This is a genomic window from Streptomyces sp. NPDC008317 (genome assembly GCF_042955955.1).
In the GTDB taxonomy this organism is placed as follows: domain Bacteria; phylum Actinomycetota; class Actinomycetes; order Streptomycetales; family Streptomycetaceae; genus Actinacidiphila.
In genome coordinates this window covers 138849-252246 of sequence record NZ_JBIBFQ010000009.1, presented here as the reverse complement: position 1 = coordinate 252246, position 113398 = coordinate 138849, and the positions used below count along the sequence as shown (strand labels likewise).

Below are 113398 nucleotides of genomic sequence, written 5' to 3'. Positions count from 1 at the left end.
GACGTAGAACGCGCCCTCGGGCGTCGGGCAGACGACGCCGTCGATCTCGTTGAGCATCCGCACGATGGTGCGGCGGCGGCGGTCGAAGGCGGTCCGCATCTCGGCGACCGCGTCCAGGTTCCCCGAGACGGCGGCCAGCGCGGCGACCTGCGCGACGTTGGAGACGTTCGAGGTGGCGTGCGACTGGAGGTTCGTCGCGGCCTTGACCACGTCCTTCGGGCCGATGATCCACCCGACCCGCCAGCCGGTCATGGCGTACGTCTTCGCCACGCCGTTGACCACGATGCACTTGTCGCGCAGCTCGGGCACGGCCGTCGGCAGCGAGGTGAACGTCGCGTCGCCGTACACCAGGTGCTCGTAGATCTCGTCGGTCAGCACCCACAGGCCGTGCTCGACGGCCCAGCGGCCGATCGCCTCGGTGTCGGCGGCGCTGTACACGGCGCCGGTGGGGTTGGACGGCGAGACGAACAGCACGACCTTGGTGCGCTCGGTGCGGGCCGCTTCGAGCTGCTCGACCGAGACCCGGTAACCGGTGGTCTCGTCCGCGACGACCTCGACCGGCACGCCGCCCGCGAGCCGGATCGACTCGGGGTAGGTGGTCCAGTACGGGGCGGGCACGATGACCTCGTCACCCGGGTCGAGGATCGCGGCGAACGCCTCGTAGATGGCCTGCTTGCCACCGTTGGTGACCAGCACCTGCGACGGCTCGACCTCGTAGCCGGAGTCGCGGAGCGTCTTGGCGGCGATGGCCGTCTTCAGCTCGGGCAGACCGCCGGCCGGGGTGTAGCGGTGGTACTTCGGGTTGCGGCACGCCTCCACCGCGGCTTCGACGATGTAGCCGGGCGTCGGGAAATCGGGCTCTCCCGCGCCGAATCCGATGACCGGGCGCCCGGCGGCCTTGAGGGCCTTGGCCTTGGCGTCGACGGCCAGCGTCGCGGACTCGGAGATCGACCCGACGCGGGCCGACACCCGACGGTCGGTGGGAGACTGTACGGGGGGAGTAGCTGCGCTCATGACTGCATGGTCCCAGACGCGGGGGAGGCCCGGCACCCAGGTTTGCGGACCTGTCCGGACTGTGAACACACCCGGTGCGCGCCGGGGGTCCGCGGCCCCGTCGGCACCCGACCGGCACCTGACCAGCGCCTCGCCGGAATCTCGCCGGCACCCCGCCGGAACCTCCTCGGCACCCCACCGGCACCCCGTCGACACCGCGTCAAAACGTCAACGGAACGCGGCCGGAACCTGATCGGACGCAAGGCGTTCGACGGAGGGCCGCGAAACACGTACACTCATCCGTCGATGGCCTTCCCACCGGCACCGCGGTTCCGCAATGCTGCGGTACGTTGGGGGAGTCGCAAAGGGTCGTAGCTCAATTGGTAGAGCACTGGTCTCCAAAACCAGCGGTTGTGGGTTCGAGTCCCTCCGACCCTGCTCCACACGTCACCCGACGGACGTGGGCAGGTAAAGCACTCGCCGTACCGCGCGACGGGCGCGACACGGCCACGACCCGGAGTCAGGTGAGGACGTAGTGACTGAGATCACGGACTCCATCGAGGCCCCTGAGCCTGACACGTCCGAGGACGACGAGAGTCGGAAGCCCCGCCGCGGCGGCAAGCGCGGCAAGAAGGGCCCCCTCGGTCGGCTGGCGCTCTTCTACCGCCAGATCGTCGCGGAACTCCGCAAGGTCGTCTGGCCGAGCCGCAACGACCTGATCACCTACACCACAGTGGTGATTGTCTTCGTTGTCGTCGTCATCGGTCTCGTCAGCGTGGTTGACTGGGGATTCTCGAAGCTCGTTTCGTACGTCTTCGGCTGATCCCGCGGTGGGCGCCGGTCCACGGGCGCCTGTCCGCATGTTCCACCCCTTGAAGTCAGGAAGAAGCAGTCACCGTGTCTGACCCGAACGTGTACGACGCCGACGAAACCGTTGAGGGCGACGACACCGCGCTCGACATCGTCGAGGCCGCCGACGGCGAGATCGACCAGGCCGAGGCTGCCGACCTGAACGCCGGCGAAGCCGCCGAGCAGGCCGCCGTCCACGAGGACGAGGACGAGGAAGCCGCCGAGGCCGCCACGGACGAGGCGGACGACGACGAGGCGGACGACGAGTCCGACGAGGACGTGGCGGCCGCCGCTGAGGACGAAGCGGCTGAGGACGAAGCGGACGAGGACGACGGCGAGGCCGCCGTGTCCGAGCCGGTCGTGGACGCGGTCGCCGCCTTCCGCGAGGAGCTTCGCACCCTGCCCGGCGAGTGGTACGTGATCCACACCTACGCCGGTTACGAGAACCGCGTGAAGTCCAACCTGGAGCAGCGCGCCGTCTCGCTCAACGTCGAGGACTACATCTACCAGGCCGAAGTGCCCCAGGAAGAAGTCGTCCAGATCAAGAACGGCGACCGCAAGACCATTCGGCAGAACAAGCTCCCCGGCTACGTGCTGGTGCGCATGGACCTGACGAACGAGTCGTGGGGCGTCGTCCGCAACACCCCCGGTGTCACCGGCTTCGTCGGCAACGCGTACGACCCGTACCCGCTGACCCTCGACGAGATCGTGAAGATGCTCGCCCCGGAGGTGGAGGCCGCGGCCGAGGCCGCCGCCATCGCCGAGGGCACCGCCCAGCCGCGCAAGGTCGAGGTCCAGGTGCTGGACTTCGAGGTCGGCGACTCGGTCACCGTCACCGACGGCCCCTTCGCGACGCTCCAGGCGACGATCAACGAGATCAACGCCGACTCGAAGAAGGTCAAGGGCCTGGTCGAGATCTTCGGCCGCGAGACCCCGGTCGAGCTGAGCTTCGACCAGATCCAGAAGAACTGAGACTTTTCCAGCGGCCCCCGTTCGACGGATTTCCGTCGGCCGGGGGCCGCTGTGTCCCCCGGCCACCGGCCGGTTTCAGGATGCGGGCCAATACCCGCTAAAGTGGTGCGGTATGCCTGTACGCAGGCACGAACACTCTCAACAGGACCCGGAGAGAGCAATGCCTCCCAAGAAGAAGAAGATCACGGGGCTGATCAAGCTCCAGATCAACGCCGGCGCGGCCAACCCGGCGCCGCCGGTCGGCCCCGCGCTGGGCCAGCACGGCGTGAACATCATGGAGTTCTGCAAGGCCTACAACGCGGCGACCGAGTCGCAGCGCGGCATGGTGATCCCGGTGGAGATCACGGTCTACGACGACCGTTCCTTCACCTTCATCACCAAGACGCCGCCGGCGGCCAAGCTGATCCTCAAGGCCGCGGGTGTCGAGAAGGGCTCCGGCGAGCCGCACGTCAAGAAGGTCGCCAAGCTCACCCGCGACCAGGTTCGGGACATCGCCACGACGAAGCTCCCCGACCTGAACGCGAACGACCTGGACGCCGCCGAGAAGATCATCGCCGGCACCGCCCGCTCCATGGGCATCACGGTCGAGGGCTGACGCCCGAGCGACAGAGGCGAGGGCTGACGCCCCGCCGGTTCATCTGTGGCAGGGCCTGCTCGGCCCGTACCACGACTCCCCTTCACCAACAGGAGCAGTAAGTGAGCAAGCGCAGCAAGTCCCTTCGCGCTGCCGACGGCAAGATCGACGCGGAGCGCCTGTACGCCCCGCTCGAGGCCGTCCGGATCGCCAAGGACACCGCGACCACCAAGTTCGACTCGACCGTCGAGGTCGCCTTCCGCCTGGGTGTCGACCCGCGCAAGGCCGACCAGATGGTCCGTGGCACCGTGAACCTTCCGCACGGCACCGGCAAGACCGCCCGGGTCCTGGTCTTCGCGACCGGTGACCGTGCTGCGGCCGCGGAAGCCGCGGGAGCCGACATCGTCGGCTCCGACGAACTGATCGACGAGGTGTCGAAGGGCCGTCTGGACTTCGACGCCGTCGTCGCCACCCCGGACCTCATGGGCAAGGTCGGCCGTCTGGGCCGCGTGCTCGGTCCCCGTGGCCTGATGCCGAACCCGAAGACCGGTACGGTCACCCCGGACGTGGCGAAGGCTGTCACGGACATCAAGGGCGGCAAGATCGAGTTCCGCGTCGACAAGCACTCGAACCTGCACTTCATCATCGGCAAGGTCTCCTTCGACGAGACCAAGCTGGTGGAGAACTACGCGGCGGCCCTGGACGAGATCCTGCGTCTCAAGCCGTCCGCCGCCAAGGGTCGTTACATCAAGAAGGCCGCCGTGAGCACCACCATGGGCCCCGGCATCCAGGTCGACCCCAACCGCACCCGCAACCTCCTCGTCGAGGAGGACCCGGCGTCCGTCTGATGACGACGCGGGGCCACGCGTAAGGCGTGCGGCACCATCCGAAGTCCGGCCTCCGTGCACACCGCACGGGGGCCGGATTTGGTGTTGTCAGGACCCGTCCCGTACGCTTCCCGAGAAGCCAAAGACCGCTGGTCGTTGCCGTGCCCCGAAAAGGGCGTGGCGGCCGAAGGATCCGCTAGCTGCGGATGGCCCGCGCAGGTGATCGTGGATGAACTCCGGAAGAGATTTCCGCCGAGCGGAAGTCGATTCCGTCGAGTCACGCCCCGTGCGCCTGCGCCGGGGCGTTCGTTTTTGCCAAGTCCCCTCCTTCAATTCCGTGCGGTCCGCAATCACCCGGAAGGAGGCCGAGACTCATGGCGAGGCCCGATAAGGCTGCCGCGGTTGCCGAGTTGACGGATCAGTTCCGCTCCTCGAACGCCGCTGTGCTGACCGAGTACCGCGGTCTCACCGTGGCGCAGCTCAAGACGCTGCGCCGTTCGCTCGGTGAGAACGTCACGTACGCCGTGGTGAAGAACACGCTGACCAAGATCGCGGCCAACGAGGCCGGGATCAGCACGCTCGACGACCTGTTCGCGGGTCCGTCGGCCGTCGCCTTCGTCGCCGGTGACCCGGTCGAGGCGGCGAAGGGTCTGCGCGACTTCGCCAAGGACAACCCCGCTCTCGTCATCAAGGGCGGTGTCCTTGACGGCAAGGCGCTGTCCGCCGACGAGATCAAGAAGCTCGCGGACCTCGAGTCCCGCGAGGTTCTGCTCGCCAAGCTGGCGGGCGCCATGAAGGCCAAGCAGTCGCAGACTGCCGCGCTCTTCCAGGCGCTGCCCTCGAAGTTCGTCCGCACCGCGGAGGCGCTTCGTGCCAAGCAGGCCGAGCAGGCAGAGCAGGGCGGTGCCGGTACGCCGGCTCCCGCCGAGGCTGCGGAGTAACCACTCCCGCAGTCCAGCGGGCTCCGAGTACGCCCGCCGACATCGACAACCGGCACCAGCCGAATTAGTGGAAGGACCGCCATCATGGCGAAGCTCAGCCAGGCCGAGCTGCTCGAGCAGTTCGAGACCCTCACCCTCATCGAGCTCTCCGAGTTCGTGAAGGCCTTCGAGGAGAAGTTCGACGTCACCGCCGCCGCCCCCGTCGCCGCCGCCGGTGTCGCCGGTCCGGCCGCCGTCGCGGACGCCGCCCCGGAGCAGGACGAGTTCGACGTCGTCCTCACCGCCGCCGGTGACAAGAAGATCCAGGTCATCAAGGTCGTGCGTGAGCTGACCTCGCTCGGCCTGAAGGAGGCCAAGGACCTCGTGGACGGCGCCCCGAAGCCCGTCCTGGAGAAGGTCGACAAGGCTGCCGCCGACAAGGCCGCCGAGTCCCTCAAGGCCGCCGGCGCCTCGGTCGAGGTCAAGTAACACCGAGCGGCACCCAGCAGTCCCCGTACGGCCCGCACAGGGCCGGACAGCCGTAGGGCGGTCACCCATCCGGGTGGCCGCCCTACGGCGTTCCCGCGTCCTTGTGGCGGGGCGGTGCCACCGTCCGGATAAGGTGATCGTTCCCGCACGGGACCTGCTCCGGGAGCCATCCGGCAGGGGGGCCGGGCGCGGGGCTGTGAGCATCTCTGCCAGGCCAGGGCCTTGACGAACCGCACGCGGCGCGCAATTCTCAGGACGCGTCGACACTTCGATCCGGGTTGGATGCATGGATCGGGGGAGATGCGGGAATGCATGGCGCAGGCGCGGATCCGGTTCCGAGGCGGGATCCGCAGGACGGACGAGGGGGCGATGATTCGGTACTCCGAATCTCTGCTCTGGACATCAGTGTGCCGAGTGGCTACACTGACCCTTTGCGCTGCCTGTTAGCTGCTGCCTGGCCCGTCACCAGGAGCATGCCCACGTCTGAGCACTGCTGAAGAAGTCCGCCATCAGGGCTTTCTTCTTACGCTCAGGGGCGGACCGGTATGCGCGTAGTGAGTCCGAGCCCTCGGAAGGACCCCCTCTTGGCCGCCTCGCGCAACGCCTCGACCACCAATTCGAACAACGGCGCAAGCACCGCCCCGCTGCGCATCTCTTTCGCGAAGATCCGTGAACCGCTCGAAGTTCCGAACCTCCTCGCGCTCCAGACCGAGAGCTTTGACTGGCTGCTCGGCAACGCCGCGTGGAAGGCCCGTGTCGAGGCGGCCCTGGACAGTGGGCAGGACGTCCCCAGGAAGTCGGGTCTGGAGGAGATCTTCGAGGAGATCTCGCCGATCGAGGACTTCTCCGGGTCGATGTCGCTCACTTTCCGTGACCACCGATTCGAGCCTCCGAAGAACTCGCTGGACGAGTGCAAGGAGCGCGACTTCACGTACGGCGCCCCGCTCTTCGTCACCGCCGAGTTCACCAACAACGAGACCGGCGAGATCAAGTCCCAGACGGTCTTCATGGGTGACTTCCCGCTGATGACCAACAAGGGCACCTTCTGCATCAACGGCACCGAGCGTGTCGTCGTCTCGCAGCTCGTGCGCTCGCCGGGTGTCTACTTCGACAGCCAGATCGACAAGACGTCCGACAAGGACATCTTCTCCGCCAAGATCATCCCGTCCCGGGGTGCCTGGCTGGAGATGGAGATCGACAAGCGCGACATGGTCGGTGTCCGCATCGACCGCAAGCGCAAGCAGTCGGTCACCGTTCTGCTCAAGGCGCTCGGCTGGAGCACCGAGCAGATCCTGGACGAGTTCGGCGACTACGAGTCGATGCGCGCCACCCTGGAGAAGGACCACACCCAGGGCCAGGACGACGCGCTGCTCGACATCTACCGCAAGCTGCGTCCGGGCGAGCCGCCGACCAAGGAGGCCGCGCAGACCCTGCTGGAGAACCTCTACTTCAACCCCAAGCGCTACGACCTCGCGAAGGTCGGCCGCTACAAGGTGAACAAGAAGCTCGGCAGCGACGCGCCCCTGGACGCCGGTGTGCTCACCACCGACGACATCATCGCCACCATCAAGTACCTGGTGAAGCTGCACGCCGGTGAGACCGAGACCACCGGGGAGAACGGCTCCTCGATGGTCGTCGAGGTCGACGACATCGACCACTTCGGCAACCGCCGCCTGCGCAACGTGGGCGAGCTGATCCAGAACCAGGTCCGTACCGGCCTGGCCCGTATGGAGCGCGTGGTCCGCGAGCGGATGACGACCCAGGACGTCGAGGCGATCACGCCGCAGACCCTGATCAACATCCGGCCGGTCGTCGCCTCCATCAAGGAGTTCTTCGGCACCAGCCAGCTCTCCCAGTTCATGGACCAGACGAACCCGCTGTCCGGCCTGACCCACAAGCGCCGCCTGTCGGCGCTGGGCCCCGGCGGTCTGTCCCGTGAGCGGGCCGGCTTCGAGGTCCGCGACGTGCACCCGTCGCACTACGGCCGCATGTGCCCGATCGAGACCCCCGAAGGCCCGAACATCGGCCTGATCGGCTCGCTCGCCTCCTACGGCCGGGTCAACGCGTTCGGCTTCGTCGAGACCCCGTACCGCAAGGTCGTCGAGGGCGTCGTCACCGACGACGTCGACTACCTGACCGCGGACGAGGAAGACCGCTTCGTCATCGCGCAGGCTAACGCGCCGCTCACCGAGGACCTGCGGTTCGCCGAGTCCCGCGTGCTGGTCCGCCGCCGCGGCGGCGAGATCGACTACATCCCCGGCGACGACGTCGACTACATGGACGTCTCGCCGCGCCAGATGGTGTCGGTCGCGACCGCGATGATCCCGTTCCTGGAGCACGACGACGCCAACCGCGCGCTCATGGGATCGAACATGATGCGCCAGGCCGTGCCGCTGATCAAGGCGGAGGCGCCGCTGGTCGGCACCGGCATGGAGTACCGCTGCGCGGTCGACGCCGGTGACGTCATCAAGGCGGACAAGGACGGTGTGGTCCAGGAGGTCTCCGCCGACTACGTCACCATCACCAACGACGACGGCACGTACACCACGTACCGCGTCGCGAAGTTCTCCCGCTCCAACCAGGGCACGTCCTTCAACCAGAAGGTCGTCGTCAACGAGGGCGACCGGGTCGTCGTCGGCCAGGTGCTCGCCGACGGTCCCTCGACCGACGAGGGCGAGATGGCCCTCGGCAAGAACCTCCTGGTGGCGTTCATGCCCTGGGAGGGCCACAACTACGAAGACGCGATCATCCTCAGCCAGCGGCTGGTCCAGGACGACGTCCTCTCCTCGATCCACATCGAGGAGCACGAGGTCGACGCCCGTGACACCAAGCTCGGCCCGGAGGAGATCACCCGGGACATCCCCAACGTCTCCGAGGAGGTCCTCGCGGACCTCGACGAGCGCGGGATCATCCGGATCGGCGCCGACGTCGTCGCCGGCGACATCCTGGTCGGCAAGGTCACGCCCAAGGGCGAGACCGAGCTGACCCCGGAGGAGCGCCTGCTGCGCGCGATCTTCGGCGAGAAGGCCCGTGAGGTCCGTGACACCTCGCTGAAGGTGCCGCACGGCGAGACCGGCAAGGTCATCGGCGTCCGGGTCTTCGACCGCGAGGAGGGCGACGAACTGCCGCCCGGTGTCAACCAGCTCGTGCGCGTGTACGTGGCGCAGAAGCGGAAGATCACCGACGGCGACAAGCTCGCCGGCCGTCACGGCAACAAGGGCGTCATCTCGAAGATCCTGCCGGTCGAGGACATGCCGTTCACCGAGGACGGCACCCCGGTCGACATCATCCTCAACCCGCTCGGCGTCCCGTCCCGCATGAACCCGGGACAGGTGCTGGAGATCCACCTCGGCTGGCTCGCCAAGCAGGGCTGGGACGTCTCCGGTATCGGCGAGGAGTGGGCGCGTCGCCTCCAGGCGATCGACGCGGACGTCGTCGCCGCCGGCACCAACGTCGCGACCCCGGTCTTCGACGGCGCCCGCGAGGACGAGATCCGCGGTCTGTTCGAGTCCACCATCCCGAACCGCGACGGCGACCGCATGGTCCTGCCGTCCGGCAAGGCGCGGATGTTCGACGGCCGCTCCGGCGAGCCGTTCCCTGAGCCGATCTCGATCGGCTACATGTACATCCTCAAGCTGCACCACCTGGTGGACGACAAGCTGCACGCCCGCTCCACCGGTCCGTACTCGATGATCACCCAGCAGCCGCTGGGTGGTAAGGCGCAGTTCGGTGGCCAGCGATTCGGTGAGATGGAGGTGTGGGCGCTGGAGGCGTACGGCGCCGCTTACGCCCTCCAGGAGCTGCTGACCATCAAGTCCGACGACGTGCTCGGCCGCGTGAAGGTCTACGAGGCCATCGTCAAGGGCGAGAACATCCCCGAGCCGGGCATCCCCGAGTCCTTCAAGGTGCTCATCAAGGAAATGCAGTCGCTCTGCCTCAACGTGGAGGTGCTGTCCTCGGACGGCATGTCCATCGAGATGCGTGACACCGACGAGGACGTCTTCCGCGCCGCGGAAGAACTCGGTATCGACCTGTCCCGGCGGGAGCCGAGCAGCGTCGAAGAGGTCTGACGGGCCGGTCGCCCGGTCCCTCCAGGACCGGGCGGCCTCTCCCAGGACCGTTCAGACCATGTTTGACAATCGACCCCGACCGCGTTTTTTGGTCGGGTGGAACCCGAAGGCGGGATTGACGACAAGTGCTCGACGTCAACTTCTTCGACGAGCTGCGGATCGGCCTTGCCACCGCGGACGACATTCGTACCTGGTCGCACGGCGAAGTGAAGAAGCCGGAGACCATCAACTACCGCACGCTCAAGCCGGAAAAGGACGGGCTCTTCTGCGAGAAGATCTTCGGCCCGACCCGGGACTGGGAGTGCTACTGCGGGAAGTACAAGCGGGTCCGCTTCAAGGGCATCATCTGTGAGCGCTGCGGCGTCGAGGTCACTCGCGCCAAGGTGCGTCGTGAGCGGATGGGCCACATCGAGCTGGCCGCGCCCGTCACGCACATCTGGTACTTCAAGGGCGTTCCGTCACGCCTCGGCTACCTGCTCGACCTCGCCCCGAAGGACCTGGAGAAGGTCATCTACTTCGCGGCGTACATGATCACGTGGGTGGACGACGAGCGCCGCACGCGCGACCTGCCGTCGCTGGAGGCCCAGGTCTCCGTCGAGCGCCAGCAGGTCGAGCAGCGCCGTGACTCCGACGTCGAGGGCCGGCAGAAGAAGCTGGAAGCCGACCTGGCCGAGCTGGAGAACGAAGGCGCCAAGGCCGACGTCCGCCGCAAGGTCCGCGAAGGCGCCGAGCGCGAGATGAAGCAGCTCCGCGACCGTGCGCAGCGCGAGATCGACCGGCTCGACGAGGTGTGGGCCCGCTTCAAGAACCTCAAGGTCCAGGACCTGGAGGGCGACGAGCTGCTCTACCGCGAGCTGCGCGACCGCTTCGGTACGTACTTCCAGGGTTCGATGGGTGCCGCGGCGCTGCAAAAGCGCCTGGAGTCCTTCGACCTGGAGGAGGAGGCCGAGCGCCTCCGCGAGATCATCCGTACCGGCAAGGGCCAGAAGAAGACCCGGGCGCTCAAGCGCCTCAAGGTCGTCTCCGCCTTCCTCCAGACCACCAACAAGCCCAACGGCATGGTGCTGGACTGCGTCCCGGTGATCCCGCCGGACCTGCGTCCGATGGTGCAGCTCGACGGTGGCCGCTTCGCGACCTCCGACCTCAACGACCTGTACCGCCGTGTCATCAACCGCAACAACCGCCTGAAGCGGCTTCTCGACCTCGGTGCCCCCGAGATCATCGTGAACAACGAGAAGCGCATGCTCCAGGAGGCCGTCGACGCGCTCTTCGACAACGGCCGTCGCGGCCGCCCGGTCACGGGCCCCGGCAACCGTCCGCTGAAGTCGCTGTCCGACATGCTCAAGGGCAAGCAGGGCCGCTTCCGGCAGAACCTGCTCGGCAAGCGCGTCGACTACTCCGCCCGTTCGGTGATCGTCGTCGGCCCGCAGCTCAAGCTGCACCAGTGCGGCCTGCCCAAGGCCATGGCGCTGGAGCTCTTCAAGCCGTTCGTGATGAAGCGCCTGGTGGACCTGAACCACGCGCAGAACATCAAGTCGGCCAAGCGCATGGTCGAGCGCGGCCGTACGGTCGTGTACGACGTGCTCGAAGAGGTCATCGCCGAGCACCCGGTGCTGCTCAACCGCGCACCGACCCTGCACCGCCTGGGCATCCAGGCCTTCGAGCCGCAGCTCGTTGAGGGCAAGGCCATCCAGATCCACCCGCTGGTCTGCACCGCGTTCAACGCGGACTTCGACGGCGACCAGATGGCCGTGCACCTCCCGCTGTCCGCGGAGGCGCAGGCCGAGGCCCGCATCCTGATGCTGTCCTCGAACAACATCCTCAAGCCGGCCGACGGCCGTCCGGTCACCATGCCGACCCAGGACATGGTGCTCGGTCTGTTCTTCCTGACCACGGACTCCGAGGAGCGCGAGGTCATCGGGGAGAACCGGGCGTTCGGTTCGACCGCCGAGGCGATCATGGCGTTCGACGGCCGTGAGCTGTCGATGCAGGCGCCGGTCGACATCCGCTTCCCGGTGGGCACCGTCCCGCCGCGCGGCTGGGTGCCGCCGGAGCCCACCGAGGGCGAGGAGCCGTACCAGCTCGGCGACACGTTCCGGCTGCGGACGACCCTGGGCCGCGCGCTCTTCAACGAGCTGCTGCCCGAGGACTACCCGTTCGTGGACTACGCGGTCGGCAAGAAGCAGCTCTCCGAGATCGTCAACGACCTCGCCGAGCGCTACCCCAAGGTCATCGTGGCGGCGACGCTCGACAACCTGAAGGCGGCGGGCTTCCACTGGGCGACCCGTTCCGGTGTCACCGTGTCCGTCACGGACATCGTGGTGCCCGAGGCCAAGAAGGCGATCATCGCCTCCTACGAGGCCCAGGACGAGAAGGTCCAGAAGCAGTACGAGCGCGGTCTGATCACCAAGGACGAGCGCACTCAGGAGCTCATCGCGATCTGGACCAAGGCGACCAACGAGGTCGCCGTGGCGATGAACGCGAACTTCCCGAAGACCAACCCCATCTTCATGATGGTGGACTCCGGGGCCCGCGGAAACATGATGCAGATGCGTCAGATCGCGGGTATGCGTGGCCTGGTGTCGAACGCCAAGAACGAGACGATCGCCCGTCCGATCAAGGCGTCCTTCCGTGAGGGCCTGTCCGTGCTGGAGTACTTCATCTCCACCCACGGTGCCCGTAAGGGTCTGGCCGACACCGCGCTGCGTACCGCCGACTCGGGTTACCTGACCCGTCGTCTGGTGGACGTCTCGCAGGACGTGATCATCCGCGAGGAGGACTGCGGCACCGAGCGCGGTCTGAAGCTGCGGATCGCCGAGCGCGGCGCGGACGGTTCGCTGCGCAAGACGGACGACGTCGAGACCAGCGTGTACGCCCGCATGCTCGCCGAGGACGTCGTGGTGGACGGCAAGGTCATCGCGCCCGCCAACGTCGACCTCGGTGACGTGCTGATCGACCAGCTCGTGCGGCACGGTGTCGAGGAGGTCAAGACCCGCTCGATCCTCACCTGCGAGTCGACCGTCGGCACCTGCGCGTACTGCTACGGCCGTTCGCTGGCCACCGGCAAGCTCGTCGACATCGGCGAGGCCGTCGGTATCATCGCGGCCCAGTCGATCGGTGAGCCCGGCACCCAGCTCACGATGCGTACCTTCCACACCGGTGGTGTGGCCGGTGACGACATCACGCAGGGTCTGCCGCGTGTCGTCGAGCTGTTCGAGGCCCGTGTCCCGAAGGGTGTCGCCCCGATCTCCGAGGCGTCCGGCCGGGTGCGGATCGAGGAGACCGAGAAGACGAAGAAGCTCGTCGTCACCCCGGACGACGGTGCCGAGGAGATCGCCTACCCGATCTCCAAGCGCGCCAAGCTCCTGGTGGGCGAGGGCGACCACGTCGAGGTCGGCCAGAAGCTGACCTTCGGTGCCACCAACCCGCACGACGTGCTGCGCATTCTGGGCCAGCGCCAGGTGCAGATCCACCTGGTGCAGGAAGTCCAGAAGGTCTACAACTCGCAGGGCGTGTCGATCCACGACAAGCACATCGAGATCATCATCCGGCAGATGCTGCGCCGGGTGACGATCATCGAGTCCGGCGACGCGGAGCTGCTGCCCGGCGAGCTGGTCGAGCGCGGCCGGTTCGAGACCGAGAACCGGCGTGTGGTCTCCGAGGGCGGTCACCCGGCCTCGGGTCGTCCGCAGCTCATGGGTATCACCAAGGCCTCGCTGGCCACGGAGTCCTGGCTGTCGGCCGCCTCCTTCCAGGAGACGACCCGGGTGCTGACCGACGCGGCGATCCACGCGAAGTCGGACTCGCTGCTGGGCCTGAAGGAGAACGTCATCATCGGCAAGCTGATCCCGGCCGGTACGGGCCTCGCCCGCTACCGCAACATCCGGGTGGAGCCGACCGAGGAGGCCAAGGCCGCGATGTACTCGGCCGTCGGCTACGACGACATCGACTACAGCCCGTTCGGCACCGGCTCCGGCCAGGCCGTTCCGCTGGAGGACTACGACTACGGCCCGTACAACGGCTGAGTTTCGTCCCGTTGCTGTCACACAGGGCGGCCATCCCTCTCGGGGATGGCCGCTCTGCGGCATTATGGATACATGCTTGCCGGGGATGCGGACAGAGAGCGCGCGGTGAACGTGCTGAACGAGGCGTTCACCGAGGGGCGGTTGAAGCAGGAAGAGTACGAGGACCGGTTGGGGCGTGCCTACGCGGCGCGTACGTACGGGGACTTGGACCGGTTGACAGCGGACATTCCGCGGCCGTCCTCGCCGTATCCGGTGCCTCCGACGTTCGGGGCGCCGCAGCCGTTCCGGTACGCGCCGCCGGTGGCGCCCGTGCCGAAGACGAACGGGGCGGCGATCGGGGCACTGGTGTGCTCATTGGTCGGTTCGCCGATCTTCGGGATGGCGTCGATCGGCGCGGTCGTGCTCGGGCACACCGCGAAGCGGCAGATCCGCGAGCGCGGTGAGCAGGGTGACGGGATGGCGACCGCCGGGTTGGTGATCGGTTATCTCGGGCTGGCTTTCTGGGCGCTGATCTGGGTGGTGGCAATCTTCGAGTAGTCACCGGCCTGCGCGTTTGCATTTGTTTTGACCGCAGCCGATGCGGTAGGTACGCTCTGACCTTGTGCCTGGGGTGTGCCCGGGTCCTCGCGCGTGCCATGCGACCGCGAGAGGGCACCGAGGCCGCGTCACCCGACATACGCACTTCTCCGTTGGTTCGGATTCGTGTGGGGTCCGCGACACACCCGACCGCGTGGGTCGGTCCCCAGGTTAGATTTATCGAGATCGGCACACAGAAACCGGAGAAACGGTGCCTACGATCCAGCAGTTGGTCCGAAAGGGCCGGCAGGACAAGGTCGAGAAGAACAAGACGCCCGCGCTGAAGGGTTCCCCGCAGCGTCGTGGCGTTTGCACGCGTGTGTACACGACCACCCCGAAGAAGCCGAACTCGGCGCTGCGCAAGGTCGCGCGCGTACGGCTGACCAGCGGTATCGAGGTCACGGCTTACATCCCGGGTGAGGGCCACAACCTCCAGGAGCACTCGATCGTGCTCGTGCGCGGCGGTCGTGTGAAGGACCTTCCGGGTGTTCGTTACAAGATCATCCGCGGTTCCCTCGACACGCAGGGCGTCAAGAACCGTAAGCAGGCTCGTAGCCGCTACGGCGCCAAGAAGGAGAAGTAAGCATGCCTCGTAAGGGCCCCGCCCCGAAGCGCCCGGTCATCATCGACCCGGTTTACGGCTCCCCGCTGGTGACGTCGCTCGTCAACAAGATCCTCCTGCACGGCAAGCGCTCCACCGCTGAGCGCATCGTGTACGGCGCCCTTGAGGGCCTTCGTGAGAAGTCGGGCAACGACCCGGTCATCACGCTGAAGCGCGCGCTGGAGAACATCAAGCCGACCCTTGAGGTCAAGTCCCGCCGCGTCGGCGGTGCGACCTACCAGGTGCCGGTCGAGGTCCGTCCGGGCCGTCAGAACACGCTGGCGCTCCGCTGGCTCGTCGGTTACTCCCGCGCCCGTCGCGAGAAGACGATGACCGAGCGTCTGATGAACGAGATCCTCGACGCCAGCAATGGCCTGGGTGCTTCCGTGAAGCGCCGCGAGGACACGCACAAGATGGCCGAGTCCAACAAGGCCTTCGCGCACTACCGCTGGTAGTCACCACCCACATCGAAACCGAGAGAAGACTGAGCCACATGGCCACCACTTCGCTTGACCTGGCCAGGGTCCGCAACATCGGGATCATGGCCCACATCGACGCGGGCAAGACGACGACCACCGAGCGGATCCTGTTCTACACCGGTGTTTCCTACAAGATCGGTGAAGTCCACGACGGCGCAGCCACCATGGACTGGATGGAGCAGGAGCAGGAGCGCGGCATCACGATCACGTCGGCCGCGACGACCTGTCACTGGCCGCTCGATGATGTCGACCACACCATCAACATCATCGACACCCCCGGTCACGTCGACTTCACCGTCGAGGTGGAGCGTTCGCTCCGCGTCCTCGACGGCGCCGTCACGGTGTTCGACGGTGTCGCCGGTGTGGAGCCGCAGTCCGAGACGGTGTGGCGTCAGGCCGACCGTTACGGCGTGCCCCGCATCTGCTTCGTCAACAAGCTCGACCGCACCGGCGCGGAGTTCCACCGCTGCGTCGACATGATCGTGGACCGCCTCGGCGCGGTGCCGCTGGTCATGCAGCTCCCGATCGGCGCGGAAGCCGACTTCAAGGGCGTGGTCGACCTCGTCCAGATGAAGGCGCTGGTCTGGTCCGCGGAAGCGACCAAGGGCGAGATGTACGACACCGTCGACATCCCGGACACCCACGTCGAAGCGGCCGACGAGTGGCGCGGCAAGTTGCTCGAGGCCGTCGCCGAGCACGACGACGCCATGATGGAGCTGTACCTGGAGGGCCAGGAGCCCGACCAGGACCAGTTGATCGCGGCCATCCGCCGGATCACCCTGGCCTCCAAGGGGACCAAGGACTCCGTCACCGTCACCCCCGTGTTCTGCGGCACCGCGTTCAAGAACAAGGGCGTTCAGCCCCTGCTCGACGCGGTCGTGCGCTACCTCCCGTCGCCGCTGGACGTCGAGGCCATCGAGGGCCACGCCGTCGGCAACGCCGACGAGATCATCAAGCGCCGGCCGTCGGACGAGGAGCCGTTCTCCGGCCTCGCGTTCAAGATCATGAGCGACCCGCACCTGGGCAAGCTCACCTTCGTCCGGGTCTACTCGGGCCGCCTGAACGCGGGTTCGGCTGTGCTGAACTCCGTCAAGGGCAAGAAGGAGCGCATCGGCAAGATCTACCGCATGCACGCGAACAAGCGTGAGGAGATCGAGTCGGTGGGCGCGGGCGACATCATCGCCGTCATGGGCCTGAAGCAGACCACCACCGGTGAGACGCTGTGCGACGACAAGAGCCCGGTGATCCTGGAGTCCATGGACTTCCCGGCGCCGGTGATCCAGGTCGCGATCGAGCCCAAGTCCAAGGGTGACCAGGAGAAGCTGGGTGTCGCCATCCAGCGGCTCTCGGAGGAGGACCCCTCCTTCCAGGTCCACTCGGACGAGGAGACCGGCCAGACCATCATCGGCGGTATGGGCGAACTGCACCTCGAGGTGCTGGTCGACCGTATGCGGCGCGAGTTCAAGGTCGAGGCCAACGTCGGCAAGCCGCAGGTCGCGTACCGCGAGACCATCCGCAAGACGGTCGAGCGCATTGACTACACCCACAAGAAGCAGACCGGTGGTACCGGTCAGTTCGCGAAGGTGCAGATCATGCTGGAGCCGCTGGAAGGCGGCGACGCGACCTACGAGTTCGTCAACAAGGTCACCGGTGGCCGCATCCCCCGCGAGTACATCCCGTCGGTGGACGCCGGTGCGCAGGAGGCCATGAAGTTCGGCATCCTGGCCGGCTACGAGATGGTGGGCGTCCGCGTCACCCTGATCGACGGCGGCTACCACGAGGTCGACTCCTCCGAACTGGCATTCAAGATCGCCGGTTCGCAGGCGTTCAAGGAGGGTGCCCGCAAGGCGAGCCCCGTGCTCCTCGAACCGATGATGGCCGTCGAGGTCACCACGCCCGAGGACTACATGGGCGATGTCATCGGCGACCTCAACTCCCGCCGTGGCCAGATCCAGGCCATGGAGGAGCGCAGCGGCGCCCGTGTCGTCAAGGGCCTGGTTCCGCTGTCGGAGATGTTCGGCTACGTCGGTGACCTGCGGTCCAAGACCTCGGGCCGGGCCAGCTACTCCATGCAGTTCGACTCCTACGCCGAGGTTCCGCGGAACGTCGCCGAGGAGATCATCGCGAAGGCCAAGGGCGAGTAACGCCTGAAATCCTCAGCGCGTTTCACCCTTTAGGCTTGACAGCAGGCTTCGGGGCAATCCGCCGCAAACCGGAAGGTGTGTACCGGACGGTGCGCGGCGGGTGCCCCGGCAGTCCGCATTCCAGCAAAGATCACCTGGCGCCGATGAAGCAAGGCGTACAGATCCACTCCCCAGGAGGACCCCAGTGGCGAAGGCGAAGTTCGAGCGGACTAAGCCGCACGTCAACATCGGCACCATCGGTCACATCGACCACGGTAAGACGACCCTTACCGCGGCGATCACCAAGGTGCTGCACGACGCGTACCCGAACCTGAACGAGGCCTCGGCCTTCGACCAGATCGACAAGGCTCCTGAGGAGCGCCAGCGCGGTATCACCATCTCGATCGCGCACGTCGAGTACCAGACCGAGTCGCGTCACTACGCGCACGTCGACTGCCCCGGTCACGCGGACTACATCAAGAACATGATCACCGGTGCGGCGCAGATGGACGGCGCCATCCTGGTGGTCGCCGCGACCGACGGCCCGATGCCGCAGACCAAGGAGCACGTGCTCCTGGCCCGCCAGGTCGGCGTGCCGTACATCGTCGTCGCCCTGAACAAGGCCGACATGGTGGACGACGAGGAGATCCTGGAGCTCGTCGAGCTCGAGGTCCGTGAGCTGCTCTCCGAGTACGAGTTCCCGGGCGACGACCTGCCGGTCGTGCGCGTCTCCGCACTCAAGGCGCTTGAGGGCGACAAGGAGTGGGGCGAGAAGCTCCTCGGCCTCATGGAGGCCGTGGACACCGCGATCCCGACCCCCGAGCGTGACGTCGACAAGCCGTTCCTGATGCCGATCGAGGACGTCTTCACGATCACCGGTCGTGGCACCGTCGTCACCGGCCGCATCGAGCGTGGTGTGCTGAAGGTCAACGAGACCGTTGACATCATCGGCATCAAGCAGGACAAGACCACCACCACGGTCACCGGCATCGAGATGTTCCGCAAGCTGCTCGACGAGGGCCAGGCCGGTGAGAACGTCGGTCTGCTCCTCCGTGGCATCAAGCGCGAGGATGTCGAGCGCGGCCAGGTCATCATCAAGCCCGGTTCGGTCACCCCGCACACCGAGTTCGAGGCCCAGGCCTACATCCTGTCGAAGGACGAGGGTGGCCGTCACACCCCCTTCTTCAACAACTACCGTCCGCAGTTCTACTTCCGCACCACGGACGTGACCGGCGTCGTGACCCTCCCCGAGGGCACCGAGATGGTCATGCCGGGCGACAACACGGCCATGAGCGTCCAGCTCATCCAGCCGATCGCCATGGAAGAGGGCCTGAAGTTCGCCATCCGTGAGGGTGGGCGCACGGTGGGTGCCGGTCAGGTCACGAAGATCAACAAGTAGTGGCTTGCGGCTCGCTCTGAGCCGACGAGGGTGCCCCGGATCGCTTCCCGCGATCCGGGGCACCTTTGCGTTGCGCCCCGTCAGGCGCGGCCCTAGAGGGCGAGGGACTGGTGGAAGACGCGGGGGGTGGCGGGGAGGGTGTAGCGGAGTGACAGGGGGCCGGAGGGGGTGAGGGCGGCGGAGGGGAGGCCGCCGGGGGCGGGGAGGGCCGGGAGGGGGGCGTAGGCGACGGCGCCGCCCGGCTTGGACTGGGCCCAGTGGTGGACGGTGGTGTGGCCGGAGGCGAAGACGTGGATACGGCCACGGCGGTCGGTGACGACGGCCAGCCCGTCCTGGACCTCGGCGCCGCCGAGATCGCGCCAGGGGCTCCAGACGCCGGCGGTCAGCACCCGGGTGCTGACCCCCTTGGCCGCGTTGCGCGCGAAGAGGTGCACGGTGCCGTCAGGGGCCGCGACGGCGACCGGCGCACCGGTCCTGCGCGTACGGTCCGGGTGCGTCTCGGGACTGCCGAGCGAGGACCAGCCCCCGTCGCGCCACATCACGATGTCGCGGGTGTTCGGCCCGCCGTGCCCCTCCAGGACGGCGAAGCGCAGCGCGAACAGCAGGGTGCCGCCGTCGCGGGTCCGTACACAGGACAGCGCCGGGGCCAGCGTCCCGCCGCCGAGATCCTGGGGCGGCCCCCAGACCCCGCTGCCCGGCCGGGTCTCCTCGCGCCGCACCGCCCGCGTACCGAGCACTTCGTACGCGGCCCCGCCGACCACGATCCGGCGCGCCCCCGGATAGCGGCGGTGCGTCGAGCGGATCCACCCCTTGGGGTTGGCCAGCGGCTCGTTCTCGCCCTGGCCGTAGTCACCGCAGCCGCCCGGATTCCCGCAGCGCCACGCCTGGTTGCCGCCGTACTGGAAGAGGAAGCGCGCCTTGAGCGCCACGGTCGCGGGCGGCAGGTTGTACGGCCAGTGGTGGTTGTAGTAGCCGCGGTACGCGGTGGTGCTGAAGGCGGGCACCGCCCGGCCGGGGCCGTTCGCCGACTCCGACACCCACTGCGCCATCGCCTTCCAGGTGAACAGCGCCGTCGCGGTGTGGTCCCGGTGGTCGGAGAAGCCGGGCTGCTCACTGGCGGCCGGATGCCGCTTGTCGTGCACCTGGATGTCGGGGTCCGGGTCGAGCGTCCTGATCTCCGTCGGGCGGAAACGTTCCATCAGCCCGGCCAGGACGTCCACCAGCTTCTGGTGGGTGTACGTGCCGCGGCCGTTGGCGGGCGCGGGCGCGTTCTGCGCCACCACGTACGACAGTACGGTGCCCGGCACCTCCCACATCATCGGCAGGCTCGCGCTGGAACTCAGCTCGTGCATCGACACCTGGAGGAACACCAGGCGCGCGTGCATCGCGCCGTGCCGCAGCTCGTCCACCTCCGCGTGCAGACCGCCGCCGACGTCGATCACGTCGGTGGTCCACCGGGTGAAGTGCGGCAGCCCCAGCATCGTCGCGTACGCCTGCCGCAGGCCCTGGTGGCGGGAGGAGGAGTACGCGGCCTGGTCCCTGCGGTGGCGCCTGCGCGGGCCGAACGGTTCGTGGTTGACGCCTGTCGACTCGCCCGCCGTCACGTACACCGACACCACGGGCGTGCCCGCCTGGAGCGAGTGCAGCGTGTCCGGGTTCATGAAGAACAGGTCGTCGTCCGGGTGCGCCATCACCTGGAGCACCAGCGGGTCGCCCTGCGGGCGGTACGGCTGCGTCGCCAGCGGGTCCGCCGGGGCCGGGAGCCGGCGCGGGGCGGTGTCCTGGGCCTGGGAGGTGCAGCCGCTCAGGGCCGCTGCCGCGGCCGTCGCTCCCGCCGTCGCCACCGCTGCCGTCAGCAGGGAGCGGCGGGAGGGGTGGTCTGGGCTGTGGTGGTCCTTCACGCCCGCTAAGAGCCGCTTCGCGGCGATCAGGTTGCCTCCCTCCTCCGCCGACACCTCGCGCAGGACGGCGCCCCGTCAGGGGCGCGGGCAACCCCCACCGGCCGGTGGTCCGGCCACCACCGAATTGCCCCGCTGGGGCGGGTGGTGAGGTGCGGGAGCGTGGTGGCTGGTGGCGCAGTTCCCCGCGCCCCTTAAATGATCGGCTCGCCGTCCGGGCGAAAGGGGGTGGGCCCCGTCAGGGGCGCGGGGAACTGCGCGGGCAACCCCCACCGGCCGGTGGTCCGGGGACAACCGGTCTGCCCCGCTGGGGCGGGTGGTGAGGTGCGGGGGCGTCGTGGCTGAGCGCGCAGTTCCCCGCGCCCCTGAAGACCTGGCCCTGCGCGAGGGCGCCGGCTTTGGGGGGACCCCCGGAGGGGTCAGTGGCGGATGAGGCGGTCGGCGGCGCGGGTGGTGAGGAGGAGAAGGAGGGCGGTGAGGAGGGCGGTGGGGAGGAGGAGCTGGGCGGCGGAGCCGGGGTGGAGGCCGTGGACGAGGGGCGGGTCGAGGAGGAGGGCGAGGGCGGTGACGGAGACGAGGGGCCCGGCGGCGTACCAGGCGAGGAAGATCAGCGGGCCGGGCCCGCCGACGGGGGAGCCGCCGCCGAGGAAGAGGAGCTGGGTGCGGGCGGGGCCGCGGCACGCGGAGAAGAGTGCGGCGGCGGTGAAGGGCGGGGCGCACAGGGGCATGAGCAGCAGCGCCGAGGGGGTGCCGGTCACGGCGAAGGGGACCGCGGCGAGCAGGCCGAGGAGCGCGCCGAGGACGGCGGGCACGACGGCGTGGTGCAGCATCAGCGTACGGAAGCGGAACGGCGCCCAGGCGGCCCGCCGCACATCGTCGGTCTCCAGCCGCGCGGCCTCGGCGAGCGCGCCGACCGCCATGTAGCCGAAGAGCAGGCCAAGGACGAGGCCGACGACCCGCCGCTCCCCGCCGAGGTCCACGCCGAGCCCCGCGGTGGCGGCGCCGCACGCGGTCCAGACGGCGGCCTTGCCGAGCCGCCCGGGAGCCCGCAGCAGCGCCAGCAGGTCGCGCCACTCGACGACGAAGTGCCGGCCGAGCCGCCCGCGCGGCGGACGCAGCCGCAGCCCGCGGGCGGTGGACGCGCCGCCCGCCTCCATGATCGCCAGCTTGGCGGCGCGCAGCTCCATCGACCACATCACGGAGGACACGGTGGTGGCCGTCGCCGCCCGCTCCCTGAGCTGAGTGGTCGGCACGCGGGCCGCGTCCCCGTACGCGCGGACGGTGGCGACGGCGGTGAGCGCCACCAGCAGCACGACCGCGGCGGGCCAGCCGGGCACCGAGCCGCCGGTGGCCCGTACGACCGGCTGCGCGGCCCAGCCCCACGGCCCCGACCACAGCTCGATCCACTCCAGGACCGACGAGCGGTGGCCGGTCGCGGCCAGGACGGTCTGGGCGGTCAGCGCGCCCAGCAGCAGGACGGCGGGCGCGGTCCACCGCTGGACGGCCCGGATCAGCCGGGGCCGCCGCTCGACGGCCATGCCGAGCGCGACCGCGAGCAGCGGCAGGCACAGCGCGGCCGGGAGCACCCCGAGCAGGGCGGGACCGATCGCCGCGCGCCCGGTGACGCGCAGTACGACGCCGCCCGCGACCCCCACCAGCAGGCCGGGGATCAGCGCGATCCCGGCGGAGAGCCGGAACCACGGGCGCAGCACCGCCGCCCGCCGTACCGGCTGGGCCAGCAGCCAGCCCACGGTCGGGCCCGGCACGACGACCGGGCCGCGCCACAGCGCGTCGCGCGCCGCGAAGAGCGCGAGGGCGACGGTCAGGGTCGTGAACAGCGCGGGCAGCCCGCGCTGGAGGTCCCGGCCGACCCCGCTGTAGTCCGCGCCGTTCTCCAGCTCCCGCAGGAAGTGCACGGCCACCCCGCTGCCGTACCCGATGCCGCCGAGCAGCACGGAGTACAGCAGGACGGCCAGGTCCCGGCTCTGTTCCCTGCGGTGTGCCCGGCGCTTGCGCTTCAGCCAGGCCAGCGTCTCGGCCGTCCGGTCGTCGTCCTCCTCGCTCCAGACCTCGTCGGGGTCCGGGTCCCCGAGGTCGGACGCGATGTCGGACGCGACGCCGGAGTCGTCGCCGTCGTCCACCGGGTCCCGGCCGTCCGCCTGCGGCGGGATCGACGCGGCCGTCACGGGCGCAGCCCCAGCTCGCGCAGGACCGTGGCGGGCGCGCCGGAGGCGATCACACGGCCGTCCTCCAGGGCGATCATGCGGTCGGCGACGGCCTCGGCGAGGTCGGGCTGGTGGGTGGCGAGCAGTACGGCGACGCCGTCGGCCTTCTCCGCGACGAGCAGTTCGGCCAGGCGGCGCCGGGCGTCGGGGTCGAGGCGCTGTTCGGGCTCGTCGAGCACGAGCAGGTCGCGGGGGCGGACGAGGGCGGCGGCCAGCAGCAGGGACTGCATCTGGCCGGAGGAGAGCGAGCCCGGCAGGGCGTTGGCGTGGTCGGACAGCCGCCGGTCGGCCAGCACCTGGTCGATCCAGGCGGCGGCGTCGTCCACGGCGTGCGCGACGGTGACCAGCTCCAGGTGCTCGCGGACGGTCAGGTCCGGGTAGCAGGCGACGGTGTCGCCGACGACCGCGACCCTGGCGCGTACCTCGGGGTCGTCCTCGCTCATGGTGCGGCCCGCGAACAGCGCCTCTCCCGAGGTGGGCGCGTCCCGGCCGCTGGCGATCCGCAGCAGGGTGGACTTGCCGGAGCCGTTGTGGCCGAACAGGGCCGTGCAGCGGCCCGGCGCCAGGCTCAGGTCGAGCGGCAGCAGCGCCTTGCGTTCCCCGTAGGTCCTGCTCACCTTCCGCAGTCGCAGGAGCGCGCCCGCACCCTTGGTCGCCTTCATGCGGGGCCTCCGTGCCGAGGTGGGTGGATACGTCGTGACCTTAGTACGACGGGTACGGCCGCCCGGCCGCCGGTCGGCACAGCGCCGCCGCATTGGTATAGACCTATAGCGGGTCGCCCGGATAGCATGCGAGCGCAATCGCACCACCTCCGCACGGTCCCTGACTGTCTGTCAGGGAATCACCCTGTTCAAGGAGTTGGAACGTGAGACAACGCATCGGACTGCTCGCCGCCGCCGCGGTGGCGATCCTGGCCCCGCTCGGCGCCGCGACCTCCGCCAGCGCCGCGGGCGAATTCCACGTCTCGGGCGTCTACTACACGCAGGAACAGTGCCAGGCGGCGGGCGCCGCGGGCGTCGCGCTCTGGGGTCCCAACTACTTCTGCTCCCAGGCCAACGGCTTCGTGTACCTCTACACGCACTGACCCCGTGACCCCGCGGACCCGCTGATCCCACCGGGCTCACCGGCGGCACGGGACCGGGGGCGCGGCGCGGGCCCGCCCCCGGTCGTCACCGGTACGACACCCGAACGTCTTCCTGCGGTGGTTCGTTCAGGACAGAATCACCCCTCGTGACGATGACGGATGCCACGGAGACCGCTCATGCCAGCGGGAACGGCCCTGCGGCGCTGCTGCGCGGGCTGCTGGTCGGCGGGGCGTTCGGCGCCGGGGTGGCGGCGATCGTGGTCGGCGGCACCATCGGCAAGGTCGCGGTGTGGGGCAGCGGCATCGCGGCCCTGGCGCTGCTGGTTCTGACCACGGCCGCGTTCAGCGCGCGGCACCGGGTGCGGCGGCCGGTCGTGGAGCGGGTCAAGGCCGTCGCCATGATCGAGAGCAGGCGCGCCACCAGCGGGGAGTACGCGGACGTGCCGGTGGCCTTCGACCTGACCGTGGCGCCGGACGACCGGCCCGCGTTCCGGGCCCACGTCCACCGGTCGGTGAATCTGGTCGACCTCCCCGACTTCCCGGTGCGCGGCATCGTGGTGGTCGAGTACCCGCCCGACAGGCCGTGGGACGTCACGATCGTCAGCGAGCCGGACGCGGAGTGGGCGAGCCGGGCGGCGCGGGCGTCGCTGGACTCGGCGCCGGAGTCCACGCGGGTCCGCGATCCGGAGAAGGCCGGCCCCTGGTGCGCGATCGCCGTCCTCGGCATGCTGGCCGGCGCCGCGGTCGTCGTCCTGGTCTTCCGCGGCGACCTCTTCACGGACGACCCGGCGAAGCCCTCCTCGTCCGCGACGAGCCCCGGCGCCTTCGGCGGTTCCGGCCGTTCCGGCGGTTCCGGCTCCACGAGCACGACCGTCTCGCGGAGCGTGACCACGGCCGACGTCAGCACCTCGATCCTCATCGGAGGGCAGTTGCGCGCCACCTCCGACGCGCTGCTCAAGGCCGGGGTGTCCACCGCCGTCAGCGTCAGCGTCACCGACCGCCGTATGACGGCCCGCGGCACGAAGCCGGACGAGTGGGCCCCGGGTCAACTGCCCGTGGTGCTGACCGACCTGCCGTACGAGCGGATGCCGGAACTCGTCAGGGAGGCCAGGACCAATCTCGGGGTCACGGGCGCGGGCGCCGGCTCCTGGAGGATCGACATCGCCCGCGACGCGAAGACCAGGGCCGTGGTGATCCGGGTGACCGTCACCGGCGGCAACGGCACGGCCGACGTGCAAGCGGACGGAACAGGACGTATCACCGCGACCCACTCGCTGTGAGGGCCGCCGCCGCACGCCTCAACGAGCCCAGGTTTGGCGGCTGAACGCGGAGGGGTAAGCTTTCCGGCCCGATTGGCCACGGCCATGCCCCATATGGCACACTGTCCAAGTTGCTCGGTCGAGCGCCGATGCTGCGCGCCTCCCGTCGGGAGGACCGGAAGCGAGTCCCACAGTACTCGTCGCCTTAACTGCCCCTCGGGGCAGCGCTGGGGCGGACGTACGGGAATCTTCCGGGAAGCGTGAGCGCGGTTCCGACCAGGCATCCGGTGGGTGTTATCTCCCACGCAACCCCCTGAAGAGGGATTTCCGCATGCGGAAATTCACGGAAGGGGCGCGACACGCCCGACCGCGTGGGTCGGCGAAGCGGATGTCAGAGCGTAAACAGAGACAAGGACTACGGAGTAGCCATGGCGGGACAGAAGATCCGCATCCGGCTCAAGGCCTACGACCACGAGGTCATCGACTCCTCGGCGAAGAAGATCGTCGAGACGGTGACGCGTACTGGTGCGCAGGTCGCGGGCCCGGTGCCGCTGCCCACTGAGAAGAACGTGTACTGCGTCATCAAGTCGCCGCACAAGTACAAGGACTCGCGCGAGCACTTCGAGATGCGCACGCACAAGCGCCTGATCGACATCCTCGACCCGACGCCCAAGACCGTTGACTCGTTGATGCGCCTGGACCTTCCGGCCGGCGTCGACATCGAGATCAAGCTCTGAGAGGCGCGGAGAAGATGACCAAGCAGATCAAGGGCATCCTGGGCGAGAAGCTCGGCATGACCCAGGTCTGGGACGAGAACAACCGTGTCGTCCCAGTGACTGTCGTCAAGGCCGGTCCGAACGTTGTGACCCAGGTCCGTACGAACGACGCCGACGGTTACGAGTCGGTTCAGCTCGCCTTCGGCGAGATCGACCCGCGCAAGGTGAACAAGCCCCTCAAGGGCCACTTCGCGAAGGCCGACGTCACCCCCCGCCGCCACCTGGTGGAGCTGCGCACCGCGGACGCCGCGGAGTACACGCTCGGCCAGGAGATCACCGCCGAGGTGTTCGAGGCAGGCGTCAAGGTCGACGTGACCGGCAAGAGCAAGGGCAAGGGCTTCGCCGGTGTCATGAAGCGTCACAACTTCAAGGGCCTCGGCGCCGGGCACGGCGTGCAGCGCAAGCACCGCTCGCCGGGCTCCATCGGTGGCTGCGCCACCCCCGGCCGTGTCTTCAAGGGCATGCGCATGGCGGGCCGCATGGGCAACGAGCGGGTCACCACCCAGAACCTGACCGTCCACGCCGTTGACGCGGAGAAGGGACTGCTGCTCATCAAGGGCGCTATCCCCGGTCCGAACGGCGGCCTCGTCCTGGTCCGCACCGCGGCCAAGGGGGCCTGAAGGCTATGAGCACCATCAACGTCCTGTCGCCGTCGGGCGACACCGCCGGGACCGTAGAACTCCCGGCCGAGATCTTCGACGCCAAGGTCAGCATCCCGCTGATCCACCAGGTCGTCGTCGCGCAGCTCGCCGCCGCCCGCCAGGGCACGCACAAGGTGAAGACGCGTGGCGAGGTCCGCGGTGGTGGCCGCAAGCCGTACCGCCAGAAGGGCACCGGCCGCGCCCGTCAGGGCTCGACCCGCGCCCCGCAGTTCGCCGGCGGTGGCGTCGTCCACGGTCCCGTACCGCGTGACTACTCGCAGCGCACCCCCAAGAAGATGGTCAAGGCCGCCCTCCGCGGCGCCCTGACCGACCGTGCGCGGCACAACCGCATCCACGTCGTCTCCGGCGTCGTCGAGGGCTCCGCCCCGTCGACGAAGGCCGCCAAGAGCCTGCTCGGCAAGATCAGCGAGCGCAAGAACGTGCTCCTGGTCATCGAGCGCGCCGACGAGGCCGCGTGGCTTTCCGCCCGCAACCTGCCCCAGGTGCACATCCTGGACGCAGGCCAGCTCAACACGTACGACGTGCTCGTCTCCGACGACGTGGTCTTCACCAAGGACGCCTTCGAGCGTTTCGTGGCGGGATCCGGTCCTGAGTCGGCCTCCGGCAAGGCCGTCGCCTCCGAGGATGAGCTCGAAGGGAGCGAAGCCTGATGAGCGACGACACGACCACCACCGGACCCGTGATCACCAGCAAGACGTACACGGACCCCCGTGACCTCTTGATCAAGCCGGTGGTCTCGGAGAAGAGCTACGCGCTGCTGGACGAGAACAAGTACACGTTCGTCGTCGACCCGCGCGCGAACAAGACCCAGATCAAGCAGGCCGTCGAGGCGGTCTTCTCGGTCAAGGTCACCGGGGTCAACACGATCAACCGGCAGGGCAAGCGCAAGCGCACCCGCACCGGTTTCGGCAAGCGCGCCAACACCAAGCGCGCCATCGTGACCCTTGCCGAGGGCGACCGAATCGACATCTTCGGCGGCCCGGTCTCCTAACGGAGGCCGGATCGTGTCGAAGTCCTGAATTCATCCGAGGACTGAGAAATGGGTATCCGCAAGTACAAGCCGACGACTCCGGGCCGTCGTGGCTCCAGCGTCGCCGACTTTGTCGAGATCACGCGGTCCACGCCGGAGAAGTCGCTGGTCCGCCCGCTGCACAGCAAGGGCGGCCGTAACAACGCCGGTCGTGTGACCGTCCGCCACCAAGGCGGTGGCCACAAGCGCGCCTACCGTGTCATCGACTTCCGTCGCCATGACAAGGACGGCGTGCCCGCCAAGGTCGCGCACATCGAGTACGACCCCAACCGCACCGCGCGCATCGCGCTGCTGCACTACGCGGACGGCGAGAAGCGCTACATCCTCGCCCCCGCGAAGCTCCAGCAGGGTGACCGGATCGAGAACGGCCCCAACGCCGACATCAAGCCGGGCAACAACCTGCCGCTGCGCAACATCCCGGTGGGTACGACGATCCACGCGATCGAGCTGCGGCCCGGTGGCGGCGCGAAGATCTCCCGCTCCGCGGGCGCTTCCGTCCAGCTACTGGCGAAGGAAGGCACCATGGCCACCCTTCGCATGCCGTCCGGTGAAGTCCGCATGGTCGACGTCCGCTGCCGCGCCACGATCGGCGAGGTCGGCAACGCCGAGCAGTCGAACATCAACTGGGGCAAGGCCGGCCGCATGCGCTGGAAGGGCGTCCGCCCGACCGTCCGCGGTGTCGCCATGAACCCGGTGGACCACCCGCACGGTGGTGGTGAGGGCAAGACCTCCGGTGGTCGCCACCCGGTCTCCCCGTGGGGTCAGAAGGAAGGTCGTACTCGCTCGCCGAAGAAGGCATCGAGCAAGTACATCGTCCGCCGCCGCAAGACGAACAAGAAGCGCTAGGAGCGGGTTTAGATGCCGCGCAGTCTCAAGAAGGGGCCCTTCGTCGACGACCACCTGATCAAGAAGGTGGACGTACAGAACGAAGCAGGCACCAAGAACGTCATCAAGACCTGGTCCCGCCGCTCGATGATCATCCCGGCGATGCTGGGTCACACGATCGCGGTGCACGACGGCCGTAAGCACGTCCCGGTGTTCGTCACTGAGTCGATGGTCGGCCACAAGCTCGGCGAGTTCGCACCGACCCGCACCTTCCGCGGGCACGAGAAGGACGACCGCAAGTCGCGGCGTCGCTGAGCGGGCTGAACCGTGACGACGAAGACAGACACTGAAGGGACAACCATGGAAGCCAGGGCCCAGGCGCGGTACATCCGCGTCACGCCCATGAAGGCCCGCCGCGTGGTGGACCTCATCCGTGGCATGGACGCCACGGAGGCTCAGGCGGTCCTGCGTTTCACCCCGCAGGCCGCGAGCGTGCCGGTCGGCAAGGTGCTGGACAGCGCCATTGCCAACGCCGCGCACAACTACGACCACACCGACGCCGAGTCGCTGTTCATCAGCGAGGCGTATGTGGACGAGGGTCCGACCCTCAAGCGGTTCCGGCCGCGCGCCCAGGGCCGCGCCTACCGCATCCGCAAGCGGACCAGCCACATCACCGTGGTCGTCGCCAGCAAGGGAGAGACCCGGTAATGGGCCAGAAGGTAAACCCGTACGGGTTCCGCCTCGGCATCACCACGGACTTCAAGTCCCGCTGGTACGCCGACAAGCTGTACAAGGACTACGTCAAGGAAGACGTGGCCATCCGCAAGATGATGACGCAGGGCATGGAGCGCGCCGGTATCTCCAAGGTGGAGATCGAGCGCACCCGTGACCGCGTCCGCGTCGACATCCACACCGCCCGGCCGGGCATCGTCATCGGCCGTCGCGGCGCGGAGGCCGACCGCATCCGCGGTGACCTGGAGAAGCTGACCGGCAAGCAGGTCCAGCTCAACATCCTCGAGGTCAAGAACCCGGAGATGGACGCTCAGTTGGTGGCCCAGGCCGTCGCCGAGCAGCTCTCCTCGCGCGTCTCCTTCCGCCGTGCCATGCGCAAGAGCATGCAGGGCACCATGAAGGCCGGCGCCAAGGGCATCAAGATCCAGTGCGGTGGCCGCCTCGGCGGCGCCGAGATGTCCCGCTCCGAGTTCTACCGCGAGGGCCGTGTCCCGCTGCACACCCTGCGCGCCAACGTGGACTACGGCTTCTTCGAGGCCAAGACCACCTTCGGCCGTATCGGTGTCAAGGTGTGGATCTACAAGGGCGACGTCAAGAACATCGCCGAGGTCCGCGCCGACAACGCCGCGGCCCGTGCGGGCAACCGCCCGGCGCGTGGTGGCGGCAACGAGCGTCCGCAGCGCCGCGGTGGCGAGCGCGGTGGCCGCGGTGGCGGTGGCGGCCGTCGTCCTCAGACCGACGGCGCGTCCGGCTCCCCGGCCTCCAAGACGGATGTTCCTGCCGTCGAGGCCCCGGCAGCAGCCGCGGAGACCCCCGGAACGGAAGGCTAAGTACCATGCTGATCCCCCGTAGGGTCAAGCACCGCAAGCAGCACCACCCCGGGCGCGACGGAATGGCCAAGGGCGGCACGGAGCTGGCGTTCGGCGAGTACGGCCTTCAGGCCGTCACGCCCGCCTACGTGACCAACCGGCAGATCGAGTCCGCTCGTATCTCCATCACCCGTCACATCAAGCGCGGCGGCAAGGTCTGGATCAACATCTACCCGGACCGCCCGCTGACCAAGAAGCCCGCCGAGACCCGCATGGGTTCCGGTAAGGGTTCTCCCGAGTGGTGGATCGCGAACGTCAAGCCCGGTCGGGTGATGTTCGAGCTGTCATTCCCGAACGAGAAGGTTGCTCGTGAGGCGCTGACCCGCGCCGCGCACAAGCTTCCGATGAAGTGCCGCATCGTGCGGCGCGAGGCAGGTGAGTCGTGATGGCGGCCGGTACCAAGGCTTCCGAGCTGCGCCAGCTTGGTGACGAGGAGCTCGTCAACAAGCTGCGCGAGGCGAAGGAGGAGCTGTTCAACCTCCGCTTCCAAGGGGCCACCGGGCAGCTCGAGAACAACAGCCGGCTCAAGGTGGTCCGCAAGGACATCGCCCGGATCTACACGTTGATGCACGAGCGTGAGCTGGGCATCGAGACTGTGGAGACGGTGGAGAGCGCCTGATGAGCGAGAAGAATGTGACTGAGACGACCGACGAGCAGCGCGGCTTCCGCAAGACCCGCGAGGGCCTTGTGGTCAGCGACAAGATGGACAAGACCGTAGTGGTCGCCGTCGAGGACCGTGTGAAGCACGCCCTGTACGGCAAGGTCATCCGCCGCACCAACAAGCTCAAGGCGCACGACGAGCAGAACGCCGCGGGCATCGGCGACCGGGTCCTCCTCATGGAGACCCGGCCGACCTCCGCGACCAAGCGGTGGCGCGTCGTCGAGATCCTCGAGAAGGCCAAGTAATCCCTGAGGGCACTCCCTCAGGACCGTTCCGTCAGGCTCGGCGGTGGCCCGCTCCCCGTGAGTGGGCCCCGCCGGGAACCGACGCGACAAACAGGAGATAGACGTGATCCAGCAGGAGTCGCGACTTCGTGTCGCCGACAACACTGGTGCCAAGGAGATCCTTTGCATCCGTGTTCTCGGTGGCTCGGGTCGCCGCTACGCGGGAATCGGTGACGTCATCGTCGCCACCGTCAAGGACGCGATCCCCGGTGGCAACGTGAAGAAGGGCGAGGTCGTCAAGGCGGTCATCGTCCGGACCGTCAAGGAGCGCCGTCGCGCCGACGGCTCGTACATCCGGTTCGACGAGAACGCCGCCGTCATCCTCAAGAACGACGGCGACCCCCGCGGCACCCGTATCTTCGGCCCGGTGGGCCGTGAGCTGCGCGAGAAGAAGTTCATGAAGATCGTCTCGCTCGCGCCGGAGGTGCTGTAACCGATGAAGATCAAGAAGGGCGACCTGGTCCAGGTCATCACCGGTAAGGACAAGGGCAAGCAGGGCAAGGTCATCGTTGCCTACCCCGCGCTCGACCGTGTCCTCGTCGAGGGTGTCAACCGGGTCAAGAAGCACACCAAGGCCGGCCAGACCGACCGCGGTTCGAAGACCGGCGGCATCATCACCACCGAGGCGCCCATCCACGTCAGCAACGTGCAGCTCGTTGTTGAGAAGGACGGCAACAAGGTCGTGACCCGCGTCGGCTACCGGTTCGACGACGAGGGCAACAAGATCCGCGTTGCCAAGCGGACCGGTGAGGACATCTGATGACTGACACCGCTACGACGCACGCACAGCCGCGTCTCAAGACGCGCTACCGCGAGGAGATCGCGGGCAAGCTGCGCGACGAGTTCTCGTACGAGAACGTCATGCAGATTCCCGGTCTCACCAAGATCGTGGTCAACATGGGTGTGGGCGACGCCGCCCGCGACTCCAAGCTGATCGAGGGCGCCATCCGCGACCTCGCCACGATCACCGGCCAGAAGCCGCAGGTCACCAAGGCCCGGAAGTCCATCGCGCAGTTCAAGCTGCGTGAGGGTCAGCCGATCGGCGCCCACGTCACCCTCCGCGGTGACCGCATGTGGGAGTTCCTGGACCGCCTGCTGTCGCTCGCGCTCCCGCGTATCCGCGACTTCCGCGGTCTGTCGCCGAAGCAGTTCGACGGCCGGGGCAACTACACCTTCGGTCTCACGGAGCAGGTCATGTTCCACGAGATCGACCAGGACAAGATCGACCGCGTCCGGGGTATGGACATCACCGTGGTCACCACGGCGACCAACGACGATGAGGGCCGCGCCCTCCTTCGTCACCTCGGCTTCCCGTTCAAGGAGGCGTGAGCCGTGGCGAAGAAGGCTCTCATTGCCAAGGCCGCTCGTAAGCCGAAGTTCGCTGTGCGCGCGTACAACCGCTGCCAGCGCTGCGGCCGGCCGCACTCCGTCTACCGCAAGTTCGGCCTGTGCCGCGTGTGCCTTCGTGAGATGGCCCACCGTGGCGAGCTGCCGGGCGTGACCAAGAGCTCCTGGTAGTCCGGGCAATCCGGATCACCAGGAACTCTCGGTAAGCATCTGGACGGTCGGGGGCCCAACCTTTTTCCCGTAAGGTAGAAGGGTTGGGCGTCCGCCGCCCGATTCGACTTACTACGCCGTAGGTCCCCGTACCGCACCCGTCCCGACGTGTCCGCCACCGCGCGGCGCACCTCTCGGGGAGAGGGATGGCACAGATAGGAAACCCCGGCGAGAGAGGCCCAGGGCCAACTCATGACCATGACCGACCCCATCGCGGACATGCTGACCCGTCTGCGTAACGCCAACTCGGCGTACCACGACGACGTCGAGATGCCGTTCAGCAAGATCAAGTCGCACATCGCGGAGATCCTCCAGCAGGAGGGTTACATCACCGGCTGGAAGGTCGAGGACGCCGAGGTCGGCAAGAACCTCATCCTCGAGCTGAAGTTCGGTCCGGAGCGGCAGCGCTCCATCGCCGGGATCAAGCGGATCAGCAAGCCTGGTCTGCGGGTCTACGCGAAGTCCACCAACCTGCCGAAGGTGCTCGGCGGCCTGGGCGTGGCGATCATCTCCACGTCCCACGGGCTGCTCACCGGCCAGCAGGCGCAGAAGAAGGGCGTGGGTGGGGAAGTCCTCGCCTACGTCTGGTAACCGGGAAAGCGAGGTATAGCAATGTCGCGCATCGGCAAGCTGCCCATCTCGGTTCCCGCCGGAGTGGACGTCACCATCGACGGCCGCACGGTCGCTGTGAAGGGCCCCAAGGGTTCCCTTTCGCACACCGTTGCCGCGCCGATCGAGATCGCCAAGGGCGAGGACGGCACTCTGCTGGTCACCCGCCCCAACGACGAGCGTGTCTCGAAGGCCCTGCACGGCCTGTCCCGCACGCTGGTGGCGAACATGATCACCGGCGTGACCGCGGGCTACAGCAAGCAGCTCGAAATCAGCGGTGTCGGCTACCGCGTCCAGGCGAAGGGCTCCAACCTGGAGTTCGCCCTGGGCTACAGCCACCCGATTCTCGTCGAGGCCCCCGAGGGGATCTCCTTCAAGGTCGAGAACCCGACGAAGTTCTCCGTCGAGGGCATCGACAAGCAGAAGGTCGGCGAGGTGGCCGCCAACATCCGCAAGCTGCGGAAGCCCGACCCGTACAAGGCCAAGGGCGTCAAGTACGCCGGCGAGGTCATCCGCCGCAAGGTCGGAAAGGCTGGTAAGTAGCCATGGCATACGGTGTGAAGATCGCCAAGGGCAAGGCGTACAAGGGTGCGGCACTCAAGCGTCGCCACATCCGCGTCCGCAAGCGGGTCTCGGGCACGGAGGCGCGTCCGCGTCTGGTCGTGACCCGTTCCAACCGTGGCATCGTGGCGCAGGTCATCGACGATCTCGCGGGCCACACGCTCGCGTCCGCGTCGACCCTCGACGCGTCCATCCGCGGCGGCGAAGGCGACAAGAGCGCCAAGGCCAAGCAGGTCGGCCAGCTCGTGGCCGAGCGTGCGAAGGCCAAGGGCGTCGAGGCTGTCGTGTTCGACCGTGGCGGCAACCAGTACGCGGGGCGCATCGCCGCCCTGGCGGACGCCGCCCGCGAAGCCGGACTGAAGTTCTGATCCGGTTCCGTAGCTAGCGGAAAACGAAGAGAGGTAATTCCAATGGCTGGACCCCAGCGCCGCGGAAGCGGTGCCGGTGGCGGCGAGCGACGGGACCGTAAGGACCGGCGGGACGGCGGCCAGCAGGCCGAGAAGACCGCCTATGTCGAGCGTGTCGTCGCGATCAATCGCGTCGCCAAGGTTGTGAAGGGTGGTCGTCGCTTCAGCTTCACCGCGCTGGTCGTGGTGGGCGACGGTGACGGCACCGTGGGTGTCGGTTACGGCAAGGCCAAGGAGGTGCCGGCCGCCATCGCCAAGGGTGTGGAGGAGGCCAAGAAGCACTTCTTCAAGGTCCCCCGTATCCAGGGCACCATCCCGCACCCGATCCAGGGCGAGAAGGCCGCGGGCGTCGTCCTGCTCAAGCCCGCTTCCCCCGGTACCGGTGTGATCGCCGGTGGCCCGGTGCGCGCCGTCCTGGAGTGCGCCGGTATCCACGACGTGCTGTCCAAGAGCCTCGGCTCGGACAACGCGATCAACATCGTGCACGCCACGGTGGCCGCGCTCCAGGGGCTTCAGCGCCCCGAGGAGATCGCCGCCCGCCGCGGTCTGCCGATCGAGGACGTCGCGCCCGCCGCCCTGCTGCGTGCGCGTGCCGGGGTGGGTGCGTAATGGCTCGCCTCAAGGTCACCCAGACCAAGTCCTACATCGGCAGCAAGCAGAACCACCGTGACACCCTGCGGTCGCTCGGCCTGAAGCGGCTGAACGACGTGGTGGTCAAGGAGGACCGGCCGGAGATCCGCGGCATGGTCCAGACCGTCCGCCACCTCGTCACGGTCGAGGAGGTCGACTGATCATGGGTAACGAAAGCCCGATCAAGATCCACAACCTCCGTCCGGCCCCCGGCGCCAAGACCGCCAAGACCCGTGTGGGTCGTGGCGAGGCGTCCAAGGGCAAGACGGCCGGTCGTGGCACCAAGGGCACCAAGGCCCGCTACCAGGTTCCGGAGCGCTTCGAGGGCGGGCAGATGCCCCTCCACATGCGTCTCCCGAAGCTCAAGGGCTTCAAGAACCCGTTCCGCACCGAGTACCAGGTCGTCAACCTGGACAAGCTCGCGACCCTCTACCCCGAGGGCGGCGAGGTCACGGTGGCCGATCTGGTCGCCAAGGGCGCGGTACGCAAGAACCAGCTCGTCAAGGTGCTCGGCACCGGCGAGGTGACCGTGGCGCTCCAGGTGACCGTGGACGCGGTTTCCGGGTCCGCCCAGCAGAAGATCACCGCCGCCGGCGGTACCGTGACCGAACTCATCTGAGTCAGATGTCACACGACGACCGGGGATGCCCAGCACCTAGGGGCATCCCCGGTCGTTGTTTCCTTGTATTTCCTTGGCCGATTGGTCATTCCTAGGGAGCCCGCCTCGCGGGTAGGGTGACGTCGGTTGTTACTGTTCGCAGAGCCTGTGTGCTTTCGCGGGTGGTACAGCCGTATGGCCAGCGCCGTATCTGCCCGTATCAGTCAGTACCTCATCAGACCGTCCTTCCGCCGTGCGCGGGGGGTGCAGGAGGCACCGTGCTCACCGCGTTCGCACGGGCGTTCAGGACGCCCGACCTGCGGAAGAAGCTGCTGTTTACGTTGGGCATCGTGGTGATCTATCGCCTCGGTGCGCATGTTCCGGTGCCGGGGATCGACTACTCGGTGGTCAACCAGTGCATTAAGGACACGAAGAGCAGCAACAGCCTCTTCGGCCTGGTGAACATGTTCAGCGGCGGCGCTCTTCTCCAGCTCACGATCTTCGCGCTCGGGATCATGCCGTACATCACGGCGAGCATCATCCTGCAGCTCCTCACGGTGGTGATCCCACGCCTGGAGGCCCTCAAGAAGGAGGGCCAGGCGGGCACCACCAAGATCACGCAGTACACCCGGTACCTGACCGTCGCGCTCGCGGTCCTCCAGGGCACCGGCCTCGTCGCCACCGCCCGCTCCGGCAGCCTGTTCTCCAGTTGCCAGAACAAGTTCGACATCGTGCCGAACCAGTCGATCTTCACCACCGTGACCATGGTGACCACCATGACCGCGGGCACCGTGATGATCATGTGGCTCGGCGAGCTGATCACCGACAAGGGCATCGGCAACGGCATGTCGATCCTGATGTTCGTCGCCATCGCCGCCGGATTCCCCGGCTCGCTGTGGGCGATCAAGGTCTCCGGCAAGATCGCCGGCGGCTGGGTGGAGTTCCTCGCGGTGATCGCCGTCGGTCTCGCGATGGTCGGCCTGGTGGTCTTCGTCGAACAGGCCCAGCGCCGAATTCCGGTGCAGTACGCGAAGCGCATGATCGGCCGCCGCTCGTACGGCGGCACCTCCACGTACATCCCCCTGAAGGTCAATCAGGCGGGTGTGATCCCGGTCATCTTCGCGTCGTCGCTGCTCTACATCCCGGCGCTGATCGTGCAGTTCTCCGGGTCGACCGCGGGCTGGGCGCAGTGGATCAGCCGCAACATGACCAAGGGCGACCACCCGATCTACATGGCCGCCTACTTCCTGCTGATCGTGTTCTTCGCCTTCTTCTACGTCGCTATCTCGTTTAACCCCGAGGAAGTGGCGGATAATATGAAGAAGTACGGTGGCTTCATCCCCGGCATCCGGGCCGGCCGCCCCACCGCGGAGTACCTGAGTTACGTGCTGAATCGCATCACGTGGCCGGGATCGCTGTATCTGGGTCTCATCGCTCTCGTGCCAACGGTCGCCATCGCGGTCTTCAACGGGAGCAACGGCAGCTTCCCGCTGGGCGGCACCAGCATCCTGATCATCGTGGGTGTCGGTCTGGAGACGGTGAAGCAGATCGAGAGCCAGCTCCAGCAGCGTAACTACGAAGGGTTCCTCCGCTGATGCGAATCGTCCTGGTCGGTCCCCCCGGCGCGGGCAAGGGGACGCAGGCCGCGTTCCTCGCCAAGAACCTGTCGATCCCGCACATCTCCACGGGAGACCTGTTCCGCGCCAACATCAGTCAAGGGACCGACCTGGGCAAGCAGGCGAAGGCGTTCATGGACGCCGGTGACCTGGTACCTGACGAGATCACCATCGGCATGGCGGAGGACCGCCTGGAGCAGGCGGACGCGGCGGAGGGCTTCCTGCTCGACGGCTTTCCGCGCAACGAGTTCCAGGCCCGCGCGCTGGACGCGTACATGGCCGGGCACGGGATCGCGCTCGACGGTGTGCTCGACCTGGAGGTCCCCGAGGACGAGGTCGTCAAGCGGATCGCCGGCCGCCGGGTGTGCCGCAACAACAGCGCGCACGTCTTCCATGTCGAGTACAGCAAGCCCGCCACCGAGGGCGTCTGCGACGTCTGCGGCGGCGAGCTGTACCAGCGCAGCGACGACGCGGAGGACAAGGTCCGCAACCGGATCGAGGTCTACCACCGCGAGACCGAGCCGATCATCGACTACTACAAGCAGCAGGACCTTGTGGTGACGATCTCGGCGCTCGGCCCGGTGGCCGAGGTCACGCAGCGCGCGATGGACGCGCTGCGCGCGGGCGAGCGGCGGTAGCCGCCGCAGAGCACGGCATCGGCCGTGGTGCCCTGACGGGTGCCACGGCCGTATCGTTGAGTGGGCACATGCCGTCCCCGAGGGGACGGGCGGTGCCCGAGCACTGACGTACACAAGGAAGGCGCCAGCCGTCATGGTGGAGATCAAGACCCCCGAGCAGATCGCCAAGATGCGCGAGGCCGGGTTGGTCGTGGCGGCGATCCACCGGGCGACGCGCGCCGCGGCGGTGCCCGGCGCCACCACCAAGGACCTGGACGAGGTCGCCGCGAAGGTGATCGCCGACCACGGCGCCAAGCCGAACTTCCTGGGGTACGGCGGCTTCCCCGGCAACATCTGCACGTCGGTCAACGACGTGGTGGTGCACGGCATCCCGGACCGCGAGACGGTGCTCAAGGACGGCGACATGATCGCCATCGACGCCGGCGCCATCGTGGACGGCTGGCACGGCGACGCGGCCTTCACGTGCTTCGTGGGCAGCGGGCACGCGCCGGAGCTGATCGAGCTGAGCCGGGTCACCGAGGAGTCCATGTGGGCGGGCATCGCCGCCTTCCGCAAGGGCAACCGGTTGGAGGACATCTCCAAGGCGATCGAGGGCTACATCCGCCGCCAGCCGCGGCCCGCCTCCGGCAAGTACGGCATCGTCGAGGACTACGGGGGCCACGGCATCGGCACCCAGATGCACATGGACCCGCACCTGCTGAACTACGTCACCAAGAAGCGCGGGCGCGGCATCAAGCTGATCCCCGGTGTCTGCCTCGCCATCGAGCCGATGGTCACCCTCGGCACCCCCCGCACCCACGTCCTCGCCGACGAGTGGACGGTCAAGTCCGACGACGGCTCCTGGTCCTCGCACTGGGAGCACTCCATCGCCCTCACCGAGGACGGCCCCCTCGTCCTGACCGCCGAGGACTGCGGCAGGGCCAAACTGGCCGAGTACGGCATCACGACCGCCCCAGACCCGCTTGCTTAAGGATCTTCGGGGCAGGGCATACATCCCTGATTCGTCTTTCCGGGTGGCGTGACGTAGACTGACACGTCGGCTCTCGCGTGTCTTTTGGCATGTCTGGGGCCGACCAAGGTAGCCGATCCCGAAAGCAGGACATGGCCAAAAAGCAAGGCGCCATCGAAATCGAGGGCACCGTGATCGAGTCTCTGCCGAACGCGATGTTCAAGGTGGAGCTGCAGAACGGTCACAAGGTCCTCGCGCACATCAGCGGCAAGATGCGGATGCACTACATCCGCATCCTCCCGGATGACCGGGTCGTTGTGGAGCTCTCTCCGTACGACCTGACGCGCGGACGGATCGTCTACCGATACAAGTAGCAACGAGTAGATCTCAAGACCCGGAGAACCTCACCTCATGAAGGTCAAGCCGAGCGTCAAGAAGATCTGCGACAAGTGCAAGGTGATCCGCCGTCACGGCCGGGTCATGGTCATCTGCGACAACCTGCGCCACAAGCAGCGCCAGGGCTGACGCACGCCGACCTACCTGCATCCGCAGAACTTCGCGCGACGCACACACGTACATACGCAGTGCCCATCTCCTGCCACAAGGGGATGACACCTCCGGCGGAGGCCGGGGACCTGGTCGTACCACCGCTCAGCACACGAGCGGTCGGCGGTCAGGAGCCGGCACTGCGGAAGACCTCCGAAACCATCAGGAGCCAAGAAAATGGCACGCCTTTCAGGCGTTGACCTCCCGCGTGAGAAGCGCGTGGAGATCGCCCTCACCTACGTCTTCGGCATCGGGCGCTCCCGCTCCCAGCAGGTGCTGAAGGAGACCGGTGTGAACCCCGACATCCGCGTCCGCGACCTGGCCGAGGAAGACCTCGTCAAGCTGCGCGAGTACGTCGATGCCAACTTCAAGACCGAGGGTGACCTCCGTCGCGAGGTGCAGGCCGACATCCGCCGCAAGGTGGAAATCGGCTGCTACCAGGGTCTGCGCCACCGTCGTGGCCTGCCGGTCCACGGTCAGCGCACTCACACCAACGCCCGTACCCGCAAGGGTCCGCGTCGCGCCATCGCCGGTAAGAAGAAGCCGGGCAAGAAGTAGTCCTCAGCGGACGCTCATCAGCGGTCTTCGCTGTAGGACCGACCACCTCCACCGGGAGAAGTTGACACATGCCTCCTAAGGGCCGTCAGGGCGCAGCCAAGAAGGTGCGCCGCAAGGAAAAGAAGAACGTCGCTCATGGGCACGCCCACATCAAGAGCACGTTCAACAACACGATCGTCTCGATCACCGACCCCGCGGGCAACGTGATCTCCTGGGCCTCCGCCGGCCACGTCGGCTTCAAGGGCTCGCGCAAGTCCACCCCCTTCGCCGCGCAGATGGCCGCCGAGTCGGCCGCCCGCCGGGCGCAGGAGCACGGCATGCGCAAGGTCGACGTCTTCGTGAAGGGTCCCGGCTCCGGCCGCGAGACCGCGATCCGCTCCCTCCAGGCCACGGGCCTCGAGGTCGGTTCGATCCAGGACGTCACCCCGACCCCGCACAACGGCTGCCGCCCGCCCAAGCGCCGCCGCGTCTGACAAGCTGATACAGGAGACACGAGACAATGGCGCGTTACACCGGGGCCGACTGCAAGCGTTGCCGTCGGGAGAAGCAGAAGCTCTTCCTCAAGGGGAGCAAGTGCGAGAGCGCGAAGTGCCCGATCGAGATCCGTCCTTACCCCCCGGGTGAGCACGGACGCGGGCGCACCAAGGACAGCGAGTACCTTCTCCAGCTTCGTGAGAAGCAGAAGTGCGCGCGCATCTACGGTGTCCTCGAGAAGCAGTTCGTGAACTACTACAAGGAAGCGAACCAGAAGTCCGGCAAGACCGGTGAGAACCTTCTGCGCATCCTTGAGACCCGCCTCGACAACGTGGTGTACCGGGCCGGCTTCGCCAAGTCCCGCGACCACGCGCGGCAGCTCGTCCGTCACGGACACATCACCGTCAACGGCCGCAAGACCGACATCCCGTCGGCCCGTGTGTCCGTGAGCGACATCGTCGAGGTCCGCGAGTCGTCCCGCAACCTGACCCCGTTCGCGGTGGCCCAGGGCGAGGCCGGCGACAAGACCGTGCCCGCGTGGCTCGAAGCCAACGCCGGCAAGCTGCGGATCCTCGTGCACAGCCTGCCCGAGCGCCAGGTGATCGACACCCAGGTGCAGGAGCAGCTCATCGTCGAGCTGTACTCGAAGTAAGCAATTACTTCGGCGTACGGACCGAGGCGATGCCGGGCGGTACGACGGGCGACCGTCGTACCGCCCGTATCCTCGTAGTACAGGGGGCGTCAAATAGCGGGCGCCCACGAATGAAGGACCGACACTCATGCTGATCGCTCAGCGTCCCTCGTTGACCGAAGAGGTCGTCGACGAATTCCGCTCCCGGTTCGTGATCGAGCCGCTGGAGCCGGGCTTCGGCTACACCCTCGGCAACTCGCTCCGCCGTACGCTCCTCTCCTCGATCCCCGGTGCCGCTGTCACCAGCATCCGGGTCGACGGTGTCCTGCACGAGTTCACCACCGTGCCGGGCGTCAAGGAGGACGTGACCGACGTCATCCTCAACATCAAGCAGCTCGTCGTCTCCTCGGAGCACGACGAGCCGGTCGTGATGTACCTGCGCAAGCAGGGCCCGGGTGTCGTCACCGCCGCCGACATCGCGCCCCCGGCCGGTGTCGAGGTGCACAACCCCGACCTGGTCCTGGCGACGCTGAACGCCAAGGGCAAGCTGGAGATGGAGCTGACCGTCGAGCGCGGTCGCGGCTACGTCTCCGCGGTGCAGAACAAGCAGCAGGGCCAGGAGATCGGCCGCATCCCGGTCGACTCCATCTACAGCCCGGTGCTCAAGGTCACCTACAAGGTCGAGGCGACCCGTGTCGAGCAGCGCACCGACTTCGACAAGCTGATCGTCGACGTCGAGACCAAGCAGGCCATGCGCCCCCGTGACGCCATGGCGTCCGCGGGCAAGACCCTGGTCGAGCTGTTCGGCCTGGCCCGCGAGCTGAACGTCGACGCCGAGGGCATCGACATGGGCCCGTCCCCCACGGACGCCGCCCTGGCCGCTGACCTGGCGCTGCCGATCGAGGAGCTGGAACTCACCGTCCGCTCCTACAACTGCCTCAAGCGCGAGGGCATCCACTCCGTGGGTGAGCTCGTGGCACGCTCCGAGGCCGACCTGCTCGACATCCGCAACTTCGGCGCGAAGTCGATCGACGAGGTCAAGGCGAAGCTGGCCGGCATGGGCCTGGCCCTCAAGGACAGCCCGCCCGGATTCGACCCCACCGCCGCCGCCGACGCCTTCGGCGCCGACGACGACGTGGACGCCGGTTTCGTGGAGACCGAGCAGTACTGATCGCCTCCGGCGCGGCCGGGACCCCTGGTCCCGGCCGTCGCCGGGCGCCTTCCCGGTTCGCACCGAACGGGGAGGGCACCGGGGCCCGGCCCCGGACCCCCATCGAGCTGGCAGCCGCCAGTTCGCACTGACATCGGTACCTCGTACGGCCGGTGCAGCGGAGAAGGAGAAAGACCATGCCTCAGCCCGCGAAGGGTGCCCGCCTCGGCGGCGGCGCCGCGCACGAGAAGCTGCTGCTCGCGAACCTCGCGAAGTCGCTGTTCGAGCACGGCAGGATCAAGACCACCGAGGCCAAGGCGCGCCGTCTGCGTCCGGTCGCGGAGCGGCTGATCACGAAGGCGAAGAAGGGCGACATGCACAACCGTCGCCAGGTGCTGCAGACGATCACGGACAAGAGCGTCGTCCACACGCTCTTCACCGAGATCGCGCCGCGGTACGAGAACCGCCCGGGTGGCTACACCCGGATCACCAAGGTCGGTAACCGCCGCGGCGACAACGCGCCGATGGCCGTCATCGAGCTGGTCGAGGCGCTGACCGTGGCGCAGGCCGCCACGGGCGAGGCCGAGGCCGCCACCAAGCGTTCCGCCAAGGACCGCGCCGGTGACGAGGCTCTGGCCGACCTCAAGAAGGACTCCGAGCCGGCGGACGCCACGCCCGAGACCGCGGACGACGCGGTCGAGGACGCCGCTCCGGCCGACGAGGAGCCCAAGGAGTCCAAGGACGCCTGAGCGTTCTGAGACCCCGGGAGCGACCCCGCGGGCCCGTACCCCTCTGCCGGAGGGGTACGGGCCCGTTCCGCTGGTCCCCGCGATCCCCGGCCCCCGAAGTCCCCGAAGTCCCCGAAGTCCCCTGATCCCGCTGAGAGGAATGCGCGCGTGAGCGACGAGGTGGCGCCCGGCGCCGTACGGGTGCGGCTGGATCTGGCCTACGACGGTACGGACTTCTCCGGGTGGGCCAAGCAGCGCACCCGGCGGACCGTGCAGGGGGAGTTGGAGGCGGCGATCCCGACGGTGCTGCGGATGGCGGAGCCGGTGGAGCTGACCGTCGCGGGGCGCACCGACGCCGGGGTGCACGCGCGCGGGCAGGTGGCGCACGTGGACCTGCCCGCGGACGTGTGGGCGGCCGAGGGCGGCAATCTGCGCCGGCGGCTGGCCGGACGGCTGCCGTGGGACGTACGCGTCTGGGACGTCTCGGCGGCACCCGCCGGGTTCAACGCGCGGTTCTCGGCGGTCTGGCGGCGGTACGCCTACCGCGTCGGCGACCACCCCGGCGGTGTGGACCCGCTGCTGCGCGGCCACGTGCTGTGGCACGACCGTCCGGTGGACGTCGACCGGATGAACGCGGCGGCCGAACTCCTGCTCGGCGAGCACGACTTCGCCGCGTACTGCAAGAAGCGCGAGGGCGCCACGACCATCCGCACCCTGCTCGACCTGCGCTGGGAGCGTACGGCCGACGGTCTCGCGGTCGCCACGGTCCGCGCCGACGCCTTCTGCCACAACATGGTGCGCGCGCTGATCGGCGCGATGATCCTGGTCGGTGACGGCCACCGCCCGGTCGGCTTCCCCGGCGAGGTCCTGGCCGGGCGCGAGCGCCATTCCGCCGTCAAGGTCCTGCGCCCGCACGGCCTCACCCTGGAAGAGGTCGGCTACCCGGCGGACGACCAGCTGGCCGCCCGCTCGGTGGAGGCCCGCAACAGACGGACCCTGCCGTGCGCCCCCGCTGCCGCCGTTACGGGGTAGCGGCGCTCGCGGCGTCGCGGCCGCGCTGGATGACGCGCTGGAAGGCGAAGTCGGAGGCGTCGTTGGCGGCCTGCCTGGCGGTGGTGTCGGCCTTGGTGAGGGTCTTGCCGGTCTTGAAGCCGGAGATGGTGAAGTAGGCGTAGCGGCCGACGGCGTTGGACGTCATCTGGCAGGCGACGGCGTGGCAGAAGTCCTTGATGCCGCCGCCGTTGAGCGGGCCGAGGTAGTGGGCGGTCTTCTGCACCTTCGCCGCGTGGGCGGTGTCGTCGAAGACGGCGACGCCGACGGTGACGGCCACGCCGCCGCGTACGTAGGTGGCGCGGATCAGCTTGCGGCAGCCGTTGGCGGTGAGGGCGGCGGCCAGCTCGCTGCGGGCGCCGTCGGCGCACTTGGCGGTGGTGGCGGCGGCGGTCTGGGAGTAGACGTTGCCGCCGATCCGGAACTGCTTGCCGGGGAAGAGGCCGCCCACGGTGATCGGGGCGGTGTCCTTGGCGGCGGTGGAGATGAAGTCCAGCGGGTTGGGCGGCGGCGGGGGAGCGACCGAGGAGAACGAGGGCGCGGGCGGCAGCGGCGACTGCGACGTGGCGCCGCTGGTGGCCGAGGACGGCCCGGCCACCGGCTCGTCGTCCGAGCCGCCCGACATGACGACGGCGGTGGCGACGCCGCCCGCTATCACCGCGACGGCGACGATCCCGCCGCCGAGCATCATCAGCTTGCGCCGCTTGGCGCCGCTGGCGGCCTGCTGCTCGGCGAGCGCGCCCCAGTCGGGTGTCCCGGCCGAGGGCGGGCCGCCCGGCCCTGAGGCGGGCGTGTGCGCCCCTTGCCGACGCTGTCCCGCGCCGCGCTGCTGGCGCGGGAAGGGCTGACGGTGGGTGCCCATGCCGGGCGCGCCCTGCGGGGCGCCCTGGGGGCTCTGCGACGGGCTTCGGGGTGCGCCCTGGGCGGGGGCCTGGGGCGTGCTCCGGGGCGCGGCCTGGGCGGCCGGCCGCGGGCCTGTCGGGCCGGTGGGCCGCGCGGGGGCGGGGCCGGGCGGCGGCGCGGGAGCCGCCGGGGTCTCGGCGGCACCCGGCGCCGCGGCGGCGGGCGGCAGCGAGGCGTGCGGCCGGGCCGCGCCCTGGCCGGGGACGCCGGGCCGTACCTGGTACGCGCCCGGCTGCTCGGCCTGCGGCGACCACGCGGGACCGGACGACGGCGCCTGCGGCTGCGACTGTCCCGGCTCGTGGCGGAACCCGCGCCGCGGGTCGTCCGCGTAGCCCCCCGGCGGCCCGGCCGGCTGGTCGGCGGCCGGGCCCGACGGCGGCTGCGGGCCCTGCGGCGCCTGCGCGTCGTACGGCGACGGCTGCTGCGGGGGTGCCTGGGCGGCGGCGTGGCGCGGCTGGGGCCGAGAGGGGATGACGCGTCCCTCAAGGACCTCGCGCTCGCCCTCGGGGGCGCTCGTGGGGGGTTCCTGCGGAGGCTGCGGCTGCTGTCCGGGCCCATCAGTCATGCCGCGCATCATATTGCCGGTCAGGCCGCGCACATATTCCGGTGAACACACCGGAGAACGCGCCGGTGAACGCGCCGGTGGAGACCTCACGAAAACGAGTTGGGGCGGATCGCGCCCCACAGGGAGAATCCAGGACATGGGACATGTGGAAGCAGCGCACTTGGAGTACTACCTGCCGGATGGGCGGGCGCTGCTCGGCGACGTCTCGTTCCGTGTGGGCGACGGCGCCGTGGTCGCGCTGGTCGGCGCCAACGGCGCGGGCAAGACCACGCTGCTGCGGCTGATCTCCGGCGAGATCAAGCCGCACGGCGGCACGGTCACGGTCAGCGGCGGCCTCGGCGTGATGCGGCAGTTCGTCGGCAGCGTCCGCGACGACCGCACCGTACGTGACCTGCTGGTCTCCGTCGCGCACCCGCGGATCCGGACCGCCGCCAAGGCGGTCGACGCGGCCGAGCTGGCGATCATGGCGCAGGACGACGAACCGGCGCAGATGGCGTACGCGCACGCCCTGGCCGAATGGGCCGAGGCGCGCGGCTACGAGGCCGAGACCCTGTGGGACATGTGCACGATGGCCGCGCTCGGCGTGCCGTACGAGCGGGCGCAGTGGCGCGAGGTGAAGACGCTCTCGGGCGGTGAGCAGAAACGGCTGGTTCTGGAGGCCCTGCTGCGCGGCCCCGACGAGACGCTGCTGCTCGACGAGCCGGACAACTACCTGGACGTGCCGGGCAAGCGCTGGCTGGAGGAGCAGCTCGCCCTCACCAAGAAGACGGTGCTGTTCGTCAGCCACGACCGGGAGCTGCTGGCCCGCAGCGCGCAGAAGATCGTCGCCGTCGAGACCGGCCCGGCCGGGTCCACGGTGTGGGTGCACGGCGGCGGTTTCGACACCTTCCACGAGGCCCGCAAGGAGCGCTTCGCGCGCTTCGAGGAGCTGCGGCGGCGCTGGGAGGAGGAGCACGCCAAGCTCAAGGCGATGGTGCTGCGGCTGCGCCAGCAGGCGGCGAACAGCCCCGACATGGCGTCCCGCTACCACGCGGCGCAGACCCGGCTGAAGCGGTTCGAGGACGCGGGCGCCCCGCAGGAGCCGCCGCGCGAGCAGGACATCCGGATGCGGCTGCGCGGCGGACGTACCGGCGTACGGGCGGTGACCTGCGAGAAGCTGGAGCTGACCGGTCTGATGAAGCCGTTCGACCTGGAGGTCTACTACGGCGAGCGGGTCGCGGTGCTCGGCTCCAACGGCTCGGGGAAGTCGCACTTCCTGCGGCTGCTCGCCGGGGACGGGAGCGTCGCGCACACCGGGACGTTCAAGCTCGGCGCGCGGGTGGTGCCCGGCCACTTCGCGCAGACCCACGCGCACCCGGAACTGCTCGGCCGCACCCTGGTCGACATCCTGTGGGGCGACCACGCGCACGACCGGGGCCGCGCCATGGGCGTCCTGCGGCGGTACGAGCTGGAGCGGCAGGGCGACCAGCCCTTCGACAAGCTCTCCGGCGGGCAGCAGGCCCGCTTCCAGATCCTGCTCATGGAGCTGGCCGGGACCACCGCGCTGCTGCTGGACGAGCCCACGGACAACCTCGACCTGGAGAGCGCCGAGGCCCTCCAGGAGGGCCTGGAGTCGTACGACGGCACGGTGCTCGCGGTGACGCACGACCGGTGGTTCGCGCGCAGTTTCGACCGCTATCTGGTCTTCGGGTCCGACGGTCTGGTCAGGGAGTCCATCGAGCCGGTCTGGGACGAGCGGCGGGTGGAGCGCAAGCGGTAGGGCCCGGCGGACGCCCGGTCCCCACGGGTCCCGAACGGCCCCTCCCGGCCCGGGAATCCGACGCGTTTTGACCCGTACGGGGGCGCGCGGGTATTCTTCGATGTCGTTATGCGTATTGGCTTGCTCTATCTCACGTGAGGGGCCCTTACGCCGGTCCACCGGGCCGATGACCAGCGGCAGGCAGACGGGTTGCGTCCCCGAATGCCGCCAGGGCTGGCCTGATCGTCCGGGTGGCCTTGTACAAGGACCCGTTTCCCCGGCCCCTCACGGGCTCGTGGAGACACCATCACTGAAGAAGCGAAGGCGACCGTGCGTACGTTCAGCCCCAAGCCCGGCGATGTCACCCGCCAGTGGCACGTAATCGACGCGCAGGACGTTGTCCTGGGCCGTCTGGCCACCCAGGCCGCGACCCTCCTGCGGGGCAAGCACAAGCCCATCTACGCCCCGCACGTCGACACCGGTGACTTCGTCATCATCATCAACGCCGACAAGGTGCACCTGTCGGGCAACAAGAAGACCCAGAAGATGGCGTACCGCCACTCCGGGTACCCGGGCGGCCTGCGCTCCGTGCGCTACGACGAGCTGCTCGACAAGAACCCGGAGAAGGCCGTGGAGAAGGCCATCAAGGGCATGCTCCCGAAGAACACCCTGGGCCGTCAGATGCTCTCGAAGCTGAAGGTCTACTCGGGCGACCAGCACCCGCACGCTGCCCAGCAGCCGGTGCCGTTCGAGATCACCCAGGTCGCGCAGTAGTACCGGCCACCAGCTACCAGAAAGAATCTGAGGAGAATCGTGGCTGAGACCACTGCCGAGACCGTCGTCGAGGGTGAAGAGACCTTCGAGGAGATCACGACCTTCGAGTCCGAGACCCCCGAGTCGGAGTACACCTCCGAGTCGCTCGCCTCGCGCTTCGGCGACCCGCAGCCGGCCGCCGGCACCGGCCGCCGCAAGCAGTCCATCGCCCGTGTCCGGATCGTTCCGGGCAGCGGCAAGTGGAAGATCAACGGCCGCACCCTTGAGGGCTACTTCCCCAACAAGGTGCACCAGCAGGAAGTCAACGAGCCCTTCAAGGTGCTCGAGCTGGACAACCGGTACGACGTCGTGGCCCGCATCAGCGGCGGCGGCATCTCCGGCCAGGCCGGTGCCCTGCGCCTGGGCGTCGCCCGCGCGCTCAACGAGGCGGACGTGGACAACAACCGCGGCCCGCTGAAGAAGGCCGGCTTCCTGACCCGTGACGACCGCGCGGTCGAGCGGAAGAAGGCCGGTCTGAAGAAGGCCCGCAAGGCCCCGCAGTTCAGCAAGCGCTAAGTCGCCTCCGGCGCGGGAACCAAACCCGCGCCGGGCGCATCGAACGCCTCGGAGACACTTTGTGCCTCCGAGGCGTTCGCATTCCTGGGAATCGGCACATTTGTCTGTTGATATGGCTCTGAGCCCTGGATGGTGGAGCCATGTCCCCGCACCGGGGGCGCGGACCGCGGGGCACGGGAGGCCCGGCGGCGCAGGGATCGTCGCGTCCCGGGACGGCCGCACGACCGCACGGATCATCGGAGGAAACACTGTGGGACGACTCTTCGGCACCGACGGCGTGCGGGGCATGGCCAACGCCGACCTCACCGCCGAGCTTGCTCTCGGCCTGTCGGTCGCGGCGGCACACGTGCTCGGCGAAGCGGGCAGCTTCGCGGGCCACCGGCCGGTGGCGGTCGTGGGGCGCGACCCGCGCGCCTCGGGCGAATTCCTGGAGGCGGCCGTCGTGGCGGGCCTCGCGAGCGCGGGCGTGGACGTCCTGCGGGTCGGTGTGCTGCCCACCCCGGCGGTGGCGTATCTCACCGGCGCGCTGGGCGCCGACCTCGGCGTGATGCTCTCCGCGAGCCACAACGCGATGCCGGACAACGGCGTGAAGTTCCTGGCGCGCGGCGGCCACAAGCTCGACGACGAGCTGGAGGAGCGGATCGAGGCGATCTACGAGGAGCACCGCACCGGCGCCCCCTGGAACCGCCCGACCGGCGGCGGCGTCGGCCGGGTCCGCGACTACGACGAGGGCTTCGACCAGTACGTGGCCCACCTCATCGCGGTGCTGCCCAACCGCCTCGACGGCCTGAAGGTCGTCCTGGACGAGGCGCACGGCGCGGCCTCCCGCGTCTCGCCCGAGGCGTTCTCGCGCGCCGGTGCCGAGATCATCACCATCGGCGCCCAGCCCGACGGGCTCAACATCAACGACGGCTGCGGCTCCACCCACCTGGAGCTGCTGAAGGCCGCCGTGGTCGAGCACGGCGCCGACTTCGGCATCGCGCACGACGGCGACGCCGACCGCTGCCTGGCCGTCGACGCCACCGGTGAGGAGGTCGACGGCGACCAGATCCTCGCGATCCTCGCCCTGTCGCTGCGCGAGCGCGGCGCCCTGCGCGAGAACACCGTCGTCGGCACCGTGATGTCCAACCTCGGCTTCAAGCTGGCGATGGAACGCGAAGGCATCGAGATGGTGCAGACCGCCGTCGGCGACCGCTACGTCCTGGAAGCGATGAAGGAGCACGGGTACGCGCTCGGCGGCGAGCAGTCCGGGCACGTCATCGTGCTCGACCACGCCACCACCGGCGACGGCACCCTGACCGGTCTGCTGCTGGCCGCCCGCGTCGCCGCCACCAAGCGCACCCTGGCCGACCTGGCCGGGGTCATGGTGCGGCTGCCGCAGGTGCTGGTCAATGTGCCGGACGTCGACAAGAGCCGCGTCGACTCCACGCCCGAGCTGCTGACCGCCGTCGCCGAGGCCGAGACCGAGCTGGGCACCACCGGCCGGGTCCTGCTGCGGCCCTCCGGCACCGAGCCGCTGGTGCGCGTGATGGTCGAGGCCGCCGACATCGACCACGCCCAGTCCGTCGCCGGGCGGCTGGCCGACGTCGTCAAGTCCACCCTGGGCTGAGCCGCCCCGCGCGGGGGCCGACCGTACGCCGTCAGGCGGCGGGTACGTGCCGCTTCGCCCAGAGCCACTTCTGGGCGAGCAGCGTCAACGTGCCCGCCACCGCGATGCCCGCCAGGTTGATCACGAGCTGCAAGGTGGAGCCCCACGCCTCGCTCCAGGCCGCGTAGCTGATCCCCAGGGCGGCGTTCGCGGCGGCCGGCACCGTCGTCACCGAGATCGCCACGCCCACCAGCGCGCCCGACTTGGACGAGGTCAGGGAGAGGATTCCGGCGATCCCGGCGAGGAACGCGACGACGAACGAATCCCACGTCGGCTGCCAGATGAACTCCGTCGCCGGGTGCGGCGCGTCGAACCGCGCCTGCGTGAACAGCCCGAACAGGCTCATCAGATCGCTGAACCCGCCGGTGATCAGCATCGCCACCGGGAAGCCGATCAGCAGCGCCGCCACCGACCGCCCCACCAGGCGGCGCTGACGCCGCACCACCCCCGTACAGATCCCGGCCAGCGGCCCGAACTCCGGCCCGACCACCATCGCGCCGACGATCAGGATCGAGCTGTCCAGCATCACGCCGTACGCGGCCAGCATCGTCGCCACCGTCAGGAACGCGATGTACGTGACGGTCAGCGTCGACTCCTCGTGGGTCTCCTCGACCAGCGACTCCCACAGCACCGCGTCCGCGCCCTCGCCCGGCGCGTCCTCCTCGGCCTTCTCCGCGCTCGTCGACAGCGTCAGGTCGATGTTCTCGACCGCGATCGAACCGGTCTCCGCCACGCCCAGCTCACGCAGCCCGGCCAGCAGGCCGTCGGCCGCCTCCCGCGCCACGTCGCAGGTCAGCACGTCGCCGAGCGGGTCGTACGCGGCGCCGCGCATCACCGTCAGATGGGTGGCGCCGAGGGTCGCGCCGACCAGTCGCGCGACCTCCTCGGTGCGGTCGGCGGGCACGATCATCCGCAGGTGCAGCACGGCGGGGCTCCCGTTTCCTCGACATCTGGCGGCCGCGTCGGGCGAGCCGCGTCATGTGACCGGCGCCGGGTGACCGGCGTCAGAGCTTGCGCAGCGACAGGCGCTGCACCTTGTGCCCCGGTCCCTTGCGGAGCACCAGCGTCGCCCGGCTGCGGGTGGGCAGCACATTCTGCTGCAAGTTGGGCTGATTGACGGTGCGCCACATCAGCCGGGCGTACTCCAGCGCCTCGTCCTCCGAGACCTGGGTGTACTTGCGGAAGTACGAGTGCGGGTCCTGGAAGGCCGTCTCGCGCAGTTTCCTGAACCGCCCCAGGTACCACTGCTCGATGTCCTCGGTGCGCGCGTCCACGTACACGCTGAAGTCGAAGTGGTCGGCCAGGCCGATCCTCGTCCTGCCGTCCTTGCCGGGCAGCGCCGGCTGGAGGACGTTCAGGCCCTCCACGATGAGGATGTCCGGGCGGCGGACCGTCAGGGTCTCGCCGGGCACGATGTCGTAGATCAGGTGCGAGTAGACCGGCGCGGTGACCTCGTCGCGGCCGGCCTTCACGTCCGCCACGAAGCGGGTCAGCGCGCGGCGGTCGTACGACTCGGGGAAGCCCTTGCGGGACATCAGGCCGCGCCGGTGCAGCTCCGCGTTGGGCAGCAGGAAGCCGTCGGTGGTGACCAGTTCGACCCGCGGGTGCTCGGGCCAGCGGGCCAGCAGCGCCTGGAGCAGCCGGGCCGTGGTCGACTTGCCCACCGCCACACTGCCCGCCACCCCGATCACGAACGGCGTCCCCGGCTGCGCGTGGTGCCCTCCCCCTGCCTTCGGCGGAGGCGCCCCCACCGCGTCCCCCAGGAAGGTGTTCAGCGCGCCGCGCAGCCGGTTGTGCGCGGCCACGTACAGATTCAGCAGCCGGGACAGCGGCAGATAGACGTCCACCACCTCGTCCAGGTCGATCACGTCGCCCAGGCCGCGCAGCCGCTCCACCTCCTCGGCGGTCAGCGGCAGCGGCGTGCGCTCGCGCAGCGCACTCCACTCCTCGCGGGTCAGGTCGACATAGGGGCTGGTCGCGGCTGGGGTCGTCGGCACGGGCCCCATTGTCCAGACGTACGTGTACGGAGCGCGGGCGGGGGGTGCGGCGCGCGGCCGGGGTGCGGCGTGCGGCCGGGGGTGCGCGTGCGGGCGGGGTGCGGTGTGTGGCCGGGGGCGCGCGTGCGGCCGAGGGCACGGCGGGTGGGGCACGGCCTAAGCTGGCCGGCATGAACGGCACGTCGGGCGAAGGGGATGGCCAGTGATCGTCGGGGTCGGGATCGACGTCGCCGAGATCGACCGCTTCGCCGCCGCCCTGGAGCGCACGCCCGGCATGGCCGACCGGCTCTTCCTCCCCGGCGAACTGCTGCTGCCGACCGGCGAGCGGCGCGGTGTCGCCTCGCTGGCCGCCCGGTTCGCGGCCAAGGAAGCGCTCGCCAAGGCCCTGGGCGCACCCGCCGGGCTGCACTGGCTCGACGCCGAGATCACCACGGAGCCCTCCGGCCGGCCCCGGCTGACCGTCACCGGGACCGTGGCCGCGCGGGCCGCGGAGCTGGGGGTACGCGGCTGGCACGTCTCCCTCAGCCATGACGCCGGGGTCGCGTCCGCGGTGGTCATCGCGGAGGGCTGACCCGCGGGCGGGTGGCGGGGGCGGGTCGGGCGGATGCGTCTGGCGCGTCCGGTCCGCCTGGTCGGGGGGCTGGGTGTGCCGGTCCGCCTGGTCGGGGGGCTGGGTGCGCGCCGGGCGCGTAGTGTCCGTTGAGGCTGTTTCCGTCGAGCCCTGCCGGAGGACTTTCCATGAGGTACGCGCACGCGGTGGAGACCGTACGGGCCGCCGAGGGCGAGTTGATGGCCCGGCTGCCCGAGGGCGCGCTCATGCAGCGCGCGGCGGCCGGGCTCGCGGCGGCGTGCCGGGACCTGCTCGGGCGTACGTACGGCGCGCGCGTCGTCGTCCTCGCCGGGAGCGGCGACAACGGCGGTGACGCGCTGTACGCCGGTGCCCGGCTGGCCCGCCGCGGCGCCGCCGTGCACGCCGTGCTGCTGGCCCCCGAACGCGCCCACCGCGGCGGCCTCGCCGCCCTGCTGGCCGCCGGGGGCCGCGCCGCCGCCGCGGAGGACGCCGAGGCGCTGATCGGGCGGGCCGACCTCGTGCTCGACGGGATCGTCGGCATCGGCGGCAAGGGCGGCCTGCGGCCCGGCGCCGTACCGCTCGCCGAGGCCGCCGGGGCCTCCCGCGCCGTCGTCGTCGCCGTCGACCTGCCCAGCGGCGTCGACGCCGACACCGGGGAAGTCCTCGGGGACGCCGTGCACGCCGACGCGACCGTCACCTTCGGTACGTACAAGCCGGGGCTGCTCATCGACCCGGCCGCCACCTTCGCCGGGGCGCCCCGGCTCGTCGACATCGGCCTCGGGCCGTACCTCGGCGAACCCGAACTGGAGGCGCTCCAGCACGCGGACGTCGCCGCCGCGCTGCCGCGGCCGGGGGAGTCCAGCGACAAGTACCGGCGCGGTGTCGTCGGCGTCGTCGCCGGGTCCGGGCGGTATCCGGGGGCCGCCGTCCTCGCCGTCTCCGGCGCGCTGCGGGGCGGCGCCGGGGCGGTGCGCTACGTCGGGCCCGGCGGCGACGCCGTGCTCGCCCGGCACCCCGAGGTGCTGGTGTCCACCGGGTCCCCGCACAGCGCCGGGCGCGTTCAGTCCTGGGTGGTCGGGCCCGGCATCGGCGACTCCCCGGAGGCGCGGCAGGCCGTCACCGACGTGCTCGCCACCTCGGTGCCGGTCCTCGTCGACGCCGACGCCCTGCGCTTCCTCTCGCCCGCCGCCGTACGGGAGCGGAGCGCCCCCACCGTCCTCACCCCGCACGCCGGGGAGGCCGCCGCGCTGCTCGGCTGGGCGCGGGAGGAGGTCGAGGCGCGGCGCCTCGACGCCGTGCGGGGGCTGGCCGGGCGGTTCGGTGCCACCGTTCTGCTCAAGGGGGCCACCACGTTGGTGGCTTCGCCGTCGCCCCGGGCGGCCGTTCGCGTCAATCCGACGGGGGTCGCGTGGCTGGCGACGGCGGGGAGTGGGGACGTGCTGTCCGGGCTTGCGGGGTCGTTGCTCGCGGCGGGGCTTGCGCCGATGGACGCGGCTGCTTGTGGGGCGTACCTGCATGGGCTCGCTGCGCGGCTGGGGTCGGGGGGAGCGCCGCTTGCGGCGTTGGATGTGGCCGCCGCCGTTCCCACTGCGTGGCGCAGCCTTTAGCTTGTCTTTCCCGCCCGCCCACCCCTGCGGGTGTTTGTTCGTCTGCGGGTGCCGCTTGTGCCTGGGTCGGTGCCGGTCCGGGGCACCTCCTCGGGCGACGAACGTGCACCCACTTCGAAAACGTCCAGCCCCTTTCCGTTCGTCCCCCTGCGGGGGCACCCCGGCCCGTCCCCTCCCGGTACGTCGGCGTCCGCCCGCCGGTGGGGGTTGCCGGGGAGGGGGGTGGGTGGGCTCGGGTACGTCGGCGTCCGCCTGTCCGGTGGGGGTGGGTGGGCTCGGGTGCGTCGGCGTCCGCCTGTCCGGTGGGGGTTGCCGGGCGGGGCAGGGGTCGCAGGGGCTGTTCGTGATTCGCCGGACAGGCGCTAGGTGGGGAGGCGGAGGCCGTTGTAGAGGAGTGAGGCGATGCGTACGGCGTCGTCCTGCCAGCCTTCGGAGCGCAGGCCGCAGATGCCGCCGAGGGCGCGGAGGAGGAGGAGGCCGCTGACGTCCTCGCGGATGAGGCCGGCGGCGGCGCCGGCGGTGAGGAGGTGGTCCAGGGCACGGGCCATCTCGGCGCGGGTGTCGTCGAAGACGGGCGAGTCGGTCGCCATGATGCTCTCCAGCACTTCGCCCATGCCACGGCCGACCGCCGCGTGCTCCACGAGCAGCAGGAGGAAGGCCCGCAGGGCTTCGTCGGGCGCGTGCTGGGCGAGCAGCCGGGAGGGGGCCGCGCAGAGGTCGGCGACCTCTTGGCGGTACACGTCGGCGACAAGGGCTTCGCGGGTGTCGAAGTGGCGGTACAGCGTGCCGACGGCCACACCGGCACGGCGGGCGATCTCCTCGACGTGGGCGTCGTCGTCGGAGAGGAGCGCTTCGCGCGCGGCGGCGAGGAGCGCGTCGCGGTTGCGGCGGGCGTCGGCGCGCAACGGGCGTGGTGACGGCAACAGTCCTCCATAAGGTGAATCGGACTCCGCTTGTGTACAGTTTCCGGAGTCGGGTTCACTTTACTGGGGAGAACGTCCGTGACGATCGAGAACGAGGGGCTTGACGGCCTGCGTGTGCTGGTGACCGGCGGCAGCCGAGGGCTCGGGGAGGCGACGGCCCGCCGCTTCGCCGCCGCGGGCGCCACGGTGCTGACGGCCTCGCGCACCGCGCCGCCGGACGACCTGGACGCCGCCTTCATCCCGGCCGACCTGCGGTCCGAGGAGGGGGTGCGGGAGCTGGGGCAGCGCGTGCTGGACAGCGTCGGAGGCGTTGACGTCCTGGTGAACAACGCGGGAGCCGCGACCGGGCCGATGCCGACTCTGGAGCGGTCCGACGCGTCGTGGCTCGCCGACCTGGAGATGAATCTGCTCAGCGCGGTCCGGCTCGACCGGGCGTTGGTTCCGGGGATGGTCGAGCGCGGCTCGGGCGTCGTGGTGCACGTCTCGTCCATCGCCAGCCACCTCCCGCAGCCCGCCGAGGCGTCGTACGCCGCGTCGAAGGCGGCGCTCAACGCCTACAGCCGCGAACTGGCGACGGCGGTGGGCGGCCACGGCGTACGCGTGGTGTGCGTGCTGCCGGGCTTCGTCGTCACCGAGGGAGCCGCCGACCACCTCCGGCGGATGGCCGACAGTGAGGGCATCGGCGTCGACGACGTCACGCAGCGGATCGTGGAGCACCTGAAGCTGCCGATGGGACGGCCCGGCGAACCCGAGGACGTCGCCGAGATGATCGCGTTCCTCGCGTCCGACCGCGCCAAATGGCTCACCGGCGCCCAGTTCAGGGTCGACGGCGGCATCATCCCCACCATCTGAGCCCCAGCGATTCCGAGGAGAGACACCGTGACCTTCAGCCTGACGTCACTGATCGTGGACGCCGCGGACCCGGAGAGCGAAGGCGCGTTCTGGCACCGCCTGCTCGGCGGCTCGGTCACCCGGACGGCCACGCACCACTTCCTGCGCAGCGACGGATTCCCCGTGCTCGTGGTCCAGCGGGTTCCGAGGCATGTCATGCCGCGGTGGCCCGACGGGACCTCCCAGCAGATGCACTTCGACCTCGCGACGGACGACATGGAGAGCGCCGACACGCGGGTGCTCGCGGCCGGCGGCCGACGGCTGCGGCCGACCGGCGACGTCGGCCCCGCAGACCGCGAGGGCGCCCGGGTCTACGCCAGTCCGGCCGGGCACCCCTTCTGCGTTCGCCCGGCCTGACCCCCGCGACGGCTACGGGACGACCTCCCGGTCGGCGGCGGCGAGGAGCGTGCGGAGGGGGGCCGTGTCGGGGCTGTCGGCGATGGCCGCGTCGATGGCGTCGTCCATGCCGTTCTCCCAGGCCGGCGGGAGAACAAGTCCGGGGCGGCCCGTCCAGGCGATGTCGGGGGCGGCGAGGCCGGACTCGATGAGACGGAGCTGGATGAGACCGGCCAGCCCGTCGAAGACCACGGGCCGGATGAAGTTGCGCGCCGACGCGCCGGTCAGGCGGCCCGCCTGCGGCGGCTTGGGGATACGGTTGGCGACCGCCATCCACAGCAGGCCGTGGTCGAAGGCGTCGAGCACGTCCTCCAGGGTGGGCAGATCGGTGTCCGTCACCGTCTCGGAGGAGGCGCGGCGGGACGTACGGGCCGCGCCGTCCTGGTCCGGCGACTCCGCGCGCAGCGCCCTGGCGACCGCGAGCAGCAGCGGTCGGGACCAGCCCTCGGCATCCGCCGAGGCGCGGGCCATGACCAGGTCGTCCCAGGCCAGACGCGGGCGCTCGGCCGCCTCCGGGGGCAGCGTGCGCGCCTCCAGAGCGGCGAACACCTGGCTCTGGTCCCGCAGCAGGGACAGCGCGTTCGCCTCCCCCTCAGCCGCGTCCGTCCTGCCGTCGGCGGGCAGCCGCTCGATCCGGGCTATCCGATCCTGGAGCGGCGGGTGGGAGTCGTACGGGTGCGGCTTCGGCGGACGCCGACCGTCCGCGAGCGCGGCGAGCCTCTCCCCCGGCCGGGCGGCGAGCAGTCGCGAGAATCCGCCGAGGACCTCGCCGACCGGAGGCAGCGCCCCCACGGGGCCGCCCATCCCGGCGTACGTGTCCACGTAGTGGTCGTACGCGGCGTCGATGACCGGCATGGCGCGCAGTGCGCCGACCGTCGCGTCACGGCCCGCGTACCGGGCGGCCGACTCATCGGCGGCGAACTCCTGCTGGCGGGCGACGGACTGCGAGGTCCGCAGGAACATCCGGGCGTAGCCGACGTAGACGGCGCCGACCACGTAATGCATCCGCGTGGTGCCCTCGCTGAACACCTCCACCGTGTGCAGTACGGCCGCCCGGCCGCGCAGGGTGAGGCCGCCGAGCCGGGTGTCGCGATTGCCGTAGTGGCCGAACTCATGCGCCAGAACGGCCCGCAGCCGGGGCACGGTCAGCCCCGCGAGCAGCGGCAGGCCCAGCAGCAGACGGCGCCGCCCCGGCAACAGGCCCAGCAGACGGCTCTGTTCCGCCACCCCCGCGTTGACCTCGGAAACCAGGTACAGCTCGTCCGGCGCCCGCTCCCCCGCCACCTCCGCCGCCGCCCGCACCTGCTCCCACAACTCGGGCTGCTCCTGCGCCGTGACCGCCACCCCGTCCGGCACCGACCCCAGCCGCCCGGCCCGCAGAAACGCCAGCATCCCCCGCACGATCGCCACCGCCACCAACGCCGTGACCATCAAAATCGTGCCCTCGAACCACGCCGCCCCCGCCGCGAACCACCGCGTCACCAGCAGCCAGTCCAGCGCCGCCATCGCCGCCAACAGCACAAACCCCAACAACACGAACCCGACCAGCAACACCAACGCGCGCACAGCACGCAGCCGGAACGTCATCGACAATCCCCCCACAGGACCAGCCCACCCCCACCGGCACACCCCGACAAGGCCCGCAGATCCTACCCCCCACCCCAAGCCCCCCCGATCCCCCGCCTCACCTGCCCCCGCCCCCGGACGAGCACCCCGCCCACCCCCACCGGACCGTCGGACACCGACGCACCCGAGCCCACCCACCCCCCTCCGCCCACCCCCACCGGACAGGCGGACGCCGACGCACCCGAGCCCACCCACCCCCCTCCCCGGCCACCCCCATCGGCGGGCGGACGCCGACGTACCGGGAGGGGACGGGCCGGGGTGCCCCCGCAGGGGGACGAACGGACAAGGGGCTGGACGTTTTCGAAGTGGGTGCACGTTCGTCGCCCGAGGAGGTGCCCCGGACCGGCACCGACCCAGGCACAAGCGGCACCCGCAGACGAAGAAAACACCCGCACGGGCGGGCGGGCGGGAAAGACACGCCCAGCACCCGACCTGAGACACTGACCGCAATGGACGAGAAGCGGATGCGCGGCTGGGCACAAGTGGACCTGACCGCGCTGCGAGCAAACGTGAGAGCGCTGCGCGCAAAGGCACCCACGGCCGCGTTCATGGCCGTCGTGAAGGCCGACGCCTACGGCCACGGAATGGTCCCGTGCGCCAAGGCGGCCGTCGAGGCCGGAGCGACCTGGCTCGGCGTGGCCACCCCCGAGGAAGCCCTCACCCTGCGGGCAGCGGGCCTGAAGGCCCGCACCCTGTGCTGGCTGTGGACCCCCGGAGGGCCCTGGCGGGAGTGCGTCGAAGCCGACATCGACGTGACGGTGAGCGCGATGTGGGCGCTCCGCGAAGCCACGGCGGCGGCCGAGGCGGCCGGCCGCCCGGCCAGAGTGCAGCTCAAGATCGACGCGGGCCTCGGCCGCAACGGCGCCCAGCCCGCCCAGTGGCCCGAACTGGTCGCACGGGCCCGCGCGGCCGAGCGCGACGGCCTCATCCGGGTGACAGGAGTGTGGGCGCACTTCAGCTGCGCCGACGAACCGGGCCACCCCTCCATCGAGCGGGAGCTGAACGTCTTCAAGGAGGCCCTGGCGCAGGCCGAGGCGGCGGGCCTCACCCCCGAGGTGCGGCACCTCGCGAATTCGCCGGGCACCTTGACGCTGCCGGAGGCGCACTTCGACCTGGTGCGGCCGGGCGTGGCGATGTACGGCATCTCGCCGGTGCCCGAGATCGGCGGTTCCGCGGACTTCGGGCTGCGGCCGGTGATGACGGTCGTCGGCCGCCTGGCGTCGGTGAAGCGGGTGCCGGGCGGGCACGGGGTGAGCTACGGGCACAAGTACGTGACGCCGGGCGAGACGACGTTGGCGCTGGTGCCGCTGGGCTACGCGGACGGCGTGCCGCGGCACGCCTCGGGCACGGGCCCGGTGCTGGTCGCGGGCAAGTGGCGGACGGTCGCGGGCCGGGTCGCGATGGACCAGTTCGTGGTGGACCTCGGCGGCGACGCGGCCGAGCCCGGCGACGAGGCGGTGCTGTTCGGCCCCGGCGACCAGGGCGAGCCGACCGCCGAGGACTGGGCACGGGCGTGCGGCACGATCGCGTACGAGATCGTCACCCGCATCGGCGCGCGGGTCCCGCGGGTATACGTGGGGGAAGGCGCCGGTCCCGGCGCAGGCGACAGCGATGGAGCACCGTGCCAGAAGGCGTGAAGTGGGAGAAGGCAGGGCTGGTCGGCGCGGCGATCGGGGTGGTCGCGGCGGGCGCCGCCGCGGGCGTGGCGATCGAGCGGGTGACCGTCGGCCGCGGGATGCGCCGCCGCGCCCGGCTGGCGCTGGACTCGGCGGGCCCGTACGGAACGCTGCGCGGACAGCCCGGCACGGTCGCGGCGGAGGACGGCACGGAGCTGTACTACGAGACCGAGGACGTCGCGCCGCCCGAGCCCGAGCCGCAGACACCGCCCTCGCGCCGCAGCCGCGGCTGGCTGCGCCGCCGCGCCGAGGCGCCGCAGCCGGTGACGGTGGTGTTCTCGCACGGGTACTGCCTGAACCAGGACTCCTGGCACTTCCAGCGGGCGGCGCTGCGCGGCACCGTACGGGCGGTGTACTGGGACCAGCGCAGTCACGGCCGCAGCGAGCGCGGCCGGGACCAGGTGGCGGGCGGGCCCGCCACCATCGACCAGCTGGGCCGCGACCTGAAGGCGGTGCTGGACGCGGCGGTGCCCGAGGGCCCGGTGGTGCTGGTCGGGCACTCGATGGGCGGGATGACGGTGATGGCGTTCGCCGACCAGTTCCCCGAGTACGTCGAGGAGCGGGTCGTCGGCGTCGCGTTCGTCTCGACGTCGGCGGGGAAGCTGGCCGCGGTGACGCTGGGGCTGCCCGCCGCGGGCGCGCGGGCGTTCCGGGCGCTGGCGCCCGCGGTGCTGCGGGCGCTGGGCAGCCAGGCGGATCTGGTCGAGCGGGGGCGGCAGGCCACCGCCGACCTGTTCGCGGGGATCATCAAGCGGTACTCGTTCGGCTCCGACGTGGACCCGGCGGTCGGCCGGTTCGCCGAGCGGCTGATCGAGTCGACGCCGATCGACGTGGTCGCCGAGTTCTATCCGGCGTTCACCGACCACGACAAGGGCGACGCGCTGTCGGTGCTCGACGGGCTGCCCGGTCTCGTACTGGCGGGGGACAAGGACCTGTTGACGCCGAGCGCGCACAGTACGGAGATCGCCGAGAAGCTGCCGGACGCCGAACTGGTGATCGTGGAGGGCGCGGGGCACCTGGTCATCATGGAGCGCCCCGAGGTGGTGAACGCGGCGCTCGCGCTGCTGATCGCGCAGGCCGCGGACTCGGTGCGCGCACCGGTCCCGCAGGTGCTGCGCGACCTGGCGGCGGCGCGGGCGTCGACCCGTACGACGGCCGCCGACGCGTAACATTCGCGTTCATGGCCACACCGCACGATGCCACGCCGCCGCACGAGACCGCCGCGCAGAACGCCGCCGAGCACGAGGCGGTGCGGCGCGGCGCGACACCGCACGAACCGGGCTCCGTGGGGATCACCGTCCCCACCCCCGACCTGATGCGCGACCTGGGCCGCCGCCTGGCCGCGCTGCTCGCCCCCGGCGACCTGGTGCTGCTCAGCGGCGAGCTGGGCGCGGGCAAGACCACGCTGGCCCGCGGCCTCGGCGAGGGTCTGGGCGTACGCGGCGCCGTCACCTCCCCGACCTTCGTGATCGCCCGCGTCCACCCCTCCCTGACCGCGGGTCCCGCGCTGGTGCACGTGGACGCGTACCGCCTGGGCGGCGGCCTGGACGAGATGGAGGACCTGGACCTCGACGTGTCGCTCCCCGAGTCCGTGGTCGTCGTGGAGTGGGGCGACGGCAAGGTCGAGGAGCTGTCGGAGGCGCGGCTCCAGGTCGTCATCGCCCGTACGGTCGGCGGCCCGGCGGACGGGGACGGCGAGGGCGACGACGTACGCGAGGTGACCGTCACCGGCGTCGGCCCGCGCTGGACCGGCCAGGACCTCACCGCGCTGCGCGCCTGACCCTCGCTCCGATCCCCCGTTCGGCCCCCGCTCCGCCCTCCGTTCCGACAGGCTGTCGGCAAGATGTTGCGCGAGGGCGGCCGGGCGTGGTCTGCTGGTTGCGGGTACCTGGTTAGGGCGCCCTAACTACGTCTCTTCGGGGAGGCGCACATGCCGGCCCAGATCCGGACCCAGGACACGCGGGACCCGCGGCGGGACACCCCGCCGCCCAACGTCGGCGCCCTGCTGGCCGCCGGAGCCGCGGCCCGCACACTGTCGACCCCGCCGGACGACGGCGAGGAGCCCGCGCCGGCGGACCCGCCGGTCACCACGGCGACGGGCAGGACGACGGACGCGCCGGAGGCAGAAACCGGCGCGTGAGACGCGCGGCTACTTCACCGCACGCCTACTTCACGACGAAAACACTGCTGCCGATCGTCGCGATCTGCCACAGCGCCGTGCCGTCGAGCCGCGTCTCGCGGATCGCCGCCGTCTGCTTCGAAGGATCAGGCTTCGCCAGCGACCCGTCCGCGGCCGCGCTGAAGCCGACGTTTATCCCGTCGGTCGTCGCGAAGAGCACCACGTGCTCGACCTGGGCGCCGTCGCCTCCTATGCCGGAGGCGCGCCGCGAGAAGACGCGGTGTATCCCCACGCTCGGCGCCACATTGCCCGCGACCACCGCGTAGGTGCGGTCGACCTTCTCCGCGTCACCGACCAGCCACACCCGCTTGGCGGAGATGCTGTAGACCACGCGCCTGCCGGTGCCGGAGGCGGCGGGCAGCGGATACGTCTTCGGCGTCGGCTTCGTGCTGGGCGACTTCACGGCCGAGGTGGAGGGCCTGGCCTGCGGCGGCTGGTCGGGCGCGGAGCCCGCCGCCTGCGCGGCGAGCACGGCGATGACGACCAGGGCAGCCGCAGTGAGCCCCGAGACCAGGGTGCTCGACTTGATCCGCGCCACGGTTGTCCTCCGGATGGGGTTCGCACATGCTCCCGGTTGACGGTAGCAGCCGCGCCGCCCGCGGCCACGACCGTACGGGCGCGCGCCGTACCCTTGGGGACGTGCTGCTGCTTGCCTTCGATACCGCCACACCCGCCGTCACCGCCGCCCTGCACGACGGGGAGCGGGTCCTCGCCGAGTCGACCGTCGTCGACGCGCGCCGGCACGGCGAGTTGCTGATGCCCGCGATCGACCGGGTCCTGGTCGCCGCCGACCGTACGCTCGCCCACGTCACCGGCGTCGTGGTCGGCGTCGGCCCGGGACCGTACACCGGGCTGCGCGTCGGCCTGGTGACGGCCGCGTCCTTCGGGGACGCGCTGGGCGTCCCCGTGCACGGCGTGTGCACCCTGGACGGGCTGGCCTGGGCCGCGGGCGCGGCCGGGCTCGACGGGCCGTTCACCGTGGCCACCGACGCCCGCCGCAAAGAGGTGTACTGGGCGCGCTACGACGACCCGCGGCACCGCGCCACCGAGCCCGCCGTGGACCGCCCGGCCGACATCGCGGACGCGGTACGCGGCCTGCCGTCGGTCGGCGCGGGCGCCGCGCTGTACCCGGAGGTCTTCACCGACCGCCGTCAGGGCACCGAGGACCAGTCGGCGGGCGTGCTCGCGGCGCTGGCCGCGTACCGGCTGGCCGCCGACGAGCCCTTCGACCCGCCGCTGCCGCTGTACCTGCGGCGGCCGGACGCGCAGGTGCCCGCCGGGTACAAGGCGGTACTGCCGAAGTGACCGGGGCCGCTCACGGGAGCGCCACCGCCGTGACGCTGCGCGAGATGCGCTGGTGGGACCTGGACGCCGTACTGGCCCTGGAACACGACCTGTTCCCCGAGGACGCCTGGTCGCGCGCGATGTTCTGGTCGGAGCTGGCCGACGCCCGGCACCCGGCCGCGACCCGCTTCTACGTGGTCGCGCAGGACGCCGGGGGACGGCTCGTCGGCTACGCGGGGCTCGCCGCCATCGCCGGAACGGGTGATGTGCAGACCATCGCCGCCGCCCGCGACCACTGGGGCACCGGGCTCGGCGCCCGGCTTCTCACCACGCTGCTGCGCGCCGCCACCGACGCCGAGTGCCACGAGGTGCTGCTGGAGGTACGGGTCGACAACACCCGCGCCCAGCGGCTCTACCAGCGCTTCGGCTTCGAGCCGATCGGCTTCCGCAAGGGCTACTACCAGCCGGGCAACGTGGACGCCCTCGTCATGCGGCTCGCCGACCCGGCCGCCACCCCCGTCGCCCCCGCCGCCTTCGCGCAGACCGACGAAACCGACCCGGCCGCCCCGCCTCCCACCCGTACAGGAAACTGAGATCCATGGCTGACGAACCCCTTGTCCTCGGCATCGAGACCTCGTGCGACGAGACCGGCGTCGGCATCGTGCGCGGCCACACGCTGCTGGCCGACGCGGTCGCCTCCAGCGTCGACGAGCACGCCCGGTACGGCGGTGTGGTCCCCGAAGTGGCCAGCCGCGCGCACCTGGAGGCGATGGTCCCCACCATCCAGCGCGCGCTGAAGGACGCCGGGGTCGCCGCGAGCGACCTGGACGGCATCGCGGTCACGGCGGGCCCCGGGCTCGCGGGCGCGCTGCTGGTCGGGGTGTCGGCGGCGAAGGCGTACGCGTACGCGCTCGGCAAGCCTCTGTACGGCGTCAACCACCTGGCCTCGCACATCTGCGTGGACCAGCTCGAACACGGCGCGCTGCCCGAGCCGACGATGGCGCTGCTGGTGTCCGGCGGGCACTCGTCGCTGCTGCTCGCGCCCGACATCACCAGCGACGTACGGCCGTTGGGCGCGACCATCGACGACGCGGCGGGCGAGGCGTTCGACAAGGTCGCCAGGGTGCTGGGGCTCGGCTTCCCCGGCGGCCCGGCGATCGACCGGCACGCCCGCGAGGGCGACCCCGGGGCCATCGCCTTCCCGCGCGGCCTGACCGGCGGCCGCGACCCGGTCTACGACTTCTCCTTCTCCGGCCTGAAGACCGCCGTGGCCCGCTGGGTCGAGGCCCGGCGCAGGGACGGCCAGGACGTGCCGATCGCCGATGTGGCCGCGTCCTTCCAGGAGGCCGTGGTGGACGTGCTGACCCGCAAGGCGATCCGCGCCTGCCGGGACAACGGCGTCGACCACCTGATGATCGGCGGCGGTGTCGCCGCCAACTCCCGCCTGCGGTCACTGGCGTTGGAGCGCTGCGAGGACGCGGGCATCCGGCTGCGGGTGCCGCGCCCCGGCCTGTGCACCGACAACGGCGCGATGGTCGCGGCCCTCGGCGCCGAGATGGTCGCGCGCGGCCGGGCCTCCTCCACCCTCGACCTGCCCGCCGACTCCTCGCTGCCGGTCACGGAGGTGTCGGTGCCCGGCCACACCCACCCCGGCCCGCACGGCCACGGGCCGGGCCACGCGCAGCCGCACGCACACGACCACGGGCCGGGCCATGCGCACGACCACGACCATGTGCACGAGCTGAGCAAGGACAACCTGTACGGATGACCGTCACGCTGATGTGGGAGGCCGCCGCCGCAGAAGGCCGCGGCCCCGACCTCCTCGACTGGGCCAGGAAGCAGGCCCGTACGCTCCCCGGCACGCCGACCCGCCGCGAATTCCTCACCGCGCCCGACGACCGGGTGCTCATCCTCACGTGGTGGGACGCGCCCTACGACGCCGTACTGCCGGAACTGCCCGACCCGGACGGGACGTTGGTGCGCCGCCAGGTGCACCGCTGGCGCTTCACCTCGGTGTCGGTGGAACCCGGCGCCTGAAAGTCGCATCAGCCAGGGTGTGCACCACGATCCCCTGACCCCCGTCCCCACCCGCGCCCGTCGCCGCCCCGGCGGTCGCCCGGGCCGTACCGGCAGCAGGGCCGCTCTCCCGCTGCTGGCGGCGGCCTGCCTGCTGCTCGTCGCGGGCTGCTCGGGCAGCACCTCGACGTCCGCCTCGACGCCCGGCCCGTCCGCGCCGACGGGCACGGCCACGAGCGCGGGCGGCACCGGGAAGCCCACCACGCCAGGCGGCTCCGCGCAGGCCGAGCGCGCCGCCGCCTTCCGCAAGTGGGGCATACCCGTGCTCGCGGACCCGCCCCCGCCGCCCGCGGTGAAGCCGGTCAAGACCGGCAAGGGGCTGCTGCCGGTGGTCAGCGACGTCCCGACGACGCGGAAGATCGTCTTCGTCACCTTCGACGACGGCGCGGAGAAGGACCCGAAGTTCGTGCGGATGATGCAGGACCTGAAGATCCCCTTCACCATGTTCCTGACGAACGCGATCATCCAGAACGACTACGGCTTCTTCAAACCGCTCCAGGCGCTGGGCAACTCGATCGAGAACCACACCCTGACCCACCCCAACCTGAACACCGAGTCGCTCGCCGCGCAGAAGCACGAGATCTGCGGCCAGCAGACGAAACTCACCCACGAGTACGGCACCGCGCCCGGCCTCTTCCGCCCGCCCTACGGCAACCACAACGCCGCCACCAAGGAGGCGGTGCGGTCCTGCGGTGGCCTGCGCGCGATCATCCTGTGGCGCGAGTCGATGCAGATCAAGAAGGTGCAGTTCCAGCGGCCCGACCACACGTTCCACCCCGGCGACATCATCCTGGCGCACTTCCGCGGGCCCAGTGAGCTCAAGGGCGAGTCCATGACGAAGATGACCGCGAACATGCTCCGGCAGATCGCCCAACAGGGCTTCACCGTGGCCCGGTTGGAGGACTACGTCTGAGAGGTCCCGGTCACCGGCCGCCCGAGCAGCATCGAGGGCGCGCCCGCCACCCGGGTCAGGAACACGGTCGCCGCGTGCGGCCCCCGCGGCTTGACCCGGCGCCGCACCTCCTCGGGCTCCACCGCCGACCCGCGCTTCTTCACCGTCAGCACGCCGACCTCGCGCTCCCGCAGCAGCGCCTTGAGCCGCTTCAGCCCGAACGGCAGCACATCGCCGATCTCGTACGCCGTCGCGTACGGCGTCGGCCGCAGCTCGTCCGCCGTCACGTACGCGATGGTCTCGTCGATCAGGCCGCCGTCCAGCGGGGCCGCCGCCTCCGCCACCAGATGCGCGCGGATCACCGCGCCGTCCGGCTCGTACAGATACCGGCCGACCGGGCGGACCTCCGGGTCGGGCAGCGGTGCCGCCGTGCGCAGACTGGCCCCGCCGGGCAGCAGCGTGGCGCGTACGGCGCCGGGCTCGGTGCCGAACCACAGCGCCGCCTCCTTCACGTCACCGCGGTCCGAGACCCACTCCGCCTCGGCCTCCGGCGGCACCGCCTCGTGCGGAATGCCGGGCGCGACCTTCACCGCGGCGAACGGCACCGCACGGGCCGCGGCCAACGCCCAGGACAGCGGCGGCGCGTACGCCTCGGGGTCGAAGGTCCGCCCGCCCGTCGCCCGGCCGCCACCCCTCATCGACGTGCCGCGCGCGGCCCCGCCCGGTCCGCCGGTCCGGCGCGCCGGGTCCACGAACACCGCGTCGAACCCGGCGGTGTCCACCTCCGTCACGTCCGCGCAGCGCACCTCGATCAGGTCGGCCAGGCCCAGCGCCGCCGCGTTCGCCCGCGCCGCCGCGCACGCCAGCGGGTCCCGGTCCACGGCCAGCACCTCGATCCCGGCCCGCGCCAGCGCGAGGGCGTCCCCGCCGATGCCCCCGCACAGGTCCGCCAGCCGCCGCACGCCGAGCGCCCTGAAGCGCTCCGCGCGGTGCGTCGCGACACTCTTCCGGGTGGACTGCTCCACGCCGTTCGGCGTGAAGTACATCCGGTACGCGTCCTCCTCGCCGAATTTCGCCACGGCCCGCTGCCGCAGCCGCGCCTGCCCCAGCGCCGCCGACACCAGCCCGGCGTCGTACGTGCGCCGCAGCCGGGTGGCCGCCGCCAGCTCGTCGGCGGGGCTGTGCTCCCGCAACTCCGCGAGCAGCGCCTGTCCGTCGCCGGACAGCAGCCCGGCAAATCCTTGGAGGTCCACCCGGCCATTGTCCCCGCCCGCCATGCGCCGGACGACGGGGCCTGGTACCCCCGAGGGGTACCCCTTTGGAGGGCGTCGCCTGGCACTCCGCTTGACCGAGTGCTAAGCGCGTCCTAGTCTCGGTTCTGGCACTCGGCACCGCTGAGTGCCAGCACTCAGCGACGGGCAGGTCCGGCACCCGCGACGACGGGCCTACCAGGTCGCCGACCCAGACAGACACTCTTCCGTGAGCCCTTTGAAGGGGGAGGTCGGATCGTGACGACCGCCAGCACCAAGGTTGCCATCAAGCCGCTCGAGGACCGCATCGTGGTCCAGCCGCTGGATGCCGAGCAGACCACGGCCTCCGGCCTGGTCATCCCGGACACCGCCAAGGAGAAGCCCCAGGAGGGCGTCGTCCTGGCCGTCGGTCCGGGCCGCTTCGAGGACGGCAACCGCCTGCCGCTCGACGTCTCCGTGGGCGACGTCGTGCTCTACAGCAAGTACGGCGGCACCGAGGTGAAGTACAACGGCGAGGAGTACCTCGTCCTCTCGGCTCGCGACGTCCTCGCGATCGTCGAGAAGTAAGCACCGCTTTTACCGCAGCAGTGATCCCGCCCCGGGTTTCCGCGTCCTACGGACCGGGCGCCCGGGGTGGTTTCGTTGCCTGCTCCTGCCGTCCTTGACGACGTGATTTGACGAGTAGACGAGGTAGTTCACAGGCATGGCCAAGACCCTGAAGTTCGACGAGGACGCCCGTCGCGCCCTTGAGCGCGGCGTCAACAAGCTCGCCGACACCGTGAAGGTGACGATCGGTCCCAAGGGCCGCAACGTCGTCATCGACAAGAAGTTCGGCGCCCCCACCATCACCAACGACGGCGTGACCATCGCCCGTGAGGTGGAGCTGGAGGACGCCTACGAGAACCTGGGCGCCCAGCTCGTCAAGGAGGTGGCGACCAAGACCAACGACATCGCGGGTGACGGCACCACCACCGCGACCGTGCTGGCCCAGGCCCTGGTCCGCGAGGGCCTGCGCAACGTGGCCGCGGGCGCCTCCCCGGCCGCCCTGAAGAAGGGCATCGACGCCGCCGTCAAGGCCGTGTCCGAGGAGCTGCTCGCCACCGCCCGCGCGATCGAGGGCAAGGAGGACATCGCCGCCGTCGCCGCGCTGTCCGCGCAGGACAAGCAGGTCGGCGACCTGATCGCCGAGGCGATGGACAAGGTCGGCAAGGACGGTGTCATCACCGTCGAGGAGTCCAACACCTTCGGCCTGGAGCTGGACTTCACCGAGGGCATGGCGTTCGACAAGGGCTACCTGTCGCCGTACTTCGTCACCGACCAGGAGCGGATGGAAGCGGTCCTCGACGACCCCTACGTCCTCATCCACCAGGGCAAGATCTCCTCGATCCAGGACCTGCTGCCGCTGCTGGAGAAGGTCATCCAGTCCGGCGCGTCCAAGCCGCTGCTGATCATCGCCGAGGACGTCGAGGGCGAGGCCCTGTCGACCCTGGTGGTCAACAAGATCCGCGGCACGTTCAACGCCGTCGCCGTCAAGGCGCCCGGCTTCGGTGACCGCCGCAAGGCCATGCTGGGCGACATCGCGACGCTGACCGGCGCCACGGTCATCGCCGAGGAGGTCGGCCTCAAGCTCGACCAGGCCGGTCTCGACCTGCTCGGCACCGCCCGCCGCATCACCGTCACCAAGGACGACACCACGATCGTCGACGGCGCCGGTGACAAGGCCGAGATCGAGGGCCGCGTCAACCAGATCAAGGCCGAGATCGGCACCACCGACTCGGACTGGGACCGCGAGAAGCTCCAGGAGCGCCTGGCCAAGCTCGCCGGCGGCGTCTGCGTCATCAAGGTCGGCGCGGCCACCGAGGTCGAGCTCAAGGAGAAGAAGCACCGTCTGGAGGACGCCATCTCCGCGACCCGCGCCGCGGTCGAGGAAGGCATCGTCTCCGGCGGCGGCTCCGCGCTCGTCCACGCCGTCAAGGTCCTGGAGGGCAACCTCGGCAAGACCGGTGACGAGGCGACCGGTGTCGCCGTCGTCCGCCGCGCCGCCGTCGAGCCGCTGCGCTGGATCGCCGAGAACGCCGGTCTCGAGGGCTACGTCATCACCGCCAAGGTGGCCGAGCTGGAGAAGAACCACGGCTTCAACGCCGCCTCCGGTGAGTACGGCGACCTCGTCAAGGCCGGCGTCATCGACCCGGTCAAGGTCACGCGCTCCGCGCTGGAGAACGCGGCCTCGATCGCGTCGCTGCTGCTGACGACGGAGACGCTGGTCGTGGAGAAGAAGGAAGAGGAGCCCGCTGACGCGGGGCACGGTGGGCACGGTCACTCCCACTGAGTGACGTCCGTCGGTTCCACCGGGGCGGCCCCGGCACCCTCACGAGGGTGCCGGGGCCGCCCCCTTTCCCCACCCCCGCCCTACGTCGCCTCCCCGACAGACGGCACACCGCCTTCCCCGCGACGCCCCCCGGACGGCTCCCTTGCGCTGAGCGTCACGCCGATCTTTTTCGGGCGCGGCCCCGGGACGGTTTCCTTGCGCTGGGCGTCAGGCCGATCTTTTTCGGGGCGCGACCCCGGGGCGGTTCTTCTGCCGAGGCGGCACGCCGTGTAGTTAGGGGCGCGGGGAACTGCGCGCTCAGCCACGGCGCTGGTGCGCCGTGAAAACCGGCCCCAGCGGGGCAGTCGCTGTTGTTCTCGGGCTGAAAGCCCGGTGGGGGCTGGTCGCGCAGTTCCCCGCGCCCCTAAAAGCAGGCCCTGCGTCGGCGCCGCGCGCGTACCCGTGCCCCTAAAAAACAGGTCCTGCGCCAGCGTGGCGCGCGTACCCGTTGCCCCTAAAAACAGGCCCTGCGTCGGCCCGGCGCGCGTAGCTGCGGCCCTGGGGGCGTGAGCTGAGGGATCGGCTTACCCACGGGGGTCGAAGCGGCGGCCGGCGCGGGTGGAGGCGGCTGCGTAGAGGCCGGGAGGAAGGTGCCGGGCAAGGGACACGGCGAGTTTGTAGCGAGCGGAGGGCACGCTGAGAGTGCGTCGGCGGGCGAGATCACGCAGAGCCGCCGTGACCACGGCATCGGCGTCGAGCCAGGCGAAGGAGGGCAGCCGGGAGGCGTCCATCCCGGCCCGGGCGTGGAATTCGGTGCGGACGAAGCCGGGGCACAGGGCGAGGAGCCGCACGCCGGACCCGGCCGTCTCGGCGGCCACGCCCTCGGTGAAGTGGACGATCCACGCCTTGCTGGCCCCGTACGTGCCGCGAGGCATGTAGGCCGCGACGGACGAGACGTTGATCACGTACCCGCGCCCCCGCGGGCGCATGGTCTCGACGGCCGCGCCGGTGAGGCGCAGCACGGCCTCGCAGTGCAGCTTGAGCATGCGCAGCTCGTCGGACATGGGGGCGTCGAGGAAGGTGCCGTGGTTGCCGAAACCGGCGTTGTTGACGAGGACGTCGACGGGCCGTTCCCGGTCGCGCAGCCGCGCTTCCACGGCGGCGATCCCGTCGTCGGTGGTGAGGTCGGCGGGGAGCGCCTCGACGTCGGCCCCGTACCGCTCGCGCAGCCCGGCCGCGGTGTCGGCGAGCCGCTGTTCGTCGCGGGCGACGAGGACGAGGGCGTGTCCGTCGGCGGCGAGCCGTCGTACGAAGGCCGCTCCGATGCCGGAGGTCGCCCCGGTGACCAGTGAAGTCGTCATCCCGGCAGCGTACGGGCCGCCGCCGGACCCTTCGTCAACGCGCCGGACTCAAGCGGCTGTTGACCGCCTCCAGATACGTACGGTTCATGGTGTCGGCCGCGGCCATGACCCGCGGCAGCAGCTCGGACTCCAGGGTCATCGCCCGGAAGAGGAAGGCGACGGTGACCTCGTGGTCCGGCCGGTGCACGACCTCGACCGGGTCCCCCGCGCGGACCTCGCCCGGTGTGATCACCCGCAGGAACGGGCCAGGCAGCCCCTCCTGGGTGAACCGCTTGACCCATCCGCGTTCGTCCAGCCACCCGGCGAAGGTGCGGCACGGGATGCGGGGCGAGGTCACTTCGAGGACGAGCCCCGCGGCGCCGATCCGCCAGCGCTCGCCGATCAGCGAGGCGTTGACGTCGATGCCGGTGGTGGTCAGATTCTCGCCGAAGCGGCCGTCGGGCAGCTCGCGCCCCAGCCGCCGCTCCCAGCGGTCGAGATCCTCGCGGGCGTACGCGTACACCGCCTGTTCGTCGCCGCCGTGGAAGCGCAGGTCGCAGACGGTGTCCCCGGCGAGGCCGCCGCCCGCGACGCCGCGCGGTCCGGGCGCCGTGACGGCGACGGGTCCGGTCACCGGGAGCTTCCCGATGCCGGTGAGGCCGCCTTCGCCGTCGGTGTAGGGCACGACGAGGGGGCGGGCGACGTTCACGGAGCGCACTCGGGACATGGGAGGCAGCCTATTTCGCGTCGCGGGCGAGGCGGCGGCGGATCGCGTCGCGGTCCTCGCGGGGGAGGGCGTCGAGGCCGGTCAGCAGCGGCAGCAGCTCGGGCTCGGTGGTGAAGGCCCGGAAGGACAGCGCGACGGTGACCTCGTGGTCCGGCCGGTGCACGACCTCGACCGGGTCCCCCGCGCGGATCTCGCCCGGCTCGATCACCCGCAGATACGGGCCCGGCAGCGCCGCGTCGGTGAAGCGCCGCAGCCACCGGTTCTCGCCGAGCCAGCCCGCGAAGGTCGCGCACGGGATGCGCGGGCAGGACACCTCCAGGAGGGGTCCGCGCGCGCCGATCCGCCAGCGCTCGCCGATCAGCGAGGCGTTGACGTCGATGCCGGAGGTGGTCAGATTCTCGCCGAAGAAGCCGTTGGCGAAGGTACGGCCCAACTCGCGGCCCCAGTGGTCGAGGTCTTCGCGGGCGTACGCGTAGACGGCCTGGTCGGCGCCGCCGTGGTGCTTGACGTCGTGCGCGCGGTCACCGGCCAGACCGACCGCGCCGTCCCCCTTCGGACCCGGCGCGGTGACCCGTACCGGGCCGGTGACCGGCCGTTTGTCGATGCCGGTCGCCGGCAGCCGCTTCCACGGGTTGGGGCGCGGGTGGCCGATGTTGACGCTCAGCAGCAGTCCCATGCGGGGCGCGCCTCCGCTCTCAGGGCTGGTAGAGGTACGGGGTGGTGACGCTCAGGGCGCTGAAGCCGAGGCGCTGGAGGATGGGGCGGCTGGCGTCCATCGCGTCGACCTGGAGGTAGCGGTAGCCGCGGACGGCGGCGATACGGGCCCGGTGGGCGATCAGCGCGCGGTAGACGCCGCGCCCCCGCCACTCGGCGACGGTGCCGCCGCCCCACAGGCTCGCGAAGTCCTTGCCCGGCGGCATCTCCATGCGGGCCCCGCAGACCGGCCGGTCGCCCGCCATCGCCAGCACCAGCGCGATCTCGTCCGGCGCCTGCGCGAGCGCGTCCAGCAGCCGCTCGCGCAACTGCTCCGCGCCCGTACCGAACGCCTCCTCGTGCACGGCGGCCAGCAGGTCCACCCCGGCGGCGTCGGTCACCTCCACCAGCCGTACACCGTCCGGCGGGACGGGCTCGCCGGGCAGCGCCGCGACCTCCGCGACCATCAGCGTCTCCGGCTCCTCCGGCACGAACCCCGCCGCGCGCAGCCGCTCGCCCAGATCGGCCGGCCGGTCGTGCGAGTAGAGCTTCCACTCGAACTCCCGGCCCGCCCCCTCGGGCGACTTCAGCCACGCGAGCTGCGCCTGGACCGCGGGGCCCGCGCTGTCCTCGTCCAACTCCGACCAGAGCACCCCGCTCCAGTCGTGCACCGCGGCCCCCACCTGCCGCACCACCCCGCCGCCCCGCTCCACCCGCGTCCCCGCCCCCTCCGGCGGAGCGTCCCGCCGCATCTGAGCATCGAACAACCCGAGTACATAAGCGCGATCCATCCCCCCATCCCAACACGCCCACCCCCCCACCCCCAACCGATTTCCCCCCGCGACGCGCCCCGCCGGGAGAGGCGTCAGGCGAGGGATTCGAGGGTGTGGTCGATGTCGGAGGGGGTGTTGTAGAGGTGGAAGGCGAAGCGGAGGGAGGTGGTGGGGGTGGAGAAGCGGACGGCGGCGGCGGTGAGGCGGGCGGGGGCGGTCGGGGGGAGGGCGACGGTGACGGTGGCGGAGGGGCCGGGGACGGGGGTGTGGCCGAGGGCGGTGAGTCCGTCGCGGAAGCGGGCGGCGAGGGCGGTGTCGTGGGCGTGGATCGCGGGGACGCCGATCTCCTCGATCAGGGAGAGGGAGGCGGCGGCGCCGACGAGGGGGAGGTAGGCGGGGCGGGCGTCGAAGCGGCGGGCGCCGGGGGCCAGCCGGGTGACGGGGCCGTAGCACCACTCCCAGGGGTCGTCGGCGGCGTACCAGCCCGCGAAGCCGGGGGAGAGGGTCGGCTCGGCGCCCGCGCGCACGGTCAGGAAGCAGGCGCCGTGCGGGCTGAGCAGCCACTTGTAGGCGTGGCAGACCACGTAGTCGTAGTCGTCGGCGCACAGCGGGAGCCAGCCGACGGACTGGGTGCCGTCCAGGAGCGTACGGGCGCCGTGGGCCGCGGCGGCGGCGCGGATCGCGGGCAGGTCGGCGACCCGGCCGTCGGCGGACTGCACGGCGCTGACGGCGACCAGCGCGGTGCCCGGCCGCACCGCGTCGGCGAGCGCGTCCAGCGGCACGATCCGCAGGTCCAGGTCCTCGCGGGCGGCGAAGGGCTGCACGAGGGAGCTGAAGTCCCGGTCGGCGACGACCACTTCGGCGCCGGGCGGCAGCCGCGCCGCGATCAGCCCGACGCTCTCGGCGACCGTGCTGGCCAGCGCCACCCGCTCCACCGCCACCCCGACGATCCGGGCGTAGGCGGCGCGCGCCGAGACGACGGCCGCCTCGAAGGCGTCGGTGTCGGGGCGGCCCGCCGCCCACTCGTCGACGGCCCCGCGCAGCGCCGCCGCGGTGCGGGCCGGGAGCAGCCCGACGGTGGCGGTGTTGAGGTAGGGCGCGGCGGGGTCGAGGTCCGGATACTCGGCGCGGATGAGGCGGTCCGCGGCGAGGCCGCCCCCCGAGGCGCCGCCGGCGCCCGCGCCCGTACCGCTGTCCGCACCCGTACCGCTGCCTGTACCGCTGCCTGGGCCTGTGCTGCCGAATGCGATGGCGTCCATGGCTCCTCAGCGTGGCGCGGGCCCGCCTCAAAGTCCATTACCGATATCTGTCGGGTATCCCTAAGTTCCGCTTATGGTGGGCGGATGATCGAGGCACGTCATCTCCGGGTGCTGCGGGCCGTCGCCCGCACCGGTTCGTTCTCCGCGGCGGCCCGCGAACTGGGCTGCACCCAGCCCGCCGTCAGCCAGCAGATGAAGGCGCTGGAGCACTCCGCGGGCACCCCGCTGCTGGTCCGCGGCGCCCGCGAGACCCGGCTGACGGAGGCGGGTGACGTGCTGGTCAGGCACGCCGTCGGCATCCTGGCCGGGCTGACGGCGGCCGAGGAGGAGGTCGCGGCGATCGCGGGGCTGCGGGCCGGACGCGTACGCCTCACCTCGTTCCCCTCGGGCAGCTCCACGCTGGTGCCGGGCGCGGTCGCGGCGATGCGCGCGCAGTACCCGGGCACGAAGGTGTCGCTGGAGGAGGCCGAGCCGCCGCGCTCGGTGGAGATGCTGCGCGCGGGCGACTGCGACATCACCCTGGCGTTCCGCTACGTGGATCTGCCGACCCCGGCCGAGGAGTCGTGGGACGACCTCGTCGTGCGCCCGCTGCTCACCGACCGGCTGGTCGGCGTCGTCCCGGAGGGGCACGCGCTCGCCGTCGGCGGGCGCCCGGTGGACATCGCGGAGCTGGAGCAGGAGCAGTGGATCGCGGGGTGCGCGCGCTGCCGCCGCCACCTCGTGGAGGTGTGCGAGCGGGCCGGGTTCACCCCGCGGATCGACTTCGCGACCGACGACTACCCGGCGGTGGTCGGCCTGGTGGCGGCCGGTCTCGGGGTCGCGGTGCTGCCGGAGCTGGCGCTGGAGTCAGTACGTCCCAAGGGCGTCGCCGTGGTGGAGGTGCGTCCGGCCGTGCAGCGCGAGGTGGTGGCCCTCACGCTGCCCGATCTGGCGAACGTCCCGGCGGTGGACATGATGCTCGGCCGCCTCGCGCAGGCGGCGGCCCGCTGATCTCAGGGCACCGGTCGCCCGTCAGCCGGGCCCGGCGGGCGGCGCGCCGCGCGTGCCGTACGCGTCAGGGCGGACAGGGCCGACGGGGCCGATGAAACCGGGAGTGCCGACGGCACCGGGAGTGCAGGAACGATTCTGCTGGCGTCTCGCGGAAGCGCGCTCACACGTGGGACGCGTCGCGGATGTCGGACGCGTCGTGCAGGTCGGCGTCGTGCAGGTCAGAATCGTGCAGGTCGGCGTCGTGCAGCTCGGACCTGTCGTGCAGGTCGGTGTCGTCCAGGTCGGCGTCATGCAGGTCGGCGTCGTGCAGGTCGGTCGCGTCGCGCACGTCCGACGGCTCGCGCTCGGAGCGGCCCGCTTCGGCGTCCGCCGAGGGCATCCGCGACCGCGAGCGGCCCATCATCGCCTCGCGCTCGTCCTCGGTGAGGCCGCCCCAGACCCCGTAGGGCTCGCGGACGGCGAGGGCGTGGGTGGCGCATTCGGCCCGTACGGGACAGCGCATGCACACCTCCTTGGCGGAGGCCTCGCGCGCGCTCCGGGCGGCGCCCCGCTCGCCCTCGGGGTGGAAGAAGAGCGAGCTGTCGACGCCTCGGCAGGCGGCCACGAGCTGCCAGTCCCAGAGGTCGGCGTTGGGGCCGGGAAGGCGGGAGAAGTCTGCCATTGCTTATCCCCTCGGAGGGTGTGTGTCGGTCTGGGAGGCCGTGAAGAGTCAGCGTCTCGACCGTACATCTACTGTCGTAGTAGATGTAAATATGACTCATCGCCAATCTAGTGGCGAATAGCCCACAAGGCGCGAAAGAGCGTCCAAACAGTGAAAAATCTGGCATAACACCCGTTCGGCAGCATCCGGGCAGGGCCGCTCGGCCGTAGAGGAATCGTTCCGCCTCCGAAATACCGGCTCTCTCACCCGTCTGACCTGCGGCCTGGGCGATCCGTGTGCGCATGATCACGTAGAGTGCCGATGACCGTCGGCAAACTTCGTAACTCTTTCGGGTGAGGGTCGTTGAGTCTGGCGGAAGCGGTTGGCGGACAAGTGAATCGGGCAGGTGCCCGAGGCCGTCAGCCTCAACGGTGAACATTCGTACAGCCTGGAGGCACAACGTGACGCGGTTCAGCTGCGGAGGGCGGTCATGACTTCTGTCCTCGTCTGCGACGACTCCCCGCTCGCCCGAGAGGCCCTGCGCCGCGCGGTGGCCACCGTGCCCGGTGTCGAGCGCGTAACCACCGCGGCCAACGGCGAGGAAGTCCTCCGCCGCTGGGGTGCCGACCGGTCGGACCTGATCCTGATGGACGTCCGCATGCCCGGCCTCGGCGGCGTCGAGACCGTACGGCGGCTGCTGTCGGCCGACCCCGGCGCCCGGATCATCATGCTCACGGTCGCCGAGGACCTGGACGGCGTGGCGCTCGCCGTCGCCGCCGGTGCCCGCGGCTACCTGCACAAGGACGCCTCGCGCGCCGAACTGCGGGCGACCGTGACGCAGGCGCTGGCCGACCCCACCTGGCGGCTCGCCCCGCGGCGGCTGCGCTCGGCCGAGATGGGCGCCGCGCCCACCCTCACCGCCCGCGAGATCCAGGTGCTCGAAGGCATGAGCCACGGACGCTCCAACGCCGAGATCGGCCGTGAGCTGTTCCTCTCCGAGGACACCGTGAAGACGCACGCCAGGCGGCTGTTCAAGAAGCTCGGCGCGTCCGACCGGGCCCACGCCGTGGCGCTCGGCTTCCGCTGGGGCCTGGTTCGCTGAGCCGTCGTGTCGTACGCCCGAGAGGGCGGCCGTTCCGGCGAAGTCGCCCACAAGTCCTCGGTTTCCCGGGGGAGGACGCATGCTTGACGTATGGACTTCCTCGGGGATCGGCGGGGGCCTCACATGGCGGAGATGACAGCGTCGGGTTCGGCCGCTCATAACGCTTCGGTGCAGAAGTACGGCCGCGATGACGCGGATCGCGCCGCGGCGAGGCACCATGGGTGGATGCGCGACGACGACACTCCGGCCATCGGTGCCCTTGTCCGGCGCGCAGTCGACGGCGACGAGCAGGCGACACACGACCTGCTCGCGCATGTCCACCCGCTCGCCGAGCGGTACTGCCGCACCAAACTGTCCCGTCTTCCGGGCGACGCCCGGCACTTCGTCGACGACCTCGCCCAAGAGGTCTGTCTCGCGGTGCTGTGCGCCCTGCCCCGCTACCGCGACCTGGGGCGGCCGTTCGAGGCCTTCGTGGTCTCCATCGCCGCCCACAAGGTCGCCGATCTGCAACGGGCCGCCATGCGCGGGCCCGGCAGCACCGCCGTTCCGTCCGACGAGATGCCGGAGAAACCGGACGATTCACTCGGCCCCGAGGAGCGCGCGCTGCTCAACAGCGACGCCGCCTGGGCCAAGAAGCTGCTCGACAACCTCCCTGACCACCTGCGCGAGTTGGTGCTGCTGCGGGTCGCCGTCGGGCTGAGCGCCGAGGAGACCGGCCAGGTGCTCGGCATGTCGCCGGGGGCCGTACGGGTGGCGCAGCACCGCGCGCTCAGCCGGCTGCGCGCCATCGCGGAACAGACGGCGGGGGCGCCCGCAGCCGGGGACGCGCCGGGTCTCTCGGCGTAGGACACGCGGAAACGGACGGGCGGAAACGGACGGGCGGAAACGGACGGGCGGAAACGGACGGGCGGGCCCGGCACCGGGCCCGGCACCCGGGTGCGACGGCGCGGTCCGACCGCGCGGTCCGACCGCTGGTGACCGTACGGGTGTACGGGCCCGGCTGAGCGCGTCATGGGAATAGCGGCGAAGCCACTACCATTGAACAACTCGCCGGGCAAGACCATTCGGGAAGGTGTCATGACGCTGAACGCCGACGGAGTAGCTGAGAAGTTCGCCACACTCGGGCTGACCTATGACGATGTGCTGCTGCTTCCGGGGGCGTCAGAGGTGCTGCCCAACCAGGTGGACACCTCCTCCCTCATCTCCCGCAACGTCCGGGTGAACATCCCGCTGCTGTCCGCCGCCATGGACAAGGTCACCGAGGCCCGGATGGCCATCGCGATGGCCCGCCAGGGCGGCGTCGGCGTGCTGCACCGCAATCTGTCGATCGAGGACCAGGTCAACCAGGTCGACCTGGTGAAGCGGTCCGAGTCCGGCATGGTCACCGACCCGATCACCGTCAGGCCCGACGCGACGCTCGCCGACGCGGACGCGCTCTGCGCGAAGTTCCGGATCAGCGGCGTGCCCGTCACCGACGCGTCCGGGCGGCTGCTCGGCATCGTCACCAACCGCGACATGGCCTTCGAGAGCGACCGCTCCCGCCAGGTCCGCGAGGTCATGACCCCGATGCCGCTGGTCACCGGCCAGGTCGGGATCTCCGGGGTCGACGCGATGGCGCTGCTGCGCCGCCACAAGATCGAGAAGCTGCCGCTGGTCGACGCCGACGGCAAGCTCAGCGGGCTCATCACCGTCAAGGACTTCGTCAAGGCCGAGCAGTACCCGAACGCGGCGAAGGACTCCGAGGGCCGGCTGCTGGTCGGCGCCGCCGTCGGCGCCAGCCCCGAGGCCCTGGACCGCGCCCAGGCGCTGGTCGGCGCGGGCGTCGACTTCCTCGTCGTGGACACCTCGCACGGCCACAACAGCAACGCGCTGAACTGGATGGCGAAGATCAAGTCCAGCGTCGGCGGGGTCGACGTGGTCGGCGGCAACATCGCCACCCGTGACGGCGCCCGCGCCCTCATCGACGCCGGTGTCGACGGCGTCAAGGTCGGTGTCGGACCCGGCTCCATCTGCACCACCCGCGTCGTCGCGGGCATCGGCGTCCCGCAGGTCACCGCGATCTACGAGGCCGCGCAGGCGTGCATCGAGGCCGGGGTGCCGGTCATCGGCGACGGCGGCCTCCAGTACAGCGGCGACATCGGCAAGGCGCTCGCCGCGGGCGCCAGCAGCGTCATGCTCGGCAGCCTGCTCGCCGGGTGCGAGGAGTCCCCCGGGGAGCTGCTCTTCATCAACGGCAAGCAGTTCAAGTCCTACCGGGGCATGGGGTCGCTCGGCGCGATGCAGTCCCGCGGCCAGGGCCGCTCCTACTCCAAGGACCGCTACTTCCAGGCCGAGGTCTCCTCCGACGACAAGCTCGTGCCCGAGGGGATCGAGGGCCAGGTGCCGTACCGCGGACCGCTGTCCGCCGTCCTCCACCAGCTCATCGGCGGTCTCCGGCAGACCATGGGCTACGTCGGCGCCGCCGCCGTCTCCGAGATGGAGTCCAAGGGGCGGTTCGTCCGCATCACCGCCGCCGGGCTCAAGGAGTCCCACCCCCACGACATCCAGATGACCGTAGAGGCCCCCAACTACCACGGCTGACGCCGCGCTTGCGCGGGCCCTGGTCCTCCGGGCCGCGGCCCCTGTGCGTCCGCCACGCGCTGGACGTTGTTCCTAGCGGCGCGGCCCCGGGCGGTTCTTCTCCCCGCGCCCCCACGGGGCACAGGTCCTGTGCCGAGGCAGCGCGCCGGGGCGCATCCCCGACGGGGCACGGGCCGCCCGCGGGCCGAACGGGGATACTGAGGGGCCGCAGGTCAAAAGAAAGGCGCAGGACGTGACAGAGATCGAGATCGGTCGGGGCAAGCGAGGCCGCAGGGCGTACTCGTTCGACGACATCGCCGTCGTGCCGAGCCGGCGCACCCGGGACCCGAAGGAGGTCTCGATCGCGTGGCAGATCGACGCGTACCGCTTCGAGCTGCCGTTCCTCGCGGCGCCCATGGACTCGGTGGTGTCGCCGGAGACGGCGATCAGGATCGGGAACCTCGGCGGCCTCGGGGTGCTGAACCTCGAAGGGCTGTGGACCCGGTACGACGACCCGGAGCCGCTGCTCGCGGAGATCTCGGAGCTGGACGACACCCGGGCGACGGCCCGCCTCCAGGAGATCTACGCGGCGCCGATCCGCGAGGAGCTGATCGGGCAGCGGATCAAGGAGGTCCGGGACGCGGGCGTCGTGACGGCGGCCGCGCTGTCGCCGCAGCGCACCGCGCAGTTCTCGAAGGCGGTCGTGGACGCGGGCGTCGACCTGTTCGTGATCCGCGGCACCACGGTCTCCGCCGAGCACGTCTCCGGCTCGCACGAGCCGCTGAACCTCAAGCAGTTCATCTACGAACTCGACGTGCCGGTGATCGTCGGGGGCTGCGCCACGTACACGGCGGCGCTGCACCTGATGCGGACCGGCGCCGCGGGCGTCCTCGTCGGCTTCGGCGGCGGCGCCGCGCACACCACGCGCAATGTGCTGGGCATCCAGGTGCCGATGGCGACCGCGGTGGCCGATGTCGCCGCCGCCCGCAGGGACTACATGGACGAGTCCGGCGGCCGGTACGTGCACGTCATCGCGGACGGCGGCTTCGGCGCCAGCGGTGACCTGCCCAAGGCGGTCGCGTGCGGCGCGGACGCCGTGATGATGGGCTCCCCGCTGGCCCGCGCCACCGACGCGCCGGGCCGCGGTTTCCACTGGGGCATGGAGGCGGTCAACACCGAACTGCCGCGCGGCAAGCGGATGAACCTCGGCACCGCGGGCACCACCGAGCAGATCCTGCTCGGCCCGTCCCACGCGCCCGACGGCTCGATGAACTTCTTCGGCGCCCTGCGCCGCTCGATGGCCACCACCGGCTACTCGGACCTGAAGGAGTTCCAGCGCGTCGAGGTGACGGTCTCCCCGACCCACCACCGCTAGGGCGCACACGCATTAGCACGGACGAGGGGCCGTACCGCCTGCGCGGTACGGCCCCTCGTCGCGTCATGGCGCGGTACGCGTCACCGCGCCGGGGCGGTTGTCGTCAGTTGTCGCCCGCGTGCTTCGCGACGCCGAAGGAGATGAACGCGGCGACGGCGAGGAAGAGGAAGCGCATGAAGCTGAAGTCCTGCTTCCACGAGTCGAGCAGGTCGCCGAAGTGGTGGAAGAAGATGTCGGTGACCGGCATCGAGCCGCCCTGGCCCGACACGTAGTGGCTGATCACCAGGGCGCCGCCGAAGAGTTCGCCGAAGACGACCGCGAACAGCGCGAGCAGGACGGCCACGAACGGCAGGGCCGGGTTGCGTCCGCCGGCCTTGCCGACGGCGAGGCCGACGAGCGCGCCGACGCCGATCGCCATCAGCCGGAATTCGTGGGTGCTGCCGTCGTCGCTGGACAGCGCGCGCAGGATGCCGCCGTACGCGAGCGCGGCGACGATCGCGGCCAGCAGGCCGACCAGGAAGCCGAGTCCGGGGTTGTCGCGGCGGGCGACCGGCGCCGGCGGCGGGTAGGCGGCCGGGTTGAAGGCGCCGGGCGCGGGCGGCGCGCCCCACTGCTGCTGGGGCTGCTGACCGTAGGGCGCCTGGGGCTGCTGGCCGTACGGGGCCTGGGGCTGCTGCGGGTAGCCGTATCCGGCGCCCGGCGGCGGTCCGTACGGATTCTGGCCACCGGGCTGCTGCGGCTGCTGCGGCGGCGGGTAGTTGGCGCTCATGGGGTCCCCCGGGATACGGCATTCGACGATGGACGCCGAAATCTAGCAGCAGGGGGTGACAATCGGACAAGTTGTTCTTCCGGTCGTTACATGACCACTACACGCGGATCGGGAACCCCGCCCCGGCGGGCCGCTACAGCCGCGCCGCCGCACCCGCGGGCGTCGCCCCCCTTGTGTCCAGCAGGAGTTGCGCCTTGACCGCCAGACCCTGGAGGTCGTACGTGCGGTGGTGCTGGAGCAGCACCGTCAGATCGGCCTCGGAGGCGGCCTCCCACAGGGAGTCGGCGCGCGGCACCGGACGGTCGAGAACGCGCCACTGCGGTACGTAGGGGTCGTGGTAGCACAGCTGCGCGCCGAGTTCGATGAGCCGGGTGCCGATCTCGCGGGCGGGGGCGCCCTCCTGGGAGGCCAGGTCGGCCTTGTAGGTGACGCCGAGCAGCAGGACGCGGGCGCCGCGCAGGGACTTGCCGTGCTCGTTGAGCAGCGCGGCGGCGCGCTGGACGACGTAGCGCGGCATGCGGGAGTTGACCTCCTGGGCCAGTTCGACCATCCGCAGCGGGTGGCCGAGCATCCGGACCTGGCCCTGGGCGGGCATGGCGGCGAAGAGCGGGACGGCGTTGGGGTCGAGGGCGGCGGCCGGGCCGCCGACGCCGGGTCCCGGTCGGAACGCCTGGAAGCCGAACGGCTTGGTCTCGGCGCAGCGGATCACGTCCCACAGGTCGACGCCGAGGTCGTGGCAGAAGACCGCCATCTCGTTGGCGAAGGCGATGTTGACGTGCCGGTAGTTGGTCTCCAGCAGATTGACCGCCTCGGCCTCGCGGGGGCCGCGGGCGCGCACGATGCGTTCGGTGAAGCGGCCGTAGAAGGCGGCGGCGGCCTCGGTGCAGGCGGGGGTGCAACCGCCGATCACCTTGGGGGTGTTGGCGAGGTGGAAGTCCCGGTTGCCGGGGTCGAGGCGGCTGGGGGAGTAGGCGAGGTGGAAGTCCCGGCCCGCGCGCAGCCCGTCGGCCTCCAGCAGCGGGCGCAGGAACCCCTCGGTGGTGCCGGGGTAGACCGCCGACTCCAGGACGACGGTGGTGTGCGGGCGCAGGTGCCCGGCGAGCGCGCGGGCGGCGGCGGACACCGCCGTCAGGTCCAGGGCGCGGTCCTCGCCGAGCGGGGTGGGCGCGCAGATCACGGCGGTCCTGACCCGGCCGAGCACCGCCGGGTCCGCGGTCGCGCGGAAGCCGCCCGCGAGCATCCGGCGCAGGTCGGCGGCGGCGAGCGTGCCCGGCGGTACGCGGCCCGCGTTGATGTCGGCCGCGGCGGCCGGGTCGGGTTCGTAGCCGATGACGCCGACGCCCGCGGCGGTCGCCGCCTGGGCGAGGGGAAGTCCGGTGCGGCCGAGTCCGAGCACTGCGAGGTCTGCGGGCATGCGGTTCAGTCCTCTCCCTTGCGACCACCACGGGGACTCCACGGATGGCTCCACGGATGGCTTTAAATCAGGCTAACCAGACAAATGACTGATATGACCGCACGGCGCGCCGTGCAGTCATCCGGGTTACGGGCAGAAGAGGCACGGGATCGCCGGGTAGGAGAGGGACGGCCCGGACGCCCTGCCCGCAGGGCGTTCACCGCCTCGCCGCACCGCGGGCGCGCCCCGGCACCCCCCTCGACGGCGGGTCAAGGGTGGCCGCTCGCGGCGGTGGCGGTCACTATCGAGTGGAGGGCTATCCACCGCGGCGGCACGCGAGAGCGCCGCCACCATGGGAGGCACACGGATGCGTACGTCAACACTGGGCCCCGCCGAGCGGGCCGGGGCACTGGCCCGGATGGCCGAGCACGAGCTGGACCTGCTGGTCGTGGGCGGCGGGGTGGTCGGCGCGGGAACAGCGCTGGACGCCGTCACCCGTGGCCTGTCCACTGGTCTGGTCGAGGCCCGCGACTGGGCGTCCGGCACGTCGAGCCGGTCGAGCAAGCTGATCCACGGCGGCCTGCGCTACCTGGAGATGCTGGACTTCGCGCTGGTCCGCGAGGCCCTCAAGGAGCGCGGCCTGCTCCTGGAACGCCTCGCCCCGCACCTGGTGCGGCCGGTCCCGTTCCTCTACCCCTTGCAGCACAAGGCGTGGGAGCGGCTCTACGCGGGCTCCGGCGTCGCGCTGTACGACACCATGTCGGTCTCCTCCGCGCACGGCCGCGGCCTGCCGGTGCACCGCCACCTCACCCGTAAGCACGCCCTCCAGGTCGCGCCCGCGCTGCGCAAGGACGCGCTGGTCGGCGCGCTCCAGTACTACGACGCGCAGGTCGACGACGCGCGCTTCGTCACCACCCTGGTGCGTACCGCCGCCTCCTACGGCGCGCAGGTCGCCAACCAGGCGCGGGTGATCGGCTTCCTCCGCGAGGGCGAGCGCGTCGTCGGCGCGCGGGTGCAGGACGGCGAGCAGGGCGGCGAGTACGAGATCCGCGCCAAGCAGATCGTCAACGCCACCGGGGTGTGGACCGACGACACGCAGGCGCTGATCGGCGAGCGCGGCCAGTTCCACGTCCGCGCGTCCAAGGGCATCCACCTGGTGGTCCCCAAGGACCGGATCCACTCCACCACCGGGCTCATCCTGCGGACCGAGAAGAGCGTGCTCTTCGTCATCCCCTGGGGCAGGCACTGGATCATCGGCACCACCGACACCGACTGGGACCTGGACAAGGCCCACCCGGCGGCGTCCAGCGCCGACATCGACTACCTGCTCGAACACGTCAACTCGGTGCTGTCCACCCCGCTGACCAGGGACGACGTCCAGGGCGTCTACGCGGGCCTGCGTCCGCTGCTGGCCGGGGAGTCGGATGCCACCAGCAAGCTCTCGCGCGAGCACACCGTGGCGCACCCGGTGCCGGGACTCGTGGTGGTCGCGGGCGGCAAGTACACGACGTACCGCGTGATGGCCAAGGACGCGGTCGACGAGGCCGTGCACGGCCTGGACCACCGGGTGGCCGAGTGCTGCACGGAGGATGTGCCGCTGGTCGGCGCCGAGGGCTACCACGCGCTGTGGAACGCCCGCGCCCGCACCGCCGCCCGCACCGGACTGCACGTCGCCCGGGTGGAGCACCTGCTCAACCGGTACGGCTCGCTCGCCGAGGAGGTGCTCGCGCTGATCGCCGAGGACCCGTCGCTGGGCGCCCCGCTGACCTCGGCCGACGACTACCTGCGGGCCGAGATCGTCTACGCGGCGATGTACGAGAGCGCCCGCCACCTGGACGACGTGCTCGCCCGCAGGACCCGGATCTCGATCGAGACCTTCGACCGCGGCACCCGCAGCGCCCGCGAGGCCGCCGAGTTGATGGCACCCGTCCTGGGCTGGGACAAGGACCAGATCGACAAGGAAGTGGCCTACTACGAGAAGCGCGTGGAGGCCGAGCGCGAGTCGCAGCTCCAGCCCGATGATCTGACCGCGGATGCGGCCAGGCTGGGCGCGCCCGATATCGTTCCCCTCTAGGCACGGTGCGTCTCGGGGGAGACGCGGCGCGCGTCGGGGGAGCGGGCGGAAGGGCGCGAGATGACGGGACAGGCCGACGAGGGGCGGTTGGTCGCGGGCCGGTACCGGCTGCTCGAACGCATCGGCCGGGGCGGCATGGGCACCGTGTGGCGGGCCGAGGACGAACTCCTCGGCCGGCAGGTCGCGGTGAAGAAGCTGCACCCGCCCCAGCCGCACATGCACGACGACGAGTTGGCCACCCTCTTCGAACGCACCCGCCGCGAGGCGCGCGCCGCCGCCCGGATCAGCCACCCCAACGTGGTGGTCGTGCACGACGTCGTGGACGACGAGGGACTGCCGTCCATCGTCATGGAGTACGTCCCGTCGGTCACGCTCGGCGAACAGCTCAAGAAGCACGGACCGCTGCCGGTCGCCGAAGTCGCCAGGATCGGCCGCGGCATGGTCGCCGCGCTGCGGGCCGCGCACCGCGCCGGAGTGCTGCACCGCGACGTCAAGCCGGGCAACGTCCTGCTCGGCGTCGAGGGCGGCGCGCCCGTCGAGGGCGCTTCCGCGGAACAGGGCTACGGCAGCGGGCGCGTGGTCCTCACCGACTTCGGCATCGCCCAGGCGTCCGGCACCTCCACCCTCACCCGGACCGGCGAACTCATCGGCTCCATCGACTTCCTGTCGCCCGAGCGGATCAGGGGCGCCCTGCCGGGACCCGAGGCCGACCTGTGGGCGCTGGGCGCCACCCTCTACCAGGCCGTCCAGGGCGAGTCGCCCTTCCGGCGGCCGACCGCGATCGAGACCGCGTACGCCATCGCCGAGGAGCCGGTGCTGCCGGCCGCCAACGCGGGCGCGCTGACCCAGGTGATCGCCGGGCTGCTCGCCAAGGAACCGGCCGAGCGGCTTTCCGCGGCCGAGACCGAGCGGCTGCTGCGGATTCCGCTGGCAGAACCCGACACCGGGCAGGTCGACACCGACCGGTTCACCTACCCCGCGGGCGACGGCCGGACCGCCACCGTGACCCAGGTGCCCGGCGCCCCGCCCCCCGGCGGCGCGCACTCCCCTCCGTACGCCGACTCCTTCGGGCCCCCGCCGCCCTACTCCACGGGAACCGGTACGGGAACGGCCGCCGGTTTCGGTACGGGCGCGGGCGGTTCAGGCCCCGACACCGGCCCGCACTCCGGCGCGCACCGCCCCGAACGGCCGCGCCGCCGTACCGGAGCGTGGATCGCGGGCGTCGCCGTCCTCGCCCTCGTGGCCGCGGGCACCGCCTTCGCCGTCATCCACAACGGCGGCTCCGGTAAGGACGCGAGCCCCGGCCCCACCACCGCGGTCAGCACACCGCCCACCGGCACCACGTCCTCGGCCGGTCCCACGCCGAGCACCACGGCGCCGCCCCCGCCGGTCCCCGACGGCTACCACCTGGTCACGGAGTCCGACCACGGTTACGCGGTGCCGGTGCCCGACGGCTGGACACGGCAGGTCAAGAACGACGGCGACGAGGTCGACTTCATCGACCCGACCGGCAAGATCGGCCTGAAGATCACCTCGCTGGACTTCGGCAGCGACGACCCGTACGAGCACTGGCTGACTCTGGAGCCGCAGACCCAGGAGCAGGTTGACGAGTACCACCGTGAACGGATGATCCGCACCGTGCAGTTGGGGATGCCCGCCGCGCTGTGGGAGTTCACCTTCCAGGGCTCGGTCCGCAAGTTCCATGCGATCGACCTCGGATTCGGCAAGCCGGGTGGTCGTGAGTACGCGGTCTACCTGTCGGCTCCGGACGCCGAATGGGACACCTACCGACCGGTGTTCACGAACGCTGTGGCCGGTTTCCGGCTATCGAACCCATAAGCCGGGTTCGCTTCCGCGTCCCCCGTTCGGGGATGATGGGTGTTTACACGTCCAGCACTCCAGAGGGATCCCATGAGCGAGGTCGAAAGTACCGACGGACGCGTGCTCGCCGACCGGTACCGCCTCGGCGAAGTCCTCGGCAAAGGCGGCATGGGCACGGTGTGGCGCGCCGTCGACGAGACGCTGGGCCGTACCGTCGCGGTCAAAGAGCTGCGTTTCCCCGGCAACGTCGACGAGGACGAGAAGCAGCGCCTGGTCACCAGGACCCTGCGCGAGGCCAAGGCCACCGCGCGGATTCGCAACACCGGCGCGATCACCGTCTTCGACGTGGTCAAGGAGGACGACCGGCCGTGGATCGTCATGGAGCTGGTCGAGGGCCGCTCGCTGTCCGACGCGATCCGTGAGGACGGCCCGCTCACGCCCAAGCGCGCCGCCGAGGTCGGCCTCGTCATACTCGACGTCCTCAAGGCCGCCCACAACGCCGGCATCCTGCACCGCGACGTGAAACCCTCCAACGTCCTGCTCGCCGACCGCGGTTCGGACCCCGCGGGCCGCGGCGCCGGGCGCGTGGTCCTCAGCGACTTCGGCATCGCCCAGATCGACGGCGACCCGTCCGTCACCTCCACCGGCATGCTCGTCGGCGCCCCCTCGTACATCTCGCCGGAACGTGCGCGCGGCCAGAAGCCGGGCCCGCCCGCCGACCTGTGGTCGCTCGGCGCGCTGCTCTACGCCTCGGTCGAGGGCCGCCCGCCCTACGACAAGGGGTCGGCCATCGCCACCCTGACCGCGGTGATGACCGAGCCGGTCGGGCCGATGACCAACGCCGGGCCGCTCGCCGAGGCGATCAAGGGCCTGCTGGTCAAGGACCCGGCCCAACGCCTCGACCACGACGCCGCGTACGCCCTGCTGTCCACCGTCGCGCACGCCCCCGAACGCCCGGTCGCGCCGCCCACCTCCGACGCCCGTACCGTCGTGCTGAACGTGGACCCGCAGCCCACCCCGACCGACGCTCCCGCTGCCTCCGGCGGGGGGACCCCCACCGCCGGAGGCGAAGCCGCCGCCGACCAGGCCCGGGTCCGCGACGCGCTGCGCTCGGTCCGCAAGGCCGCCGCCGCCAAGATCCCCGCGAAGCCCGCGACGTCGGCCGCCGCCCCTGAGCCGGGCGGCCCCGTCCCGCCGCCCGCCCCGCCGCGCGCGTCGCTCACCGACGTCGTACCGCGCCGCACGATGGTCATCGTGGCCGCGGCGATCGTGATCGTCCTGCTGGGCACGGTGATCGGCATAGCGCTCGCCAACTCCGGTGGCGGCGACGGCGGGAACGGATCGGCGTCGAAGCCGAAGGGCGGGGCCTCGGCCTCCGCGTCGACCGGCGCGAAGAACGACGACGACAGCAAGGGCGGCACGGACGACAGCAAGTCGCCGTCGTCGCCGGGCAGTTCGGCCTCCGCGCCGACCACCCCCGCCTCGTCCCCGCCGGCCACCGGCGGCTCGGACGCCGTACCGGCGGGCTTCTACCGCTACGACGACTCCGAGGGCTTCTCGATAGCCCTGCCCAACGGCTGGAAGCGCGTGGGGGACAACGGGTACGGCAGCGGCTCGAAGTTCCGGGGCTCGGACGGCAGCGAGTTGCTCGTGGACTGGACGCATTCGCCGGGGCCGAGCGCGCTCAAGGACTGGCAGAACGCAGCGAAGACCGCCAAGTCCGGCCGGAACGGCATGCCCGGCTACCAGGAACTCAAGGTGGCCCAGACGCAGTACCGCTCGTACGACGCGGCCGACTGGGAGTACAAGCGGGACGTGAAGGGTAAGCAGGTACACGTCCTGAATCGCGGCATGGTGACGGACCCGAAGCACGGGTACGCCATCATGTTCACGACTCCGGCCGACGCGTGGACCAGCGATACCAGCACCAAGGCCCTCACGACCTTCTTCGCTACCTTCAAACCGGCCAAGTGAGCCTTCCGCAGCACGTATTGTGAGTAGCCGTGGACTGTCCGCAGCCGGATTCCGTTCGGATCGGACCGCTTCGGGTACAAGGTGGGGTGCGGGTGAGGGTTCCCGCACGGATGGCATCGGGTCGGGAAGGGCCGGAGAGGGGGCGTCGTGGACGAATACGCGGGCCGCGTGCTCGCCGACCGGTACCGGCTGCCCCGGCCGCCCGCCGACGAGTTCGAACTGGTCGAGACGCGCGCCTTCGACACCTACAGCGGCCAGGAGGTCCTGGTCCGGCAGGTGCTGCTGCCCGAGGTCGTCACGGCCGAGGACCCGGGCGACGACCGGGGCTACGGCGACCAGGACGCGCTGAGCGACAGCGCCCGGCGCGCCCTCGAGGCCGCCCGCGCGGCGGCGGCGATACCCGACCACCCCCGCCTGGTCCAGGTCTTCGACATCTTCATCGAGGGCGGCAGTCTCTGGATCGCGAGCGAACTGGTGTCCGCCCGGCCGCTCGCCGCGTTACTCGCCGACCGGCCGCTGGACGCCTACCGTGCCGCCGAGGTCGCCTCCGACGTGCTCACCGCGCTGCGCGCCGTGCACGCGTACGGCTGGACGCACCGCAATGTGACCGCGAGCACCGTGCTGGTCTGCGACGACGGCCGGGCGATGCTCGCCGGGCTCGCCGCGGGCGCCGCCCAGGAGGCGCTGTGCGGCTACGACCCCGTGCCGCAGCACATCCAGGTCCTCGCGGGCGGCGGCCTGTCGGGCGCGGGTGAGGACCAGTCGTGGCACGGCCCCGAGTCCGCCCTCGAACAGGAGCGGGCCCGGCAGAACCGGATCACCGTCATCGGCGCCGTCACCGAGCGCTGGGCGCCGGAGCAGGCGCACGAGGTGCACGAGAACTGGCGGCTGTCGCCGCCGGTCGGCCCGGCCGCCGACCTGTGGGCGCTCGGCTCGCTGCTCTTCCGTACCGTGCAGGGGCATCCGCCGTTCCCCGAGGAGAGCGCCGCCGAACTGGTGCAGATGGTGTGCGCCGAGCCGCCCGCCTTCGCCGAGGAGTGCGGCGCGTTGCGGCCGATCGTCGAGTCGCTGCTCCGGCCCGACCCCGAGGAGCGGCCGGAGGCCGAGGAGTTGGGCGGCTGGCTGCGGTCGCTGATCCGCTCCGCGCCCGAGCCCGATCTCGGCCTCGACATGGTCCAGGTGCCGACGGATCCGGCCAAATTGCCGATCGTGCGCCGCAAGGGCGAGTTGGTACGGCGGCGCCGCCGCAAGGCCGCCGCCGAGGCCGACGTCGCCGGGATTCAGCACCGCAGGCACGCCCGCGGCAAGCAGGCCAGGCTCACCAAGGCCAAGCGCGAGCAGGCGCGGCGCAGCGAGATGCGGCAGGAGCAGATCCACCAGGAGCAAGAGGTCGTCTACCGCAAGCCCCCGCGCGGCGGCGACGAGGCACCGCGCAAGCTGGGCGTGCGGCTGCTGATCGCGGTCCTGGTGGTGCTCGCGGCCGTCGTCGCGTACGCGGTGCTCGCCATGCCCGGCAACGGCGACACGTCGGACAACGGGGCCAAGGGCGGCGACCGTACGGTCCCGGCCGAGGTGCCGGGCGGGCACAGCGGCGGCAAGAAGCCGACGCCGACGCCCACTCGTACGACCGCGGCGCCGACGACGAAGCCGGCCACCACGAAGCCGGCTCCGCCGCCGAGTACGGCGGTGCCGCCGCCGGACCTCGGCAGCGACTTCGTCATGCGGACCGACTCCGCCGGGTTCACCGTCGCCGTCCACACCGGGTGGCAGCGCTCCGGCAAGAACGGTCAGGGGCAGGTCCGTTACTCCGGCAGCGACCTCCAGCTCACCGTCGTGCCCGGCCGTGACAAGGTCTCCGACCACGGCAGCGATCCGCTCGCCTACCAGCTCGAAGAGCCCGAACTGGCCGCCTTCCGCGGCTCCTCCTGGTCCGCCGCCTCCGGTCTCCACACGCTCGACCTGCGCGGGCACAGTGCCGCCGAGGGCGAGTACAGCTACCGCGACGCCAACGACACGCAGATCTACGCCCTCAATCTCGCCGTCATCATCGACGGCTCCTACCACGTCGTCGTCGTCAGCGGGCCGGACGCTCGGCGCGCCGATGTCCAGCGTGCCTTCGACAAAGCCGTCGAAACCTACGCGGCGAGCTGACGCCCGCCCCACGCCAAGGGCTCGCCGCCCCGGCCCGTTCACCAGGGGCCTGCGCCCCTGCCCGTTCACCTTCCGCGGTGGGGTCCGCCCCCATCGGCCGGTGGTGGGTTGCTCGCGCAGTTCCCCGCGCCCCTAACGGGGCCCACCTCTTCCGCCCGGGACGGTGAGCCGATCTTTTAAGGGGCGCGGGGAACTGCGCGACAAGCCACGACGCTTCCGCTGGTCACCACCGGCCCCGGTGGGGCGGTTCGGTTGTTTTCGGGCCGCGGGCCCGGTGGGGGCTGGTCGCGCAGTTCCCCGCGCCCCTGGAAGACAGGCCCTGCGCAAAGGGGGGCGCGCTGGGGAGGAGGCCCTGGGAGCGGACGCCCTGCGGGGAGGGGCTGTTCGGGGCGGGGGCCCTGGAGGGTGGGCCGGGGTGGGGAGGGTGGATAGCCTGGGGGGTATGGGGAGTGACGGGGGGTGGACGGCGGAGGCGGAGCCTCGGGATGTGGTGGCGGGGAGGTACCGCATCACGGGGCGGCTCGGCCGCGGGGGGATGGGGACGGTGTGGCGGGCGGAGGACGAGCTGCTGCACCGACCGGTGGCCGTCAAGGAACTGCACCTGCCCGAGGGCGGCCAGGACCGGGCACTGCGCGAAGCGCGCAGCGTGGCCAGGATCAGGCACCCGCATGTGATCGTCGTGTACGACGTGCTGGAGCAGGACGGCCGCCCGTGGATCGTGATGGAGCTGGTGGACGGCCGTTCGCTGGCGGACGTGCTGGCACAGGACGGCCCCCTGGAACCGCGGGAGGCGGCGCGGATCGGCGCGGCCGTGGCGGGCGCGCTGCGGGCGGCGCACGCGAGCGAGGTCCAGCACCGTGACGTGAAACCGGCGAACGTGCTGATCGAGCGCGGCACCGGACGCGTCGTGCTGACGGACTTCGGAATCGCCCGGGTCGCGGGCAGCGCGACGATCAGCGAGACCGGGTCCTTCGTGGGGTCGCCGGAGTACACCTCGCCCGAGCGGATGTCGGGCCGTGCGGCGGGCCCGGAGTCCGACCTGTGGTCGCTCGGCGCGCTGCTGTGCGCGGCGGTGGACGGCGAGTCCCCGTTCCACCGCGAGTCGATAGGCGAGATCGTGCACGCGGTCGCGATCGACACGATCAGGACGCCCGAGGCGGCGGAGCCGCTGCTGCCGGTGGTCACGGCGCTGCTCGACCGGGACCCGGGCCGCCGGATGGGCGCGGCGCGGGCGCAGACGCTGCTGACGGCGTACGCGGAGACCGGTGAGCCGCCGCCCGCCCAGCACGTACCGGTGGTCCCGGCGGCCGAACCCCCGCGTGACGCGGAGCCCGAGCCGCGGGCGACCCCCCGCCCGAAGGGCCGCAGGCGCCGTGTCCTCGCCGCCGCCGTGAGCGTGGCGGCCCTCGCGGTCGGCGGCGGCGCGCTGGCCGCGGTGCTGGTCGTCCGGCACGACGACGGCGGCGCCCGCGCCGCGTCGCCCCCGCCGAGCACGGCGCCGGTGACGGGCACGACCCCGCCGTCCACGACGCCGAGCCCGACGACACCCCCGCCGACGGCCCCGGCCCTCCCGGCCGGGTACGAGCGCGTCACCGATCCGACCGGCTTCTCACTGGCGCTGCCCGCCGGATACGTACGCGACGCGCAGCGCGACAGCAGCGGCGTCCTGCGGGTGTACTACTGGTCGCCCGACCGCGCCTTCCGCTTCGGCGAGCGCGAGCAGTCGCCCGACCCGCGCGGCCCGTACGCGGTGCTGCGCGACCAGGATCTGGCAGGTCCCCAGGCGGGCAGTGTCTATCCGGGGTACCGGGACGGCGTGATCACCGAGACCACGCAGCGCGGGCGGCCCGCCGCGCTGTGGCAGTTCACGTACGACGGTTTCGCCGACGGCAACGGCGCGCGCCGCACGTTCGACCTGTGCTGGACGGAGGGCGGCCGGATGTACGACATGTGGCTGTCGGCGCCGATCGAGCAGGTCGAGCGGGCGCGGGACACCTTCGACGCGGCGCGCGCCGCCTTCCGTCCGCACTGATGTTCCACCGACACGTACGCGCCCCGAGGGCGCCCGGCACCTGCCGCCACTGCCCCTCCGGGCAACCCTCGTGACCTGCGAAGATCCGTACGACGCCACCGATTGCTGGCTTAGTTGCACGGATCACGAGGAAAATACTTACTCACGGGTATCCAATCGGTGCCGGACGGTCGTAATCTCACCGGCATGACGGATTCGCTGGAGCGCAGCACGCCCCCCGCAGACGGCCGCCCCACCGACGGCCCCACCGACGGAAACCCGGTCGCGCCCACCACGGCGCGCGGCCCGAAGGACGTCGTCACCCCCGATCTGGTCGCCCGCCTCACCCGCGACGTCATCGGCTGGGGGTCCCCCCGCTGGCAAGCAGGGGGAGGCCGTACCGCCAGTCACACCCCGCTGACCGGCGACAAGCTCGCCGACCTGCCGGAGACCACGCCCGAGGAGGTCGCGGAGGCGTTCGCGCGCGCCCGCACGGCGCAGAAGGCGTGGGCCGCCACCCCCGTACGGCAGCGCGCGGCGGTCCTGCTCCGCTTCCACGACCTGGTGCTCGCCCGGCAGGCCGAGGTGCTCGACCTGATCCAGGTGGAGACCGGCAAGGCGCGCATGCACGCGCACGAAGAGGTGCAGGTGGTCGCGATGGCGGCCCGGCACTACGGCCGCAAGGCCCCCGCGTACCTGAAGCCCAAGCGGCACACCGGCGCCATCCCGACGCTGACCAAGGCCGTGGAACTGCGGCAGCCGCGCGGTGTCGTCGGCCAGATCGCGCCCTGGAACTACCCGCTGGAGCTGTCCGTCGGCGACGCGCTGCCCGGACTCGTGGCGGGCAACGCCCTGGTGATGAAGCCGGACACCGAGACCGCGCTGACCGCGCTGTGGGCGCGCGAGCAGTTGGTCGAGGCGGGGCTGCCCGCCGACGTGTGGCAGATCGTGATCGGCGAGGGCCCGGTCGTCGGCCCGGCCCTGGTCGAGCACGCCGACTACGTGTCCTTCACCGGCTCGACGCGCACCGGCCGCGACGTGGCCCAGCGCGCCGCCGCCCGGCTGATCGGCGCCTCCCTCGAACTCGGCGGCAAGAACCCCCTGTTGGTGCTGCGCGACGCCGACCTCGACAAAGCCGCCGACGGCGCCGTCCGCGCCTGCTTCGCCTCCGCCGGTCAACTCTGCGTCTCCGTCGAGCGGTTGCTGGTGGACGAGTCGGTCGCCGACGCGTTCCTGGAGAAGTTCGCCGCGCGCACGAAGGCGATCAGGCTCGGCACGGCCCTCGCGTACGGCGCGGGCATGGGATCGCTGGCCGGGGAACGGCAGTTGGAGACCGTCGTCCGGCACGTCGAGGAGGCCCGCGAGAAGGGCGCCACGGTGGTGGCCGGCGGCCGGGCCCGCCCCGACATCGGCCCGTACGTCTACGAGCCGACGATCCTGGACGGCGTCGAGGCCCCGATGGCCGTCTGCGCGCAGGAGACCTTCGGCCCCGTCGTGTCCGTCTACCGCTTCCGCGACGAGGAGGAGGCGATCGAGCGCGCCAACGACACCGACTACGGCCTCAACGCCAGTGTGTGGACCAAGGACACCCGGCGCGGCGCGCGGATCGCGGCCCGGCTGCGCTCCGGCACGGTCAACATCAACGAGGCGTACGCCGCCGCGTACGGCAGCGTCCGGGCGCCGATGGGCGGCATGAAGGACTCCGGGCTCGGCCGCAGGCACGGCTCCGAGGGCATCCTCAAGCACACCGAGGCCCAGACCGTCGCCACCCAGCGCCTTCTGCCGATGGCGCCCTCGCTCGGCATGACCGACGAGACGTACGCGAAGTTCCTCACCGTCTCGCTGAAGGCGATGAAGGCCCTGCGGATGCGCTGACCCCCGCCCGCCCGCGCGCTGCCCGGCCCTCGCCCGCCGACCGCGCCCCGCCCACGCCCTGCCCGCCGACCCGGCCGGACGAGTCCCGCACCGACGCACGGAGGATCACGTGTCACAGGAAGACGGCTACGACTACGACGTCGTCGTCATCGGCTCCGGCTTCGGCGGCTCCGTCTCCGCGCTGCGGCTGACCGAGAAGGGCTACCGGGTCGGCGTGCTGGAGGCCGGCCGCCGCTTCGCCCGCGACGAACTGCCGAAGAACTCCTGGGACGTCCGCAACTACCTGTGGGCGCCCGCGCTCGGCCTCTACGGCATCCAGCGCATCCACGTCCTCGGCAACGTCCTGGTGCTGGCGGGCGCGGGCGTCGGCGGCGGCTCGCTGAACTACGCCAACACCCTGTACGTGCCCCCGAAGGCGTTCTTCGAGGACCGCCAGTGGGGCGCGATCACCGACTGGCAGCAGGAGTTGGCGCCGTACTACGACCAGGCCCAGCGGATGCTCGGGGTGCGGACCAACCCCACGCTCACCCCCTCGGACGAGCACCTGAAGGCGGCGGCCGAGCGGATGGGCGTCGGCGACAGCTTCCACCTCGCGCCGGTCGGGGTGTTCTTCGGCGACGGCCAGGACGCGGGCGGCGCGTCGAAGGCGGCGCCCGGCGGCGAGGTGCCCGACCCGTACTTCGGCGGAACCGGCCCCGCGCGGCGGGCCTGCACCGAGTGCGGCGAGTGCATGACCGGCTGCCGGCACGGCGCGAAGAACACCCTCACGGAGAACTATCTGCACCTCGCCGAGCGGGCGGGCGCCGTCATCCACCCGATGACCACCGTCACCGACCTCACCGAGGACCCCGAGGGCGGCTACCGTGTCACCGCCGTCCCCACCGACCAGCGCAAGAAGGGCGAGCGGGCGGTGCTGAGGGCCCGTCAGGTCGTGGTCGCGGCGGGCACGTACGGGACGCAGACGCTGCTGCACGCGATGCGCGACGGCGGCCGGCTGCCCGGCATCTCGGCGAAGCTCGGCGAGCTGACCCGTACCAACTCCGAGGCGCTGGTGGGCGCGCAGACCTCCACCCGCCGCTACCGCAAGCGGCACCCGGACCGCGCGCTGGACTTCACCAAGGGCGTCGCGATCACCTCGTCCGTGCACCCCAACGACCACACCCACATCGAGCCGGTCCGCTACGGCAAGGGCTCCAACGCGATGGGGAATCTGTCGATCATGGCGGCGCCGTACGGCGGGAAGGTGCCGCGCTGGGCCGAATTCGCCGTCAACTACCTGCGCCACCCGGCGGTCGGCCTCCGCTCGCTGTCCAACTTCCACTGGTCGGAGCGGACGATCATCGGCCTGGTCATGCAGACCAGCGACAATTCGCTGACCACCTACCGCAAGGCCAAGGGCCTGGGCAAAGGGTTGCTGACGGCCCGTCAGGGCCACGGCGCTCCCAACCCGACGCACATCCCGGAGGGCGCGCGGGCCGCGGAGTTGATAGCCGAGGAGATCAACGGCTTCGCGGGCAGCAATGTCGGCGAGGCCACCGAACGCCCCATGACCGCGCACTTCCTGGGCGGCTGCCCGATCGGCGAGGACGCGGACCACGGCGTCATCGACCCGTACCACCGGCTCTACGGGCACCCGGGCATCCATGTGGTCGACGGTTCGGCCGTCTCGGCGAATCTCGGCGTCAATCCGTCGCTGACGATCACCGCGCAGGCGGAGCGCGCGATGTCGCTGTGGCCCAACAAGGGCGAGGCGGACCCGCGTCCGGCCCAGGGCGAGGGCTACCGCAGGATCGCCGCGGTACGGCCCGCCGCCCCGGTGGTGCCGGAGGGAGCCTTCGGCGCGCTGCGGCTTCCGATGCTGCCGGTCCCCGCGGTGCCGCCCAGGTCCGCGGCAGAGTGACGCGGCTGAACTGCCTGAACCGGCTGAACCGGCTGAACTGCCTGAACTGACTGCGGTGACTGACGCGTTCGGGTGACGCGTCCGCGCGCGCCGACGCGTACCCGTGCGCACGGGCACGCGCTGTGTCACCCGATCGTGGACGGGAAGTCCGTGCCGGGAGCCGTACATGAGTAATGTGGGTTCTCGCAGAGCGGCCGGATCCAAGCGTCCCCGGAGCCGACCGCCTCTTTGAGTCGTGACCGGGCTGCTGTCCCCTGCCGTCCGGTCACATAGCACCGACACGAGGTCCCACGGCGACCGCACACCTGCGGTCGCCTCATCGCATCGGTCACACCCCGCCTAGCTGCGTCTAGGCGGTGTCCAGTTCCACGCGTGGTGTTGGGTTACCGCCCCTGGATGGCACGGACACCACCTCCAACGAAGCCATCGCGGGCCGGTCACGTGCCGTACGGGTGATGCCGCTCGAAAGGGCGAAACGTCACGCCTCGCGGGCCGCTCCGGCCGCGCCGCTCACACCTTGCCGCGGCACAGTTCCAGCAGCGTCATCGCCAGTGACGTGCCCGGCCTCCCCAACTCCGCGCTGTAGTGCGTCAGCACCTCCATCTCGCGGTTCAGGCTCACCCGGCGACCGCCGGACGTCATGCGGGCGCGCTGGATGTCGGCCGACTCGGTCATCCGTTCCCTGACCAGGCCGATGATCCGGGTGTCGAGATCGTCGATCCGCCGCCGCTTGCGCGCGATGACCGCGTCCGCGGACTCCGGGACGCCGTGGGTGTCCGGGGCGTCCGGGACGCTCTCGGTGCCCGCGGTCGCGGGGGCCGGGGCCGGAATGGGGGCCGGGACGGAGATAGGTGTCGGGGTCGGGGTCGTCATGTCTGCTCTCCTCGGGAGGGGCGGGCGGCGCCGCGGGCCTCGGGTCCCGGGGGAGCGAAACGACAGGCGCCCCGGGCCGTCCGGCCCGGGGCGCCTGGGAAGTCGCTCGTCAGCTCACGCGACGCGACCATGGCAGCCGGACCAGCCGGTGCCATAGGTAAACGTGACGCTGCGCGTGTGCATGGCGTCAGTGTGCCCCCCTCGCCTCCCGCGGGGCAAGCCGGGGGAAGGAGGGAGTCCGCCGCCCCGGTAGAATCGGGTCCTATCCCCGTTGGAACCGCCGGAAGGCACACCGTGGTAACGCCAGTCGCCCCCGCCCCCTCGTCGGGCACACCGGATACACCGGACCTGGTCCTGGTCGTGGACTTCGGTGCGCAGTACGCGCAACTGATCGCGCGCCGGGTCCGTGAGGCCCGGGTGTACAGCGAGATCGTGCCCTCCACGACGCCGGTGAGCGAGATGCTGGCGAAGCGGCCGAGCGCGATCATCCTGTCCGGCGGCCCGTCCTCGGTCTACGAGCCGGGCGCCCCCACCCTGGACCCGGCGATCTTCACGGCGGGCGTCCCCGTCTTCGGCATGTGCTACGGCTTCCAGCTCATGGCGACGGCGCTCGGCGGGACCGTCGACAACACCGGGGCGCGGGAGTACGGCCGCACCGCGCTGGCCGTCTCCAAGCCCGGCTCCACCCTCTTCGAGGGCACCCCCGCCGAGCAGTCGGTGTGGATGTCGCACGGCGACGCCTGCTCGGCCGCGCCCGAGGGCTTCGCCGTGACGGCGTCCACCGACGTGGTGCCGGTCGCCGCGTTCGAGAACGACGAGAAGCGGCTGTACGGCGTCCAGTACCACCCCGAGGTGCTGCACTCCACGCACGGCCAGCAGATCCTGGAGCACTTCCTCTACCGCGGCGCGGGCCTCGCGCCGACGTGGACGACCGTCAATGTCGTGGACGAGCAGATCGCCCTGATCCGCGAGCAGGTCGGCAGCAGCCGGGCCATCTGCGGGCTGTCCGGCGGCGTGGACTCCGCGGTCGCCGCCGCCCTCGTCCAGAAGGCCATCGGTGACCGGCTCACCTGTGTGTACGTCGACCACGGACTGATGCGCAAGGGCGAGACCGAGCAGGTCGAGAAGGACTTCGTGGCCGCGACCGGCGTCCAGCTCAAGGTCGTGGACGCCACCGACCGCTTCCTGGACGCGCTCGCCGGGGTCAGCGACCCGGAGCAGAAGCGGAAGATCATCGGCCGGGAGTTCATCCGGGTCTTCGAGCAGGCGCAGGCGGAGATCGTCGCCGAGGCCCCCGGCGACGAGCCGGTGGAGTTCCTGGTCCAGGGCACCCTCTACCCGGACGTGGTCGAGTCCGGCGGCGGCACCGGCACCGCGAACATCAAGTCGCACCACAATGTCGGCGGCCTGCCCGAAGACCTCCAGTTCACGCTCGTCGAGCCGCTGCGCAAGCTGTTCAAGGACGAGGTGCGGATGGTCGGCCAGGAGCTGGGCCTGCCCGAGGAGATCGTGCAGCGGCAGCCGTTCCCCGGCCCCGGGCTCGGCATCCGGATCGTCGGCGAGGTCACCCGCGACCGGCTCGACCTGCTGCGCGAGGCCGACGCCATCGCCCGCGAGGAGCTGACCGCGGCCGGGCTCGACCGCGACATCTGGCAGTGCCCGGTGGTGCTGCTCGCCGACGTCCGCTCCGTCGGCGTCCAGGGCGACGGCCGCACCTACGGCCACCCGATCGTGCTGCGCCCGGTCTCCTCCGAGGACGCCATGACCGCGGACTGGTCGCGGCTGCCGTACGAGGTGCTGGCGAAGATCTCCACCCGGATCACCAACGAGGTGGCCGACGTCAACCGCGTGGTGCTCGACGTGACGAGCAAGCCGCCGGGCACCATCGAGTGGGAGTGACGCGCGGTCAGTGCGCCGCCAGGCTCTCGCGGGCCGCGGTGACGTAGCGGCTCCTGGCCGCCTTGTACTCCTCCCACGCGCTGTCCGGGATCTCGTCCATGTCGTAGAAGGACCGGATGCGGCCGACCAGGGCCTTCGCCTCGGTGAGCGGGCCGCCGCCCTCGATGTCCAGCACATTGAGGGCGGCCTGGGTCCTGCCGTACGCGGCCTCCGTACGCTCCAGGAGGTCGGCCCTGTCGGTGTGGTCGCCCTGCCTGCGGTGCCAGACGACGGACGCCTCCTCGTCGGTCGCGGTGAGGAAGTCCGCGTAGTCGTCGCGGTGGGCCAGGTAGATCGTCAGGTCGTACGGCAACTCGGATACCTCCACCCGTCGGGTCCGTGCGATGCCTGAGTATCGGGGGCGGGGCCGCGTACTGCCAGAGACGTGCGGGTCTTTCTGCGGGTCCCACGGTTTCCGCCCGCCGCCTTGAGTGACAGCCGCCGGGCGTACGTATGTCCCCCCGAGGGCGCCGTACCGGCAGAATCGTTCTCATCAGGGAACGCACGGGCGGCGGGATTGGCGGAACACGATGCTCGAACGGCTCGACGTCCGGCGGGACACCGCCCGTCGCTACGCACTGCTGCCGCTGCGGATCTTCCTCGGCGTCACGTTCATCTACGCCGGGCTCGACAAGCTGACCAGCGACACCTTCTTCACCGACTCCGCGAACGGCTCGCTGGTGCAGATCCTGCACGGCGCCCACGACACCGCGGCGATCCCCGCGATGATCGACCTCGCGCTGAAGGCGCCGCACGGCTTCGGGTACGCCATCGCGCTCGGTGAGACAGCGGCGGGGCTCGGCACGCTGTTCGGGCTCCTCGGCCGGGTCGCCGCCCTCGGCGGCGCGCTGGTCTCGCTCAGCCTGTGGCTGACGGTGAGCTGGTCCTCGACGCCGTACTACTACGGCAACGACCTCGCGTATCTGATGGCCTGGCTGCCGCTGGTGCTCGCGGGCACGCCCTATCTGTCGCTGGACGCGCTGCTCGCGCGGCGGCGCGGCAAGGGCGGCGGCGCGGTGCCGGGGCCCGGCGCGCACGCCGCCGACGGCTCGGGCTCCGCTACGCGCGGCGGCGCTTCCGGCGCCCCCGTACCGCCCTCACGACCTGTGTGACGATCGCGGTGGCCACCGTCAGGGCCAGACCGCTGACGACGAGCGGGACGGAGTACTCGGGCCGCAGGTCCCAGACCTGGCAGGCGTCGAGGATGAAGCACGCCGTCAGCCAGAGCAGCACCAGGCCCATGACCAGGACGGCGGGTTCGAAGCGGTGCCTTCTCATCGGTTCACCTGTCCTGCGGGCGGGCCGGGCACGCCGGGTACGGGCACGTGGCGCGCGCCGGGTAGGGCGGGCGCGGTCGGCGCGAGCGGGGCCGTCCCCGTACCGGTCCCGGCGGTGGCGGGCTCGATCCGCAGGTCACCGGCGCCGATCCGCACGTGGACGTTGACCGTGCCGGTGTTCATGGTGCCCGCGGGCGGGGCGAAGACGACCGGCACGGCCCCTTCGCTGTTGACGTTCAGCCCGCCGTGGTCCTTCTCCGGCAGGCGGATGGCGCCGACGGCGACGTGGTAGGTCAGGTGCACGGTCGCGTCCTTGGGCAGTCTGATCAGCACTTCGCCGACGCGCAGGTCGACCCGTGTGTTGACCGTCCTGCCGTCGAGCGTCAGGTCGGTCAGGTCGAGGACGCCCTGTCCGCTGCCGCGTTCGTACGTCGGCTGGACGGCGGCGGCGGTCATCGGCCTCCAGGTGTCGCGCCACCCGGCGTTGTCGTGCGGCACCGACGCGGTGCCGATCAGCCCGGCGAGGGTCAGCAGGGTGAAGAAGACGGTGCCGCCGCGCGCCCGCCCGGCGAACGACGCGACGACGAAGGCCAGGCCGAAGACGCCGAGCACCGCGATCAGGCCGATCTCGACGCTCACGGCGGGGGACTGGTACGGCGCCGCGGCCCCGGTGCCGATCGCGCCCGCCGCCACGACCAGCACGAAGACGGTCAGACCGAAGACCCACGAGCTCTCCTTCTTGCGGGCCGCGCGCTTGCGCTCCCGCCAGGCGACCTTGTCCTCGTCGCCGTAGGGGCCGTCGTCCGGGCCCCACAGATACGACGGCTCCTTGGTCAGCGGGCCGCGCCACCAGGACGCGGAGCCGCCGGGCTCCGGCGGCGCCTGCACGGCGGGCGGCGCGTCCACCACCGCGCTCGCCGCGCCCGACGGGGAGGCGGCCTCGCCCGCGGCCTGCCGACGCCGTACCTGGGCCCAGTAGTAGACGGCGCCGGTCGTCGCGGCCAGCAGGATCAGTGAGAATGCCTGGTCGTCGCCGTTGTCCAGCATCGAGGCGTACAGCCCGCAGCCGACCAGCGCCATCAGCACGGCGGTCAGCGGCGCGCCCTCGATCCGGCCGGACAGCAGCCGCTGCGCCTCGCTCTGCCGCTCGCCCTCCAGCGGGATGACCAGCCAGCCCATGCCGTAGATGATCAGACCTATGCCGCCGGTGAGGGAGAGGACGGCCAGCACCACGCGGAAGATCACCGGGTCGATGTCGAAGTAGCGGCCCGCCCCGTCGCACACGCCCGCGAGGACTTTGTGGTCGCGGCCACGGGTCAGCCGCCGCTTGGGCGCGGCGCTGTCGCCGTCCGGGCCGCCGGTGCCGCCGGTGCCGAGGTCGCTGCCGTCGGCGTCGTCGGCGCGCGGTGCACTCGGCCGGTCGCGCGGCTCGTCGCTCGGCTCTTCGGGTGGCTGGTCCGTCATACGACCATGGTGACGGTTCGCGGGGGCGGCCGGCATCGGCCCCGACCCTGGTACGTCCCTGATCCGTACCCTGCCCTACCCCTGGGGGGACAACCCTGATGCCCCGGGCGGCCCGGACGTGTGACGATCGGGGTATGTCAGCGAGCAGCCCGGCCGGAGCGTCCGGCATGCCCGGAGCGTCCCGTATGCCGGGCGGGTCCGGCGGACCCGGCGTGCCGGGCGGCCCCGGTCCCGGTGGTCCCGGCCTGGGCGGTCCCGGTGGTCCCGGTCTCGGTGGGCCCGGTGCTCCGCGCGGTCCCGGCGGCCCCAGCGGGGCGTCCTTCCTCTCCTCGCCCCTGTCCTCGCACGAGCCGGGGGACTCCGGGGTGCGCAAGCTCTACCGCAGCTCCGAGGGGCGGATGGTCGGCGGCGTCGCGCGCGGCCTGGCCGGGCACTTCGGCCTGCCCGTGCTGTGGGTACGCGGCCTGTTCGTGCTGCTCGCCTGCTTCAACGGCATCGGCGTGCTCCTCTACGCCGTCTTCTGGTTCTTCGTACCGCTCGGCGTCGGCGGTGTCGCCATGGCCAAGGAGCCGCGCGACGCCCGCTCGTGGCTGGCGGGCAAGCGGCCCGACAAGGGCCAGATCATGGCCCTGATCGCGCTGGCCGTCGGCGCGGGCATCCTCATCGACAACCTCAACCTCGGCGCCGCCAACCGCGCCGTGTGGCCGCTGCTGGTCATCGGCCTCGGTGTCGCGCTGGTCTGGCGGCAGGCCGACAACGCCCGCAAGGCCCGCTGGGTCGAGATGAGCCACGGCAAGCGGTTCTGGCCGCTGGCCCGCGCGGCGGCCGGTGTCGCCCTGGTCGTCGCGGGCGTCACCGGCTTCATCGTGGTGCGCGGCTCCGGCAGCCACCTCGGCGGCATCCTCCAGGCCGCGCTCGCCGTCCTCGTCGGCGTCGCCCTGATCGCGGGCCCGTACCTGGTCCGTATGACACAGGACCTGTCGGCGGAGCGGCTGATGCGCATCCGCGCCCAGGAGCGCGCCGAAGTCGCCGCCCACGTCCACGACTCGGTCCTGCACACCCTGACCCTCATCCAGCGGCACGCCGACGAACCCCGCGAGGTCAACCGGCTGGCCCGCGCCCAGGAACGCGAGCTGCGCGCCTGGCTCTACCGCCCCGAGGGCACCGGGCGCGACGACGAGCCGACGACGGTCGCCGAGGGCGTACGCGCCGCAGCCGCCGAGGTCGAGGACGCGCACGGCGTCCCGGTCGAGGTCGTCTGCGTCGGCGACTGCCCGCTGGACGAGAAGCTGGCGGCGCAGATGCAGGCCGCGCGGGAGGCGATGGTGAACGCGGCCAAGTACGGTGGCAGCGGACCCGTTCAGGTCTACGCGGAGGTGGAGGGCGTCAAGGTGTTCGTCTCCGTGCGCGACCACGGCCCCGGATTCGACCTCGACCAGGTGCCGGACGACCGCATGGGCGTCCGCGAGTCGATCATCGGCCGGATGCAGCGCAACGGCGGCGAGGCCCGGCTGCGGGCCGCACCCGGCGGCGGTACGGAAGTCGAACTGGAGATGGAGAGGGTGGCGGCATGAGCACACCGAGTGCGCCTTTGGCGGGGGAGCGGCGGGTACGGGTGGTGCTCGTCGACGACCACCGCATGTTCCGTACCGGGGTCCAGGCGGAGATCGGCGCCACCGAGGAGACCGGTGTCGAGGTCGTCGGCGAGGCCGCCGACGTCGACCAGGCGGTCAGTGTCGTCACCGCGACCCGGCCCGAGGTCGTCCTCCTCGACGTGCACCTGCCCGGCGGCGGCGGTGTCGAAGTCCTGCGCCGCTGCGCCCCGTTGGCCGCCGACCCCGACAACCCGGTGCGTTTCCTGGCCCTTTCGGTCTCCGACGCGGCCGACGACGTCATCGGTGTCATCCGGGGCGGCGCGCGCGGTTATGTCACCAAGACCATCACCGGGCCCGACCTGATCAACTCGATCTTCCGGGTGCGCGACGGAGACGCCGTCTTCTCCCCGCGGCTGGCCGGTTTCGTCCTGGACGCCTTCGCGTCCACCGACGCCCCGCCGGTCGACGAGGACCTGGACCGGCTCACCCAGCGCGAGCGCGAGGTCCTGCGCCTGATCGCGCGCGGCTACGCGTACAAGGAGATCGCCAAGCAGCTCTTCATCTCGGTCAAGACCGTCGAGTCCCATGTCTCGGCCGTCCTGCGCAAGCTCCAGCTCTCCAACCGCCATGAGCTCACGCGGTGGGCGACGGCACGGCGCCTGGTCTGAGCCGGGCGCGCATGCCGGAGCCCGCAGGAGAGCCCGTACGCGAGCCCGCACGCGAGCCCGCAGGAGAGCCTGGCCGCGAGCGTCGCGTCACGCCCGGGCGTGTGCTGTGGCTGGCGTGCCTGGTCCTCGTGTGGGCGCTGCTGCTGCTGGCCGGGGTGCTGGACGTCGTCGCCTTCGTCGCCAGCGCGTCCGACACCCCTTACCAGGGCCGGGCCGACGACCGTACCGCCGCCTGGTGGACGCTCTTCGGTCTGGTGATCCCGCTGGCCTTCCTGGCCGCCGTCCTGACCTCCCTGGAACGCCGCGCCCGCCGTCGCCGCGGCGGTCCGCCGGGCGGTGGCCGCAGGTCGCTGACGGACGGCAGCGTCGGATAAGCGGTGTCAGAGGGCGGCGATACGGTCGCCCGCATGACGGAATCCACCGACCTGACGGACATCCGCGCGGCCTACGACACCGTCGCCGACAGCTACGCCGACCTGCTGCGGGACGCGCTGGCGGCCGGCGTCCTGGACCGCGCGACGCTGGGGGCGTTCGCCGAACTGGCCCAGCGGGGACGGCCGGTGGCGGACATCGGATGCGGCCCCGGACGGATCACCGGGTATCTGGCGGAGCTGGGACTCGACGTCTTCGGCGTCGACCTCTCGCCCGAGATGGTCGCCGTGGCCCGCCGCGATCTGCCCGGACTGCGCTTCGACGTCGGCTCGATGACCGACCTGGACCTCCCGGACGGCTCCCTCGGCGGCCTCGTCGCCTGGTACTCGATCATCCACCTGCCCCCGCGCCTGCTGCCGCGCGTCTTCGCCGAATTCCACCGCGTCCTGGCCCCCGGCGCCCCGCTCGCCGTGGCCTACAAGATCGGCGACACCCGCCACCACCTCTCCCACGGCTACGGCCACCCCATCTCCCTCGACGTCTACTGGCATCCCCCCGCCCGTATCACCGCCCTCGCCGAATCCGCCGGCCTCACCGTCACCGCCACCACGACCCGCGCTCCGGCCCCGGACGAACGCCAGCCCCAGGGCTACCTGTTGGCGGCCAGGCCCGTCTGAAGGGCGGGGGTCAGGCCAGGGCGACGGTGATGATCTCGCGGCTGGCCGGGGTGACCGGGGTGCGGGGCCAGTCGCCGTAGCGGGACTCGGTGCGGAAGCCCGCGGCGGTGAGGAAGGTGTCGAGGGCGGGCTCGGAGAGGAAGCGGAGGGTGGAGCGGTCGGTATGGAGGGGGGTGCCGTCCGGGGCGGCGGTGGTGGTGGTGAAGGTGACGAGGTCGGGGGTGACGGAGTCGACGCTGTGCCAGACGCGGAGCGGACCGGCGGTGGGGTGGGTGGTCGTGACGGGGTGACCGGGGGTCCAGGACAGCCAGGCGCGGGCCTGGGGGTGGCGGGTCTCGAAGACGAAACGGCCGCCGGGGCGCAGGGCGGCGCGGACGGCGGCGAGCGAGTCGCGGATGTCGTCGTCGGTGAGCAGGCACTGGAAGGCGTGCCCGGTCATGATCGCCAGGTCGAAACCGGCGCCGGGCGGGGCGTCGGCGGCGCGGCCGTCGAGCCACTCGATGTCGGTACGGCGCCGGGCCCGGCGCAGGGACGGGGGGTGCGGGTCGAGGCCGACCAGACGGCCGCGGTGGCCCAGCGCCCGCGCGTGATGCAGCGTCATGCCGGTGCCGCAGCCCACGTCGAGAACGGAGTCGGCGGCCATGACCAGGTCGGTGTAGAACCGGTCGCCGGGTGACCGCTCGGGGTCCCACTGATTGAGCAGGTCGTAGAGCACGGCATCGTCGTCGTCGGTGAACACCGGGACAGTATTGAGGCGCGGCCGTCCGCGGCCAACCGGTTATTCCGGCCGCCGGGAAGGTGCCCCCGGCACGTATGCCTTTCCGGCGCGCTCCGCTATTCGGCCGGCCTCGCCGTTCCGCGCCAATCCTTACGAACACGGGGGTTCGTAGTCACCACCCGGCGACCGGTGATTCGATACGCGGCTGTAGGTATCGCTGAGCGTGGGGTGGGGGAAATGGCTCGGGGTGGAGCGGGGCTGTTCGGCGTGCGCGAGGGGCTGTTGAGGCCGCGCGCGGCGGGTGCGGTGCGTGTGAGCGCCGCCGTACCGCCGACGACGGGAGCCATTCCGGGAGTGCCGCCCCTGCCGACGTCGCCTACGGATTCCGGCCGTCCGGATTCCGCCGCTCCGGATTCCGGCTATACGGATTCTGCCCGTCCGGATTCCGCCCGTCCGGATTCCCGCGCGAATACAAAAGCGTCCACGGCTTCCGCCCCGTCCGGGACCGTCGCCTCGCGAACGGCCCTCTCCTCCGGCGGCGGCGACACGGCCGGGGCGGCGGCGCGTCGGGAACGGGCCGCCGCGGCCGTCGGCGGGTGACGGCCGCCGGGCGGGGCGGGACGGACCGGCCCGGCCGGGCGCGTGGTGATCGTTCGTGGGGTTGTACGGCCGCGGGGCGGGATGTCCGTCCGCGGCCGGTGTCGGGACTGCTCGTGCCGCGGTGCTCCGGTCCGCGGCCGTCATTCACCAGGGGGTTGTCATCGTGAGATCGGGATTCGCCGGCCGCGGGCGGCGGGCACGCGCCCGCGCGTACCTGCCGGGCAGGCGCGCCAAGCTGTTCGTCGTGGCGCTCGCCGCCGCGCTGACCGTGCCGGTCGGGCTGAGCCCGCTCGCCCACGCCGCGCCGGGGCCGCTGGGCCGCCCCGATCTGCCCGCGCCGCGCAACGGCACGGTGCACACCGCGGGCCTCGGCGCGCAGCAGGCCCGCGCGAAGGCCGCGGCGGGCAAGGCGGCCGACGACCGGCGCGCGCGGCGCGCGCTCGCCGAGCAGCACACGACCTGGCCCAAGGGCAGCACCCTCAAGAGCGCCGTGTCCGGCACCTCCGAGGTCACCGTCCTGGACCGGGCCGCGACGGACGCGGCAGGCGTACGAGGTGTGCTGCTCGCCGTCACACCGCGGGCGCGCGAGGCGAGTTCGGCCTCCGCCGCGCACACCGGCCCGGCCGGCGCACGCGTCCACGTCTCCGTCGACTACTCCTCCTTCGCCTCCGCCTACGGCGGCGACTGGTCCGGCCGCCTGCGCCTGGTGCGGCTCCCGGCGTGCGCCCTGACCACCCCGCAGAAGGCGCGGTGCAGGACCCGGACCCCGGTCCCTTCGTCCGTCAACGACCTTGCACGGCAGACGATTTCGGCCGACGTCAGCGCCGATGCCGGTGCCGATGCTGGTGGTGACGCCGGTGCTGACGCCACCGACGACGCCCCCGCCGCGGCCGGTACCGACGCCGGCACCCTGAGCGCCTTCGCCGTCACCGCCGACAGCGGCGAGTCCGCCAAGGGCAGCGGCGACTACGGCGCCACCCCCCTGTCGGCGTCCTCCAAGTGGTCGGCGGGCACCTCCTCCGGCTCCTTCGACTGGTCGTACCCGATGGAGGTCGCCCCGTCCGTCGCGGGCCCGGTGCCCGCGGTGACGCTCACCTACGACTCCGGCAGCATCGACGGCCGCACCGCATCGACCAACAACCAGGGCTCGCAGGTCGGTGAGGGCTTCACCGTCTCCGCCGACTCCTACGTCGAGCGCCAGTACGGCGGTTGCGACAAGGACGGGCACGCCGAGGTCTTCGACCAGTGCTGGAAGTTCGACAACGCCTCGGTCGTCCTGAACGGCAAGTCCACGGAGCTGGTCAAGGACGACACCACGGGGAAGTGGCGGCTGGCCGACGACGACGCCTCCACCGTCACCCACTCCACGGGCGCCGACAACGGCGACGAGGGCGACAGCGTGGACGGCGCGGGCGAGTACTGGACGGTGACGACCGGCGACGGCACCCAGTACGTCTTCGGCCTCAACAAGCTCACCGGCGCGGGCACGCAGCGCACCAACTCCGTATGGACCGTCCCGGTGTTCGGCGACGACTCCGGCGAGCCCGGCTACGCCAAGGGCAGCGCCTTCGCCGACCGCTCCTACAACCAGGCGTGGCGCTGGAACCTCGACTACGTCGTCGACACCCACGGCAACGCCGAGTCGTACTGGTACACGGCGGAGTCCAACTTCTACAAGAAGAACGGCTCGAAGACCGCCAACGCCTCCTACACGCGCGGCGGTCACCTCGACAAGATCCTCTACGGGCAGCGCTCCGACACGCTCTTCAGCGCCACCGCGCCCTACGAGGTGACCTTCGGCTACACCGAGCGCTGCACCGCCTCGGACTGCTCGAAGCTGACCAAGGACACCGCGCACAACTGGCCCGACGTGCCCTTCGACGCGATCTGCGCCTCCGGCGCGTCCGACACCGACTGCGCCGCCCAGGCGCCGTCGTTCTTCACCCGCAAGCGCCTCACCTCGGTGCAGGCCCTGGTGCTCTCGGGGACCTCGTACACGCCCGTCGACACCTGGGCGCTGGCGGAGAAGTACCTGGACGCCGGTGACCTCGGCGACAGCAGCGACCAGACGCTGGTGCTCGACTCGATCAAGCGGACCGGCGAGGCCGGCACCGCGGTCCCGCTGGACCCGGTGTCGTTCACCTACCAGATGCTGGCGAACCGGGTCGACGCCACCGACGACATCCTGCCGCTGCACCGGCCCCGCATCCAGTCGGTCACCTCGGAGACCGGCGCGGTCACCAGCGTCACGATGTCGACGCCGGAGTGCGTGCGCGGCTCGCACATGCCCGCCGCCGAGGACAGCGACACCATGAACTGCTATCCGCAGTACTGGCACATCAACGGTGCCGAGGACGCCGGGCTCGACTGGTTCCACAAGTACCGCGTCGTGGACGTCACCACCTCCGACCCGGCGGGCAACAACGAGGCGCTGGAGCAGAGTTACGTCTACACCGACCCGGCCTGGCACTACAACGACAGCCCGTTCACACCCGACGACGAGCGCACCTGGTCGGTCTTCCGCGGCTACGGCACGGTCACCTCGTACTCCGGGACCGGCGCGGGCAACCGGCTCAGGACCGTCACCCGCTACATGCAGGGCATGAACGGCGACAAGGTGAAGGCGGGCGGCACCCGTACGGTCACCGTGGCGGGGCTGACCGTGCCGGGACTGACCACGGCGGCGCTCACCGACTCCGACCAGTACGCGGGCTTCCAGCGCCAACAGGTCACCTACAACGGGGACACGCCCGTCTCGGCGACCGTCAACGACCCGTGGTCGGTCAGGACCGCCACGCAGCACAAGTCGTACGCCGACGTCGAGGCGTACTACGTGCGCACCGCGAAGACGTACTCCGACACCTATCTGACCGTGCCCGCCAAGTGGCGCACCAGCACCACGGCCAGCACCTACGACTCCTACGGCATGCCGGTCACGGTCGACGACGCGGGCGACACCGCCAAGAGCGGCGACGAGACCTGCACCCGCACCTGGTACGCCCGCAACGACAGCGCGGGCATCAACTCCCTGACCTCCAGGGTCCGTACGGTCGGCCAGCCGTGCGGCACCGCCGACGCGTCGCTGTCGCTGCCCGCGAACAGCACCACGCGCGGCGATGTGCTCGCCGACACCGCGACCGTCTACGACAGTTCGGCCGCGACGGCCTGGACCGCGAACCAGAGCCCGGCCAAGGGCGACGCGATGTGGAAGGGCCGGGCCGCCGCGTACCCGGCGGGCGCGGACGCCAACGGCGACCGCAACCCCAGTAGTTGGCAGACCACCGGCACCTCGGCCTACGACACCCTCGGCCGGATGACCCTCGCCAAGGACGGCGCGGGCAACCCGACGTCCAACACCTACACCCCGACCGGCGCGGGCGTCCCGACCCGTTCGGTGATCACCAACGCCAAGAGCCAGAAGACCACGACCTTCTACGACGGTCTGCGCGGCCTGCCGACCACCACCTACGACGTCAACACCAAGAAGACCGAGCTGACCTACGACGGTCTGGGACGGCTGACCGGCGTGTGGCAGCCGGGCCGCGTCAAGTCGGCGGGCGACAGCGCCAGCATCGTCTACGGCTACCACATGGAGCGCGGCTCGGCGCCGTACGTCAGCACCTCCACGCTCGGCCCGAACAACGTCCGCAGGGTCACCTACCAGATCGACGACGCGCTGCTGCGCCCGCTCCAGACGCAGTCGCCGAGCCCGCTGGGCGGCCGGGTCCTCACCGACACCCGTTACGACTCACGGGGGTTGGCGTACGAGACCTTCGCCGGGATCTTCGACCAGGACCACACGCCGAGCGGCACGTACGCCCGCGCCGAATACGGCGGCGCGCCCACCCAGCACGAGATCACCTTCGACGGCGCGGGCCGCACCACCTCCGACAAGCTGCTCGTCTACGGCGTGCAGAAGGGCGTCACCGTCACCTCGACGTACACCGGCGACTCGACGGCCACCAGCGCCCAGCCGGGCGGCACCGCCTCCCGTGTGATCACCGACGCGCTCGGCCGCACCGTCGAGCGCCGCGACTACTCGGGCGCCTCGCCCGCCGACGCGGACTACGGCGGTGCCGCCCCGCTGCCCGCGCACACCAGCACCCTGTACGGCCTGACCAGGGACGGCAAGCAGTCCACCGCCACCGGCCCCGACAACGCCAAGTGGAGCTGGGGCTACGACCTGTTCGGCCGTCAGGTCTCCGCGAACGACCCGGACATGGGCGCCACGTCGACCACGTACAACGCGCTCGACCAGATCGCCACGACGACCGGCTCCACGCACAAGACGCTGCTGTTCGATTACGACACGCTCGGCCGCAAGACCGGCGAGTGGGAGACGGCCAGGACCGACGCGACGAAGATCGCCGCGTGGACGTACGACACGGCCGCCGCTGGACAGCTCGACACCTCCACCCGCTACGACGGCGGACTGGCCGGGAAGGCGTACACCCAGAAGGTCACCGCGTACGACGACGCCTACCACGTCACCGGCAGCGAGATCGACCTCGACGCCAACGACCCGCTGGTGAAGTCCGGTGCGGCGAAGGCCAGTTACAGCTACTCCGCCTACTACAACGTCGACGGCAGCCTCCAGCACACCACCGAGCCCGCCGTCGGCGGCCTGCCGCAGGAGTCGGTCAGCTACGGCTACACGCCGACCGGCCAGATCGAGACCGCCACCGGCACCAGCGGCTACCTCCAGGACACCTCCTACTCCGCGCTCGGCGAACCGCAGCAACTCACCCTGGCCACCGCGGCGTCCGGGGTGAAGAAGGCGTACATCACCAACGTCTACGAGGAGGGCACCAGCCGGCTGACCCGCTCCTCGGTCACCGACCAGACCCACGCGTACATGACGCAGGACCTCAACTACAGCTACGACGACGCCGGGAACGTCACCAAGATCGCCGACCCGACCACGCAGGGCGGCACCGCGCAGGCCGACACGCAGTGCTTCGGCTACGACGGCTACCAGCGGATGACCAGCGCCTGGACGCCCGCCAACGCCGACTGCGCGAGCACCACGACCGGCGGCGCGGCCCCGTACTCCACCGGCTGGACCTACAACCCGGCGGGTCTGCGGCTCACCCGGACCCAGCACACCGCGACCGGCGACAGCACCGCCCAGTCCTGCTACAACGACCCCGCCCACCCGCACGCCCTGACCACCGTCACGGCGGCGGCGAGCTGCACCGGGGCGACCGCCACGTACGGCTACGACGAGGCGGGCGACACCACCAAGCGGCCCGGCCCGAGCGGCACTTCGCAGACGCTGGCCTGGAACAGCGAAGGCGACCTGACCAGGACCACCGAGGGCGCCAAGGTCACCGACTACCTCTACGACGCGGGTGACAACCTGCTGATCCGCCGGGCGTCCGCGGGCGACGGCGAGAGCGTCGTCTACCTGGGCGCCACCGAGATCCACAGCAAGGTCAGCGCCGGGAAGACCACCACCTGGGCGGTCCGCACCTACACCGCGGGCGCCGGGGGACCGGCGATCGCGGTGCGCTCCACCCAGTCCGGCGCCACCACCCTGACCTGGCTCGCGGGCGACAACCACGGCACCAGCAGCCTCGCCGTGGACGCCGGCACGCAGGCCGTCACCAAGCGCTACACCGACCCGTTCGGCGCCGCCCGCGGCAGCGCGCCCGCGACGGCGTGGCCCGACGACAAGACCTTCCTCGGCAAGCCCGCGGACACCGGCACCGGACTCGTCCACATCGGGGCCCGCGAGTACGACCCGTCGACCGGCCGCTTCATCAGCGTCGACCCGCTGCTCCAGACCGACAAGGCGCAGACCCTCAACGGCTACGTCTACGCCGCCGACAATCCCACCGGGCTCGCCGACCCGACCGGCGAGGGCGTTCCCGAGTGCATGACCGGTGTCATCACCGGCTGCCACAACGGCGTGCCCGGCAAGGGCTCGGTCTACCACCCGGACCGCGACCCGGGGAACCGGCCGTCCCACAGCGGCGGCAAAGGCAACGGCAACAGCAACAGCAGTGGCAGCGGCGGCTGCGACCG

At 71.1% G+C, this 113398-nt stretch carries 108 protein-coding genes, 1 tRNA gene and 2 pseudogenes (2 of these 111 only partly in view); 86 read left to right on the top strand and 25 right to left on the bottom strand.

The window, feature by feature from the left end:
• Positions 1-1014 carry the 5' portion of a pyridoxal phosphate-dependent aminotransferase gene (locus ACFY9V_RS27750; RefSeq protein WP_355340268.1) on the bottom strand. It extends 225 nt beyond the left edge of the window, so the window shows 1014 of its 1239 coding nt (coding positions 1-1014); it begins with the start codon at positions 1012-1014; its stop codon lies off the left edge, out of view.
• Positions 1015-1358: 344 nt separating this feature from the next.
• Here ACFY9V_RS27750 and ACFY9V_RS27745 point away from each other — a divergent pair.
• The 14 genes from ACFY9V_RS27745 to tuf all read left to right on the top strand — a co-directional run bounded on the left by ACFY9V_RS27745 (position 1359) and on the right by tuf (position 18897).
• Positions 1359-1431: transfer RNA gene (locus ACFY9V_RS27745), tRNA-Trp, on the top strand.
• Positions 1432-1537: 106 nt separating this feature from the next.
• Positions 1538-1816 carry a preprotein translocase subunit SecE gene (gene secE, locus ACFY9V_RS27740; protein ID WP_391050448.1) on the top strand — a complete coding sequence of 93 codons (279 nt, stop codon included), beginning with the start codon at positions 1538-1540 and terminating at the stop codon, positions 1814-1816.
• A 74-nt stretch (positions 1817-1890) separates the two neighbouring features.
• A complete protein-coding gene (gene nusG, locus ACFY9V_RS27735) occupies positions 1891-2814 on the top strand; it encodes a transcription termination/antitermination protein NusG (protein ID WP_391163443.1) in 924 nt (307 codons plus the stop codon).
• A 160-nt stretch (positions 2815-2974) separates the two neighbouring features.
• A complete protein-coding gene (gene rplK / locus ACFY9V_RS27730; protein WP_355340262.1) occupies positions 2975-3409 on the top strand; it encodes a 50S ribosomal protein L11 in 435 nt (144 codons plus the stop codon).
• A 101-nt stretch (positions 3410-3510) separates the two neighbouring features.
• Complete coding sequence (gene rplA, locus ACFY9V_RS27725) at positions 3511-4236, top strand: 50S ribosomal protein L1 (protein ID WP_355340259.1); 726 nt, start codon at positions 3511-3513, stop codon at positions 4234-4236.
• Positions 4237-4589: 353 nt separating this feature from the next.
• On the top strand, positions 4590-5156 hold the full coding sequence (rplJ, locus tag ACFY9V_RS27720) for a 50S ribosomal protein L10 (RefSeq protein WP_355340256.1): 567 nt from the start codon (positions 4590-4592) through the stop codon (positions 5154-5156).
• Positions 5157-5240: 84 nt separating this feature from the next.
• On the top strand, positions 5241-5624 hold the full coding sequence (gene rplL / locus ACFY9V_RS27715; protein ID WP_355340253.1) for a 50S ribosomal protein L7/L12: 384 nt from the start codon (positions 5241-5243) through the stop codon (positions 5622-5624).
• Between the two features lie 584 nt (positions 5625-6208).
• Positions 6209-9694, top strand: coding sequence for a DNA-directed RNA polymerase subunit beta (gene rpoB, locus ACFY9V_RS27710; protein WP_355340250.1), 3486 nt, complete (start codon positions 6209-6211; stop codon positions 9692-9694).
• A gap of 125 nt (positions 9695-9819) precedes the next feature.
• On the top strand, positions 9820-13719 hold the full coding sequence (locus ACFY9V_RS27705) for a DNA-directed RNA polymerase subunit beta' (RefSeq protein ID WP_355340247.1): 3900 nt from the start codon (positions 9820-9822) through the stop codon (positions 13717-13719).
• Positions 13720-13764: 45 nt separating this feature from the next.
• A complete protein-coding gene (locus ACFY9V_RS27700; protein ID WP_355340244.1) occupies positions 13765-14256 on the top strand; it encodes a DUF1707 and DUF4190 domain-containing protein in 492 nt (163 codons plus the stop codon).
• 250 nt (positions 14257-14506) lie between these two features.
• Positions 14507-14878, top strand: a complete 372-nt coding sequence (gene rpsL, locus ACFY9V_RS27695; protein WP_014144289.1) for a 30S ribosomal protein S12 — start codon at positions 14507-14509, stop codon at positions 14876-14878.
• Positions 14879-14880: 2 nt separating this feature from the next.
• Positions 14881-15351, top strand: coding sequence for a 30S ribosomal protein S7 (rpsG, locus tag ACFY9V_RS27690; protein WP_093713199.1), 471 nt, complete (start codon positions 14881-14883; stop codon positions 15349-15351).
• Positions 15352-15389: 38 nt separating this feature from the next.
• The gene (gene fusA / locus ACFY9V_RS27685) at positions 15390-17519 is read left to right on the top strand and encodes an elongation factor G (RefSeq protein WP_355340239.1); all 2130 of its coding nucleotides are present in this window, start codon (positions 15390-15392) and stop codon (positions 17517-17519) included.
• A 184-nt stretch (positions 17520-17703) separates the two neighbouring features.
• Positions 17704-18897 carry an elongation factor Tu gene (tuf, locus tag ACFY9V_RS27680; RefSeq protein WP_355340236.1) on the top strand — a complete coding sequence of 398 codons (1194 nt, stop codon included), beginning with the start codon at positions 17704-17706 and terminating at the stop codon, positions 18895-18897.
• A 92-nt stretch (positions 18898-18989) separates the two neighbouring features.
• On the opposite strand, the gene ACFY9V_RS27675 is transcribed toward tuf, so the two are convergent.
• From ACFY9V_RS27675 to ACFY9V_RS27665, 3 genes are all read right to left on the bottom strand, one after another.
• Positions 18990-20852 carry a PIG-L family deacetylase gene (locus ACFY9V_RS27675; protein WP_391163441.1) on the bottom strand — a complete coding sequence of 621 codons (1863 nt, stop codon included), beginning with the start codon at positions 20850-20852 and terminating at the stop codon, positions 18990-18992.
• A 362-nt stretch (positions 20853-21214) separates the two neighbouring features.
• Positions 21215-22981, bottom strand: a complete 1767-nt coding sequence (locus ACFY9V_RS27670; RefSeq protein WP_391163440.1) for a hypothetical protein — start codon at positions 22979-22981, stop codon at positions 21215-21217.
• Positions 22978-23682, bottom strand: a complete 705-nt coding sequence (locus ACFY9V_RS27665; protein ID WP_391163439.1) for an ATP-binding cassette domain-containing protein — start codon at positions 23680-23682, stop codon at positions 22978-22980. The genes ACFY9V_RS27670 and ACFY9V_RS27665 overlap by 4 nt, the downstream gene beginning before the upstream one ends.
• A 203-nt stretch (positions 23683-23885) precedes the next feature.
• Here ACFY9V_RS27665 and ACFY9V_RS27660 point away from each other — a divergent pair, with 203 nt between their 5' ends.
• From ACFY9V_RS27660 to truA, 34 genes are all read left to right on the top strand, one after another.
• On the top strand, positions 23886-24104 hold the full coding sequence (locus ACFY9V_RS27660) for a hypothetical protein (RefSeq protein WP_355340225.1): 219 nt from the start codon (positions 23886-23888) through the stop codon (positions 24102-24104).
• Positions 24105-24250: 146 nt separating this feature from the next.
• Positions 24251-25384 (top strand): hypothetical protein, encoded by a 1134-nt coding sequence (locus ACFY9V_RS27655; protein ID WP_391163438.1) that lies wholly within the window; start codon positions 24251-24253, stop codon positions 25382-25384.
• A gap of 407 nt (positions 25385-25791) precedes the next feature.
• Positions 25792-26100, top strand: a complete 309-nt coding sequence (gene rpsJ, locus ACFY9V_RS27650; RefSeq protein ID WP_014144312.1) for a 30S ribosomal protein S10 — start codon at positions 25792-25794, stop codon at positions 26098-26100.
• A gap of 14 nt (positions 26101-26114) precedes the next feature.
• Positions 26115-26759 (top strand): 50S ribosomal protein L3, encoded by a 645-nt coding sequence (gene rplC / locus ACFY9V_RS27645; protein ID WP_188284641.1) that lies wholly within the window; start codon positions 26115-26117, stop codon positions 26757-26759.
• Between the two features lie 5 nt (positions 26760-26764).
• Positions 26765-27451 carry a 50S ribosomal protein L4 gene (rplD, locus tag ACFY9V_RS27640; RefSeq protein WP_355340218.1) on the top strand — a complete coding sequence of 229 codons (687 nt, stop codon included), beginning with the start codon at positions 26765-26767 and terminating at the stop codon, positions 27449-27451.
• Positions 27451-27792: a 50S ribosomal protein L23 gene (rplW, locus tag ACFY9V_RS27635; RefSeq protein WP_188284643.1), complete on the top strand. Its 342-nt coding sequence runs from the start codon at positions 27451-27453 to the stop codon at positions 27790-27792. The genes rplD and rplW overlap by 1 nt, the downstream gene beginning before the upstream one ends.
• A 48-nt stretch (positions 27793-27840) precedes the next feature.
• Positions 27841-28677: a 50S ribosomal protein L2 gene (gene rplB / locus ACFY9V_RS27630; RefSeq protein WP_073492405.1), complete on the top strand. Its 837-nt coding sequence runs from the start codon at positions 27841-27843 to the stop codon at positions 28675-28677.
• Between the two features lie 12 nt (positions 28678-28689).
• Positions 28690-28971 (top strand): 30S ribosomal protein S19, encoded by a 282-nt coding sequence (rpsS, locus tag ACFY9V_RS27625; protein ID WP_033177798.1) that lies wholly within the window; start codon positions 28690-28692, stop codon positions 28969-28971.
• Positions 28972-29016: 45 nt separating this feature from the next.
• Positions 29017-29364: a 50S ribosomal protein L22 gene (rplV, locus tag ACFY9V_RS27620; protein ID WP_188284646.1), complete on the top strand. Its 348-nt coding sequence runs from the start codon at positions 29017-29019 to the stop codon at positions 29362-29364.
• Positions 29364-30218, top strand: a complete 855-nt coding sequence (rpsC, locus tag ACFY9V_RS27615; protein ID WP_355340213.1) for a 30S ribosomal protein S3 — start codon at positions 29364-29366, stop codon at positions 30216-30218. The genes rplV and rpsC overlap by 1 nt, the downstream gene beginning before the upstream one ends.
• 5 nt (positions 30219-30223) lie before the next feature.
• Positions 30224-30643, top strand: coding sequence for a 50S ribosomal protein L16 (gene rplP / locus ACFY9V_RS27610; protein ID WP_188284648.1), 420 nt, complete (start codon positions 30224-30226; stop codon positions 30641-30643).
• On the top strand, positions 30643-30876 hold the full coding sequence (gene rpmC / locus ACFY9V_RS27605) for a 50S ribosomal protein L29 (protein ID WP_093713214.1): 234 nt from the start codon (positions 30643-30645) through the stop codon (positions 30874-30876). The genes rplP and rpmC overlap by 1 nt, the downstream gene beginning before the upstream one ends.
• On the top strand, positions 30876-31163 hold the full coding sequence (gene rpsQ / locus ACFY9V_RS27600) for a 30S ribosomal protein S17 (protein ID WP_188284650.1): 288 nt from the start codon (positions 30876-30878) through the stop codon (positions 31161-31163). Before rpmC ends, rpsQ begins: the two co-directional genes overlap by 1 nt.
• Positions 31164-31266: 103 nt before the next feature.
• Complete coding sequence (rplN, locus tag ACFY9V_RS27595; protein ID WP_031524788.1) at positions 31267-31635, top strand: 50S ribosomal protein L14; 369 nt, start codon at positions 31267-31269, stop codon at positions 31633-31635.
• A gap of 3 nt (positions 31636-31638) precedes the next feature.
• A complete protein-coding gene (gene rplX / locus ACFY9V_RS27590) occupies positions 31639-31962 on the top strand; it encodes a 50S ribosomal protein L24 (protein ID WP_188284651.1) in 324 nt (107 codons plus the stop codon).
• Positions 31962-32531, top strand: coding sequence for a 50S ribosomal protein L5 (rplE, locus tag ACFY9V_RS27585; protein WP_188284652.1), 570 nt, complete (start codon positions 31962-31964; stop codon positions 32529-32531). Before rplX ends, rplE begins: the two co-directional genes overlap by 1 nt.
• Before the next feature lie 3 nt (positions 32532-32534).
• A complete protein-coding gene (locus ACFY9V_RS27580; RefSeq protein ID WP_030890724.1) occupies positions 32535-32720 on the top strand; it encodes a type Z 30S ribosomal protein S14 in 186 nt (61 codons plus the stop codon).
• A gap of 231 nt (positions 32721-32951) precedes the next feature.
• On the top strand, positions 32952-33350 hold the full coding sequence (gene rpsH / locus ACFY9V_RS27575; RefSeq protein ID WP_355340206.1) for a 30S ribosomal protein S8: 399 nt from the start codon (positions 32952-32954) through the stop codon (positions 33348-33350).
• Positions 33351-33371: 21 nt separating this feature from the next.
• Positions 33372-33911 carry a 50S ribosomal protein L6 gene (gene rplF, locus ACFY9V_RS27570; RefSeq protein ID WP_188284654.1) on the top strand — a complete coding sequence of 180 codons (540 nt, stop codon included), beginning with the start codon at positions 33372-33374 and terminating at the stop codon, positions 33909-33911.
• 2 nt (positions 33912-33913) lie between these two features.
• A complete protein-coding gene (rplR, locus tag ACFY9V_RS27565; RefSeq protein ID WP_188284655.1) occupies positions 33914-34297 on the top strand; it encodes a 50S ribosomal protein L18 in 384 nt (127 codons plus the stop codon).
• A gap of 42 nt (positions 34298-34339) precedes the next feature.
• A complete protein-coding gene (gene rpsE, locus ACFY9V_RS27560) occupies positions 34340-34945 on the top strand; it encodes a 30S ribosomal protein S5 (protein WP_093713222.1) in 606 nt (201 codons plus the stop codon).
• Complete coding sequence (rpmD, locus tag ACFY9V_RS27555) at positions 34945-35127, top strand: 50S ribosomal protein L30 (protein WP_030890715.1); 183 nt, start codon at positions 34945-34947, stop codon at positions 35125-35127. The genes rpsE and rpmD overlap by 1 nt, the downstream gene beginning before the upstream one ends.
• Before the next feature lie 2 nt (positions 35128-35129).
• Entirely contained in the window at positions 35130-35585 is a 456-nt protein-coding gene (rplO, locus tag ACFY9V_RS27550) for a 50S ribosomal protein L15 (protein ID WP_355340200.1), read from the top strand.
• Between the two features lie 257 nt (positions 35586-35842).
• Entirely contained in the window at positions 35843-37159 is a 1317-nt protein-coding gene (secY, locus tag ACFY9V_RS27545) for a preprotein translocase subunit SecY (RefSeq protein ID WP_093713225.1), read from the top strand.
• On the top strand, positions 37159-37818 hold the full coding sequence (locus ACFY9V_RS27540) for an adenylate kinase (protein ID WP_355340197.1): 660 nt from the start codon (positions 37159-37161) through the stop codon (positions 37816-37818). The genes secY and ACFY9V_RS27540 overlap by 1 nt, the downstream gene beginning before the upstream one ends.
• 133 nt (positions 37819-37951) lie before the next feature.
• Positions 37952-38788, top strand: a complete 837-nt coding sequence (gene map, locus ACFY9V_RS27535) for a type I methionyl aminopeptidase (RefSeq protein ID WP_391050423.1) — start codon at positions 37952-37954, stop codon at positions 38786-38788.
• Positions 38789-38919: 131 nt separating this feature from the next.
• The gene (gene infA / locus ACFY9V_RS27530; protein WP_003956442.1) at positions 38920-39141 is read left to right on the top strand and encodes a translation initiation factor IF-1; all 222 of its coding nucleotides are present in this window, start codon (positions 38920-38922) and stop codon (positions 39139-39141) included.
• A 37-nt stretch (positions 39142-39178) separates the two neighbouring features.
• A complete protein-coding gene (gene rpmJ, locus ACFY9V_RS27525) occupies positions 39179-39292 on the top strand; it encodes a 50S ribosomal protein L36 (RefSeq protein ID WP_003956441.1) in 114 nt (37 codons plus the stop codon).
• A gap of 198 nt (positions 39293-39490) precedes the next feature.
• Positions 39491-39871: a 30S ribosomal protein S13 gene (gene rpsM / locus ACFY9V_RS27520; RefSeq protein WP_188284659.1), complete on the top strand. Its 381-nt coding sequence runs from the start codon at positions 39491-39493 to the stop codon at positions 39869-39871.
• A gap of 68 nt (positions 39872-39939) precedes the next feature.
• Entirely contained in the window at positions 39940-40344 is a 405-nt protein-coding gene (gene rpsK / locus ACFY9V_RS27515) for a 30S ribosomal protein S11 (protein ID WP_006376016.1), read from the top strand.
• Positions 40345-40370: 26 nt separating this feature from the next.
• On the top strand, positions 40371-40997 hold the full coding sequence (gene rpsD, locus ACFY9V_RS27510) for a 30S ribosomal protein S4 (protein WP_355340190.1): 627 nt from the start codon (positions 40371-40373) through the stop codon (positions 40995-40997).
• A gap of 127 nt (positions 40998-41124) precedes the next feature.
• Positions 41125-42147, top strand: a complete 1023-nt coding sequence (locus ACFY9V_RS27505; protein WP_033177813.1) for a DNA-directed RNA polymerase subunit alpha — start codon at positions 41125-41127, stop codon at positions 42145-42147.
• Between the two features lie 176 nt (positions 42148-42323).
• Positions 42324-42875, top strand: coding sequence for a 50S ribosomal protein L17 (gene rplQ / locus ACFY9V_RS27500; protein ID WP_355340186.1), 552 nt, complete (start codon positions 42324-42326; stop codon positions 42873-42875).
• Positions 42876-43022: 147 nt separating this feature from the next.
• On the top strand, positions 43023-43886 hold the full coding sequence (truA, locus tag ACFY9V_RS27495) for a tRNA pseudouridine(38-40) synthase TruA (protein ID WP_391163435.1): 864 nt from the start codon (positions 43023-43025) through the stop codon (positions 43884-43886).
• Here truA and ACFY9V_RS27490 read toward each other — a convergent pair.
• Positions 43876-45372, bottom strand: coding sequence for a hypothetical protein (locus ACFY9V_RS27490; protein WP_391163434.1), 1497 nt, complete (start codon positions 45370-45372; stop codon positions 43876-43878). The genes truA and ACFY9V_RS27490 overlap by 11 nt on opposite strands.
• A 136-nt stretch (positions 45373-45508) precedes the next feature.
• Between ACFY9V_RS27490 and ACFY9V_RS27485 the strand changes: the two genes are divergently transcribed.
• From ACFY9V_RS27485 to glmM, 4 genes are all read left to right on the top strand, one after another.
• The gene (locus tag ACFY9V_RS27485; protein ID WP_391163432.1) at positions 45509-47131 is read left to right on the top strand and encodes an ATP-binding cassette domain-containing protein; all 1623 of its coding nucleotides are present in this window, start codon (positions 45509-45511) and stop codon (positions 47129-47131) included.
• A 309-nt stretch (positions 47132-47440) separates the two neighbouring features.
• On the top strand, positions 47441-47884 hold the full coding sequence (gene rplM / locus ACFY9V_RS27480) for a 50S ribosomal protein L13 (protein ID WP_355340175.1): 444 nt from the start codon (positions 47441-47443) through the stop codon (positions 47882-47884).
• Positions 47885-47923: 39 nt separating this feature from the next.
• Positions 47924-48439 (top strand): 30S ribosomal protein S9, encoded by a 516-nt coding sequence (rpsI, locus tag ACFY9V_RS27475; protein WP_188283331.1) that lies wholly within the window; start codon positions 47924-47926, stop codon positions 48437-48439.
• A gap of 250 nt (positions 48440-48689) precedes the next feature.
• The gene (glmM, locus tag ACFY9V_RS27470; RefSeq protein ID WP_355340172.1) at positions 48690-50048 is read left to right on the top strand and encodes a phosphoglucosamine mutase; all 1359 of its coding nucleotides are present in this window, start codon (positions 48690-48692) and stop codon (positions 50046-50048) included.
• A 31-nt stretch (positions 50049-50079) separates the two neighbouring features.
• Here the strand turns inward: glmM and ACFY9V_RS27465 are convergent, their stop codons facing one another.
• Both ACFY9V_RS27465 and coaA read right to left on the bottom strand, forming a co-directional pair.
• Positions 50080-51012 (bottom strand): DUF389 domain-containing protein, encoded by a 933-nt coding sequence (locus tag ACFY9V_RS27465; protein ID WP_391163431.1) that lies wholly within the window; start codon positions 51010-51012, stop codon positions 50080-50082.
• Between the two features lie 79 nt (positions 51013-51091).
• Complete coding sequence (gene coaA, locus ACFY9V_RS27460) at positions 51092-52093, bottom strand: type I pantothenate kinase (RefSeq protein ID WP_391050427.1); 1002 nt, start codon at positions 52091-52093, stop codon at positions 51092-51094.
• 193 nt (positions 52094-52286) lie between these two features.
• Here coaA and ACFY9V_RS27455 point away from each other — a divergent pair, with 193 nt between their 5' ends.
• Together ACFY9V_RS27455 and ACFY9V_RS27450 are read left to right on the top strand one after the other, a co-directional pair.
• The gene (locus ACFY9V_RS27455; protein ID WP_355340163.1) at positions 52287-52655 is read left to right on the top strand and encodes a holo-ACP synthase; all 369 of its coding nucleotides are present in this window, start codon (positions 52287-52289) and stop codon (positions 52653-52655) included.
• A gap of 167 nt (positions 52656-52822) precedes the next feature.
• On the top strand, positions 52823-54262 hold the full coding sequence (locus ACFY9V_RS27450; RefSeq protein ID WP_391163430.1) for an NAD(P)H-hydrate dehydratase: 1440 nt from the start codon (positions 52823-52825) through the stop codon (positions 54260-54262).
• A 362-nt stretch (positions 54263-54624) separates the two neighbouring features.
• Here the strand turns inward: ACFY9V_RS27450 and ACFY9V_RS27445 are convergent, their stop codons facing one another.
• Positions 54625-55185, bottom strand: coding sequence for a TetR family transcriptional regulator (locus ACFY9V_RS27445; RefSeq protein WP_391163428.1), 561 nt, complete (start codon positions 55183-55185; stop codon positions 54625-54627).
• 78 nt (positions 55186-55263) lie between these two features.
• Between ACFY9V_RS27445 and ACFY9V_RS27440 the strand changes: the two genes are divergently transcribed.
• On the top strand, positions 55264-56037 hold the full coding sequence (locus tag ACFY9V_RS27440; protein ID WP_391163426.1) for an oxidoreductase: 774 nt from the start codon (positions 55264-55266) through the stop codon (positions 56035-56037).
• A 27-nt stretch (positions 56038-56064) separates the two neighbouring features.
• Positions 56065-56433, top strand: coding sequence for a VOC family protein (locus tag ACFY9V_RS27435; protein WP_391163425.1), 369 nt, complete (start codon positions 56065-56067; stop codon positions 56431-56433).
• Between the two features lie 12 nt (positions 56434-56445).
• Here ACFY9V_RS27435 and ACFY9V_RS27430 read toward each other — a convergent pair whose 3' ends face one another.
• Entirely contained in the window at positions 56446-58059 is a 1614-nt protein-coding gene (locus ACFY9V_RS27430; protein ID WP_391163424.1) for a M48 family metalloprotease, read from the bottom strand.
• A 488-nt stretch (positions 58060-58547) separates the two neighbouring features.
• Here ACFY9V_RS27430 and alr point away from each other — a divergent pair, with 488 nt between their 5' ends.
• The 4 genes from alr (at position 58548) to ACFY9V_RS27410 (ending at position 61914) form a co-directional block, all read left to right on the top strand.
• On the top strand, positions 58548-59735 hold the full coding sequence (gene alr, locus ACFY9V_RS27425; protein ID WP_391163423.1) for an alanine racemase: 1188 nt from the start codon (positions 58548-58550) through the stop codon (positions 59733-59735).
• Complete coding sequence (locus tag ACFY9V_RS27420; RefSeq protein WP_355336783.1) at positions 59720-60943, top strand: alpha/beta hydrolase; 1224 nt, start codon at positions 59720-59722, stop codon at positions 60941-60943. Before alr ends, ACFY9V_RS27420 begins: the two co-directional genes overlap by 16 nt.
• 11 nt (positions 60944-60954) lie before the next feature.
• Positions 60955-61554, top strand: a complete 600-nt coding sequence (gene tsaE, locus ACFY9V_RS27415) for a tRNA (adenosine(37)-N6)-threonylcarbamoyltransferase complex ATPase subunit type 1 TsaE (RefSeq protein WP_391163421.1) — start codon at positions 60955-60957, stop codon at positions 61552-61554.
• A gap of 150 nt (positions 61555-61704) precedes the next feature.
• Positions 61705-61914: a hypothetical protein gene (locus ACFY9V_RS27410; RefSeq protein WP_355336784.1), complete on the top strand. Its 210-nt coding sequence runs from the start codon at positions 61705-61707 to the stop codon at positions 61912-61914.
• 25 nt (positions 61915-61939) lie between these two features.
• Here the strand turns inward: ACFY9V_RS27410 and ACFY9V_RS27405 are convergent, their stop codons facing one another.
• Positions 61940-62491: a hypothetical protein gene (locus ACFY9V_RS27405; protein WP_355336785.1), complete on the bottom strand. Its 552-nt coding sequence runs from the start codon at positions 62489-62491 to the stop codon at positions 61940-61942.
• 101 nt (positions 62492-62592) lie between these two features.
• On the opposite strand from ACFY9V_RS27405, the gene tsaB reads away from it, so the two are divergent.
• From tsaB to ACFY9V_RS27380, 5 genes are read left to right on the top strand one after another with little or no spacing between them, the layout of a single operon-like run.
• Positions 62593-63258, top strand: coding sequence for a tRNA (adenosine(37)-N6)-threonylcarbamoyltransferase complex dimerization subunit type 1 TsaB (gene tsaB / locus ACFY9V_RS27400; protein ID WP_391163420.1), 666 nt, complete (start codon positions 62593-62595; stop codon positions 63256-63258).
• Between the two features lie 44 nt (positions 63259-63302).
• Positions 63303-63830, top strand: coding sequence for a ribosomal protein S18-alanine N-acetyltransferase (rimI, locus tag ACFY9V_RS27395; protein WP_355337193.1), 528 nt, complete (start codon positions 63303-63305; stop codon positions 63828-63830).
• Positions 63831-63835: 5 nt separating this feature from the next.
• Positions 63836-65005: a tRNA (adenosine(37)-N6)-threonylcarbamoyltransferase complex transferase subunit TsaD gene (gene tsaD, locus ACFY9V_RS27390; protein WP_391163419.1), complete on the top strand. Its 1170-nt coding sequence runs from the start codon at positions 63836-63838 to the stop codon at positions 65003-65005.
• On the top strand, positions 65002-65274 hold the full coding sequence (locus ACFY9V_RS27385) for a hypothetical protein (RefSeq protein ID WP_391050434.1): 273 nt from the start codon (positions 65002-65004) through the stop codon (positions 65272-65274). Before tsaD ends, ACFY9V_RS27385 begins: the two co-directional genes overlap by 4 nt.
• Before the next feature lie 19 nt (positions 65275-65293).
• The gene (locus ACFY9V_RS27380; RefSeq protein WP_391163417.1) at positions 65294-66226 is read left to right on the top strand and encodes a polysaccharide deacetylase family protein; all 933 of its coding nucleotides are present in this window, start codon (positions 65294-65296) and stop codon (positions 66224-66226) included.
• Here ACFY9V_RS27380 and ACFY9V_RS27375 read toward each other — a convergent pair.
• Positions 66217-67482: a methyltransferase domain-containing protein gene (locus tag ACFY9V_RS27375; RefSeq protein WP_391163416.1), complete on the bottom strand. Its 1266-nt coding sequence runs from the start codon at positions 67480-67482 to the stop codon at positions 66217-66219. The genes ACFY9V_RS27380 and ACFY9V_RS27375 overlap by 10 nt on opposite strands.
• 231 nt (positions 67483-67713) lie before the next feature.
• On the opposite strand from ACFY9V_RS27375, the gene groES reads away from it, so the two are divergent.
• Together groES and groL are read left to right on the top strand one after the other, a co-directional pair.
• Entirely contained in the window at positions 67714-68022 is a 309-nt protein-coding gene (gene groES, locus ACFY9V_RS27370; RefSeq protein WP_093740451.1) for a co-chaperone GroES, read from the top strand.
• A gap of 136 nt (positions 68023-68158) precedes the next feature.
• Positions 68159-69784 carry a chaperonin GroEL gene (groL, locus tag ACFY9V_RS27365; RefSeq protein WP_355336791.1) on the top strand — a complete coding sequence of 542 codons (1626 nt, stop codon included), beginning with the start codon at positions 68159-68161 and terminating at the stop codon, positions 69782-69784.
• Between the two features lie 563 nt (positions 69785-70347).
• Here groL and ACFY9V_RS27360 read toward each other — a convergent pair.
• The 5 genes from ACFY9V_RS27360 to ACFY9V_RS27340 all read right to left on the bottom strand — a co-directional run bounded on the left by ACFY9V_RS27360 (position 70348) and on the right by ACFY9V_RS27340 (position 74555).
• Positions 70348-71124 carry an SDR family NAD(P)-dependent oxidoreductase gene (locus ACFY9V_RS27360; RefSeq protein ID WP_391163414.1) on the bottom strand — a complete coding sequence of 259 codons (777 nt, stop codon included), beginning with the start codon at positions 71122-71124 and terminating at the stop codon, positions 70348-70350.
• A gap of 34 nt (positions 71125-71158) precedes the next feature.
• Positions 71159-71830: an MOSC domain-containing protein gene (locus ACFY9V_RS27355; RefSeq protein WP_391163412.1), complete on the bottom strand. Its 672-nt coding sequence runs from the start codon at positions 71828-71830 to the stop codon at positions 71159-71161.
• Positions 71831-71840: 10 nt separating this feature from the next.
• The gene (locus ACFY9V_RS27350; RefSeq protein WP_391050438.1) at positions 71841-72506 is read right to left on the bottom strand and encodes an MOSC domain-containing protein; all 666 of its coding nucleotides are present in this window, start codon (positions 72504-72506) and stop codon (positions 71841-71843) included.
• 19 nt (positions 72507-72525) lie between these two features.
• Positions 72526-73314 (bottom strand): GNAT family N-acetyltransferase, encoded by a 789-nt coding sequence (locus ACFY9V_RS27345; protein ID WP_391163411.1) that lies wholly within the window; start codon positions 73312-73314, stop codon positions 72526-72528.
• Positions 73315-73388: 74 nt separating this feature from the next.
• Positions 73389-74555, bottom strand: a complete 1167-nt coding sequence (locus ACFY9V_RS27340; protein WP_391163409.1) for an aminotransferase class V-fold PLP-dependent enzyme — start codon at positions 74553-74555, stop codon at positions 73389-73391.
• Positions 74556-74639: 84 nt separating this feature from the next.
• On the opposite strand from ACFY9V_RS27340, the gene ACFY9V_RS27335 reads away from it, so the two are divergent.
• Positions 74640-75545: a LysR substrate-binding domain-containing protein gene (locus tag ACFY9V_RS27335; RefSeq protein ID WP_391050441.1), complete on the top strand. Its 906-nt coding sequence runs from the start codon at positions 74640-74642 to the stop codon at positions 75543-75545.
• A gap of 160 nt (positions 75546-75705) precedes the next feature.
• On the opposite strand, the gene ACFY9V_RS27330 is transcribed toward ACFY9V_RS27335, so the two are convergent.
• On the bottom strand, positions 75706-75873 hold the full coding sequence (locus ACFY9V_RS27330; RefSeq protein ID WP_391163552.1) for a pentapeptide repeat-containing protein: 168 nt from the start codon (positions 75871-75873) through the stop codon (positions 75706-75708).
• An 18-nt stretch (positions 75874-75891) separates the two neighbouring features.
• A pseudogene (locus ACFY9V_RS27325) lies at positions 75892-76206 on the bottom strand (WhiB family transcriptional regulator); the annotation flags it as partial.
• A 469-nt stretch (positions 76207-76675) separates the two neighbouring features.
• Between ACFY9V_RS27325 and ACFY9V_RS27320 the strand changes: the two are divergent.
• The 4 genes from ACFY9V_RS27320 to ACFY9V_RS27305 all read left to right on the top strand — a co-directional run bounded on the left by ACFY9V_RS27320 (position 76676) and on the right by ACFY9V_RS27305 (position 81221).
• Positions 76676-77287, top strand: a complete 612-nt coding sequence (locus ACFY9V_RS27320) for a response regulator transcription factor (protein ID WP_003948568.1) — start codon at positions 76676-76678, stop codon at positions 77285-77287.
• A 225-nt stretch (positions 77288-77512) separates the two neighbouring features.
• Positions 77513-78133 carry a sigma-70 family RNA polymerase sigma factor gene (locus tag ACFY9V_RS27315; protein ID WP_355336798.1) on the top strand — a complete coding sequence of 207 codons (621 nt, stop codon included), beginning with the start codon at positions 77513-77515 and terminating at the stop codon, positions 78131-78133.
• A 231-nt stretch (positions 78134-78364) separates the two neighbouring features.
• Complete coding sequence (gene guaB, locus ACFY9V_RS27310) at positions 78365-79867, top strand: IMP dehydrogenase (RefSeq protein WP_355336799.1); 1503 nt, start codon at positions 78365-78367, stop codon at positions 79865-79867.
• A 232-nt stretch (positions 79868-80099) separates the two neighbouring features.
• Positions 80100-81221 carry a GuaB3 family IMP dehydrogenase-related protein gene (locus ACFY9V_RS27305; protein WP_355336800.1) on the top strand — a complete coding sequence of 374 codons (1122 nt, stop codon included), beginning with the start codon at positions 80100-80102 and terminating at the stop codon, positions 81219-81221.
• Between the two features lie 103 nt (positions 81222-81324).
• Here ACFY9V_RS27305 and ACFY9V_RS27300 read toward each other — a convergent pair whose 3' ends face one another.
• Both ACFY9V_RS27300 and ACFY9V_RS27295 read right to left on the bottom strand, forming a co-directional pair.
• Positions 81325-81990 (bottom strand): hypothetical protein, encoded by a 666-nt coding sequence (locus ACFY9V_RS27300; RefSeq protein WP_391050451.1) that lies wholly within the window; start codon positions 81988-81990, stop codon positions 81325-81327.
• A 133-nt stretch (positions 81991-82123) separates the two neighbouring features.
• A complete protein-coding gene (locus ACFY9V_RS27295) occupies positions 82124-83404 on the bottom strand; it encodes a nucleotide sugar dehydrogenase (RefSeq protein WP_355336803.1) in 1281 nt (426 codons plus the stop codon).
• Between the two features lie 346 nt (positions 83405-83750).
• Here ACFY9V_RS27295 and ACFY9V_RS27290 point away from each other — a divergent pair, with 346 nt between their 5' ends.
• The 7 genes from ACFY9V_RS27290 to ACFY9V_RS27260 all read left to right on the top strand — a co-directional run bounded on the left by ACFY9V_RS27290 (position 83751) and on the right by ACFY9V_RS27260 (position 97189).
• A complete protein-coding gene (locus ACFY9V_RS27290) occupies positions 83751-85457 on the top strand; it encodes a glycerol-3-phosphate dehydrogenase/oxidase (protein WP_188281981.1) in 1707 nt (568 codons plus the stop codon).
• Positions 85458-85517: 60 nt separating this feature from the next.
• Positions 85518-87296, top strand: coding sequence for a protein kinase (locus tag ACFY9V_RS27285; protein WP_391163407.1), 1779 nt, complete (start codon positions 85518-85520; stop codon positions 87294-87296).
• A gap of 72 nt (positions 87297-87368) precedes the next feature.
• Positions 87369-89252, top strand: a complete 1884-nt coding sequence (locus ACFY9V_RS27280; RefSeq protein ID WP_391163406.1) for a protein kinase — start codon at positions 87369-87371, stop codon at positions 89250-89252.
• Between the two features lie 147 nt (positions 89253-89399).
• Complete coding sequence (locus ACFY9V_RS27275) at positions 89400-91403, top strand: protein tyrosine kinase (RefSeq protein ID WP_391163404.1); 2004 nt, start codon at positions 89400-89402, stop codon at positions 91401-91403.
• Between the two features lie 487 nt (positions 91404-91890).
• Positions 91891-93435 (top strand): protein kinase, encoded by a 1545-nt coding sequence (locus ACFY9V_RS27270; protein WP_391163402.1) that lies wholly within the window; start codon positions 91891-91893, stop codon positions 93433-93435.
• 186 nt (positions 93436-93621) lie between these two features.
• A complete protein-coding gene (locus ACFY9V_RS27265) occupies positions 93622-95289 on the top strand; it encodes a succinic semialdehyde dehydrogenase (RefSeq protein ID WP_355336812.1) in 1668 nt (555 codons plus the stop codon).
• A 109-nt stretch (positions 95290-95398) separates the two neighbouring features.
• Positions 95399-97189: a GMC family oxidoreductase N-terminal domain-containing protein gene (locus ACFY9V_RS27260; RefSeq protein WP_391050455.1), complete on the top strand. Its 1791-nt coding sequence runs from the start codon at positions 95399-95401 to the stop codon at positions 97187-97189.
• Between the two features lie 510 nt (positions 97190-97699).
• On the opposite strand, the gene ACFY9V_RS27255 is transcribed toward ACFY9V_RS27260, so the two are convergent.
• Positions 97700-98062: a chorismate mutase gene (locus ACFY9V_RS27255; protein WP_391163401.1), complete on the bottom strand. Its 363-nt coding sequence runs from the start codon at positions 98060-98062 to the stop codon at positions 97700-97702.
• Positions 98063-98356: 294 nt separating this feature from the next.
• Here ACFY9V_RS27255 and guaA point away from each other — a divergent pair, with 294 nt between their 5' ends.
• Positions 98357-99961, top strand: a complete 1605-nt coding sequence (gene guaA / locus ACFY9V_RS27250) for a glutamine-hydrolyzing GMP synthase (protein WP_355336815.1) — start codon at positions 98357-98359, stop codon at positions 99959-99961.
• Between the two features lie 7 nt (positions 99962-99968).
• On the opposite strand, the gene ACFY9V_RS27245 is transcribed toward guaA, so the two are convergent.
• The gene (locus tag ACFY9V_RS27245; protein ID WP_355336816.1) at positions 99969-100328 is read right to left on the bottom strand and encodes a hypothetical protein; all 360 of its coding nucleotides are present in this window, start codon (positions 100326-100328) and stop codon (positions 99969-99971) included.
• A gap of 202 nt (positions 100329-100530) precedes the next feature.
• Between ACFY9V_RS27245 and ACFY9V_RS27240 the strand changes: the two are divergent.
• A pseudogene (locus tag ACFY9V_RS27240) lies at positions 100531-101013 on the top strand (DoxX family protein); the annotation flags it as partial.
• 46 nt (positions 101014-101059) lie between these two features.
• Here the strand turns inward: ACFY9V_RS27240 and ACFY9V_RS27235 are convergent.
• Both ACFY9V_RS27235 and ACFY9V_RS27230 read right to left on the bottom strand, forming a co-directional pair.
• Positions 101060-101278, bottom strand: a complete 219-nt coding sequence (locus tag ACFY9V_RS27235) for a hypothetical protein (RefSeq protein WP_391050457.1) — start codon at positions 101276-101278, stop codon at positions 101060-101062.
• Complete coding sequence (locus tag ACFY9V_RS27230) at positions 101275-102741, bottom strand: PspC domain-containing protein (protein WP_391163399.1); 1467 nt, start codon at positions 102739-102741, stop codon at positions 101275-101277. The genes ACFY9V_RS27235 and ACFY9V_RS27230 overlap by 4 nt, the downstream gene beginning before the upstream one ends.
• A gap of 134 nt (positions 102742-102875) precedes the next feature.
• Between ACFY9V_RS27230 and ACFY9V_RS27225 the strand changes: the two genes are divergently transcribed.
• Genes ACFY9V_RS27225 through ACFY9V_RS27210 form a run of 4 tightly spaced genes read left to right on the top strand, consistent with a single transcriptional unit; the run spans position 102876 to position 106053 of the window.
• Positions 102876-104315, top strand: coding sequence for a PspC domain-containing protein (locus ACFY9V_RS27225; protein WP_391163397.1), 1440 nt, complete (start codon positions 102876-102878; stop codon positions 104313-104315).
• A complete protein-coding gene (locus ACFY9V_RS27220; RefSeq protein ID WP_188281968.1) occupies positions 104312-105004 on the top strand; it encodes a response regulator transcription factor in 693 nt (230 codons plus the stop codon). Before ACFY9V_RS27225 ends, ACFY9V_RS27220 begins: the two co-directional genes overlap by 4 nt.
• A gap of 11 nt (positions 105005-105015) precedes the next feature.
• Complete coding sequence (locus ACFY9V_RS27215) at positions 105016-105378, top strand: hypothetical protein (protein ID WP_391163395.1); 363 nt, start codon at positions 105016-105018, stop codon at positions 105376-105378.
• 33 nt (positions 105379-105411) lie between these two features.
• Positions 105412-106053 carry a class I SAM-dependent methyltransferase gene (locus ACFY9V_RS27210; RefSeq protein WP_355336821.1) on the top strand — a complete coding sequence of 214 codons (642 nt, stop codon included), beginning with the start codon at positions 105412-105414 and terminating at the stop codon, positions 106051-106053.
• A gap of 10 nt (positions 106054-106063) precedes the next feature.
• Here ACFY9V_RS27210 and ACFY9V_RS27205 read toward each other — a convergent pair whose 3' ends face one another.
• Complete coding sequence (locus ACFY9V_RS27205; protein ID WP_391163394.1) at positions 106064-106792, bottom strand: methyltransferase domain-containing protein; 729 nt, start codon at positions 106790-106792, stop codon at positions 106064-106066.
• Between the two features lie 742 nt (positions 106793-107534).
• On the opposite strand from ACFY9V_RS27205, the gene ACFY9V_RS27200 reads away from it, so the two are divergent.
• On the top strand, positions 107535-113398 hold the 5' portion of the coding sequence (locus ACFY9V_RS27200; RefSeq protein WP_391163391.1) for an RHS repeat-associated core domain-containing protein. Its footprint extends 700 nt past the window's final position; only the first 5864 of its 6564 coding nucleotides appear in the window; the start codon lies at positions 107535-107537; its stop codon lies beyond the right edge, outside the window.

What these genes read in the sequence shown, in the direction of transcription:
- rplK (WP_355340262.1), top strand. Translation starts at nt 2,975, where the DNA reads ATGCCTCCCAAGAAGAAGAAGATCACGGGGCTGATCAAGCTCCAGATC.
- rplJ (WP_355340256.1), top strand. Translation starts at nt 4,590, where the DNA reads ATGGCGAGGCCCGATAAGGCTGCCGCGGTTGCCGAGTTGACGGATCAG.
- rplL (WP_355340253.1), top strand. Translation starts at nt 5,241, where the DNA reads ATGGCGAAGCTCAGCCAGGCCGAGCTGCTCGAGCAGTTCGAGACCCTC.
- ACFY9V_RS27700 (WP_355340244.1), top strand. Translation starts at nt 13,765, where the DNA reads ATGGCCGCTCTGCGGCATTATGGATACATGCTTGCCGGGGATGCGGAC.
- rpsG (WP_093713199.1), top strand. Translation starts at nt 14,881, where the DNA reads ATGCCTCGTAAGGGCCCCGCCCCGAAGCGCCCGGTCATCATCGACCCG.
- fusA (WP_355340239.1), top strand. Translation starts at nt 15,390, where the DNA reads ATGGCCACCACTTCGCTTGACCTGGCCAGGGTCCGCAACATCGGGATC.
- ACFY9V_RS27665 (WP_391163439.1), bottom strand. Translation starts at nt 23,682, where the DNA reads ATGAAGGCGACCAAGGGTGCGGGCGCGCTCCTGCGACTGCGGAAGGTG.
- rpsJ (WP_014144312.1), top strand. Translation starts at nt 25,792, where the DNA reads ATGGCGGGACAGAAGATCCGCATCCGGCTCAAGGCCTACGACCACGAG.
- rplC (WP_188284641.1), top strand. Translation starts at nt 26,115, where the DNA reads ATGACCAAGCAGATCAAGGGCATCCTGGGCGAGAAGCTCGGCATGACC.
- rplD (WP_355340218.1), top strand. Translation starts at nt 26,765, where the DNA reads ATGAGCACCATCAACGTCCTGTCGCCGTCGGGCGACACCGCCGGGACC.
- rplW (WP_188284643.1), top strand. Translation starts at nt 27,451, where the DNA reads ATGAGCGACGACACGACCACCACCGGACCCGTGATCACCAGCAAGACG.
- rplB (WP_073492405.1), top strand. Translation starts at nt 27,841, where the DNA reads ATGGGTATCCGCAAGTACAAGCCGACGACTCCGGGCCGTCGTGGCTCC.
- rpsS (WP_033177798.1), top strand. Translation starts at nt 28,690, where the DNA reads ATGCCGCGCAGTCTCAAGAAGGGGCCCTTCGTCGACGACCACCTGATC.
- rplV (WP_188284646.1), top strand. Translation starts at nt 29,017, where the DNA reads ATGGAAGCCAGGGCCCAGGCGCGGTACATCCGCGTCACGCCCATGAAG.
- rpsC (WP_355340213.1), top strand. Translation starts at nt 29,364, where the DNA reads ATGGGCCAGAAGGTAAACCCGTACGGGTTCCGCCTCGGCATCACCACG.
- rplP (WP_188284648.1), top strand. Translation starts at nt 30,224, where the DNA reads ATGCTGATCCCCCGTAGGGTCAAGCACCGCAAGCAGCACCACCCCGGG.
- rpmC (WP_093713214.1), top strand. Translation starts at nt 30,643, where the DNA reads ATGGCGGCCGGTACCAAGGCTTCCGAGCTGCGCCAGCTTGGTGACGAG.
- rpsQ (WP_188284650.1), top strand. Translation starts at nt 30,876, where the DNA reads ATGAGCGAGAAGAATGTGACTGAGACGACCGACGAGCAGCGCGGCTTC.
- rplX (WP_188284651.1), top strand. Translation starts at nt 31,639, where the DNA reads ATGAAGATCAAGAAGGGCGACCTGGTCCAGGTCATCACCGGTAAGGAC.
- rplE (WP_188284652.1), top strand. Translation starts at nt 31,962, where the DNA reads ATGACTGACACCGCTACGACGCACGCACAGCCGCGTCTCAAGACGCGC.
- rpsH (WP_355340206.1), top strand. Translation starts at nt 32,952, where the DNA reads ATGACCATGACCGACCCCATCGCGGACATGCTGACCCGTCTGCGTAAC.
- rplF (WP_188284654.1), top strand. Translation starts at nt 33,372, where the DNA reads ATGTCGCGCATCGGCAAGCTGCCCATCTCGGTTCCCGCCGGAGTGGAC.
- rplR (WP_188284655.1), top strand. Translation starts at nt 33,914, where the DNA reads ATGGCATACGGTGTGAAGATCGCCAAGGGCAAGGCGTACAAGGGTGCG.
- rpsE (WP_093713222.1), top strand. Translation starts at nt 34,340, where the DNA reads ATGGCTGGACCCCAGCGCCGCGGAAGCGGTGCCGGTGGCGGCGAGCGA.
- rpmD (WP_030890715.1), top strand. Translation starts at nt 34,945, where the DNA reads ATGGCTCGCCTCAAGGTCACCCAGACCAAGTCCTACATCGGCAGCAAG.
- rplO (WP_355340200.1), top strand. Translation starts at nt 35,130, where the DNA reads ATGGGTAACGAAAGCCCGATCAAGATCCACAACCTCCGTCCGGCCCCC.
- ACFY9V_RS27540 (WP_355340197.1), top strand. Translation starts at nt 37,159, where the DNA reads ATGCGAATCGTCCTGGTCGGTCCCCCCGGCGCGGGCAAGGGGACGCAG.
- map (WP_391050423.1), top strand. Translation starts at nt 37,952, where the DNA reads ATGGTGGAGATCAAGACCCCCGAGCAGATCGCCAAGATGCGCGAGGCC.
- infA (WP_003956442.1), top strand. Translation starts at nt 38,920, where the DNA reads ATGGCCAAAAAGCAAGGCGCCATCGAAATCGAGGGCACCGTGATCGAG.
- rpmJ (WP_003956441.1), top strand. Translation starts at nt 39,179, where the DNA reads ATGAAGGTCAAGCCGAGCGTCAAGAAGATCTGCGACAAGTGCAAGGTG.
- rpsM (WP_188284659.1), top strand. Translation starts at nt 39,491, where the DNA reads ATGGCACGCCTTTCAGGCGTTGACCTCCCGCGTGAGAAGCGCGTGGAG.
- rpsK (WP_006376016.1), top strand. Translation starts at nt 39,940, where the DNA reads ATGCCTCCTAAGGGCCGTCAGGGCGCAGCCAAGAAGGTGCGCCGCAAG.
- rpsD (WP_355340190.1), top strand. Translation starts at nt 40,371, where the DNA reads ATGGCGCGTTACACCGGGGCCGACTGCAAGCGTTGCCGTCGGGAGAAG.
- ACFY9V_RS27505 (WP_033177813.1), top strand. Translation starts at nt 41,125, where the DNA reads ATGCTGATCGCTCAGCGTCCCTCGTTGACCGAAGAGGTCGTCGACGAA.
- rplQ (WP_355340186.1), top strand. Translation starts at nt 42,324, where the DNA reads ATGCCTCAGCCCGCGAAGGGTGCCCGCCTCGGCGGCGGCGCCGCGCAC.
- ACFY9V_RS27490 (WP_391163434.1), bottom strand. Translation starts at nt 45,372, where the DNA reads ATGACTGATGGGCCCGGACAGCAGCCGCAGCCTCCGCAGGAACCCCCC.
- ACFY9V_RS27485 (WP_391163432.1), top strand. Translation starts at nt 45,509, where the DNA reads ATGGGACATGTGGAAGCAGCGCACTTGGAGTACTACCTGCCGGATGGG.
- coaA (WP_391050427.1), bottom strand. Translation starts at nt 52,093, where the DNA reads ATGGGGCCCGTGCCGACGACCCCAGCCGCGACCAGCCCCTATGTCGAC.
- ACFY9V_RS27450 (WP_391163430.1), top strand. Translation starts at nt 52,823, where the DNA reads ATGAGGTACGCGCACGCGGTGGAGACCGTACGGGCCGCCGAGGGCGAG.
- ACFY9V_RS27430 (WP_391163424.1), bottom strand. Translation starts at nt 58,059, where the DNA reads ATGACGTTCCGGCTGCGTGCTGTGCGCGCGTTGGTGTTGCTGGTCGGG.
- alr (WP_391163423.1), top strand. Translation starts at nt 58,548, where the DNA reads ATGGACGAGAAGCGGATGCGCGGCTGGGCACAAGTGGACCTGACCGCG.
- tsaE (WP_391163421.1), top strand. Translation starts at nt 60,955, where the DNA reads ATGGCCACACCGCACGATGCCACGCCGCCGCACGAGACCGCCGCGCAG.
- ACFY9V_RS27410 (WP_355336784.1), top strand. Translation starts at nt 61,705, where the DNA reads ATGCCGGCCCAGATCCGGACCCAGGACACGCGGGACCCGCGGCGGGAC.
- rimI (WP_355337193.1), top strand. Translation starts at nt 63,303, where the DNA reads ATGCGCTGGTGGGACCTGGACGCCGTACTGGCCCTGGAACACGACCTG.
- tsaD (WP_391163419.1), top strand. Translation starts at nt 63,836, where the DNA reads ATGGCTGACGAACCCCTTGTCCTCGGCATCGAGACCTCGTGCGACGAG.
- ACFY9V_RS27385 (WP_391050434.1), top strand. Translation starts at nt 65,002, where the DNA reads ATGACCGTCACGCTGATGTGGGAGGCCGCCGCCGCAGAAGGCCGCGGC.
- ACFY9V_RS27375 (WP_391163416.1), bottom strand. Translation starts at nt 67,482, where the DNA reads ATGGCGGGCGGGGACAATGGCCGGGTGGACCTCCAAGGATTTGCCGGG.
- groL (WP_355336791.1), top strand. Translation starts at nt 68,159, where the DNA reads ATGGCCAAGACCCTGAAGTTCGACGAGGACGCCCGTCGCGCCCTTGAG.
- ACFY9V_RS27360 (WP_391163414.1), bottom strand. Translation starts at nt 71,124, where the DNA reads ATGACGACTTCACTGGTCACCGGGGCGACCTCCGGCATCGGAGCGGCC.
- ACFY9V_RS27355 (WP_391163412.1), bottom strand. Translation starts at nt 71,830, where the DNA reads ATGTCCCGAGTGCGCTCCGTGAACGTCGCCCGCCCCCTCGTCGTGCCC.
- ACFY9V_RS27350 (WP_391050438.1), bottom strand. Translation starts at nt 72,506, where the DNA reads ATGGGACTGCTGCTGAGCGTCAACATCGGCCACCCGCGCCCCAACCCG.
- ACFY9V_RS27345 (WP_391163411.1), bottom strand. Translation starts at nt 73,314, where the DNA reads ATGGATCGCGCTTATGTACTCGGGTTGTTCGATGCTCAGATGCGGCGG.
- ACFY9V_RS27340 (WP_391163409.1), bottom strand. Translation starts at nt 74,555, where the DNA reads ATGGACGCCATCGCATTCGGCAGCACAGGCCCAGGCAGCGGTACAGGC.
- ACFY9V_RS27335 (WP_391050441.1), top strand. Translation starts at nt 74,640, where the DNA reads ATGATCGAGGCACGTCATCTCCGGGTGCTGCGGGCCGTCGCCCGCACC.
- ACFY9V_RS27320 (WP_003948568.1), top strand. Translation starts at nt 76,676, where the DNA reads ATGACTTCTGTCCTCGTCTGCGACGACTCCCCGCTCGCCCGAGAGGCC.
- ACFY9V_RS27315 (WP_355336798.1), top strand. Translation starts at nt 77,513, where the DNA reads ATGCGCGACGACGACACTCCGGCCATCGGTGCCCTTGTCCGGCGCGCA.
- guaB (WP_355336799.1), top strand. Translation starts at nt 78,365, where the DNA reads ATGACGCTGAACGCCGACGGAGTAGCTGAGAAGTTCGCCACACTCGGG.
- ACFY9V_RS27300 (WP_391050451.1), bottom strand. Translation starts at nt 81,990, where the DNA reads ATGAGCGCCAACTACCCGCCGCCGCAGCAGCCGCAGCAGCCCGGTGGC.
- ACFY9V_RS27295 (WP_355336803.1), bottom strand. Translation starts at nt 83,404, where the DNA reads ATGCCCGCAGACCTCGCAGTGCTCGGACTCGGCCGCACCGGACTTCCC.
- ACFY9V_RS27290 (WP_188281981.1), top strand. Translation starts at nt 83,751, where the DNA reads ATGCGTACGTCAACACTGGGCCCCGCCGAGCGGGCCGGGGCACTGGCC.
- ACFY9V_RS27285 (WP_391163407.1), top strand. Translation starts at nt 85,518, where the DNA reads ATGACGGGACAGGCCGACGAGGGGCGGTTGGTCGCGGGCCGGTACCGG.
- ACFY9V_RS27280 (WP_391163406.1), top strand. Translation starts at nt 87,369, where the DNA reads ATGAGCGAGGTCGAAAGTACCGACGGACGCGTGCTCGCCGACCGGTAC.
- ACFY9V_RS27265 (WP_355336812.1), top strand. Translation starts at nt 93,622, where the DNA reads ATGACGGATTCGCTGGAGCGCAGCACGCCCCCCGCAGACGGCCGCCCC.
- ACFY9V_RS27255 (WP_391163401.1), bottom strand. Translation starts at nt 98,062, where the DNA reads ATGACGACCCCGACCCCGACACCTATCTCCGTCCCGGCCCCCATTCCG.
- ACFY9V_RS27235 (WP_391050457.1), bottom strand. Translation starts at nt 101,278, where the DNA reads ATGAGAAGGCACCGCTTCGAACCCGCCGTCCTGGTCATGGGCCTGGTG.
- ACFY9V_RS27230 (WP_391163399.1), bottom strand. Translation starts at nt 102,741, where the DNA reads ATGACGGACCAGCCACCCGAAGAGCCGAGCGACGAGCCGCGCGACCGG.
- ACFY9V_RS27225 (WP_391163397.1), top strand. Translation starts at nt 102,876, where the DNA reads ATGTCAGCGAGCAGCCCGGCCGGAGCGTCCGGCATGCCCGGAGCGTCC.
- ACFY9V_RS27220 (WP_188281968.1), top strand. Translation starts at nt 104,312, where the DNA reads ATGAGCACACCGAGTGCGCCTTTGGCGGGGGAGCGGCGGGTACGGGTG.
- ACFY9V_RS27215 (WP_391163395.1), top strand. Translation starts at nt 105,016, where the DNA reads ATGCCGGAGCCCGCAGGAGAGCCCGTACGCGAGCCCGCACGCGAGCCC.
- ACFY9V_RS27210 (WP_355336821.1), top strand. Translation starts at nt 105,412, where the DNA reads ATGACGGAATCCACCGACCTGACGGACATCCGCGCGGCCTACGACACC.